This is a genomic window from Mycolicibacterium xanthum (assembly GCF_019710635.1).
GTDB lineage: Bacteria > Actinomycetota > Actinomycetes > Mycobacteriales > Mycobacteriaceae > Mycobacterium > Mycobacterium xanthum.
In genome coordinates, this window is sequence record NZ_JAIFZS010000022.1 from 1 (window position 1) to 112,203 (window position 112,203).

Annotated in this window: 101 protein-coding genes and 1 pseudogene; 55 read left to right on the plus strand and 47 right to left on the minus strand. The window is 67.9% G+C overall.

Features of this window, described 5'->3' with window-relative positions:
* The first annotated feature begins 199 nt into the window (after positions 1 to 199).
* Entirely contained in the window at positions 200 to 436 is a 237-nt protein-coding gene (locus tag JDV09_RS10590; protein WP_221369085.1) for a hypothetical protein, read from the plus strand.
* Positions 437 to 449: 13 nt separating this feature from the next.
* On the opposite strand, the gene JDV09_RS10595 is transcribed toward JDV09_RS10590, so the two are convergent.
* Together JDV09_RS10595 and JDV09_RS10600 are read right to left on the minus strand one after the other, a co-directional pair.
* Positions 450 to 2,663 (minus strand): 3'-5' exonuclease, encoded by a 2,214-nt coding sequence (locus JDV09_RS10595; RefSeq protein ID WP_221369086.1) that lies wholly within the window; start codon positions 2,661 to 2,663, stop codon positions 450 to 452.
* The gene (locus JDV09_RS10600; protein ID WP_221369087.1) at positions 2,664 to 3,335 is read right to left on the minus strand and encodes a hypothetical protein; all 672 of its coding nucleotides are present in this window, start codon (positions 3,333 to 3,335) and stop codon (positions 2,664 to 2,666) included. It abuts the gene before it with no gap.
* A gap of 54 nt (positions 3,336 to 3,389) precedes the next feature.
* On the opposite strand from JDV09_RS10600, the gene JDV09_RS10605 reads away from it, so the two are divergent.
* Positions 3,390 to 3,566, plus strand: a complete 177-nt coding sequence (locus JDV09_RS10605) for a hypothetical protein (protein WP_221369088.1) — start codon at positions 3,390 to 3,392, stop codon at positions 3,564 to 3,566.
* A 58-nt stretch (positions 3,567 to 3,624) separates the two neighbouring features.
* Here JDV09_RS10605 and JDV09_RS10610 read toward each other — a convergent pair whose 3' ends face one another.
* The 3 genes from JDV09_RS10610 to JDV09_RS10620 all read right to left on the minus strand — a co-directional run bounded on the left by JDV09_RS10610 (position 3,625) and on the right by JDV09_RS10620 (position 15,143).
* Positions 3,625 to 6,225: a helicase-related protein gene (locus JDV09_RS10610; RefSeq protein WP_308124088.1), complete on the minus strand. Its 2,601-nt coding sequence runs from the start codon at positions 6,223 to 6,225 to the stop codon at positions 3,625 to 3,627.
* Positions 6,226 to 6,822: 597 nt separating this feature from the next.
* Positions 6,823 to 11,829, minus strand: coding sequence for a DEAD/DEAH box helicase family protein (locus JDV09_RS10615; protein ID WP_221369089.1), 5,007 nt, complete (start codon positions 11,827 to 11,829; stop codon positions 6,823 to 6,825).
* On the minus strand, positions 11,826 to 15,143 hold the full coding sequence (locus JDV09_RS10620) for a hypothetical protein (RefSeq protein ID WP_221369090.1): 3,318 nt from the start codon (positions 15,141 to 15,143) through the stop codon (positions 11,826 to 11,828). The genes JDV09_RS10615 and JDV09_RS10620 overlap by 4 nt, the downstream gene beginning before the upstream one ends.
* Positions 15,144 to 16,230: 1,087 nt before the next feature.
* Between JDV09_RS10620 and JDV09_RS10625 the strand changes: the two genes are divergently transcribed.
* The 9 genes from JDV09_RS10625 to JDV09_RS10665 all read left to right on the plus strand — a co-directional run bounded on the left by JDV09_RS10625 (position 16,231) and on the right by JDV09_RS10665 (position 24,175).
* Complete coding sequence (locus JDV09_RS10625) at positions 16,231 to 17,409, plus strand: hypothetical protein (RefSeq protein ID WP_221369091.1); 1,179 nt, start codon at positions 16,231 to 16,233, stop codon at positions 17,407 to 17,409.
* Between the two features lie 233 nt (positions 17,410 to 17,642).
* Positions 17,643 to 19,307, plus strand: a complete 1,665-nt coding sequence (locus JDV09_RS10630) for an SLC13 family permease (RefSeq protein WP_221369092.1) — start codon at positions 17,643 to 17,645, stop codon at positions 19,305 to 19,307.
* A 234-nt stretch (positions 19,308 to 19,541) separates the two neighbouring features.
* Positions 19,542 to 19,727, plus strand: a complete 186-nt coding sequence (locus JDV09_RS10635; protein WP_221369093.1) for a hypothetical protein — start codon at positions 19,542 to 19,544, stop codon at positions 19,725 to 19,727.
* Between the two features lie 495 nt (positions 19,728 to 20,222).
* Positions 20,223 to 20,513: a type II toxin-antitoxin system RelB family anti-toxin gene (locus JDV09_RS10640; RefSeq protein WP_221369094.1), complete on the plus strand. Its 291-nt coding sequence runs from the start codon at positions 20,223 to 20,225 to the stop codon at positions 20,511 to 20,513.
* 139 nt (positions 20,514 to 20,652) lie between these two features.
* Positions 20,653 to 21,126 (plus strand): DUF4262 domain-containing protein, encoded by a 474-nt coding sequence (locus JDV09_RS10645; RefSeq protein WP_221369095.1) that lies wholly within the window; start codon positions 20,653 to 20,655, stop codon positions 21,124 to 21,126.
* Between the two features lie 141 nt (positions 21,127 to 21,267).
* Positions 21,268 to 21,519, plus strand: a complete 252-nt coding sequence (locus tag JDV09_RS10650) for a FitA-like ribbon-helix-helix domain-containing protein (RefSeq protein WP_221369096.1) — start codon at positions 21,268 to 21,270, stop codon at positions 21,517 to 21,519.
* Positions 21,516 to 21,944 carry a type II toxin-antitoxin system VapC family toxin gene (locus tag JDV09_RS10655; RefSeq protein ID WP_221369097.1) on the plus strand — a complete coding sequence of 143 codons (429 nt, stop codon included), beginning with the start codon at positions 21,516 to 21,518 and terminating at the stop codon, positions 21,942 to 21,944. The genes JDV09_RS10650 and JDV09_RS10655 overlap by 4 nt, the downstream gene beginning before the upstream one ends.
* Positions 21,945 to 22,014: 70 nt before the next feature.
* Positions 22,015 to 23,130, plus strand: a complete 1,116-nt coding sequence (locus JDV09_RS10660; protein WP_221369098.1) for a plasmid pRiA4b ORF-3 family protein — start codon at positions 22,015 to 22,017, stop codon at positions 23,128 to 23,130.
* Between the two features lie 40 nt (positions 23,131 to 23,170).
* Positions 23,171 to 24,175, plus strand: coding sequence for a hypothetical protein (locus tag JDV09_RS10665; RefSeq protein WP_221369099.1), 1,005 nt, complete (start codon positions 23,171 to 23,173; stop codon positions 24,173 to 24,175).
* A gap of 73 nt (positions 24,176 to 24,248) precedes the next feature.
* Here the strand turns inward: JDV09_RS10665 and JDV09_RS10670 are convergent, their stop codons facing one another.
* Together JDV09_RS10670 and JDV09_RS10675 are read right to left on the minus strand one after the other, a co-directional pair.
* Complete coding sequence (locus JDV09_RS10670) at positions 24,249 to 24,647, minus strand: type II toxin-antitoxin system VapC family toxin (RefSeq protein WP_221369100.1); 399 nt, start codon at positions 24,645 to 24,647, stop codon at positions 24,249 to 24,251.
* A 92-nt stretch (positions 24,648 to 24,739) separates the two neighbouring features.
* Positions 24,740 to 24,895 (minus strand): annotated as a pseudogene (locus tag JDV09_RS10675) (type II toxin-antitoxin system Phd/YefM family antitoxin); the annotation flags it as partial.
* A gap of 152 nt (positions 24,896 to 25,047) precedes the next feature.
* Between JDV09_RS10675 and JDV09_RS10680 the strand changes: the two are divergent.
* Positions 25,048 to 25,335: a type II toxin-antitoxin system TacA family antitoxin gene (locus JDV09_RS10680; RefSeq protein ID WP_221369101.1), complete on the plus strand. Its 288-nt coding sequence runs from the start codon at positions 25,048 to 25,050 to the stop codon at positions 25,333 to 25,335.
* Positions 25,332 to 25,853 carry a GNAT family N-acetyltransferase gene (locus JDV09_RS10685; protein ID WP_221369102.1) on the plus strand — a complete coding sequence of 174 codons (522 nt, stop codon included), beginning with the start codon at positions 25,332 to 25,334 and terminating at the stop codon, positions 25,851 to 25,853. Before JDV09_RS10680 ends, JDV09_RS10685 begins: the two co-directional genes overlap by 4 nt.
* Here the strand turns inward: JDV09_RS10685 and JDV09_RS27270 are convergent.
* Together JDV09_RS27270 and JDV09_RS10695 are read right to left on the minus strand one after the other, a co-directional pair.
* Positions 25,799 to 26,659, minus strand: coding sequence for an SWIM zinc finger family protein (locus JDV09_RS27270; RefSeq protein WP_308124082.1), 861 nt, complete (start codon positions 26,657 to 26,659; stop codon positions 25,799 to 25,801). The genes JDV09_RS10685 and JDV09_RS27270 overlap by 55 nt on opposite strands.
* On the minus strand, positions 26,652 to 29,657 hold the full coding sequence (locus tag JDV09_RS10695) for a DEAD/DEAH box helicase (RefSeq protein WP_221369104.1): 3,006 nt from the start codon (positions 29,655 to 29,657) through the stop codon (positions 26,652 to 26,654). Before JDV09_RS10695 ends, JDV09_RS27270 begins: the two co-directional genes overlap by 8 nt.
* A gap of 296 nt (positions 29,658 to 29,953) precedes the next feature.
* Here JDV09_RS10695 and JDV09_RS10700 point away from each other — a divergent pair, with 296 nt between their 5' ends.
* The 4 genes from JDV09_RS10700 to JDV09_RS10715 all read left to right on the plus strand — a co-directional run bounded on the left by JDV09_RS10700 (position 29,954) and on the right by JDV09_RS10715 (position 31,899).
* The gene (locus JDV09_RS10700) at positions 29,954 to 30,178 is read left to right on the plus strand and encodes a type II toxin-antitoxin system VapB family antitoxin (protein ID WP_221369105.1); all 225 of its coding nucleotides are present in this window, start codon (positions 29,954 to 29,956) and stop codon (positions 30,176 to 30,178) included.
* On the plus strand, positions 30,175 to 30,591 hold the full coding sequence (locus tag JDV09_RS10705) for a PIN domain nuclease (protein ID WP_221369106.1): 417 nt from the start codon (positions 30,175 to 30,177) through the stop codon (positions 30,589 to 30,591). Before JDV09_RS10700 ends, JDV09_RS10705 begins: the two co-directional genes overlap by 4 nt.
* A 182-nt stretch (positions 30,592 to 30,773) precedes the next feature.
* Complete coding sequence (locus tag JDV09_RS10710) at positions 30,774 to 31,289, plus strand: hypothetical protein (protein WP_221369107.1); 516 nt, start codon at positions 30,774 to 30,776, stop codon at positions 31,287 to 31,289.
* Entirely contained in the window at positions 31,282 to 31,899 is a 618-nt protein-coding gene (locus JDV09_RS10715) for an RES domain-containing protein (protein ID WP_221369108.1), read from the plus strand. The genes JDV09_RS10710 and JDV09_RS10715 overlap by 8 nt, the downstream gene beginning before the upstream one ends.
* Positions 31,900 to 31,965: 66 nt before the next feature.
* Here JDV09_RS10715 and JDV09_RS10720 read toward each other — a convergent pair whose 3' ends face one another.
* Positions 31,966 to 32,835 (minus strand): type IV toxin-antitoxin system AbiEi family antitoxin, encoded by an 870-nt coding sequence (locus JDV09_RS10720; protein WP_221369109.1) that lies wholly within the window; start codon positions 32,833 to 32,835, stop codon positions 31,966 to 31,968.
* Positions 32,836 to 33,014: 179 nt separating this feature from the next.
* Between JDV09_RS10720 and JDV09_RS10725 the strand changes: the two genes are divergently transcribed.
* Positions 33,015 to 34,043: a DUF2293 domain-containing protein gene (locus tag JDV09_RS10725; protein WP_221369110.1), complete on the plus strand. Its 1,029-nt coding sequence runs from the start codon at positions 33,015 to 33,017 to the stop codon at positions 34,041 to 34,043.
* A 189-nt stretch (positions 34,044 to 34,232) separates the two neighbouring features.
* Here the strand turns inward: JDV09_RS10725 and JDV09_RS10730 are convergent, their stop codons facing one another.
* The 4 genes from JDV09_RS10730 to JDV09_RS10745 all read right to left on the minus strand — a co-directional run bounded on the left by JDV09_RS10730 (position 34,233) and on the right by JDV09_RS10745 (position 38,308).
* Positions 34,233 to 34,865, minus strand: a complete 633-nt coding sequence (locus JDV09_RS10730) for a nucleotidyltransferase domain-containing protein (RefSeq protein WP_221369111.1) — start codon at positions 34,863 to 34,865, stop codon at positions 34,233 to 34,235.
* A 172-nt stretch (positions 34,866 to 35,037) separates the two neighbouring features.
* Positions 35,038 to 35,970 carry a hypothetical protein gene (locus tag JDV09_RS10735; protein ID WP_221369112.1) on the minus strand — a complete coding sequence of 311 codons (933 nt, stop codon included), beginning with the start codon at positions 35,968 to 35,970 and terminating at the stop codon, positions 35,038 to 35,040.
* Between the two features lie 13 nt (positions 35,971 to 35,983).
* Positions 35,984 to 37,654, minus strand: a complete 1,671-nt coding sequence (locus JDV09_RS10740) for a TPR repeat domain-containing protein (RefSeq protein ID WP_443678028.1) — start codon at positions 37,652 to 37,654, stop codon at positions 35,984 to 35,986.
* A gap of 21 nt (positions 37,655 to 37,675) precedes the next feature.
* Positions 37,676 to 38,308, minus strand: a complete 633-nt coding sequence (locus tag JDV09_RS10745) for an EspA/EspE family type VII secretion system effector (RefSeq protein ID WP_221369114.1) — start codon at positions 38,306 to 38,308, stop codon at positions 37,676 to 37,678.
* 517 nt (positions 38,309 to 38,825) lie between these two features.
* Between JDV09_RS10745 and JDV09_RS10750 the strand changes: the two genes are divergently transcribed.
* Complete coding sequence (locus JDV09_RS10750) at positions 38,826 to 40,460, plus strand: fatty acyl-AMP ligase (RefSeq protein ID WP_221369115.1); 1,635 nt, start codon at positions 38,826 to 38,828, stop codon at positions 40,458 to 40,460.
* 43 nt (positions 40,461 to 40,503) lie between these two features.
* Entirely contained in the window at positions 40,504 to 41,286 is a 783-nt protein-coding gene (locus JDV09_RS10755; RefSeq protein ID WP_221369116.1) for a GAF and ANTAR domain-containing protein, read from the plus strand.
* Here JDV09_RS10755 and JDV09_RS10760 read toward each other — a convergent pair.
* Genes JDV09_RS10760 through JDV09_RS10770 form a run of 3 tightly spaced genes read right to left on the minus strand, consistent with a single transcriptional unit; the run spans position 41,283 to position 43,015 of the window.
* The gene (locus tag JDV09_RS10760) at positions 41,283 to 42,041 is read right to left on the minus strand and encodes a GAF and ANTAR domain-containing protein (RefSeq protein ID WP_221369117.1); all 759 of its coding nucleotides are present in this window, start codon (positions 42,039 to 42,041) and stop codon (positions 41,283 to 41,285) included. The genes JDV09_RS10755 and JDV09_RS10760 overlap by 4 nt on opposite strands.
* Before the next feature lie 34 nt (positions 42,042 to 42,075).
* Complete coding sequence (locus JDV09_RS10765) at positions 42,076 to 42,783, minus strand: GAF and ANTAR domain-containing protein (protein ID WP_221369118.1); 708 nt, start codon at positions 42,781 to 42,783, stop codon at positions 42,076 to 42,078.
* Positions 42,784 to 42,817: 34 nt separating this feature from the next.
* Positions 42,818 to 43,015 carry a hypothetical protein gene (locus JDV09_RS10770; RefSeq protein ID WP_221369119.1) on the minus strand — a complete coding sequence of 66 codons (198 nt, stop codon included), beginning with the start codon at positions 43,013 to 43,015 and terminating at the stop codon, positions 42,818 to 42,820.
* 293 nt (positions 43,016 to 43,308) lie between these two features.
* Here JDV09_RS10770 and JDV09_RS10775 point away from each other — a divergent pair, with 293 nt between their 5' ends.
* Complete coding sequence (locus tag JDV09_RS10775) at positions 43,309 to 43,518, plus strand: hypothetical protein (protein ID WP_221369120.1); 210 nt, start codon at positions 43,309 to 43,311, stop codon at positions 43,516 to 43,518.
* Positions 43,519 to 43,546: 28 nt separating this feature from the next.
* Here JDV09_RS10775 and JDV09_RS10780 read toward each other — a convergent pair whose 3' ends face one another.
* From JDV09_RS10780 to JDV09_RS10795, 4 genes are all read right to left on the minus strand, one after another.
* Complete coding sequence (locus JDV09_RS10780) at positions 43,547 to 44,740, minus strand: fatty acid desaturase family protein (protein WP_221369121.1); 1,194 nt, start codon at positions 44,738 to 44,740, stop codon at positions 43,547 to 43,549.
* A 160-nt stretch (positions 44,741 to 44,900) separates the two neighbouring features.
* Positions 44,901 to 45,740 (minus strand): transglutaminase-like domain-containing protein, encoded by an 840-nt coding sequence (locus JDV09_RS10785; protein WP_255605163.1) that lies wholly within the window; start codon positions 45,738 to 45,740, stop codon positions 44,901 to 44,903.
* A gap of 40 nt (positions 45,741 to 45,780) precedes the next feature.
* Positions 45,781 to 46,803, minus strand: coding sequence for a glycosyltransferase (locus JDV09_RS10790; RefSeq protein WP_221369175.1), 1,023 nt, complete (start codon positions 46,801 to 46,803; stop codon positions 45,781 to 45,783).
* Positions 46,800 to 47,933 carry a glycosyltransferase gene (locus tag JDV09_RS10795; protein ID WP_308124083.1) on the minus strand — a complete coding sequence of 378 codons (1,134 nt, stop codon included), beginning with the start codon at positions 47,931 to 47,933 and terminating at the stop codon, positions 46,800 to 46,802. Before JDV09_RS10795 ends, JDV09_RS10790 begins: the two co-directional genes overlap by 4 nt.
* Positions 47,934 to 48,174: 241 nt before the next feature.
* On the opposite strand from JDV09_RS10795, the gene JDV09_RS26735 reads away from it, so the two are divergent.
* On the plus strand, positions 48,175 to 48,309 hold the full coding sequence (locus tag JDV09_RS26735) for a hypothetical protein (RefSeq protein ID WP_255605190.1): 135 nt from the start codon (positions 48,175 to 48,177) through the stop codon (positions 48,307 to 48,309).
* A gap of 13 nt (positions 48,310 to 48,322) precedes the next feature.
* Here the strand turns inward: JDV09_RS26735 and JDV09_RS10800 are convergent, their stop codons facing one another.
* From JDV09_RS10800 to JDV09_RS10835, 8 genes are all read right to left on the minus strand, one after another.
* Positions 48,323 to 48,583 (minus strand): hypothetical protein, encoded by a 261-nt coding sequence (locus JDV09_RS10800; RefSeq protein WP_221369123.1) that lies wholly within the window; start codon positions 48,581 to 48,583, stop codon positions 48,323 to 48,325.
* On the minus strand, positions 48,580 to 49,041 hold the full coding sequence (locus JDV09_RS10805; RefSeq protein WP_221369124.1) for a DUF5994 family protein: 462 nt from the start codon (positions 49,039 to 49,041) through the stop codon (positions 48,580 to 48,582). The genes JDV09_RS10800 and JDV09_RS10805 overlap by 4 nt, the downstream gene beginning before the upstream one ends.
* A gap of 236 nt (positions 49,042 to 49,277) precedes the next feature.
* Positions 49,278 to 49,481, minus strand: a complete 204-nt coding sequence (locus JDV09_RS10810; protein WP_221369125.1) for a cold-shock protein — start codon at positions 49,479 to 49,481, stop codon at positions 49,278 to 49,280.
* A gap of 125 nt (positions 49,482 to 49,606) precedes the next feature.
* Positions 49,607 to 50,068, minus strand: coding sequence for a DUF5994 family protein (locus JDV09_RS10815; RefSeq protein ID WP_308124084.1), 462 nt, complete (start codon positions 50,066 to 50,068; stop codon positions 49,607 to 49,609).
* 338 nt (positions 50,069 to 50,406) lie between these two features.
* Entirely contained in the window at positions 50,407 to 50,880 is a 474-nt protein-coding gene (locus JDV09_RS10820; protein WP_221369127.1) for a hypothetical protein, read from the minus strand.
* A gap of 229 nt (positions 50,881 to 51,109) precedes the next feature.
* Positions 51,110 to 52,462 carry a cytochrome P450 gene (locus JDV09_RS10825; protein ID WP_221369128.1) on the minus strand — a complete coding sequence of 451 codons (1,353 nt, stop codon included), beginning with the start codon at positions 52,460 to 52,462 and terminating at the stop codon, positions 51,110 to 51,112.
* 96 nt (positions 52,463 to 52,558) lie between these two features.
* Entirely contained in the window at positions 52,559 to 54,316 is a 1,758-nt protein-coding gene (gene stpK7 / locus JDV09_RS10830) for a serine/threonine protein kinase StpK7 (protein ID WP_221369129.1), read from the minus strand.
* A 213-nt stretch (positions 54,317 to 54,529) separates the two neighbouring features.
* Entirely contained in the window at positions 54,530 to 54,754 is a 225-nt protein-coding gene (locus JDV09_RS10835) for a hypothetical protein (protein WP_221369130.1), read from the minus strand.
* Between the two features lie 166 nt (positions 54,755 to 54,920).
* On the opposite strand from JDV09_RS10835, the gene JDV09_RS10840 reads away from it, so the two are divergent.
* The 6 genes from JDV09_RS10840 (at position 54,921) to JDV09_RS10865 (ending at position 61,105) form a co-directional block, all read left to right on the plus strand.
* The gene (locus JDV09_RS10840; RefSeq protein WP_221369131.1) at positions 54,921 to 55,613 is read left to right on the plus strand and encodes an HxlR-like winged helix-turn-helix transcriptional regulator; all 693 of its coding nucleotides are present in this window, start codon (positions 54,921 to 54,923) and stop codon (positions 55,611 to 55,613) included.
* Positions 55,614 to 55,792: 179 nt separating this feature from the next.
* On the plus strand, positions 55,793 to 57,403 hold the full coding sequence (locus JDV09_RS10845) for an aldehyde dehydrogenase (NADP(+)) (RefSeq protein WP_221369132.1): 1,611 nt from the start codon (positions 55,793 to 55,795) through the stop codon (positions 57,401 to 57,403).
* A 52-nt stretch (positions 57,404 to 57,455) separates the two neighbouring features.
* Positions 57,456 to 58,388: a 5-dehydro-4-deoxyglucarate dehydratase gene (locus JDV09_RS10850; RefSeq protein ID WP_221369176.1), complete on the plus strand. Its 933-nt coding sequence runs from the start codon at positions 57,456 to 57,458 to the stop codon at positions 58,386 to 58,388.
* A gap of 2 nt (positions 58,389 to 58,390) precedes the next feature.
* Positions 58,391 to 59,650 (plus strand): glucarate dehydratase family protein, encoded by a 1,260-nt coding sequence (locus tag JDV09_RS10855; protein ID WP_372452895.1) that lies wholly within the window; start codon positions 58,391 to 58,393, stop codon positions 59,648 to 59,650.
* A 40-nt stretch (positions 59,651 to 59,690) separates the two neighbouring features.
* A complete protein-coding gene (locus tag JDV09_RS10860) occupies positions 59,691 to 60,173 on the plus strand; it encodes a hypothetical protein (RefSeq protein WP_221369133.1) in 483 nt (160 codons plus the stop codon).
* Positions 60,173 to 61,105 (plus strand): LysR substrate-binding domain-containing protein, encoded by a 933-nt coding sequence (locus tag JDV09_RS10865; RefSeq protein WP_221369134.1) that lies wholly within the window; start codon positions 60,173 to 60,175, stop codon positions 61,103 to 61,105. Before JDV09_RS10860 ends, JDV09_RS10865 begins: the two co-directional genes overlap by 1 nt.
* A 171-nt stretch (positions 61,106 to 61,276) precedes the next feature.
* On the opposite strand, the gene JDV09_RS10870 is transcribed toward JDV09_RS10865, so the two are convergent.
* Positions 61,277 to 62,809: an alkaline phosphatase D family protein gene (locus JDV09_RS10870; RefSeq protein ID WP_221369135.1), complete on the minus strand. Its 1,533-nt coding sequence runs from the start codon at positions 62,807 to 62,809 to the stop codon at positions 61,277 to 61,279.
* Positions 62,810 to 62,982: 173 nt separating this feature from the next.
* Between JDV09_RS10870 and JDV09_RS26740 the strand changes: the two genes are divergently transcribed.
* Complete coding sequence (locus tag JDV09_RS26740; protein ID WP_255605166.1) at positions 62,983 to 63,111, plus strand: hypothetical protein; 129 nt, start codon at positions 62,983 to 62,985, stop codon at positions 63,109 to 63,111.
* 13 nt (positions 63,112 to 63,124) lie between these two features.
* On the opposite strand, the gene JDV09_RS10875 is transcribed toward JDV09_RS26740, so the two are convergent.
* Positions 63,125 to 64,096 (minus strand): 2-hydroxyacid dehydrogenase, encoded by a 972-nt coding sequence (locus JDV09_RS10875; RefSeq protein WP_221369136.1) that lies wholly within the window; start codon positions 64,094 to 64,096, stop codon positions 63,125 to 63,127.
* 306 nt (positions 64,097 to 64,402) lie between these two features.
* Between JDV09_RS10875 and JDV09_RS10880 the strand changes: the two genes are divergently transcribed.
* From JDV09_RS10880 to JDV09_RS10920, 9 genes are read left to right on the plus strand one after another with little or no spacing between them, the layout of a single operon-like run.
* Positions 64,403 to 65,974: an ABC transporter substrate-binding protein gene (locus tag JDV09_RS10880; RefSeq protein ID WP_221369137.1), complete on the plus strand. Its 1,572-nt coding sequence runs from the start codon at positions 64,403 to 64,405 to the stop codon at positions 65,972 to 65,974.
* 32 nt (positions 65,975 to 66,006) lie between these two features.
* Positions 66,007 to 66,936, plus strand: a complete 930-nt coding sequence (locus JDV09_RS10885; protein WP_221369138.1) for an ABC transporter permease — start codon at positions 66,007 to 66,009, stop codon at positions 66,934 to 66,936.
* Positions 66,937 to 66,950: 14 nt separating this feature from the next.
* Complete coding sequence (locus JDV09_RS10890; protein ID WP_221369139.1) at positions 66,951 to 67,940, plus strand: ABC transporter permease; 990 nt, start codon at positions 66,951 to 66,953, stop codon at positions 67,938 to 67,940.
* Positions 67,940 to 68,974, plus strand: coding sequence for an ABC transporter ATP-binding protein (locus tag JDV09_RS10895; RefSeq protein WP_221369140.1), 1,035 nt, complete (start codon positions 67,940 to 67,942; stop codon positions 68,972 to 68,974). Before JDV09_RS10890 ends, JDV09_RS10895 begins: the two co-directional genes overlap by 1 nt.
* Before the next feature lie 10 nt (positions 68,975 to 68,984).
* Positions 68,985 to 70,025 carry an ABC transporter ATP-binding protein gene (locus tag JDV09_RS10900; RefSeq protein WP_221369178.1) on the plus strand — a complete coding sequence of 347 codons (1,041 nt, stop codon included), beginning with the start codon at positions 68,985 to 68,987 and terminating at the stop codon, positions 70,023 to 70,025.
* Positions 70,022 to 70,744 carry a sulfite exporter TauE/SafE family protein gene (locus JDV09_RS10905; protein WP_221369141.1) on the plus strand — a complete coding sequence of 241 codons (723 nt, stop codon included), beginning with the start codon at positions 70,022 to 70,024 and terminating at the stop codon, positions 70,742 to 70,744. The genes JDV09_RS10900 and JDV09_RS10905 overlap by 4 nt, the downstream gene beginning before the upstream one ends.
* 10 nt (positions 70,745 to 70,754) lie before the next feature.
* Positions 70,755 to 71,564 carry an IclR family transcriptional regulator gene (locus JDV09_RS27275; RefSeq protein WP_221369142.1) on the plus strand — a complete coding sequence of 270 codons (810 nt, stop codon included), beginning with the start codon at positions 70,755 to 70,757 and terminating at the stop codon, positions 71,562 to 71,564.
* Positions 71,565 to 71,589: 25 nt separating this feature from the next.
* Complete coding sequence (locus JDV09_RS10915) at positions 71,590 to 72,942, plus strand: enolase C-terminal domain-like protein (protein ID WP_221369143.1); 1,353 nt, start codon at positions 71,590 to 71,592, stop codon at positions 72,940 to 72,942.
* Between the two features lies 1 nt (position 72,943).
* Positions 72,944 to 73,909: a 2-hydroxyacid dehydrogenase gene (locus tag JDV09_RS10920; protein ID WP_221369144.1), complete on the plus strand. Its 966-nt coding sequence runs from the start codon at positions 72,944 to 72,946 to the stop codon at positions 73,907 to 73,909.
* 147 nt (positions 73,910 to 74,056) lie between these two features.
* Here the strand turns inward: JDV09_RS10920 and JDV09_RS10925 are convergent, their stop codons facing one another.
* On the minus strand, positions 74,057 to 75,217 hold the full coding sequence (locus JDV09_RS10925; protein WP_221369145.1) for a DUF7159 family protein: 1,161 nt from the start codon (positions 75,215 to 75,217) through the stop codon (positions 74,057 to 74,059).
* Positions 75,218 to 75,720: 503 nt separating this feature from the next.
* Between JDV09_RS10925 and JDV09_RS10930 the strand changes: the two genes are divergently transcribed.
* From JDV09_RS10930 to JDV09_RS10940, 3 genes are all read left to right on the plus strand, one after another.
* Positions 75,721 to 76,272, plus strand: a complete 552-nt coding sequence (locus tag JDV09_RS10930) for a UCP032817 domain-containing protein (RefSeq protein ID WP_221369146.1) — start codon at positions 75,721 to 75,723, stop codon at positions 76,270 to 76,272.
* 24 nt (positions 76,273 to 76,296) lie between these two features.
* Complete coding sequence (locus tag JDV09_RS10935; protein ID WP_221369147.1) at positions 76,297 to 78,036, plus strand: DUF3556 domain-containing protein; 1,740 nt, start codon at positions 76,297 to 76,299, stop codon at positions 78,034 to 78,036.
* Between the two features lie 399 nt (positions 78,037 to 78,435).
* Positions 78,436 to 79,185, plus strand: a complete 750-nt coding sequence (locus JDV09_RS10940) for a potassium channel family protein (RefSeq protein ID WP_221369148.1) — start codon at positions 78,436 to 78,438, stop codon at positions 79,183 to 79,185.
* On the opposite strand, the gene JDV09_RS10945 is transcribed toward JDV09_RS10940, so the two are convergent.
* The 4 genes from JDV09_RS10945 to JDV09_RS10960 form a co-directional block, all read right to left on the minus strand.
* A complete protein-coding gene (locus JDV09_RS10945; RefSeq protein ID WP_221369149.1) occupies positions 79,182 to 81,257 on the minus strand; it encodes an Ig-like domain-containing protein in 2,076 nt (691 codons plus the stop codon). The two genes, JDV09_RS10940 and JDV09_RS10945, sit on opposite strands and share 4 nt — an antisense overlap.
* 105 nt (positions 81,258 to 81,362) lie before the next feature.
* The gene (locus JDV09_RS10950) at positions 81,363 to 82,544 is read right to left on the minus strand and encodes a cation:proton antiporter (RefSeq protein WP_308124086.1); all 1,182 of its coding nucleotides are present in this window, start codon (positions 82,542 to 82,544) and stop codon (positions 81,363 to 81,365) included.
* A 4-nt stretch (positions 82,545 to 82,548) separates the two neighbouring features.
* Positions 82,549 to 83,031, minus strand: coding sequence for a cation:proton antiporter regulatory subunit (locus JDV09_RS10955; RefSeq protein ID WP_221369151.1), 483 nt, complete (start codon positions 83,029 to 83,031; stop codon positions 82,549 to 82,551).
* Between the two features lie 46 nt (positions 83,032 to 83,077).
* Positions 83,078 to 84,109, minus strand: coding sequence for an NAD(P)H-dependent amine dehydrogenase family protein (locus tag JDV09_RS10960; RefSeq protein WP_221369152.1), 1,032 nt, complete (start codon positions 84,107 to 84,109; stop codon positions 83,078 to 83,080).
* Between the two features lie 64 nt (positions 84,110 to 84,173).
* Here JDV09_RS10960 and JDV09_RS10965 point away from each other — a divergent pair, with 64 nt between their 5' ends.
* Together JDV09_RS10965 and JDV09_RS10970 are read left to right on the plus strand one after the other, a co-directional pair.
* A complete protein-coding gene (locus tag JDV09_RS10965; protein ID WP_221369153.1) occupies positions 84,174 to 84,779 on the plus strand; it encodes a TetR/AcrR family transcriptional regulator in 606 nt (201 codons plus the stop codon).
* Positions 84,780 to 84,783: 4 nt separating this feature from the next.
* Positions 84,784 to 86,058, plus strand: a complete 1,275-nt coding sequence (locus tag JDV09_RS10970) for a wax ester/triacylglycerol synthase domain-containing protein (protein WP_221369154.1) — start codon at positions 84,784 to 84,786, stop codon at positions 86,056 to 86,058.
* A 10-nt stretch (positions 86,059 to 86,068) separates the two neighbouring features.
* Here the strand turns inward: JDV09_RS10970 and JDV09_RS10975 are convergent, their stop codons facing one another.
* Together JDV09_RS10975 and JDV09_RS10980 are read right to left on the minus strand one after the other, a co-directional pair.
* Positions 86,069 to 86,479: a hypothetical protein gene (locus tag JDV09_RS10975; protein ID WP_221369155.1), complete on the minus strand. Its 411-nt coding sequence runs from the start codon at positions 86,477 to 86,479 to the stop codon at positions 86,069 to 86,071.
* A complete protein-coding gene (locus JDV09_RS10980; RefSeq protein WP_221369156.1) occupies positions 86,479 to 86,649 on the minus strand; it encodes a hypothetical protein in 171 nt (56 codons plus the stop codon). Before JDV09_RS10980 ends, JDV09_RS10975 begins: the two co-directional genes overlap by 1 nt.
* A 108-nt stretch (positions 86,650 to 86,757) precedes the next feature.
* On the opposite strand from JDV09_RS10980, the gene trxA reads away from it, so the two are divergent.
* Complete coding sequence (gene trxA, locus JDV09_RS10985) at positions 86,758 to 87,186, plus strand: thioredoxin (protein ID WP_221369157.1); 429 nt, start codon at positions 86,758 to 86,760, stop codon at positions 87,184 to 87,186.
* Here the strand turns inward: trxA and usfY are convergent.
* Entirely contained in the window at positions 87,183 to 87,494 is a 312-nt protein-coding gene (gene usfY, locus JDV09_RS10990) for a protein UsfY (RefSeq protein WP_221369158.1), read from the minus strand. The genes trxA and usfY overlap by 4 nt on opposite strands.
* Positions 87,495 to 87,784: 290 nt before the next feature.
* Between usfY and JDV09_RS10995 the strand changes: the two genes are divergently transcribed.
* Together JDV09_RS10995 and JDV09_RS11000 are read left to right on the plus strand one after the other, a co-directional pair.
* Positions 87,785 to 89,326, plus strand: a complete 1,542-nt coding sequence (locus tag JDV09_RS10995; RefSeq protein ID WP_221369159.1) for an alpha/beta hydrolase — start codon at positions 87,785 to 87,787, stop codon at positions 89,324 to 89,326.
* On the plus strand, positions 89,323 to 89,964 hold the full coding sequence (locus JDV09_RS11000) for an LppA family lipoprotein (protein WP_255605167.1): 642 nt from the start codon (positions 89,323 to 89,325) through the stop codon (positions 89,962 to 89,964). Before JDV09_RS10995 ends, JDV09_RS11000 begins: the two co-directional genes overlap by 4 nt.
* Before the next feature lie 97 nt (positions 89,965 to 90,061).
* Here the strand turns inward: JDV09_RS11000 and JDV09_RS11005 are convergent, their stop codons facing one another.
* Together JDV09_RS11005 and JDV09_RS11010 are read right to left on the minus strand one after the other, a co-directional pair.
* Complete coding sequence (locus tag JDV09_RS11005; protein WP_255605168.1) at positions 90,062 to 90,325, minus strand: long chain fatty acid-CoA synthetase Faa4p; 264 nt, start codon at positions 90,323 to 90,325, stop codon at positions 90,062 to 90,064.
* Between the two features lie 180 nt (positions 90,326 to 90,505).
* Positions 90,506 to 91,987: a wax ester/triacylglycerol synthase domain-containing protein gene (locus tag JDV09_RS11010; RefSeq protein ID WP_221369161.1), complete on the minus strand. Its 1,482-nt coding sequence runs from the start codon at positions 91,985 to 91,987 to the stop codon at positions 90,506 to 90,508.
* Between the two features lie 159 nt (positions 91,988 to 92,146).
* On the opposite strand from JDV09_RS11010, the gene JDV09_RS11015 reads away from it, so the two are divergent.
* Complete coding sequence (locus JDV09_RS11015) at positions 92,147 to 92,977, plus strand: lysophospholipid acyltransferase family protein (protein WP_221369162.1); 831 nt, start codon at positions 92,147 to 92,149, stop codon at positions 92,975 to 92,977.
* Between the two features lie 5 nt (positions 92,978 to 92,982).
* Here the strand turns inward: JDV09_RS11015 and JDV09_RS11020 are convergent, their stop codons facing one another.
* Positions 92,983 to 94,167, minus strand: a complete 1,185-nt coding sequence (locus JDV09_RS11020) for an alpha/beta hydrolase (protein WP_221369163.1) — start codon at positions 94,165 to 94,167, stop codon at positions 92,983 to 92,985.
* 194 nt (positions 94,168 to 94,361) lie between these two features.
* On the opposite strand from JDV09_RS11020, the gene JDV09_RS11025 reads away from it, so the two are divergent.
* Positions 94,362 to 95,180, plus strand: coding sequence for a 1-acyl-sn-glycerol-3-phosphate acyltransferase (locus JDV09_RS11025; protein WP_255605188.1), 819 nt, complete (start codon positions 94,362 to 94,364; stop codon positions 95,178 to 95,180).
* 134 nt (positions 95,181 to 95,314) lie between these two features.
* Complete coding sequence (locus JDV09_RS11030; RefSeq protein WP_221369164.1) at positions 95,315 to 98,398, plus strand: protein kinase domain-containing protein; 3,084 nt, start codon at positions 95,315 to 95,317, stop codon at positions 98,396 to 98,398.
* A gap of 19 nt (positions 98,399 to 98,417) precedes the next feature.
* On the opposite strand, the gene JDV09_RS11035 is transcribed toward JDV09_RS11030, so the two are convergent.
* Positions 98,418 to 99,353, minus strand: a complete 936-nt coding sequence (locus JDV09_RS11035) for an alpha/beta fold hydrolase (protein WP_221369165.1) — start codon at positions 99,351 to 99,353, stop codon at positions 98,418 to 98,420.
* Positions 99,354 to 99,401: 48 nt separating this feature from the next.
* Positions 99,402 to 101,246, minus strand: coding sequence for an AMP-dependent synthetase/ligase (locus JDV09_RS11040; RefSeq protein ID WP_221369166.1), 1,845 nt, complete (start codon positions 101,244 to 101,246; stop codon positions 99,402 to 99,404).
* Between the two features lie 422 nt (positions 101,247 to 101,668).
* Here JDV09_RS11040 and JDV09_RS11045 point away from each other — a divergent pair, with 422 nt between their 5' ends.
* Both JDV09_RS11045 and JDV09_RS11050 read left to right on the plus strand, forming a co-directional pair.
* Positions 101,669 to 101,974 (plus strand): hypothetical protein, encoded by a 306-nt coding sequence (locus JDV09_RS11045; RefSeq protein WP_221369167.1) that lies wholly within the window; start codon positions 101,669 to 101,671, stop codon positions 101,972 to 101,974.
* A 47-nt stretch (positions 101,975 to 102,021) separates the two neighbouring features.
* Positions 102,022 to 102,864, plus strand: coding sequence for an SDR family oxidoreductase (locus tag JDV09_RS11050; RefSeq protein ID WP_221369168.1), 843 nt, complete (start codon positions 102,022 to 102,024; stop codon positions 102,862 to 102,864).
* A gap of 3 nt (positions 102,865 to 102,867) precedes the next feature.
* Here the strand turns inward: JDV09_RS11050 and JDV09_RS11055 are convergent, their stop codons facing one another.
* Both JDV09_RS11055 and JDV09_RS11060 read right to left on the minus strand, forming a co-directional pair.
* On the minus strand, positions 102,868 to 104,616 hold the full coding sequence (locus JDV09_RS11055) for a DUF4407 domain-containing protein (protein ID WP_221369169.1): 1,749 nt from the start codon (positions 104,614 to 104,616) through the stop codon (positions 102,868 to 102,870).
* Positions 104,617 to 104,822: 206 nt separating this feature from the next.
* Positions 104,823 to 105,068: a hypothetical protein gene (locus JDV09_RS11060; RefSeq protein WP_221369170.1), complete on the minus strand. Its 246-nt coding sequence runs from the start codon at positions 105,066 to 105,068 to the stop codon at positions 104,823 to 104,825.
* Between the two features lie 127 nt (positions 105,069 to 105,195).
* Between JDV09_RS11060 and JDV09_RS11065 the strand changes: the two genes are divergently transcribed.
* Both JDV09_RS11065 and JDV09_RS11070 read left to right on the plus strand, forming a co-directional pair.
* On the plus strand, positions 105,196 to 105,378 hold the full coding sequence (locus tag JDV09_RS11065; protein ID WP_255605169.1) for a hypothetical protein: 183 nt from the start codon (positions 105,196 to 105,198) through the stop codon (positions 105,376 to 105,378).
* 173 nt (positions 105,379 to 105,551) lie between these two features.
* Positions 105,552 to 108,080, plus strand: coding sequence for a hypothetical protein (locus tag JDV09_RS11070; RefSeq protein WP_221369171.1), 2,529 nt, complete (start codon positions 105,552 to 105,554; stop codon positions 108,078 to 108,080).
* Positions 108,081 to 108,429: 349 nt separating this feature from the next.
* Here the strand turns inward: JDV09_RS11070 and JDV09_RS11075 are convergent, their stop codons facing one another.
* The gene (locus JDV09_RS11075) at positions 108,430 to 109,197 is read right to left on the minus strand and encodes an MspA family porin (RefSeq protein WP_308124087.1); all 768 of its coding nucleotides are present in this window, start codon (positions 109,195 to 109,197) and stop codon (positions 108,430 to 108,432) included.
* A gap of 221 nt (positions 109,198 to 109,418) precedes the next feature.
* On the opposite strand from JDV09_RS11075, the gene JDV09_RS11080 reads away from it, so the two are divergent.
* Together JDV09_RS11080 and glgX are read left to right on the plus strand one after the other, a co-directional pair.
* Entirely contained in the window at positions 109,419 to 109,787 is a 369-nt protein-coding gene (locus tag JDV09_RS11080) for a SpoIIAA family protein (protein ID WP_221369172.1), read from the plus strand.
* A 66-nt stretch (positions 109,788 to 109,853) separates the two neighbouring features.
* The gene (glgX, locus tag JDV09_RS11085; protein WP_221369173.1) at positions 109,854 to 111,938 is read left to right on the plus strand and encodes a glycogen debranching protein GlgX; all 2,085 of its coding nucleotides are present in this window, start codon (positions 109,854 to 109,856) and stop codon (positions 111,936 to 111,938) included.
* Positions 111,939 to 112,203 lie beyond the last annotated feature (265 nt).

A 112,203-nucleotide genomic window follows, 5' to 3' on the forward strand; every position in this document is an offset into this window, starting at 1 on the left:
GGTGATCGCTGAATCTGTTGCCCCGCTTACCTACATCCGAGGGCATAACCGACTCGACGGCCGACCAGAACCCATCAGAAATCACACCCATCCGCGTCACGGTCACAATCGTCGCCGGTCAAGGCGCGAATATTACGGAGACACGCCCTAGGCGAGATTGCATACACAGGGCTCAATGCCTCTCGTAGAATCTTGGATCGTGGCGCGCATCCGTTCGATAAGTGAAGGTCTCCAAGCTATTCGCCCTCACGACTCCGAGGTCGACTGCTTCTACAACGTCGTTCAAACCGCGGACGGGGATCGGCTCCTCCACCTCAGCACATTTGGATCCGACAACCGGCAGTCGAAGCCGAAGAGCAGTCAGTCGATCCAGATCGACGAGGAGATGGCGAAAGTGCTCGTCCAGCTTCTGAAAACCACCTTCCCCAATCTGTGATCGCGAGAATCTTTCACTCCCCCAACAACTCCGATTTCTTCCCACTCCACGTAACCACAAGCGCATCCCGCGCCCGGCTGCTCGCGACGTAGAGCAGCGATCGCTCCCGAAGCATGGCCTCTGAGCGCTCTTCCTCCGGTACGGATCGAAGTGTGGCCGGCGACGGAACGTGCTTGTCGTCGGCTCCTGCCAACACCACGCGGGAGAATTCCATGCCTTTGGCCCGGTGCATCGTGAGCACCAGGGGTTGGCCAGGGGTCGGCGCGCTCTTGTCGAGGGCGCGTGCTGTCACACCCCGTTCGCCGAGACCGCGGACGATGCGGTCCCGTTCGTCCTGGCTTCGAGTCAACACAGCGATACTCTCGGGCTCTACCGCATCGTCGGCCAGCCACTGTTTGACCTTCGCCGCCACCACGTCCAATTCCTCAGCAATGTCGACGCACGGAATCAACTCGGGCGCAGGCCCGTTACGGGCCGATCGATACTCACCCGTCGTCTCTTCACCCTGTTCCAGATCGGTGTATTCCGCTCCGGCAAGCACGCTGACCGCGAAGTGCAGATTCTGCGCGGTGGTCCGGTAGTTCAGCGTCAAACGGCGGGACCGGCCGACAATCTTGATGCCGAAACGGCTCAGAATGACAGGGCTGCCGTAGATTCGCTGGTGCGAGTCTTCGGCAATGAAGAGATCGTTGGCTCCTTCCGACACCAACGCCCGCAGCAGCGCCCAGTGTGCAGCGTGGAGGTCCTGAGCCTCATCGACGAGGACGTGATCGGAAAGGAAAGTTCCGCCGCGCTCGGTCTTGATCCGCAGGGCTTCGGCGGCCAGGGCGAGAACCTCAGGGAAGCTCAGCGTTTCATCCATTTGGCTCTGACGCCGAAACGCCTCGACAAGTTTCCACACCGCGATCCGCGCCGGTCGGCTCAGCCGAACTCCTCGGCCGGGGCGGGCGACCTTCGCATATTGCTCGAGGGTGGTGATGCGGTTGGCGAGAACCACTGCCACGTACTCGGACTCCAGGAACGCCGGTGTCGCCAGTTTGGGGTCCAGCCCGGAGTCGACGCCTTGCGCAACCTCACGCCACACCGTGTCCCCCGAAGTCCTCCTGGCGCTGAACTCCGTTGCGCCGCTGCCGAGAACACGTTCGCCGGCCTCCGCCACGACATCGCGCGCGCGTTCCAGCACCGCCCGGCCGAGCGCATCGATACCACCGACGTAGACGCCGACGTCGCCGGGCTTGTCCGCGACGCGAACAGCGGGGTCGAGCGCGACCAGATCAGCCTTGAGTCCCTGCGCGAGGGTGGCGTTGAACGTCGTGAGGATGATCCGCGCGCCCGGGTTATCGCGGGCCAGGCGGCGGGCACGGTGGATAGCCACCACGGTCTTCCCGGTGCCCGCGCCGCCGGAGAGCCGGAATGCGCCGCCGTAATCCGACTCGACGTACTTGCGCTGCTCGGGATGCAAAAAAGTCCGCCAGGCCGCGAAGTCTCCGCCCTCGATCACGCGTCGCAGTTCTTCATCATCTTCGATGAACGCGAACTGCATCTTCGATGCCGGCCGGTCGAGCGCCTCGATGATCTGCTGATCGTCGTCACGCGTTGTGTCGACCGGCGTTTCGGTGAAGCCGTGTTTGTCTCGGATGGTGTCGATGGAGATCCCGGTGGCCAGGTCGAGAAGCGCGCTGCCTTCCCATTCCAATCCGTTGGCGGCGACCTCCAGCAGCGCGGATTCGTCGGGCGCCACCATGGCCCGCTCGGCGAGGGCCGGGTCGATGCCCAATCCCTCGGCCAAATCCGCATAGCTGTACCCGAAACCTGCAAGGTAGGAGACCTCAGGCTCAGTGGTGGCGACAGTAGGCGGCGGCGAATCGTCAGCCGCGACCTCGGGCGGTTCCCCGATCAGCCCCTCGAGCGTTCCGTTGATCGGGTTGACCCGCAGGGTTGCCCGTTCGGCGAGCTTGATCGCATCGTCGTGGGGCCAGGTACCCATGTAGATGTAGGTGGTGCCGCCGGACTTGTCGTCGACGCGGAACAGGATCGCCCGCCAGTACAGATCGACGCGCCCGGTGCGGACCCGCGGATCGACGGCCTTCTTCATGGGTTCGATGTGCAGTTTGGGCGACGTGTCGTCAGCGTTGAGCTTCTCGAAGAAGTCGTAGACCTTGTTCTTCACCGACCCGTCCAACTTGGACATGCCCTTGCTGTTGGACGCGATAACCAGATTCGCCACCTATACCACTCCGTTCATCTTCAACGCCTCGAGTATCTGTGCGGGGTCCGGCGGGCACAGAGTCCAGCCGTCCGCCTCGGCCGGACCGTCGAGCACCACCCCGATGCGCGAATCGGCCCAAGCGAAGTCGATGACGTCACCACCCTCGGTTTCGTAACCGAGCACCGGTACGGCGGCACCCGAGTCCGCTAACGCGCGGATCAGTTCACGTTCGGTGTCCGACACCGCCTCGTCGAGGAGCGACTGCCACTCAGGGGACAGCGCAGCCTCGGTCGGTCCCTCGGACACCGGTGCCGGGGCCGCCGCGAGCAGCGTCCGCGTGCAGACCCGGCTGTGGTCGCTGATCCCCAGCCAGTTGGACATTCGCAGCCACTCCTTCCAGGCCTTGCCGTCCAGAGCCCCCACCTGCGAGTCCCGGTCGTCGACGGCGAGGACAGCTCGCGGCACGTCGGCGGTACTGCGGACCCCGGCGGTGAGGGTGACTCCCCCGTCGGTCCAGGACCAACACACATCGGTCCCGTCCGTGGTGAAGGACGCCTGCCCGTCCAGTGCTGCCATCGCGGCGGCGGACAGGCCGTCCACGTCGGAGTGTGCGCGGTTGTCTGGACGAACGAATAGATACGGCATCCAGGTGCTGAGGTGCCGCCAGGCGTCGACGTCGGGTTCGACCACGAATTCCAGCAGTTGTGAGACCGGGTCTTTGGCCAGCAGTCGCAGCAGCCCGGGTTGGACGTGGAAGCGGCTGGTGACGATGCCGGCGGCTGCGCAAGCAGTGGGACGCCGAAGCCCAGGAAGGCCGCGACACCGTGCGCGGACCTGCTGGCACCCACCCAGCAGTTGGTGCGGCCACTGCTGGTGATCGTCGACGCCGGCACTCCGGTCGCCGCGGCCGAGGAGGGATAGACAGTGGCCTCTTACGATTCGATCGTCGTCGGCGAGGACTGGATCAGCGAGCACTACTTCACCACCGACTCGCCACGCGAGTCCTTCCAGGGCAAGGTGCTTGAGCAACCGGGATGTACGCGCGGTAGCGGTCCACGTCGGCGACCGGGCCAGGGTTCGACGAGCCGGGTTTCAGCGCGGTGTCGGAGGTCAGGAATCTGAGGTTTTCCAGCGTCTCCACCACGCAGAAGTTGGGGTTGGCCGGGTTTGGGAACACCGCGGTGGAGAATACCCGCGAAATCAGCTGGCCCCGTTTGTTGGTCAGTGTCCCCATTAACAGCACCGTCGGGACGTCGACGTCACCGCGGATGACGAACACCTGGTTGCGACCCAACGCGGTCAGCGCCCGGTCGCTGGCCCAGTCCAGCACCGGATGCAGCGGACCGAGGTAGTGGGCTTCGGGCCAGGTGGTGCCGTCGACGCCCTTGCCTTGCCGCGCGATGCGCAGTTGCGCCTCCCCCACCGAGGCGTTGGTGGCGAGCTTGAGTCGTTCAAGCACCCGGCCGTGTTGCAGGTAGTTCTGCGGCAACTGCCCCAACCGTTGACGCAGGTCTCTCGGTGGGGTGAGTTCGGCGATGCCGTGCGCGGCGCTGACCGTCCACCCGACGCCGTTGCGCTCGGCCGGCGCATGCGGTACGTCGTGAAAAGCGGCGTGCAGCGCTTCGTCGAGGAAGGTGAGGTCGTTCGGGTAGAGGCTCTGCCGCGCCGACGCAGGCAACACCGGTGGGGTGTCGTCGACCGCGTCGAACTGGGCGAAGAACGCGTCCAGGTCGTCACCGTCGGCGACCTCGTCGGTGGTGCGCACCGCCGCGTCGATGTCCATGCCCTTGGCCAGCACGTCGCGGATGGTGTCTTCTTCCTCCGAGACGCTGTGCTTACCCATCAGCGACGCCACATCGCCCAGGGTCGAGTGGGCCTGATTCTCCCGTTCCAGCAGCCGGGACAGCACCCGCAGGTCACCGGAGAATTCCGGATCCGACGGTTCCAGGATCAGCGACGAGATCACCGGCGGGTGCTTCTGTCCGTAACGGTCGATGCGGCCGTTGCGCTGCTCGATGCGGATCAGGCTCCACGGGATGTCGTAGTGAATGAGGTGATGGCACTGGGCGTGTAGGTTCACCCCCTCGGAGGCGACGTCACCGGTGACCAGCACCCGGATCGGGGAGGTCTCCAATTTGAAGTTGTCGACGATCTCCTGCTGTTCGACATCGGACAGCCCGCCGTGCAGCATCGCGATGTTGTCCGGGTTCAGGCCGGTGGCCTTCGGCAGGTGCTCGCGCAGCCAGGTCAGGGTGGCGATGCGTTCGGCGAACACGACCGCCCGCATCGGCTGCCCCTTGCCGACACCGATTTCTTTCAGGCGTGCCACCAAGGCAGCGAACTTGCCGGCCTGCTCGGTGCGGGCTTTGTCGTTGAGCTCGTCGAGCGCGTGCAGCGCGGCAAGCTCGTTGCGCTGATCGGGGTCGGCGTCGTCGAGTTTGTTGCGGCGCTGCTTGATTGACTCGGCAAGTGCCGCCGGCGAGGACAGGTACGCCTTGGCCAATGTCCAGGGGAACAGCGCCTTGGTGTCCCCGGAGTAGGGGGAACTGCCGGTGCGCGGATGCAACCAGGTTTGGGACAGTTCAGCGGCCACCGCGTCCTCGGCCGGCGAGGGTTTCACCAGGCGGTGTACGGGCTCGGCGCGTTCGGCCCAGTCACCGCCGACCTCGGCGGCCACATCGGTGCTGTGCCGGTGTCGCCGGATCAGCAGCGACTCGACGTCGCCCTTGGTGAAGGTTCCGTCGGGCTGCACCACCGTGGGGTCAAGCAGGCGCAGCAGCTCGGCGAACGATTCCTCGCGGCCGTTGTGCGGGGTCGCCGACGCCAGGATCAGCGCCTCGGTGTTCGGGGCCAGCACCCGGGCCAGCTCGTTGTTCTGGGTGCCGGTATTGGTGAGGTTGTGCGACTCGTCGATGACCACCGCGTCCCACTGCTGGCGCTCCAGGTGCGCCTTATAGCGCGGGCTCTTCAAGGTGTCGATCGAGATGATGGCCCGCTTGAAATACGTGAACGGGTTGCGCGTCGCGGGCAGCTTCTGACGGACCTTCTGGATGCCGGCCGAGTCCAGCCGGACGAAGGGCAGCGCGAACCGGCACCACAGCTCATGCTGCATCTGCTCCAGGACATGCTTGGGGGTGACGACCAGGACGCGTTCACCGCGGCCGCGTCGCACCAGCTCCGACAAGATCATGCCGATCTCAATCGTCTTGCCCAGACCGACCGCGTCGGCGATCAGGATGCGGGGCCGGATGTGCTGCGGATCCAGCGCCTTGGTCACCGCCGTCCGCTGGTAGGCCAGCGCGTCGGCGAGCATGTGCGTCGACACGGTCAGGTTCTGGTCGCCATACGGGACCGGCGTCTTACGTAGCAGTGCCTCCAGCCACAGCCGGGAGTCCCGATAGCCCGAGGAGCCGTCGGCGACGACGTTCGCATCCTTGGGGTCCTGCACCTCGATGGTGTCGAGGCTGGAGTAGAACGCCGCAGTGGTGTCAGCGACCAGTTCGGACAACCCGCGGACGTGCACCAGCCAGCCGTCGGCGCCCTGCTCGGCCTTGGTGACCAACCACTCCTCGTCGCGGATGACGACCACCGATCCCGGTGCGACGTTGAGCTCGTCCGGGTCAGGCGAGCGGTCTTTCGGCACATCGTCTCCGTGAGGTGGCTCTGGCGGCTTCGGGCTTGGTGGGGCCGGCGGCCCCGGTGTCGGTACGGGTTCTGGGACTGGTTCGGGTTCCATTTCGCCGCGGTCGATGAAGACCTCGAGCACGACGGCTCGCAGGTTCTTCGCATTGCTGAGCCCGCGCAGATACTCCATTTGCGCCCTGCGGTTGGTGATCTGGCCATCCTCGTGGCGAACGGACCGGATGGCCTCCACGACACGGCCGCGCGAATCGTGGTCGTGCAGCAGCCAACCTTCGCGCAGGACGTCCCAGGCCTCTACTAGGAAGTCTTCCTTCGGCCGAGCCCCGTACGCGTCCTCGAGCACTTCGGCCGGCTGGAAGCCCGCGCAGTCCACGAACAGGCTCTGGCAGAGCTCGCCGAGGAACTCACCCGGCAAATTCGACCATCGAAACCGATACCTAGGCAACGCCTGGTTCCCGCTGTGCCGTTTGAACCACCCCCGAGTCAACCCTTCCCGTGACCATATCCAGAGCAGCTTGATCGCACCAGCATTCCCCTAGCGCGCGGCGCTCGTCGCCAACACCGGGCTGTTGCTTGCAAGCAGTCCAGCAAGCGGGAGGACCGTCCAACCCTCAGCCTCCAGTTCCGTTCGGTCGGCGGCCTCCAGGCCGTGATCGGCAGCGACGAACCGGTCCGGCCAGGCAAGGCTGATCGGGATGCCACCGGCGCTCTCGAACCCGAGCTCGGGCCGCGCAGCGCCTCCGTCGGCGAGGGCGACAAGCATCTCTCGTTCCGTTCCGAAGGCGCCCGAGTAGAGCCGTTCCCATCCCGCGGGCAACGATGCCGGCGGCAGGTCGACCTGGGGATCTGGCATGGACGCCATATCGGCGGGCCCCGTGTGATCGATCAGCCTTCGGAGGACCTGCTCAGCAGCTCCCCTCGACAGGTCGTCGTGATCACGCTGGTTCTGATAGCTGCGCAGGCACCCGTAGCACGAGGTCTCTGGTCCGCACTCGCACTCGCTGACCCGTTTGAGCGCCACCTTCAACACGCGCTCCAGATTCTGCTCAACCTGCAGCACGTGTCCGGCTCCGCCGGGAACGGCGTCGAACAGCGTCAGCGCCCACCGATCCGCACCGGCCGGAGTCAACGATCCCCCGATGTCGTCGCGGGCGATCTCCAGAGTCTCCGAGGCAGCCTCAACGAGGGCATACATCGCCGATAGCCAGGCGGCATAGGTGCCATGAATCCCGAACACATTGACGTCGAGCGAAAGCAGATCCGTCTCGTAGACGTGGCCGAGGTCGAGCAGTCGCTGCGGACCCGTGCACGGCGAGTTCTTCAGCAGATGGTTGTGCTTGGGCGGTTTCTTTGGATTGAACAGTCGTGACGATCCGTGGCCGCACCAGTCGCACACCCAGAAGCCCATCTTGCTGGGGCCGTCAGCCAGGGCTACCAGACGCCCACGCGGTCCGACGTTGACGACGATGGATCCGCCACCCATCTGCTTGGTGTAGCTGCGAGATTCGGGAGGCTGCGCAAGTACATGAACCGCACCACTCCACGAGCGTTGCGGTGGCCGGGGACCGGGCTTGCCCGGCTCGGGCTCCGACACGAATCCGAACTCGGGGATCGTGATGGTCCGAGGGGCTGACTGAGCCACTTCTCCGCAGTGCTGACACTGCTCGTCTACCGACTCGATTCCGTATCTGAACCCGCCGCAGCGCCTGCACACCTGGTAGAGGTACTCCTGTAGCTCGCGCCCAGGTAGTCGGTAGATGCCGCGCGACACCCAGAGGCTTCCGCCCGCCACGATCTGCGCATCGGGAGCGTATTCGTAGATCGCCTGCGAGAGGTCACGGCTGAGGTCGAGCAGTCCACCCTTCGACTTGCCGATACCGAAGTCGGTCCGCAGCTCCACCGAGTCGACCGGGAAACCGTACTTCGGCAGCACATTTCGATTTGCCAAGTATCCGATCAAGTCGCGCTTACGCAGGGTGTTACCGACTTTCTGGTAGCGCTGAGCCAGGGAGTGCTTGCCGTCGCCGGAGGCCTTGTTCTCCAGCTCTTTCATGATCTCGACATCCTCGTCGAGTTCACATCTCACGGTCTCCAACAACTCGATCAAATCCTGAGCCCACCTGCCAGAGGACAAATCCAGTTCCGCCGCCACATCTTCGGGAAGAATCCTCTTCAGCGCTTCGGCCACCTGCGCCGGCACCGGTGTCAAGAAGTTCTTCACCAAGCCGACTGACGGCTCGTTGCCGTCCTGGTGGAGGAGGAACTCACCAGCCTTGCGGTCAATCCGGCCCGACGTCTCGAACAGCCAACGGAAGAAAGCGGCTATCGCCACCGAATGCGCGTGCCTGCGATCGATACGCGCATTGGTGAGCGGAACGTATGGCGCGCGCACTTGCCCCGCAATCATGACCTCGGGCTCGTTGAACCTCGTGAGGTCGTGCGACCGCCGCATCGCGTAAGTCACGACCAGCGCCGCTGCGCCGGCCCGGCGCCCGGCTCGGCCTGCGCGCTGCAAGTAGTTGGCCGTGCTGGGGGGCATATTGCGCAGCATCACCGCCTGCAATTCACCAACGTCAACGCCGAGTTCGAATGTTGTCGAACACGACAGCGCGTTGATCTCACCTCGGACAAAGCTGTGCTGAATCGTCGCTGCCTCCGTACTGACCCACTGCGCGGTGTGTTCCTTGACCGACAGGGGCACGGCGTTCATCGAGCGGTACAGCGTGCGGTAGTGGTCGCGATCCCGCTCCGGCGGTGGCGGCACGAAAGCCTCAAGTTGGCCCTCGCAGCCCAACGCAGGACAAACTCCGCGGACCGAGAACGGCGCCGTACGTCGGCAGATCCCACACTGATAGACCGGGGAGTTGTCGTTCACCCAACTGAGCCGCAAGCACTCATGGTCGATCTGCTGTATCTGCCCAAGACCAGGCTCGGTGGACGACTTGAGCCAGTCCACCGGGGTTTCCTTCCTGGTCAGGAAATCCCAGATGCCTGTCAGGAAGGTTTCCGCATCCACGTCGCTTTGAAGGGCCGCGAGGACTCGCCGGGTGTAGTCGACGCGGCGGTTGGTCCCGCGCCCGGGCAGCCACGCCAGCACCTTGCGGATCGCTTCCGGGGCCTCGCGGCGAACACGGATCGGCCCCAGTCGCGGTGCGAAGATCTCGTCGTTCGGCGCAACATCTTCCGGCATAGTTACGGCCCCCTGCTGCCGCAGGGTTCGCACCAACTCCTGAAGGAAAGCCCACGCTTCCTCTTCGGAAAGCCCCAGCTGCAGTAGCGGAGCCGGCGCGCGCCAGCGTGGATCGCGGTACAGGCTGATGCTGACCAGTCCCAAGCCTTCGAGCGATTGGCGGTCGTCCATGGCCAAAACTTCGGCCATCACCCAGGGTGCAACCATCCGGCTCTGCTGCTGAGCCGTCATACGGCCGGGGAAGTGCTTGACCGCAGCCGCTTTCGAACGCGTCTTGAACACGATGTCTTCGATACCCACCGGCTCCTCATCGGCGCGGGCAGCCAGCATGCCCTGAGAAATCAGCCTGCGTCGCTGTAGTCGCGAATAGGAGTCCTCGAGGTAGGGCGCAAAATAGGCAGCGGCCTGCCGACTATCGCTGAACGCCAGTAACTTTCGACCCTCGCCCGGCGACAGCGCGCCATGCGAATCATCGGCTACAGGGACATTCTGGTAGAGGGCGGTCGTGATGACCGCACCGCTAGCATCGGACCCAGTTTCGAAGATTCGGACCGTGCCCGCGCCACGGGCTCCGCAGACCAGACATCCGGCAACTTCCTCGCCGCGCTGTTTGAGTTTGCGCACCGGCCGCATGTCGGCTGCCCCGCAGCCGGGGCAGCCTTGTACGTCGGCCTCTGCGAGCGCGCCGCAGCGGGTGCAGAGCTTCGCTCCGTCACCAGATACCTCAGTACCGTCGTCGACAACCGCGGTTTCATCCTCATCGGTGAGCCCGTCGTGATCTCCGAGGACAAGCCAGATTCCCTTGCTGGCGGCCTTTCGCGGCCGCAAGTACAGCACACCGTTTTCTTGTGTTGGCGTGCCGTACACATGGACTGCTCCGCACCTTTTGCAGGAGCCGATCTCAAAGACCGGGGCGTCGCAGTCTGTGCAGACGGAGTGCCTGGCGAGATGCACGTGCGGCCCCGTCGGCGACAGGCAGGTGAACGCACCCTCGGTTGCCCGAAGGAACAGGTGATAGCGCGCGGACAACGGTGTCGTCCCATCGGCTTCTCGAAGCGAGCTGGCCAGATCCACCATCGCCGCCAGGCCAGCAGCGGCGCCTGTCGAGTCTCCGAATGTGGCCGAAGCGACGTTCTCGAAGGTTTGGGGGCCCTTGGCCAGGGTCGAACGCATGGTTGCCAGTGAGCTTTCATGGGAAAGCGCCGTCGCGGCTGTCGTCTCGCCGCCACCGGCCCGCGCCCAGCCCGCGCTTCGCGCCGTGTCCAGCAGTGCCGCGCCCGGGTCGGGGTCACACGCGATTCGCTGATACTCGGCTGCGGACAGCGGCCCCCAATACGGCCCGGCAGGCGCTTCGACCCGCTGCGCCATCACGATGTCTTGACGGCTGGTCTCGCCCTCACACCACTCGAAGGTTTGGCCAAACAGGTTCGACGCGAATCGCGTTACGGCAGTTGGATCGGAGTCGCTCCCGACCGTCGCAGACGTCGCAATGCACTGAATCGCTCGATCCGGTGCTACCCGGTCCCGAACGCGCCGCAGCAGCATCGCAATCTCAGCGCCCTGGGTGCCGTCGTAGACGTGTGCCTCGTCGACAACGACGAATCGCCATTTCGACTCCGCGCCGGTGCCGAACAGCTCCATGTCTTGTGGACGCAGCAGGAGGTATTCGAGCATCGCGTAGTTGGTCAGCAGCAGGTGTGGGGGGCGATCACGAATCTCTTGCCGACTCAGCATCTCGTTGGCCAGGAGTGGCTCATCAATGTTGAGCTCCGCAAACGCTTGGCGCGCTTTGAGCGGATCCGGCTCCGTCTCGCCCGTGTAGCGGCCGAAGGTGATGTCGGGATAGTTGGCTAGCAACCTGCGCAGACGCTTCATCTGGTCGTTCGCCAAAGCGTTCATCGGGTACAGCAGGAGTGCTCGCACTCCGGACCCCAGAGTCCCCTGTTCCCGCTCACGGACCAAGGCGTCGAGAATTGGGATAAGGAACGACTCGGTCTTACCGGAACCAGTGCCGGTGGCCACAACGATATTTCGTCCCGACGCGACCTTCCGGATCGACTGCTCCTGATGCACATACAGTGGTCGGTCCAGAGGCAGCGCGTTACTCGCAAGGTCTGTGAAACCCTCTGCCAGAACACCTTCCGATATGAGTTCCCGCACCTGCTTGCCCGACGCATACGGCGGCGTAGCTTCCAGATAGGGTCCCTTGTCGAGCATGTCGGTGCCGTCGATCGCTTCCCGCAGCGCTGCATCAATTTTGGGGTCGCGGACAGCGAGCAGCGACGACAGATAGCGACGATATGTCGCCTTGATAGTTGCTGACGTCGCGACCGCATCAATACTAGAACTCATTCCGAAGCCTCGACTTCCCCTTCACGGCGCCCAACAATCAACTCGGCAATGATCAAATCGATGGTGACGAGCTGAGGAGCTACCTCTGCTAGGCTCGTCCATGGTCGTTGTTCTCGGATAAGCCATTTGACTGCCTCCGCATTGCTACGGGAAGCATGCCGCGCCGCGAGGGCGAACGCCATCGAGATCTCGGGAAGCACGCGCCAGCCGTCGGTTCTCGCGGGATGACGCCGGGCATCGAATGCCTTTTGGGTTGCCGGATCACCGATCATCCGGATGAGTCTTTCCGCCTCTCGAAGCACGCTTCGCGCGTGCCGCACGAGCCATTCCAGGCGCGGATCACGACGTTCGGCGACCAGGTCCATCGCGGCAAGAACACGGGAGTCGGCCGAGAGCAACCCCTGGGGCACCAGGCGTGCGGCATGGATGAACTGGTCGCGAAGCGCTGGGTTCTGGTCCAACAACTCGGCAGAGTCATCGATCCGGCCGGCCGCCGCATAGGGGTCCTCGCCGTCCAAGAGTCCATTGACGGCGTCGCCGCAGACACTGATCGCGGCTTCGATCTCCTCGTCCGACCACAGCGAGTCGGCGGCTGACAGCAACGCGGCGGGCAGCGCTCCTCGCTTCGTCCAGGGGGGAGCCGAGCTCTTGTGCGCATCAACTAGGTTGGCCCAGGCCAGAGACGATCGAACCATCAGGGATGGGATGGCGTCGCTGGGTGCCTCCGACCCGGTCAGCGCCGAAAGCGCCTCAGCCGGATTGCCATAGACCTCGGTCTCGATTGCCTCTGCAATGTCAGAGATTCGGTCGCCCAGTCCCAACCCCGGGAGCAGTGCCCGTACGGTCCACAACCGGACGAAGTCGATGACCTCGACGGATTCCTGCGCCTCGCCCGCCAGGAACATGGAGATGGCGGTCTCTTCCGCATCACCGTCGGTGACCCATCCGTCTGCCTCGACCAGGGTCGACTGCCCCGGCTTCGGCCAACCCGGGACAGGAAGCGGCACCCACGGATCTTCAATGCGCGCCAGTACCCGAATCGGACCTGAATTGTTCAGCCAGCCAGGCAATTTCACTCGACCGTCGATCACCGGCACGCAAGCCGGCTCTCGCCACGGCGCCCGGGCAGCGAACAAGTAGGCATTGAGGCCCTCGATTGGCGCGCAGTTCTCCAGCACCAGTGCGTCGCCGTCGAGCTCGATGCCAGTGAACAAGGTCCGCGGCCGAAGAGTTGCGACCACGAGCTGCCCATCATCGCTCAACGCCAGGATGGCCTGCGGACACTCCCGCAGCGTGTCGACAATCTCAGCCAAGTTGAAGCGGAACATTCCGGCCCGTCCTGACCGGGCAGCGAGAGTCTGAACCACTCGGTTGTTGGAAATCATGTGCAACGTTGGTTCGGCTGCTGCACCGATATCGAGGACCAGCTCCCCCGGGCGATCCTGTACATCCTCGCGAACCAGCGAGAGCGGCCGGACCGACGGGCTGATTGCGGAGTCTGCCGCTTGATAGGCAACAGTCATGTGCGGCGGGGTGATGGCGAGCGAGCAGTACTGCGAATGCGCACCGGCGCGCAAGACAAACTCCCGCTTGCGCTCATCAAAGTCAACTTCGGTCCTGGTCAGCTCGACACCGTCAGCCGTCGAAATGCGCGCAACACAGGGCTGCAGTCCCATCGGAATGAAGCGACGCCATCCGGGCGTGAAGGTGACCGCCAGGCCCTCAACGACTGTGAATGTTCGGCTGGCGCCCCGACCCCACGGCCCGCGCACCCGAACTGTGTAGTTGCCGACAAGCGGGCGCGGAACACCGTCCCATAGCCTGTCTGGGTCAGCTGAGCCAGACACCCGGTGTCGAGCGATCACGTGTCCGGCACTGTCATGCAGGGTGACGTCCCAGTCCGCGTTGGTCATGCTTTCCGGGATTCGAATGCGAGGCAATTCGGCCAACACCGGCAGTCCAGTGCTGGTGCGAACACCCTGAACCGCGGGTGACGCTTCGATCTGGGCCGCTTCGAATTTCCTTACAGGTCGCGTACTGCCCCCCACCGAAACCGAGGTCGCGTCCGACAAGTCGGCATACACCAGGCAGAAACCAGCCCACCGCGGCGGCAGCGGGCTTTCAGAGACAACCTTGACCGCTCCAGCCGCGCGCAGTGACTCGGGATCTCCAGGAAATAGCAGCCATACCCTGCCCGCCGGCAAGGGCAGCCCACGCGGGATGAGCTCGTAATCGTCACCGAACACAAGCAGCGGGTCCTTGTCGTCCAGCACGCTCAGGGGCAGCTGCAAATGTTCGCGGCCGGCAAGAGCGACAGAAGCCGACCGCACCGGTTTGCCGATAGCCACGTCGGTTTGCGGGGCCGGTTCGGTCGACCCGGGCCACAATGACTCGGTGGCCACGCGCTGCACGTCCTCGTCGAGAGTGACGATCCAGACCGCTTGCCCGTCAGGTGCGTCCCCCACGGGTGGCAGTCGCAGCAGCAAGCCTTGCCCGAATGGGTCGACCACGAGCCGAGGCCGCACCGTCCCGGTCTGGTTTCCCAGTCCCGGCAGGGCGACGGGGTCGATCCCGCGCTGATCATGGAGCTGCTGCGCGACATCCCAGAAGCGCCGCGGCAGCAGAACGTCTTCCGCGGAGGATCCCGTTGCTACGGCATCAAGCAATTCAAATGAGCGGTCTGCGACATCCACCGCGAATTCATCGCCATAGCGGACAAATCGCTGCACCGGCATGTCGACATTGGCGAAGCCCGACCCGGCAGCCTTGGAGGCCGCCCAGGACACAAATTCTGCCGGAGTAAGCCCCGGGGCAGTGCTGCGTTTCCACGCCATGATCCGGAAAAAATCCCCGAGGCAGTAGGTGGGAATGCCGGCGTGGAGCAGGATACGCCCGACGTATCGCGTGCCCGCGTCACCCTCATTTTCGAAAGTAGGTAAACCCAGTTTCCGAAGATTGTCGAGAAAAGCCTCGCCCCAGTCCCGCTGAAATTCGGGATCCGGGACGATGTTGAGGATGGCCGTCAACTTCGGCCAAAAAGTTCCGCGCTCGTAGTGATCGGCAGCAACGCCAGCCGTCGCCAGCACATGAACGGCCGGGTACCGCCTGAACAACCGGTCCCGAGCCGGGCCGGGACCAAGCTTCTCCTGCAGCCGGCCATACGCCACCAGGGTCTGCTCTCGCCGGCGAGCGGGAATGTCGTCGAACGTTTCCGCCGCGAGCGAGCTGGCTTGTGCGCGCGGACGCCACTGTCGCTCGCGAATTTCTAGCAGTTCGGCTGACGAGACTTTCCGGTTTGGTGTGGGCTCAGACATCACTCGCCACCGGTGTTGACTGCATCTTCAGACTCTCCTTTGTGCGGTACTCGATGCGTTGTCGAGTGAGCCGAACAGAGTCGCACAGCCTACCGACAGACGGCGCGAGCACCAGAGCAACCGACAAGTCACCAGACGGGAGCCGCACCCCTTCGTCCCTGGGCCAGAGGAGCCCGGCACGGATGGCACTGCTGCCGTTCCGGCAGGCTCCCCTGCTGCGAAGTCGACAGGATCCGCTAACCCGAATAGTCCGTAGCCCTCGGCCATCCCACGGGTGCGGTGCACGAGCTTGCGCCGTTCCCATCGACGCAGCCACGGTCGTGGCAAGAGGCGGGAGCGCAACGATACAGTGACCTACCCGCAAACCGTCGATCCGTCCCCCAAGCTCGACGCTCGAGCCATCCTTGACGGCCCTGCCACTCCGGTCACGAACTTCTTCGACACGACGCACTCGTGGGAGCTAGCAGCGCACGGCTGGGATGTTTTCACAATCCCTGTTTACCGTAGTCAGCTGGAGTAAGCCGATACCGCCCATACTTGATTGCGAGCACTCGGGCAGGCTGGACCCCGGCCACGTCGCGTGACTCGCATCTGTAGAGGTTCGTTGAACTGGTGCGCACATCGGTCCATGGTCTTGATCTAGGTGCGGCCCCGAGGGAACCTGGAGGGCCTTTTGCGCTATCGATCGCGCGTGGCAGATCGATGTAGACCGATCGACCAGATTGCCCACCCGAAGTAGTACACCTGCGTGCAGGCGAAAATGTCTGTCCGTTTCGGGAACTCACAGTGTGTACCGCACCACCTGGCGGACACAGCGCAACCCGCATTCGGCGACATTGCCTCCCGAGTTATGTCGGCATCGTCGGCCTTCCGTATTCGTTCGGCGTACCTGCAGTCGAAGAGCCGGGATCATCTGGGTCAAAAGTCCCTAGTCAGACGGCAGAATGGGGTCGATTGTGGAGTGGCAATGGTTACCAGGACCGGCGTACCGCGAGTCGAGCGCGCACGCCCATCGTGACAAGGAGTGATAGCCCTTGGCTTCGCTTCTTGCCGCCACGGCTTCGTCGCAGACCACTAAGCGAACCTGATGGTCTACTACTCGCCCCGCGATCCGTTGGATGATCCGCAGAGCGGTGACGAACAGCCCAGGACGTCCCCGACCAGCTTCGGCCCATCTTATTGGCCGAACCTCATCACGGCCTTGGTCGCGAGCGTCGCGGTCTTCGTTGGCAGCCTCGGTCCGTGGGCTAGCTTTCTGGCGTTGAACGCGAGTGGGTTCGAAATCAACCTCAATTCAGGTTGGGGAGGCACACTGACGATCAGCGGCATCAGCGCCTTCGTACTGTTTGTGCAGCTCAACTTAGGCCGCGAAGGGCGCACCCCGTGGCTAATAGTGCTCCTGACCGGTTTGATTCCCGTGGTCGCCGCGACCAGTTTCGTCATCGCGCTGATTTTCATCATTCGCGTGCGGTCGGGGCCAGCCCTCGACATGTTCGGAACGCAGCTGGCTGCGCAGGTGGGATGGGGCCTTTGGGTGGTCGCCGCAGGGTCTGCAGTGCTGTGGCTCACGTCGTGGGTTGTCACCTCGGAGGTGTGCACCTCTATCAAGGTTGCTGGAGGTCAGGTAGCCAGCAGCTTGGCTGACGTCTACTTCGCCCTGGTTTCGGTTGCGCTATTGGCGCTCGGCCTCTACACCTATTACTCCTGGGACGAATTCACCTCAAGTGAATCGAAACATGTGCTCAACCTGGCCCCGTTGGCCCCGTCTCAGGCATCCGCGCCTACCCCGAGCCAGCCACCTACGTCCCGCACCCCAACAACGACGCCGCCAGGCGCAACCCACGAACCATTGCTAAAGGAGATCGGCGAACAAGCAGTACTTGTTGGCCCTGATGGACCGGTGCTCGACTTCGTAGTTGCCGATATCACCATCGACTCGTGCACCAGCACCTCTGCAGCGCCGATGAACGGTACGTTCATCGTCATCGATATCGCCGCACACACCCATGCTGACCCGATTGTCGCTAGCTGGTCCGGCATGTTCGACGCCGAGAACTGGCGGGTGGTCGGACCCGACGGCTATACCGAGCCGCATGTTGACACGTTGAACGGAAGTCTGTGCAGCCGCCATGATCCACCCGACACGTTTGCCGTGAACTCCAAATACTGGTTCCAAATCGTGCTAGACACCCGATACCGCTTAGGCGAGTTGGTATTTCAGCCATTTCCCGAGGATGGCAGCTGGGAATGGACGATCCCGCAGTGATACCCATCTTCGAAGCTGACAACACCGCCATCGGTCACGTTCCGTCACCGAAAAGGCACCGCCCCGGGCCACGTCATCGATAGGACGTTTCGAACCAATCGCCGCGGCGGCAGACACCCCGAGACGATCCGACTGCCGGCGCCCGACGATCGCGCGCGATGGCAGCATGGTTGTGATGGTCTCTCGGCCGCAACCGGACTCCTCCGGTCCCGACCCCCCGCTACCGTCTCCCCATGACCATCCTGGCCGCGGTGATCGTCGTCGTGACGCTGATCGTCATGACCACCGGCCGCCAACCGGCGGTTTTGGCACTGATCTGCGCCCTGGTGGTGGCCGGGCTGGCCGGCATCGCCACCCCGGCCGAGCTGTTCGCCGGACTGTCCAACGGCGGCGTCATTACCATCGCCGCGATGCTCGTCATCGCCAAGGGGGTGCTCTACACCGGCGTCATCACCCGCGTCACCTACCGACTACTCAACGGAGTCAGCACCGCGCGCCAGGCCCTGGCCCGGCTCATCCCGCCGGTCGGCGTCGCCTCAGCGCTGATCAACACCACCCCGATCGTCGCGATGCTCATCCCCGCCGCCAAGGAACTCGAACGCCAGTCCGGCGTCCCGGCCCGCGCCATCCTGCTGCCCGTCGCGCACGCCACCACGCTGGCCGGCTCGGCCACGCTGATCGGCACCAGCTCGAACCTGCTCATCGCCGGCATCGCCGGCCCGGCCGGCGTCGAGCTGACCATGTTCAGCTTCGTGCCGATCGCGGTGCCGGTCGCCCTCGTCGGCTGGGCGGTGCTGTTCATCCTGGCCCGGCGGATGCTGCACGGCACCACCAAGCACAAGGAGAGGACGCTGGACTGGCGCGCCGAGATCCCCGTCGCGCGCCACTGCAACGCCATCGGTCGCACCGCCGCCGCGCTCGGCGTCGCAGAAACCCCGGACTTCGCACTGCTCGAGATCCAGCGCTGGGGCGAACCGATCGACGCAGACGCGCCGATGCAGCCCGGCGACGTGCTGGTCTACCGCGCCACCGAATCCGGCGTGCGTACGCTGTGGGCCAGCCCCCGCTTCGGCCAGGCGCCCCAGGACCTCTACATGGTGTCCATCTCCACCGACGAGCAGAAGACCGTCCGCGACCTCGAAGCCGACGACACCATCCAGGTCATCGCCGCCCAGACCACGAAACTGCTGCGCGACACCACCGCCCGGCCCGGCGAAATGTGCCTGGTCACCGCCAGCTCGGTCGACAAGCTGGTCGACAACCCGCTCGTCGGGCTGTGGCAGAAGGTCGCCGGCAAGGCCCCGCAGACCCGCAAGACCTGGATCGCGCTGACCATCCTGCTCGGCGTCGTCACCTCCGCCGCGCTCAACCTCGCCCCCATCGAGCTGATCGCGGTTACCGGAGCCACCCTGATGGTCGTCACCGGAGTGCTCACCCCCCGCTCGGCGGTGCGGGCCTTGAACTGGAACATCCTGGCGATCATCGCCGGGTCCGTGGGCCTGGGCGTCATCGTCGTCAACAGCGGTCTCGGCGACATGATCTCCTCGGCGATCCTGTCGCTGTCCACCGGCTCGACCGCGCTGGTGGTGCTCGTCATCGCGGCCGGCACCGCGGTCCTGACCAACATCGTCTCCAACGCCGCCGCCGCGGCCATCCTCACCCCGGTGGCACTGACCATCGCCGAGACCACCGGGCTGGATCCGGTCCTGCTGCTGACGCTGATCGGCACGTGCATCTCGTTCACGTTCATCAACCCGTTCAGCCACCAGTCCAATCTGATGGTGATGAAACCGGGCGGCTACAGCACCGCGACCTTCGTCCGCTTCGGGATCCCGCTGATCCTGGTCTGCCTGGTCACCGTGTTCCTGGTCGGGTGGGGCCTGCTCTCCTTGCGTTGACACTGCACTCAGGGCGGAGAAGTTCGAGTGGGGGCCGCCGTGGACGCAGCCTGAACGCATCCGCGGGCCCCGTCGCGAGGAATTCCCGCCACGGCGGTCGTTCCGCTCGGGCGACAATGAGGCTATGTGTAAGGGTCTGACGTCAGCGCCGGTCAGCAGCTCGCCGAGACTGTGCTGCGGAAGCTGCTGCAGCGCATCGATAATGCCAATGCCGAGGGCCACGGGCCTTATCTCGTGTCTCATGCCTGGACCACCGGGACAGTGATCCACCTCGTCTACACCGCGCGTCCTTCGGGGCGGGTCTGGGGGCTGGCCCGCGACACCGCCAAGTCCATCATCGACCCCGGGCCCTGGCCGGATGAGGACGAGGCGGCCCGCTACTACTACCTGCTCGACTTCGAGGAAAACCAACCGTCGTAGTTCCGTGGCCCAGGAGACACCCACACCATCTGGTGGTTCGGCGCTCCTCGCGACGGTCTACCCGAGCACCTGTCCGATATACCCGACGAGCACAGATACCGGGTGTCGGAAACCCCAGTTCCGCCTCCCGCCAAGGGAGAAACTCCCCACGTCGACCCGCGGCGGTACGGCAATAGTCCTGAGCCGGGCGGCTCCTGAGGACCATCGACAGGGCTGTTCTCCCGATCTGATATCTCCTGCGATACCGAATCCCGGGAACGGTGCGATCCTACGTCCCGCGTCTCTCCGCGCAAGGGACATGGGGGCTGGCGCCTCGCTCGCATGTGGACGTGGATTGACAGATTGCCGACAGTCAAGCAACGCGATCAGATCCGTAAGACGCTGGAATACACCAAGTACTGGTTCCGCGTCTGCGGCTACTCCATCCGGCCATTGACGACCAGTAGCGACCCACTTAGTGTTGCATTAGAGTGCAACAAGCAGTGAGGAGTACCCATGGCGAACACAACCGCCCCGGCCGTGTCAGACGCGTCACGACGGGCCGCTAAGCTGACCCGCGACCTGCGGCGCGTCATCCGTGACCTCAAAGCCACCCGCGAGGCACGCGGGTTGTCCGCTTCGCAAGTCGCGGATGCCATCGGTGTGCACCGCAGCGTGATTTCGAAGTTCGAGAACCAAACCAGCGATCCGAAGTTGTCGACGTTGCTCCGTTATGCGCACGCCGTCGGCGCAGACCTGGAACTCACGGTCGTCGGCGCGGGTACCGCACCTGACGTCCGTGCGTGAGGAATTTGGTGACAGCGATCGACCGGGCTGTTCTGATCTGATATCTCCAGCGATATCAGGTTCCGGGGAAGAAGAGTGGTGCCGTTCCTGTCGGTGGCTGAGCGCAGCCTGTAGGTAACTACGACAGAAGGGTGCCGCCATGTGCTGGCAATGCGATAACCCCGAGAAGACCACCGACGACTACCTCGACGTCCTGCGAGAAACCATCCGCGAGCACGGTTGGGCCGTGCAGTTCGTCGAGGAAGAGCGACGACCGTTCGCCTACACCGTGGGCCTGCACGACAGGGGCCTGCCGGAGTTGTTGGTCACCGGGTTGCAGGCGCAGATGTCGGCGAAACTCCTGAACCTGACCGGCCGTCACATGGTCGACGGGAGCATGGTCCTACACCCCGCCGAGCGCATCGCCTACGGAAACAGGTTTCTCCTCGAGGTCGTCGAGGTCGAACACCCGATCGTGCACCTGAAGTTCGCTGCCGGCATCTACGGTCCGAAAATCCGTGCATATCAGCTGGTCTGGGCCGACGACGTGGGTCGCTGGCCTTGGGACCGTGGGTGGGGCCACGGTCGGCGCCGGCAACCGGTGCTCGGTATCCGCAGCCGGCGCGCGGCGTGAGGAGCCACCGGTTCCGCCCGAGCGAAAGCGCAGGTCCCACGACCGGTCGGCAGGTTCGACCCGTCGTCGTGGAAAGACTGCGGACAATCTGACTGCATATAGATACTATGACTGCAACGACTACAGATAGGCGGTACGAAGTTGCCGATCCTCACAGTCCGAAACTTGCCAGATGAAGTGCACCGCGCCCTCCGGATGCGCGCCGCGCAACACGGCCGTAGCACCGAGGCCGAGGTGCGTGCCATTCTCGAAGAGGCCGTCAAACCCGAAGGGCGCATCAAGCTGGGGTCGCTACTGGCCGACATCGGCGGGCGGACCAAGTTGACCGATGAGGAGCTCACGGTATTCGAGCAGCGCGACAAGAGCCCGGCTGAGCCGCTCGAGCTGAAATGATCCTTGTCGACACCAACGTCATCTCAGAGCCGCTGCGCAAGGCTCCTGACCCGGTAGTAGTCGACTGGATCGACGCGCAACCGCTCGAGACCCTCTACCTGTCCGCAGTGACCGTGGCCGAATTGCGCTTCGGCGTCGCTTGCCTTCCCACCGGCAAACGGAGAGACCGGCTACACGAGAGCATGGAAAGCCGCGTCCTCCCGCTGTTCATCGGGCGCGTCCTGTCATTCGACCTTGCCGCATCGCAGGCATATGCAGACACCATGTCGCGAGCCCGCTCGGCAGGACTGGCGATCGGCACCGCCGACGGATACATCGCGGCGACGGCAGCCGCGAACCGGATGGCGGTGGCAACTTGTGACACCGTGGCATTCGCCGCGGCCGGAATCCCCGTCATCGACCCATGGCATCAGGGTCAGAATTGACGCGACACATATTTGCGTCGCTGACCAGGTGCTGCGCGGCAACGACATCCGCCGACCAGGAGGTGCACCGGTGAAGACCGTGCGCCTGCAGGTGGTGTTGCGCTACGTCGAGCCGGCGGTCGACCGGGTGATCGACGTGCCCGCGTCGGCGACGCTTCCGGAGCTGCACGAGCTGCTGCAGGCCGCCATCGGGTGGACCGACTCGCATCTGCACCAGTTCGTCACACCGCAGGCGACCTACGGGATGGTGATCCCCGGCGTGGAGACGTGGCCCGAGGATGAACGCGACGAAACCGGCGCGCGGCTGGCCGATCTCGGCACCGAATTCGAGTATCTCTACGACTTCGGCGACGGGTGGACCCACCACGTGGAGGTGCTCGGGCCCGGCGGCCCGGCGCCGGGCTGCGTGGACGGCCATGGCGCCTGTCCACCCGAAGACTGCGGCGGACCCGGCGGGTACACCGAGCTGCTCGACGTGCTCGCCGACCCGGCCCACCCCGAGCACGAACACATGCGCAGCTGGGTGGGTAACCGGTTGCAGCCCTTCGACCGCGCCGCCACCGATCAGCGGGTGCGGCGGGTGGTCGGCGAGGTGCCCGAGAGCGTGCGACTGCTGCTCGACATGCTTGCCGGCGGGGTGAAACTCACTCCCGGTGGGCGGCTGCCGCGGACGGTGGTGCGCAGCATGCAGGAGCACCGTCCGCACTGGTATCCGCTTGGCCGCCCCGCGTCCATCGAGGACGACCTGCCCCCGCTGGGGGCGCTGCACGACGTGCTTCGCGAGGTCGGGTTACTGCGGCTGCGCCACGGGGTGCTCACCCCCACCCGCGCCGCCGGCGACGACCTCGACGTCGTCCGCCGGCTCAGGTCGTGGTTCGAGCCCAACAGCTTCGACACGACGATCACCGAACTGACCATCGGGGTGCTCGCCGCACACGGACCGCTTCCGCTGGAAGAGCTTGCGCCGCAGGTGTATCAGCACCTCGGTTATGGCTGGCAGCGCGGCGGGCAACCCATCGACGTGCAGGCTGTGCGGACGGCGATCGCCCAAGAGGGACGGATCATGAGGGGGCTCGATCTGATCGACGGCACCAATTGGCGCGAATGGGCCACAGGCCCCTCGGCGCTGTCCCTGCTGCCCCGCGCCGCCATGCTCGCCGAGGTCTGGACCGCCGGCGGCGGGTGACGACAGGCTCAATGTCGGACCCCCGTGCGACTATCGGGCGGTGCAGCACGATTGGTTCGAGGCCCTCACCGGCTTCCGGGAGACGGACTACGACGACACCCGGCGCCGGCTGCGCGTCGACGACGAGCAGCTGGTGTCGACCATCAACGGAAAGCACTACGGTATCGGCACGCTGACGCTGCCGACGCTGGCCACCCTGCGCGCGCAGACCGACATCCGCGACGGCCCGCGCAGCACCGTGCGCTGCGTCGCCGGCGATGCCCGCGCCCTGCATGCCGACCCCGAACTCGACGGGGCGATGTTTCAGGTCGCGTCGCAGTTCAACCTGCTGGAGATGACGGGGCCCAGCGTCACCCCCGAGCACGGGGTGACCCGCTACCGCGACGACCACACCCAGGGCCCGGCGTGCGCGATCGCCGCCGGCGCGGCCACCATCTACCGCAACTACTTCGTCCCGATCGGGGATGAGCAGGGCCAGACGCGGGACCGCCAGCTCGACGGGTTGGCCCACATCGGTCACGCATTGTCCGCGCACCTCGACCGTCCGGTGTCGGAGCTCTGGGAGATGTGCAACGGATACGCGTTGTGCACCGAGACCGGACTGTCGGCGATCACCCGGCTGCTGTCCGACGGCGGCGAGGACCTGCGCGACGCGCTGCGCGCCCAGCTGGCGATCGGCCTCCATCAAGGCGTCGACGTCACCGATGTGCGGAACGGCAAGCGCCCCAAGGTGTCGCAGGCCTTCTGCTCCGCACTGCCGGTCTCCTACGGCGGTGGCCGGACCTCGTCGTGGGAGGCCTTCGCGCGGGTGATCCTCGAGGCGGCCTACGAGGCGACGCTGCTGGCGGCGGTCGCCCGCCCGTCGAACATTGTGCTGCTGACCCGGGTGGGCGGTGGCGCGTTCGGCAACGCCGACGCCTGGATCGACGACGCCATCGTGCGCGCGGTGCGGAATGTCGAGCACGCAGGCCTGGACATCAGGCTGGTCAGCCACGGCCACATCCACGAATCGAACCGGGCGATCGCCGAGCAGTTCGGTGGCTGAGCCTCGACTCTGCGGACCGGAACCCGGAGAGGAGCGCGACGCCTGCCCGGCGTCGAAGATGAAGGTGCAGAAGCTATTCCACCGGGTCGTTGATGCGGAACCCGATTGCCGACGCCACCGTCTTCATGGTGGCGTCGTGCGTGACGATGACGAGATCCTCGAGGCCGGAGCGCAGCGCCGACGCGAGATGAATGGCATCGAGAGTTCGGACGTGCGGAATGATCGCTTCCGCTTCCTGGAGCACGGCGTGGTCCAGCGCAATGGTGTCGACGTAATCCAGGATCTGGTCCCGGTCAGCGACCGGCAGGCCTTCACTCCGCAGAACGCGGGTGATCTCGGTCCGGAGGATGCGCGAGGACACGACGCGCTCGCCGTCTTGGCCGGTGGTGCTGTCGAACCATTGGGCCGCGGAGCCCGAATGGCCCAGCATGATCCGGACCGCGACCGAGCTGTCGAGGTAGTGGAAGCTCACCACGAGCCCTTTACCTCGTCGAGGAGTTCGTCGATCGTTGCCGCCGTGGTGAGCTCGTGCCTGGCGATGGTGCGGGTATGTGCGGGCCCGTTCGATTTCCGGGGAATGAGAATCGCCGATGAGACGGCGGGAACGATGGTGCCGATGCGGCGGTTGTGCCGGGTCAGCGCATACGGCTCGCCGTCTTCGAGATCGGCGATCATCGCGGCGGGGTTCTGGCGCAGCTCACCGACGGAGATCGACTTCATGTCGGCAGGATAGCCCGAAATTGTCTACCATTATCTACGTTGTTCGTCGGGGGCTGGGAGCCACGGCCACGCTCCGACCGCCGCCGTCTGCGCAGGCCTCCAAGAGTCCTCGCACGTCCGGACACTGTCCGGACCCCTGCTATGCTCGACTTATGAGCGATCGCGCCAACACAGCCCGACGTCATCGACTAGAGGTCCGCGTCACCCCGGAACAGGACACCCTCATCCGCCAGGCCGCAGACCTCGAGGACACCACGGTGACGGCGTTCGTGCTCGACACCGTGACGGCACGCGCAAAGGGAGTGGTGAAGCAGCATCAGGACCTGCTGCTGTCCAACCAGGCATTCGACCGTTTCATCGCCGAGCTCGATAAGCCGGCCACGCCAGTGCCGGAGCTGGTCGACCTGTTCGAGAAGAACCCGAAGCTCCGCGAGGCGTGAGCAGCGCCTCGCACATCCTGCTCGAACACCTCGATGCTCACCACGACGTCAGCACCTTCGACTCGGGAAACGAGGTGCTCGACGGGTGGTTTCGCCGCCACGCGCTCGCTGCGCAGCGTATGGACTCGGCGCGGACGTTCGTGGCCGTACGAAGCGGTCGCGTCGTCGGCTACTTCAGTCTGACCATGGGCTCGGTTCTCCGAGCCGAAGCTCCTGCCAGGCTCGTTCGCGGTATGCCGGCGTATCCGGTCGGCATGGTGCTGCTGGCCCGGCTGGCAGTCGACCGATCACAACAAGGAAGAGGCATCGGCGCAATGCTTCTCGCCGAGGCGTTGCGAAAAGCGATCGCTGCCGGTGAGGTCGCTGCCGCACGCCTCATTGTGGTCGATGCCGTCGACGAAGATGCCGCTGCCTTCTATCGACGTTACGGATTCGTCCAAACACCCGAGAATCCGCTCCGGTTCTACCGCCGCATGAAAGACGTTCGCACCAGCCTTGATTCGTCGGCTGACGAGTGAGGGTTCAAGTCGGCCCCCAGCCGCGCATACGCCGGCCCCAGCAGCTCCACCAACCCGCGCCCCCGCACGGTGACCGCCACCTCGGGCAGCTCGTCCAACAACGCCGTCGAAGCGCTCACCGGCGGACGCGACACCGGAATATCGTGCTGCCGCACGAAGAACGAGTCGAGGCAGTCGGCCAGCTCAGGCCCTTTCGACTCGGCCCGGTCGGCGGCCGGGCGGCCGGAGCGCGCCGCGGCCACGTTCTGCAGAAGGTCCTCACGTTCGCGCCCTCGCCAGGCCAGGATCACGAACGGATCCTCGTCGAACGCCTCGGCCAGCAGGTAGAACGTCGCCGCGAGATGCTTGCACGGCACCGCACCGTCCGGGCAGGAGCAGTCCATCGACACCTCACGCGCCGCGCCCGGGAACAACGACAACCCCGCCGCGTCGAAGACGTCCTCGATATCCGAGGGCATCTCGCTGGCAAGCAATGCCGCTGCGAACAAGGCGTCTTCGGCCAGTGCGCGTTCGATCTGCGACCACTGCGCCTTGTCGAACGCGGTGATCCCGATGCGCACCCGGTAGGGGCGCGCCCGGCTGCCCTGCACCTGTGCGCTCACCAGGCCCGGAGCCACGTCCAGCGAGATCACCTGTCCGCGGCGGGCGTAGTTCCTGCCCCGCTGCAGCCGGGTTCCCACGCCTATCGCTTCGAGCACCTCGATGAACCGCTGCGACCACCAGGTCTGGGCGATCGGGCCGCGGGCGCTGCGGGCCTTGAGTCCGTCGGCCGGGCGGGGCCGCGCCGCCGGATACCAGTTACTCACCGACGGCCCCCTCCGCCAGCGTGAACAGCTTTCGCAGGTCACCGGTGGACAGTTCGGTCAACCAGCCTTCCCCGTCGCCGACGACCAGATCGGCCAGCGCCCGCTTCTGTTCGATCATGTCGTCGATGCGCTCCTCCAGAGTGCCGGTGCAGATGAACTTGCTGACCTGAACCGTCTTCTTCTGCCCGATCCGGAATGCGCGGTCGGTAGCCTGGTTCTCCACCGCCGGGTTCCACCACCGATCCAGGTGCACAACATGATTGGCGGATGTCAGGGTGAGACCCGTGCCACCGGCCTTGAGTGACAGCAGGAAGATCGACGGCCCTTCACCGGCCTGGAACCGGGCCACCATCTCGTCGCGGCGCTTCTTCGGGGTGCCGCCGTGCAGATAGGCCACATCCTGGCCGAAGCGGGCCGCCAGATGCGGTACCAGCATCTCGGCGAACTCGGTGAACTGGGTGAAGCACAGCACCCGATCCCCTTCGGCCAGAATCTCTTCCAGGATCTCCTCCAGCCGGATCACCTTGCCCGAACGGGACCCGATCGCCGACCGGTCGTGCAGCAGTTGCGCGGGATGGTTGCAGACCTGTTTGAGTTTGGTCATCGCCGCCAGAACGTTGCCACGCCGGGCGATTCCGTCGGTGCTCTCGATCTTCTCCATCATCTCGTCGACGATCGACTGGTACAGCGATCCCTGCTCGGTGGTGAGTCGGCAGTACTGCTTGGTTTCGATCTTCTCCGGAAGGTCGTCGATGATGCTCGGGTCGGTCTTGAGCCGTCGCAGAATGTAGGGGCGGGTGATCCGGCGCAGCCGCTCGGCCGGCTCGGTCTGGCCGTACTTCTCCACCGGAACGGCGTAGCGGGCCTTGAACACCTCCGACGAGCCGAGCAATCCGGGGTTGAGAAAGTCCATCACCGACCACAATTCGGCGAGCCGATTCTCCACCGGGGTGCCGGTGAGCGCCACCCGGTGCTCGGCGTCCAACCGGCGCACCGCCTTGGCTCCGCGCGACAGGCTGTTCTTGACGGCCTGCGCCTCGTCGAGCACCACCCGGTTCCACCGATGTTCGGCGAGTTCGTCGATGTCGCGGGCGGCGGTCGCATAGGTGGTGACGATCAGATCGGTCGCGTCCAGCTGCTCGGCCAGCTCGTCACCGTGCAGCCGCGCGGTACCGTGGTGGGCGTAAACCCGCAGGGCCGGTGCGAATTTCGCGGCCTCACGTTGCCAGTTGCCGACCAGCGACATCGGGCAGATCAGCAATGTCGGCGGCGTATCGGGATCCTCGTGCCGTTGCGTGGCCTCCAGCGCCAGCAGCTGCACCGTCTTGCCCAGGCCCATGTCATCGGCCAGGCAGCTGCCCAGCCCGAGTGAGGACAGGAACGCCAGCCAGGACAGCCCGCGCTGCTGATACGGCCGCAACGTCGCGGCGAAGCCAGACGGCGGTTGCAGTGGTCGAAGTGATTGCGCTGCAGCCCCGTTGAGCAGGTCGCCGAGCCAGCCGTCGGCGCGCACCGCGGTGACCTCCAGTGGCGCGTCGGCGGACTGGCCGGCTGCCAGCGCCAAAATCTCGCCGATGCCGGCCTGCCCGCTCGGATTGGACTTCAGGAACTCCAGCCCACGTCGCAGCTGCTCGGGATCAACCGCCACCCACTGACCGCGCAGCCGGATCAGCGGGGCCTTGGTCTGCGAGAGCGCATTGATCTCGTCCGCGGTGAGCGTGTCGTCGCCGACGGCGAGCTCCCACCGGAAGTCGATCAGCTGGTCGCGGCCGAACAAGCCGGCCTTCTCGACCACGCCGTCGACCGGTGTGGACGCCGACGCCGCCAGACCGAGTCTGCGCCGGCGATCCCACCACGACGGCAGCAGCACGCCGAACCCTGCATCGTCGAGCAGCGGTGCGACGCTGGACAAGAAGTGGTAGGCGCCGTCGACGTCGAGGTCGATCCCCGCGGGACAGGTGGTGCGCAGGCCGTCGGCCAGTTCCGGGTAGATCCGGACCGCCCGTCCCAGCTCGGCCAGCAGCAGTTCCTCGGGGCGATCCAGCCAGCGACGCAGCGTGCCGTCGTCGTCCCAGGCCTGCTCCGCCGACACGACCAGGCTGGGGTCGGCAACGGATTGCAGCAGGAACTCCAGCCGCCAGGACTGGGTCTCGTCGTCGCCGTCGCAAAGCCGGAAGATCGCCCGGGCCGGGCCCGGCTCCTCGATCCCGACCTCGTCCCACGGCGCCAGCGACTCGCCCAACGCGTCGAGTTCGTCGTCGTCGGCGTCGAACCGGCCGTCCGGCGTGGTCAACGCCGTCAACCACGCTTCGGCGACCGGAAGGCGCTTCGGACGGCGGCCGCGCCGCGGCCGCAACAGCTGGTCGACCGGCGGCATGGCGGCCCGCGCCAACGCGTCCACGAAGGTCGTCAGCGACGCCGTGACCATCTCGTGTGCCCCCGGGGCGCCCACCACGGCCCGGCACACCGGCGGCATCGCGGTGATGATCGCATTCAGTTCCAGCACATCGGCGCCCTGCACCACCGGCCGCCAGTAAGCGACCGGCACATCGTCGCGGAACTCCAGCGCCGGGACAATCCGGCCGCGCGACACCAACATCCGCGCAAAGTCGGCGACATCGGCGAGGAAGTAGCCCACCGAGGCGCCGTAGCGCACACCGGGTGCCGGATCGTCGAGCATGGTCAATGCGTCGGCCGCGGGCAGCGCGACGACCGGCACCGTCCACGGCAGCAACGCGGGTTCGCTGTGCGGCGCGGGGCGCGGAGTGACTCGCAGCAGTTCCGGTGAGTCCAGCGGAGAGCTGCGCAGTGACGGCAACTGCAGCTCAGCGGTGCCCTGTTTGCCGACGTGGATCTCGCCGAGCAGGTCGGCCGGGACGGCGAACGGATGGGGGCGTGCGGCCCGCAAGGCCTGGCTGGCACTTTTCACCGTCCGGTCCGAGTCCTCGGCCCACAGACACAAGCTGCCGTCCAACCAGAATCCGTGCATAACCAGCATAGAGACATCACTTTCCGAGATGGGTTGCGGCCAGGCTAGTCAGCGGATCACCGCTGCGGTGCAGCGCCACGCCGCGTCGGCGCGATCCGCGAGCGCATGCGCGCGGTTGCTCAAAGCCCACCAGCCACCTTCGCCCCATTGAGCCAATCAGCCTCACAAGTCACAGCCTTCGCGCACCGCTGACACCTCGGCCACGGGAAATGCGACAGGGGCGAAATCCGCCGCGAAGCGATGCACATAGAGTGAGCACATTGTTTGTGCAAATACTCTATGCACATCGTGTCTATGCTGAGCCCATGACGCGCACGATGCTCGACCTCGACGACGATCTGCTGGCTCGCGCGGCCAAGCAGTTGGGTACGACCACGAAAAAGGACACGGTTCATGCCGCCCTGCGGGCGGCGTTACGCGCCAGTGCGGCCCGGGCTCTCCTCGACCGCATGGCCGAAGACACCGACGCCGTTGCGGATGAGGCCCTGGTCAACGAGATGTGGCAAAGCCGGCAGCCGAATCAGCAATGAGCGTGCGGTACCTTCTCGACACGTCCGCGGCCGGCCGAGCTCATCTGCCTGCGGTGCGCGCCCGGTTGGAGCCGCTGATGGCGCACGGACTGCTCGCCAGGTGTGGCGTCACCGACCTCGAGTTCGGTGTCTCCGCACGCTCCCAGGAGGACCATCGGACGCTGGGCATTCTTCGACGCGATGCGCTCGAATACCTGAAGACCCCCGATGGCGTGTGGGAGCGCGCATGGGAGGTACAAGGGGAGCTGACCGGCGCCGGATTGCACCGCTCGGTCAAGGTACCCGACCTCATCATCGCCGCGGTCGCTGAACACCACGGCGTCTCGGTCTTGCACTACGACCACGACTTCGACCGGATCTCCGCCATCACCGACCAGGCCGTCGAATGGGTTGTCCCAGCCGGATCGGCCTGACGCCGGGAATGGCTGGGTGGCATGCCGATCCCGTCGGGCGCCGGCGATGGGAAATCGCGGCATCGACGCGATTTCACTCAGGCGAGGATGCGGGGGGTGGCGAGACGTAGCCCAGCGCAGTCCGGAAGCCGCCCGACGCGGACTGCGTTTCGATTGTTTCGATCCACGCGTAGACTTCGGCCATGACCACCGCCGTCGTTCCCCTGGCCGACGAACTCGCCGCACGCGCCCGCACCGACAAAGGGTTCGCCCGCGTCCTCGCCGTGCTGCTGGACGCGCCGAGCACCCCCGGCGGAACGCTGGCGCGCGTCGCGGCCCGCGAGCTCAACCGGCAGCGCCGGGCCGGCGTGGTCGCCGACTTCGTCGACGGGGCGATGCCCACCAGGGCGGTGCAGCACCTCCTGCACCTGCGCACCCCGCAGGCTGTACACCGGCTGCGCACCCGCGGCAAGCTGATCGGCACCGCTGTCGGCAACCAGACCTATTTCCCGGCTTGGCAATTCGACGACGACCGGATTCGCACCGACCTGCCGCGCATCCTCGAGTTGCTGACCCGCTTCACCTCCGACCCGATGGCTGCCGACCGCATCATGCGCCTCCGGCACGACGAGCTCGGCGACACGTCGATCGCCGAGGCGCTGCGCGAACCCCGCACCGCGGATGCGGCCTGGCGGATCCTGACCTCCCTCGGTGCCTGAGCTTCCCGCCGGCTACCTCGCGCCGCTTCCCGACGGGCGGCCGTTCGGGCTGCGCCGCACAACCCTGAAGGCCGGCACCGAGTTCTGGCGTCTCGACGCCACCGCGCCCGCCGACTGGGATTGGCGGGGCTTTCCCGAACCCCGCTACCGCTTCGACCCCGAGTCCGGCTCCTTTCGCACCCGCTACGCCGGCGCCACGCTGGCCGGCGCGGTCCGGGAGCGCTACCGCGCCAGCGGCCTGGTCATTCCGGCCGACCATCGCAGCCACCACCTGGTGCGCCTGGTCGCGTCCCGCAACGTGCGGGCGCTGGATCTGCGCACCGAGAAGAACCTCGACATCCTGCGCCTCGACGACCAGGTCAGCACCGGCCAGCACGCCGACGTGTGGCGCACCTGCCATCGGCTGGCCGACGCGGTGCGGCGCTGGTGGACCGACGTCGAGGCGATCGTCTACCGGTCCCGCACCACGCCGTCGTCGTCGCTGAACGTCGGGTTCTTCACCGTCGACGGGTTCGACGTGACCTCGCGCGCGCTGGGCGAGGCATCCGAGGTGCTGGCCGATCTCGTTCTGCAGCAAGGTGTCACGGTCGACTGGGACCTCGACGCCTGAGCTCTCACGCGTTGACACTGCACTCACGGCGGAAGAGTTCGAGTGGGCCCCGCCGTGGGCGCAGCCTCAACGCGTGGGACGTAGGAGTTCGTCCGGGAAGCCGCCGCGTGACCGCACGGCCCCCTGCACCCGGGGCAGTATCTGGTTGCGCTTCTGCCCCTTGACAACCCGCACCACGATCCACCCGACGCGTGCGAGATGCTCCATCCGGATGATGTCCTTGCGGTATGCCTCATCGTCTTTGCGATGGTGTTCGCCGTCGTACTCCACCGCGACCATGATGTGCTCCCAGCCCATGTCGAGGTAGTACCGCCGATACCCGTCGGGGCGCGGCACCGGGATCTGCGTGGTGGGCCGCGGGTAGCCCTCACTGACAAGCACCATTCGCAGCCACGACTCCTTCGGCGACTCCGCGCCGGCGTCGACGAGGTCGAGCAGCCGATCCACCCGGCGCAGACCCCTGACGTGCGGATGCCTGGTCGCCACCTCGAGGACCTCTGACGCCTTGAAGTGCGTTGCCCTGGCCAGGGCATCCAGCCGTCCGACGGCCACGCCGACGGAATCCCTGCGGGCCAGGTCGAACGCCGTACGCTGCACTGAGGTCACCGGAAGTCCTTCGACGGAGGCGATCTCGTCGCCCAGCAACGTGTCGTTGCGGGTCAGCACCCCGCTCGGCGCCCGGTGGTTGGGCCAGTTCAGTTCCGCGACATCGCCGTCCACCCATTTCGCGCCCAGCAACGCCGAGGCCGTCAGGCCCGAGAGCACGCCCTCGCGTCCCGACCACAGCCAGGCTGCCTGGGCACGCTGGCGCAGCGTCAGTTCCGCCCGCTTCGGCGCGTAGACGTCGGGCAGCAGCCGTCGAAATCCCGTCCGAAGCTCATGGCGCGTGATCACCCCGAGCGCCAACGCCTCACTTCCCCGGAACACCCCCTCCATGCCGAAAGCCTGCCATTTCCAGGTGGATCACCGCGGAATCCATCCACAGCCCCGTTGGGACTGCACAGGTGGAGAAGAAGTGCGAGTGCGGCACGCCGCCAGCGCAGTCTCAACGGGTCGACGGCGCATGACACGGTTCTGGCCATCAGTGCGGGCCCGGGCCTATCCTGAGACACGCCATGGCACGTCTGGAAACCCGCGTCGCGCGCATCGCCGAGGCCACGCTGGCCGATCAGCACTTCGTCACCCCCGTAGACGTACTGATCGGCCTGGGCTGGCTCGCGCAACCGAACGTCGAGCGCTGGCTCCGTGGACGCGCCACCTCCCTCGACCGCTGCGTGTCCGTCGATGCGGCCAAGTCCGCCGCCGCCTTGGCCGCGCTGCAGGCCTGGGCCGAAGACCAAGGCCTGCAGCCGTACCAGACCGACTACGCCGATCGGCAGTTCACCCTCGACGGCGACCCCGACACCGAGCGCATCCTCCGCACCCGCTGGGCCGCCGGCGAGCACCCCGCACCCGAACCACCAACACCACAGCAGCAGCGCGAGATCGTCGTGATCTCACCGCACGGCGCGTGGACCTGCGCGTCCTGTGAGGAGTCCGGGGATCTGCTGGTCAAGACGAACTCCGGCACCCTCTGCCTCGACTGCGCCGACCTCGGGCATCTGGTGTTCCTGCCCTCCGGCGACGCCGCGCTGACCCGCCGCGCCAAGAAGGCCAGCCGGCTGTCTGCGGTCGTGGTCCGCTGGAGTGTGCGGCGTAAACGCTATGAACGCCAGGGCATCCTGGCCGAGAACGACGCGATCGAACTGGCCGCTCAGCAGTGCCTCGAGGACGCCGACGCGCGCGCCGCGCGCCGCTCCCATGACCAGCTGCGCCGCGCGGCCGTCGACGAGGAGTTCCGCGACGAGTTCGCCAAGGCCATCCGCGACCAGTTTCCCGGCTGCCCACCATCGCGCGCCGACGCGATCGCCCACCACGCCGCGGTGCGCGGCAGCGGCCGGATCGGGCGGAGCGCCGCCGGGCGCGCACTCGACCCCGACGCGATCCGGCTGGCCGTCGCTGCCTCGATCCGCCATGTCGACACCGACTACGACGACCTGCTGATGGCCGGTGCGGACCGCGATGACGCCCGCCGACGGGTCAACCACCGCGTCGACGACATCCTCGACGCCTGGCGCGCAGGCGCCATCAACCTCGACTCCTGATGCGTTGAGACTGCACAGGTGGTGAAGAAGTGCGAGTGCGGCACGCCACCAGCGCAGTCTGAACGGGAAACCTACGCGGGCCAGCAGCCAGGCGGGCCGCCGCCTCGAGGGCTTCTGCGGCCACAAACTCCGTCGCTTTCTTCTACCGGCCCGACACGATCGCGCGGAATAACGGCCGGGTACGTCCGGTCATCGGCGACCAGCGCGACGTGTCATTCCGACGGTCCGCAACAGCCACGCCCTCGTGCCCGCCACGGTGAGTCCACGGTCGACGACGTCACGAACGACAGGTTCGCCGCGGGCGTCGATCAGCTCGGCAATCGTAAACTCGATCGGGCGAGCATCGTTGCCGGTCCAGTTCGTGACCGTCCGTGCGAGCTCGCCAATCTGGCGCGACCATACTTCGTCCGCGGTTCCGTCCTGCTTCACCAGCAGCAGGTCGATATCGCTGTTCGCCGTCATCGAACCCGTCACCGCCGACCCGAAGACCGCACCATAGACCGGGGGCGTTTCCCACCCGTCGAGCAGCTCTCCCAAACGCGTGAAGAAGATGCTGGACAGTCGGGCCAGCTCCACGATTGCATCGGCAGCGAGGTGATCGCTGTTGAATCGATACGCGTTCGTGTTGCCGACCCGTTCGACATGGACGACACCTTGAAGTGCAAGGCGCGAGAGCACTTTTCGAATGCCCTCCTCGGAAAACCTTTCCAGAATTCGGTGGATCTGTCCCGTCGTGAAGGTGACATCGTCACGGGCAAGCACGGCGAGCACGTCCCCGTCGAGCGTCGGCGTCACCGTGGCGAACGGGCGACCAAACTCCATCGAACAACTCCAACTATAGTTGACTTATACGTACGATAGTTGGCGTTCTCTACCGCGGGCAACCATCCACAGCCCCCGTTCAGACTGCACAGGCGGTGAAGAAGTACGAGTAGAGGGCACCCAGGACGCAGTCTCAACGAGAAACGGAAACTGCGAGGGCTGAACGGGAAACCTACGCGGGCCAGCCGGGGAAGGCGGGCTGCAGCTCGGGCGCGGCATCCAAAGGCGTGGTCGCGATACGCGTCCGCTCGGCGGGGTCGATCCCCAGCCAGTCCAGGCACTGCGCGCGCAGCGCGTCGGCCTGTGCCCGCGCGTCGAAGAAATGCTTCTTGCCCTCGTCATCGACCGGCCCCGGAAAGTCGGCGTTCCACCACGCCTCGACCACGTCCGAACCGGTGATGAACCACGGACCGAAGACATCGTCGCGCGGGGCCGGCAGCGGACCCTGCTGCGGGCCGGCCGGGGGCTGCACCGCCGAATCCCGGTCGGTGAACTCGATCCGCCAGACCGGCATGTTCATTATGTCCGTCACCGAGTCCCCCGACGACTCGGCGCGCAGCGGAGTCACCTGCGCGTCCCCCGGCGACTGCGTGTACACGCCGAACGTCGAGTCGCAGACCAACGCCCGAAAACCCGATGGCATCGGCTCGAGCCGCAGCACGTGCAGGTCCTCATTGCCCAGGATCCGCAGATCCGGGTCGTCCACCGACGAATTCCCCTGGTGGCCACTGGCATTGCGCACGGCGTACGGCAACTCACGCCATGCCGAGGAATCCAGCTTGGGCGGTGGTGGCGTGGCCCGCCGAAACCCCGGATAGCCGGCATCGAGGTCGTCGGCGTAGTAGGTCAACAGCCAGGACTCCAGATACGCCCGCAGCGGCACCGCCTGGCCGGTCACCAGATCCACCCCGGGCTCCGCACTCCAGCGGAACCGGAAGTCCGTCAGCTTCTCCGGCCAGTCAGGCCGCGACGCCTCGGTCGTCGACGCCTCGGTCGTCGACGGCTCGTCCGGCGCCGAATCCGTCCCGCAGCCCGTCACCAGCCCGGCCAGTGCGACGGCCGCCGCCGCACCGAGCACCGTCCACCGCCGCGTCAACCCAGCCATTCCTGTCACCTTGTCAGATCGTCGAACTCGCCGGGCGAGAACGCGGTCGCGTTGCCTTACGCCTCAACCCATTTGGTATACGGGATATCGTTGTTGCCGGAGACGTCGGAGATGTATCGTCGATCAACGACTGGTAGCCGTCGGCGACCAGATGACCGTCCCGCAGCGCTCCCCTGAGCATGTCCAGATCGCCGGCGTGCTGCTCGACCAGCATGCTCGCGACGGTCCTGGTGACGTCGTCGAGCTCGCGCAGCGGCATCGGCGCCAGCGGGTCCCGGGTGGGCGGGTAGCCGAGGAACAGCTGCCTGAGCGGATCGCCGGGGATCTTGTCGTACATGCCGACGGCCTTGTCGATTCCGGGGATCTCGCCGAGGATCCGATGACCCAGGTCGTACCACTGCCCGCGCTTGTCGAAGGCGGCCTGCGCCGCCTCGAAGGAGTCCTTGCCGGAGTCGAGCTGGTGGATGTACTCACCCATGTCCATCGCCCCCAGCAGCTTGCCGTTGGCCTGCAACATCTCGCCGTCGGGTACCCCGCCGTCGGCCAGTCCTTGCGAGTAGTCGATCAGGTACTCCTGACCGATCCGGCTGGCGTTGCCGTTCAACGTGTTCGACGCGATCTCGTCGCCGTCCATCACCGCGAACAGGCCGCGCAGGTTGTTGCTGTTGGCTCCCGGATCCAGATCCCAGAAGCCCGACGTGCCGTCCAGGTTGTAGCCGGCCATGTCGTCGAGGTAGGGCACGTTGGCGGTGGCCATCGCCCGGACGAGCTCCGGGTTCACCTGGGCCAGCGAGTCCCGGCCCTGCAGGTTGAGCAGCTCCTGGTAGTGCTCGCCGGCGTAGGCGTCGAACGCGTGCATCGTCTGACCCGCCCGCTCGGAGACGTCGGCGTTGTCCGGGAACAGCGAACCGGCGGCCACACCGTTGTCGGCCCAATCATGTTGGTAGAGATCCTTGATGAACGCGTTGGCGGGCGAATGCCCGTCGGCGCCGGCGATCGCGTCGTGCACCGCGGCCGGGTCGTCGGAGGCCGACTGCAGCAGCTGCTGCAGGGTCGGGTCGAGGTTCTGATGACCCCAGCTGTCGTCGTAGTCGGGCCAGGCGTCGCTCTGGTACTGCTCCAGCAGCTCCCGCGACTCGGCCAGCAGGCCGTCGTTGAGCGCGCTGCCCCGCTGCAGGCTGGGATCGCCGTAGTCGGCGATCACGGCGATGTCGCGGTACTCGTCGAGGAACTTGTAGGGCTTGTTGTAGTCCGGCGGCATGTGGATCTTCGCCCCGTCGGGCATCGTCTTCCAGTCCCCGGACGGGTCGTTGAGCAGCGGTGCGCCGAACACCTCTTGGATGCTGGTCGGCAGGTTCTCCTTGCCGCCGCCGGCCGGCACATACCCGGAATCGCCGGGTTTCAGCGAGGCGTCCACGCCCTCGACGTGCACGGTGTCGCTGCCCACCAGATGCAGACCGTTGGACACCGCCTGGGCCTGGCTGGGCGGCAACCCGTCCAGCATCGCCTTGATCTCCGCCGGCGACTTGCCGTCCATGGAATCCGACAGCCCGTTGAGGTAGGACATCTGCTCGGCCGGGATGGTCAGGTCGCCGCCGTCCAGCGCGGCCTTCTGCTCGGGGGTCAGGCTGGTGGCGTCCTGCAGCCGCTGCGCCTGCTCCGGGGTGAGGGCGCCCTCACCCAGCGACGCGCCGTCCTCGGCGCCCTAGTCGGCGGCGTCGTCGATGTCCCGACGACGTTCGTCGTCGCCCTTCTTCTTGTCCTTGTCGTCCTCCCCCTGGCCGTCGCCGTCATCCTTGCCCTCGGGGCCGTCTTCGCTCTCGTTGTCGGAGGCCGGGGCGAACTTCTGATCCCCCAGCGCGGTGTACTCCGTACCGAGCAGCGAGATCTTGCCGCCGATCGTATTGAGCTGCCCGTTGGAGGCGCCGACCACCTCCGAGACCCGGGCCAGCCCCTTCGACACGATCGGCATCAGCATCTGCTCGCGGTTCGGGCCGGGCGGCACCGACTGCGCGGCGGAGAGCACCCACTGCCGGATCGCGTCGAGGTTCCGCCGCCCGGTGGCCACCACCTGTGCGGACTCGGTGACGTGCGCGCTGAGCCGCTGGTCGAGCCCGCCCAGCGCGCCGATCACCCGGCCGTGTTCGGTGTTGGCGCCGCCGTAGGCGGTGGCCGCGCCGCCGGTCCAGTGCCCAGCCGGCGTGGCCGTCTGCACCGTGGACTGCAGCCGGCGCAGCGACCCGCTGTTGTCGAACACCTCGCCGGTCTGCGGGGCGCCGGAGCCGAACGTCCGGCGCGCCTGCGACCAGGTCGCCAGGAAAGCGTCGAGAACGCTCACGTCCCACCCATCATGAAGAGAGCTCAGCCCATCCATCCTATGGGCCCGCGCGACACCCGCTGCGCACCAAATCTGACGACCCCGCCAACGACACGCTACGGTTGGTTTCGGGTTGATTCTCCAGCCTCACGGAAACGTCGCGGCGGCGACAGTGACAGTTCCCCGCCGACCGGGCCGAAACTCGACGTCAGCCGCAGTTTCACGGTATGCGTGTCCGTTGGGAAGTGTCGTTTCGGGAAAACTACCTCTTTCACGCCTCGGGTTGGGGCGCGCTTGCGCGACCATCGACCACACAGTCGGTACAGTCGGTGACGTCTGAGACACTGCGCCCCGGCTCCGACCGGACCGGGGACCACCTGGGGTGGACTCGAGGAGACCACACATCGCCGCTTCCCCGACACGGGCGGCGGCAGTCGGATTCCAGCGGCCCACACCCGACCACCGGCGGCTCCGCGTCTCGCTGCGGGCCGATGTCACCGATCACCGGCGCTGTCGCGCCAATGCCGTAGGGGCTTTGATGAGCCGTTTCACCGACACGATGTACGCCAACGCCCGAACCAGCACCAAGGGCCTCAACACCGGTGAGCCCGGGGCGCCCGTGCGCCACACCTGGGCGCAGGTGCACGACCGGGCCCGCAGGGTGGCCGGCGGGCTGGCCGCCGCGGGAGTCGGGCCGGGAGACGCGGTCGCCGTGCTCGCCGGCGCGCCGGTCGAGATCGCGCCGACCGCCCAGGGCATCTGGATGCGGGGGGCCAGCCTGACCATGGTGCACCAGCCCACGCCGCGCACCGACCTGGTCCGCTGGGCCGAGGAGACCACCGCCGTCGTCGCGATGATCTCGGCCAAAGCCGTCGTGGTGTCCGACCCGTTCCTGGCGGCCGCGCCGGTGCTGGCCGAGCTCGGCATGACGGTGCTGACCATCGAGTCGCTGCTGGCCGCCGACCCGATCGCACCGCTGCCGACCTTCGACGACGACGTCGCGCTGATGCAGCTGACCAGCGGTTCCACCGGCTCACCGAAGGCGGTGCAGATCACCCACGCCAACATCGTCGCCAACGCCGAGGCGATGACGGTGGGTTGCGATTTCGACCTGGAGACCGACGTCATCGTCAGCTGGCTGCCGTGCTTCCACGACATGGGGATGACGGGGTACCTGACCGTGCCGATGCTGTACGGCGCCGAGCTGGTCAAGGTCACGCCGATGGATTTTCTGACCGATATCCTGTTGTGGCCCAAGCTGATCGCGAAATACCGGGGCACCATGACGGCCGCCCCGAACTTCGCCTACAACCTGCTCGCCAAGCGCCTCCGCCGTCAGGCCACCCCCGGTGACTTCGACCTCTCCTCGCTGCGCTGGGCGCTCTCCGGCGCCGAGCAGGTCGACCCCCTCGACGTCGAGGACCTGTGCGCCGCCGGCGCGCCGTTCGGCCTGCGCAGGGAGGCCATCATCCCCGCCTACGGAATGGCCGAGACGACGGTGGCGGTGTCGTTCTCCGAATGCGGCGGCGGCATGGTCGTCGACGAGGTCGACGCCGACCTGCTGGCCCTGCTGCACCGCGCGGTGCCGGCCAGCAAGGGACACACCCGCCGGCTGGTGACGCTCGGCCGCCCCCTGAACGGCCTGGAACTGCGCGTCGTCGACGAGGACGGCGCCGAACTGCCCGCCCGCGGCGTCGGCGTCATCGAGGTGCGCGGCGAACCGGTCACCAAGGGCTATACCACCGTTGCCGGGTTCATCGCCGCCCAGAACGACCGCGGCTGGTACGACACCGGCGACCTCGGCTATCTCACCGAGACCGGTGAGGTAGTCGTCTGCGGGCGACTCAAGGACGTCATCATCATGGCTGGGCGCAACATCTACCCGACCGACATCGAACGCGCCGCCTGCCGGGTGAGCGGGGTGCGCCCCGGTTGCGCGGTCGCGGTCCGCCTCGACGCCGGGTTGTCTCGGGAGACGTTCGCGGTCGCGGTCGAGTGCAAGGACTTCCGCGACGCCGATCAGGTGCGCCGGGTCGAACGGCAGGTCGCGCACGAGGTGTTCGCGGAGGTCGACGTGCGGCCCCGCAACGTGGTGGTGCTCGAGCCCGGCATGATCCCGAAGACCCCGTCGGGCAAGTTGCGGCGTGCGCATGCGCTGTCCCTGGTGAGCTGACCCCAGCCTGCCGGCCGTGCCGGCGAGTACCGTCGAACCCACCATGCCGGATTACGATGCGCAGCCCGGCCGAGGGTCCCGGACGGATCCCTCGGCCGCACAACGCGATGCCGACGAGCTCGACCTGGAGGCCGGCCTTCGCGGCGTCGCGGGACTGGTCGCCGACGCCCGCTCGGTCGGCGAGTTGCTCGGCGACGTCACAGCGTTCGCGTCGCACGCCATCCCCGGCGTCGATGGCCTGAGCATCGCGCTGGTGCACGAGCCACGGCTGCCGACCGCGACCGCGGAGTTCGTCACCGCCATCGACACCGCGCAGTACCACGAACTCCATGAGGGCCCGTGTATCACCTGCATGCAGACCGGTCGGGTGACGGTCAGCGGGTCGCTGGGCAGCGACGCGCGCTGGCCGCATTTCGGTGGCCGGGTCGCGCGGATGGGCGTGCATTCGGCTCTCTCGCTGCCGTTGATCGTCGATGCGGAGGTGGTCGGCGCGATCAACGCCTATGCCTACGCCCGCGACGCGTTCGGGGACCATGCCGTGGACCTGGGCAGCAGGTTCGCCGCACCGGCTGCGGTGTCGGTTCACAATGCGCAGTTGCTGGCCGCCGCGCGCGCTCGCACGGAGCAGCTTCAGCGGGCCCTGGGGCAGCGCGCAGTGATCGACCAGGCGATCGGGATCATCCGCAGCCGATCCGGGCTGAGCGCCGAGGAGGCCTTCGACCGGCTCAAACGCCGAAGCCAGACCGAGAACGTGAAACTCCACTCCCTGGCCGAGCACCTCGTCGATGAAGCGGTGCGCAGGGCACGGGCCAGGAACTCGCCCTAACCTGTCGGCGGCGCGACGAGCGCGGCCATCTCGGCAACCAGCCCCGGTCGGCGGTGGCGATCGGTCATCAGCTGACGCGCAACGTCGGTCAGGTGTTCACCGTGGGCGCGTGCGTAGGTTCGCAGGATCGAGAAAGCGCCCTCCACCGACACGTCGAGGGTTCCGCGCAAGAAACCCTTGGCCTGCTCGACGACGACGCGGTTGGCCCGGGCGGCGCGCAGCTGCTCGATCACCGCCGACGTGGTCGGCGCCCGCTCCTGCAGGATCGCGACACACGCGATGTGCGCGAGGGTCTGCGCGACGAGCTGGTCATGACGGGTGAGTTCGCCGGTTGCGGTGCCGAACAGTGCGAGGGCGCCCAGCACATTGCCCGCAGCCCGTAGCGGCACGGCATGCGCAGCGGCGAAACCCGATTCCAGCGCGGCGGGGACGAACCGCGACCATCGGTCGGTGACAGCCGCCAGGTCGGCCGCCGAGACGGGCTCACCGGAGGCATGGCAGTCCAGGCAGGGTCCCTCGTCGGCCTGGAGCTGGAACAGCTCCAACTCGCTCGCCGCCTCGGTCGTGGCCGCCAGCAGGTGCAGATGCCCCAGCGGGTCGGCCAGCAGGAAACCGGCGGCGGCCACGTCGAGCAACTGTGCGCACTGCTCGGTGAGCTCGGTGAGCAGATCGACGACGTCGAAATCGATGAGCAGGCGGTCGACGAGTGCGACCACTACATCGAGAACTGCGGTTTCCTGGGGATCTTCGGTCATCTGACCCTCCATCCTGGTGACGCTGTCGGGCGCATCAGTCCGCTTCCAGTGTGAGTCTGCGCTCGAGAATGTCACGGGCGACGTCGGTGGCTGTGCGCCCGGCCGCGTAGGCGTGCGCACGCAGCCGGAGCAGTGCCTCGGCGGGCTCGACGTCGAGCTGCGCGACGAGCATCCCGGTGGCCTGGCTGACCTCGGCGCGCGACAGGGTGTTCAGCTCGGCCCATGCGTTGCTGTCGGGGTCGGTGGCGGCGGCCTTGAGGTCGGTATCGAGCAGATCGAGCAGCGGCATCCCCGCCAGTTCAGCGGCGATCACCGCACCCGAGTGTTCATCGCCGGTGAGTGGACCCGGTTGCCTACGGAACAGGTCGAGCGCTCCCACGTATTCGCCGGCCACAACGACCGGTATCGCATGTACGCCGCGGATGCCCATGGCGATCATGGCCGGGCCGTAGAGGGGCCAGCGAAGGTCCGTCGGGTCGGCCAGGTCGGCCACCGACACCGGGCCGCGGCGGACCACCGAATCCAGGCAGGGACCCTCCCCCAGGGTGAACTGGAGTTCGTCGCACTCCCTGGCCAGGGTGCAACTGCAGCCCAGGGTCGCGGTGCTGGCACCGTCGAACACCAGCGAGATCGCGGCCGCATCGACGTCGAGCAGGGTCACGCACGCCTCACACAGGCTGTCGGCGGCATCGACCCCCCGGCGGCCGTCGACGGCCGCCGCCAACTGTTCGACAATCGCCACATTCAGCCGAACAGGAACCGGCGAGCGCATCCGGTCAACGCCGGAAACCCCGCTTATTCCACGTCTTTTCGTCACCCTCCACCTCGGACCATGTCCCTGCCGCATACCGGTGCGGTACCGGGGCACCGCCACGGACGACGTCGAGGCTCCCGTCGTGGTGTTTGACGAATGCGTCGCCGGACCGCATGTACTCGTCGGTACGTCCGTCGGGCAGAGTCACCTTGACTGTCATCGTCGCAAATCTCCTGAGGTGTGGTGTGGATGCCGGACCCGAGGCGCTGAACCACCGGGATGGTGGGAGCCTTCATCATGTCCTTGCCACCGAGCCTGTCCACTCACAGCGAGTCGCCCGATACCACCCACCGTACGCCGGGTTGGCGCCGCGCGGACGCGTAGTACCCCGAGACACGGCGTACCGCCCCCGCAACCGGCTTCGTTGACAGCCCGCACGAACAAGCGTGTACTTGAGGTACTTCGAACGGATCGGGCACTGCCATGGACCTCCAACCCGGCGCGCTGACTACAGTGGCCACATCGTTGATTTCGTTGGGAATTCGAGTCCTTCCGGTCGGGGCACGTCACACCGCGAGCCAAGCCGCCGACGAGCGCCGTGATACGGCGCGCCGCCGTGACGAGGCGGAGTTCGACGATCGGGCCCGCGATACCCGACTCGAACACCAGAAGCGCGCCGACGGTGGCTTCGCGGCGGGCCATATTCATCGCCAAAGTGCCTGAGAAGTTCCACCACTCGAACTGTGCATCCTCATCGCCACCACCTGTAGCGACGACGCCGTCGCTTCTCCGACATTCCGCGAGGCGTCACTCCTTCATCGGCATGCTTGCGTTCGGACGCCGTCTCCGGAGCGTCGTCGGACGTGGCCGTCAGGAAGGAATCGGGCAGTGCCAGCTTGTGGATCGTTCGCAGCGTCAGAAGATACTGGTGAGCAAGCGATCCCGTGGTGTAGGAGAGTCCGTACTTCTCGCACAGTTGCTGGACCCTAACCGCGATCTCGGCGTACCGATTGCTTGGCAGATCGGGAAACAGATGGTGCTCGATCTGGTAACACAGGTTGCCGCTGGCGAAGGCCAGCAGTGGTCCGGCCCGAAAGTTGGCGGCACCCAAGATCTGGCGCAGATACCACTCTGGCCTGGTCTCCCGGTCCAGTACGTCCTCGGTGAACTTCTCGGCTCCATCCGGGAAATGCCCGCAGAAGATCACCCCATAGGCCCACAGATTGCGCAGGATGTTCGCAACCGCGTTGGCGGCAAGCACTCTGCGCCAACGCTTTCCCGCCAGAGCGGGGAACAGGACGTAGTCCTTGACAGTCTGGCGGCCGATCTTGCCCCACATCAGTGACCTCGACTGCGCCACCCTGCCGTCATCCAGGATCAGCCGGTCCCGCTCGGAATGCAGTCCATGCCGCGCGATTCCCCATTCGAAGACCAAGGCCAGCAACAGGTTCCGAAGCGGCTGCGCGAGATGCACTGGTTGCCAAGGCTGGTCTCGCGTCATCCGCATCACACCGAACCCGAGGTCGTCGTCGACGCCCACGATGTTGCTGAACACATGGTGGCGGTAATTGTGCGAGTACTTCCACTGCGAAGACACCGCGACCATGTCCCACTCCCACGTGGTCGAATGGATCTCCGGGTCGTTCATCCAGTCCCACTGGCCGTGACTGACGTTGTGGCCGATCTCCATGTTCTCGACGGATTTGGCGAAGCCGAGCGCACAGGCGCCCAGCACCCACCCCGCCCTCGATCTGCTGCAGATCAGGATCAGTCGCGAGACGAGGTCGAGGATGCGTTGGAAGCGTATGGTGTTCCCGATGTACGCCGCGTCGCGTTGTCCGAGGGAGTCCTCGACATCGGATCTGATGGCGTCGAGTTCGCGCCCCAGTGACTCGATGTCGGCGTCGCTCAGATGTGCGTACGCAGCAATATCGGCGATTGCCACCTGAGTCCTGCCGATCCGTTTCCGAAGTTCAGTGGTCGGGCTCGGTGCGAACCCAGGGCGATTGCGGACCACCAGCCGATATCGGAGGACGACGGCAGCATGTCGGCGTCACTTCAGCGTAGTCAGACGCCCAGAGTGCGTCAAAGCGCTCGCGCGCCCGTCACCTGATGGACACCAGCTCGTCGATGGAGTCTCTGGGAAGCGCACCGTCGACGATCGCCGAGACCGTGAGCGCGTTCAGCGTGATCGCGCCCTTGTGGTTGTCCAGAAAAGCGATGTCGGCGGCGTCGCGCCCAGTGGCGATGCGCACCAGTGTCTGGCGAGGCGCCAGCAGCGTACCGTCGACCACCCGCCACGACCCGTCGACGAACGCCTCCGCGACAGCGTGAAAATCCATCGGGTACAGCCCCGGGGCATAGACCGACACAACTCGGGCGGGAACGTTGACGGCGCGGAGCAGTGCCACAGCCAGATGGGCGAAATCCCGGCACACTCCCGCTCCGGCGAGCAGGGTGTCCACCGCACCGTCGATCGGGTCGCTGGAGCCCTGAACATAGCTCAGCCGGCCCCCTACCCACTCCGACACCTTCTCCAACAGAGTCGTCGAGTCCAGATACCGGCCGAACTCTGTTGCCGCGAATCCGTAGAACTTATCGGCCTCGGCGTAACGGCTCGGTCGCAGATACATGGATAGGTCGTATTCGGTGACCGGCGCCGGAGCGGTCTGCCCGACGATGGTCGCGGCGTAGACCAACTCGAGGTGTCCCGCCGCCACATCCAACTTGTGTATGCGATTGCCGTGCATGCCGCTGATCTCCAACGGTTGTACGGGCTCGCCGTCCAGAACGAAGGCGAGCAACTCAAAGATCTCCGCACCCGGGTGCGGAGCGACCGCGATCTGGAACTCCAGCGTGGTCGGCGCCGATACGTCGACGTCGAGCTCAGCCCCCACGATCCGCTTCAAGGCCTGCGGACACTGCTGCCCCTCAGCGATATCCATACGGTCCCTTCGGTCGGCCCGGCCTCCGACGGTGGCGGAGTCAACCCGGCATGACTGACAGTCGTCGTGCCTGCTGCAGGATTGACAGCACGGCCAGGGTGGACTCGGCTCCCTGGTTGACGTCTACCCCGTCGGTACACAGTCCGTCGTAGCCCGCGCCGGTATCCGGGTCCCACATCGGTTCTCCGATGTCATTGGCCCCGCACACCCACGCGAGGGCGGCGTTCACTCCGTCCACCCACACCGGGTCGTCGTCCACTCTGGCGGCCCGCGCGCAGGCGTCGGCCAGAGCTGCCACCTCGGCCGGTTGTTGATCGAATCCCGGTCGAGCGTCCTGCGGCCCTCTTCCGGCGGCCGGAGTCGGCGACAGGTGCCCATCCCTCGTCTCGAATTCGACCAACCACGCCAACAGGTCCAGCCCGCGGCGACGCACCGCCGGATCTTCGAGCGCAGTTCCGGCAGCGATCATCGCCTCGGCAAGAACCGCGTTGGCGTAGGTCAACCGCGGTTCCGGCCACGGCCAGCGCAGATCACCGGACGACTCGGCGAGGCCCGCCACATAATCGACCAGAAGTGTGCGCGCCGGCGCGTGAACGGGATCGAACGACAACATCTCCGCCGCGCCCACCGCCGCGAAGGCCTGTGCCCGCAGCCATGGTGACCGTTTCTGTGCGGCGCGCTCGAACTGGATGATGGCCATCTGACGAACCCGCCCTACGTTACTGTGTGCAGCCGCGGTACCCAGAGCCCAGAGGCACCGCCCCCAGCAGTCCTGAACCGTCGGCTCGTCAAGCCAGATTCCTCTGCTGTCCATGTGATTTCGGCAGGGTCCGTCGAATGACTGCGCATCGGCCAAGAAGCGCAACGCGATACCGGCCAAGGCATTGAGTTCCCCATCGGGGCCGGGCTCGCGAGTCGCCACGACCAGCACGCGGGCCATGTCATCGGTGTAGTAGCCGCGGTCCGGTGCCGGCTGACCGAGACGGGCATTCGCCACGGTGCCGCGACGATCGGTCAGTCGCAGGAGGTGATCGAACTTCGCTTCGGGGACCGGTGTGCTCATACTCGCGCCCTGCGCTCGGATAGCAGTCGCCGCCCGAGACGCTGGTACGCCCCCGCCACCACCGACCACTGCATCCCCGGGGCCAGCCTGCGCGCCTCGGCGGCCATCGCGCCCGCCAACCGGGGGTCTGTCAACACCCTGCGCAACGCTGACACCAGCGCAGCCTGATCATCGTGGCCAACGAGGATGCCGGCGCCGGTGCACAGCATTTCGACCGCGTGCGGAAAGCCGGTCGCAACTACCGGTCGGCCGCCGACCACGGCATCGGCCAGTACGCCGGAAGCCAAATGATCGGTGGAATCGTAGGGCAGCACGATCACAGCCGCGGACTGGATGAGCTCGGTCAGCATGGCATCGCCGTAGTACCGGCCGTCAAACGTCACCGAGTCGGCCACCCCCTCCCGGCGGGCCAGCTCGATCAGGCCATTTCGGTACGTCTCGCCCTCGGCGGCGTGTTCCTTCGGATCCGTTCGACCCGCGACCAGGTACCTCGGGTGGCCCGGCGCATCATGTACGAAACGCATCGCCTCGATGACCCGCTCGATCCCCTTGCCCGGCCTCAGCAGGCCCCACGTCAAGATGATGGGCCTACTGGGGCGCTTCCCACGGGGCTCCAGTGGGACCGTCGCCCCGCGCGGAATCGTGATGACCCGGCGTCTTTCAACCGCGTAGCCGCTGCACAGCACCTCACGTGCGGCCTCCGACATCACCACGATGCGATCGGTTGTCGCGGCGATCCGCTCGAGAACCCAGCGCTGATGCGGTGCGGGATTCTTCGGAACGGTGTGGACGGTCACCATCGAGGGAACCCGCAACCCTTCCAGAACATCGAGGAGTTGGTCCCCGTGCGTACCGCCATACATGCCGTCGTCATGCTGGATGAGGGCAACGTCGCACCGGTTGAGAGATGCCGTGCATTCCGCCACGGAGGACGCCGAGCCGTTGAACAGTTCGCCGACCACTCGCCCAACCGATCCCGAGTCATCCGCGACTCGCACCACGGAGACTTCGGCCCCCTGCGCGCACATCTCCGCCGACAGATGATCGCTGAATCTGGCCGGTCCGCTCAGGGTTGGAGGACAGGTGCCGAGCAGGCCGAACCGCACCTTGCCCGCAACGGGGGGCAGCACAGGGCGCGCATACGGAGACTGCAAAGGAGGCAGAGTATTCATGGTGATCCAGCCTGACGGTTGATACCGCCGCGTCCGGTGTGAGCGGTTGCTCGGCGAGATCAGCGTATTGCTGACACTTTCCGGACTGGCTGGGTTCCCAACAGGTTCAACGGTACACCCGGTTGTTCGAGTAGGCCAGAATTGGAAGAGTAGGGTCTACGCATCGGGGCCAACCGGGCTCCACAATGAAGGGACCCTCGTGTCCGACAAATCACCGCGCCAATCGATGTCCAAGAAGTCCGGAAAGTCCCTGAAAGAAAAGCGGGCCGACAAGCATGCCAAGGCTGCGGAAAAGGCCGCGCACACCAGCGCGATCACCGACCAGAAGCGTTGACGATCAATCCTTTTCACTGACGCGGCGAAGTCCCGGCGTTTGCCGAGAGCGACTGCTTCAGCGCGATGATCTCAGCTTCGAGTTCGACGACCGCGTGCGCCACCACACTCGACGCCAGCGCAGCGCGCCCTTCCGGAGACTGCGGTCCCGCCAACTCCGGGTTGTCGATACTTTGAAGCCGCTGCAGCATGCGTCGTGAAACGACGGCATCAGCAGGCAGATCGTCGCTGCCGAAATTGTTGAACGCCTTGAAGATTTGATCCGGCGTGGTCATCGAAGACTCCCCTGTGCCGTTGCGAGCAGATCGTCGATGCCAGATTCGTCTTCGGCCCCGGCGGCCGACATCATCAGCGTGTGAGCGCCTTCGGCGCTGGTCTGCGCCGGGACGACAAGAAGTACCGTGCCGCGACCGTGGGAGTCCAGGACGCCCAACGTGTTGACTGGTTGCCGGTCGTAACCGTCGAGCCGCACGATCCGGTCGTCGATACGAATCTTGGCCGGCGCTGTACTCCATTCGGCGCGGTTGTATGTCACTCGCGCAACTTCACCGAGCCGCACCGAGAGAACCGCCACCAGATCGGGTAGTTCAGTGGTGAGATCTGTGCTGTGCGGCCACCATGCCCCGTCGACCCGTCCGCGGTGGATCGTCTTGCGCTTCAGGCGCAGCCGCGGGGTGTTCTGGGGACCGTTATGGCGCTGGCCAAAGCCAACGCCCCTATTCTGTTTTGCCATCTTGAGGTCCCGCCTGAGCGCTTTGTACAGCGGCCCGTGTAGTGAACCGGCGACGACACGATCTCAGCTGGCCGTGTGCGACATTCCGCCGATAACTCGACTCTACGCCCACCACGCCGCCAAGAGGCAGAGGCGTCGTGCGACGATCCGCACCGGCCCACGGCAGAGGCACACACCAGAAATGAAAGCGGGCTGGCGGGATTGCTCCCACCAGCCCACACACGGGTCTGCGTCTGCTAGACGGCAGTCACCCGGACAGCCTGCGGCCCCTTGGAGCCCTGCTCAACCTCGAACTGAACGCGCTGGTTCTCCTCGAGCGAGCGGAATCCACTTCCATTGATTTCCGAATAGTGGACGAAGACATCTTCCGCGCCGCCATCGGGGGCGATGAAGCCGAAGCCCTTGTCGCCGTTGAACCACTTCACAGTTCCCTGTGCCATACTCTGATCTTCTCTCATCGTGAACAGATGTCGAACGGACATCTGCGATCAGATTAGCACGGTCGCAGCACATCGCCCCTATCGCGAGCTGGACCTGTCAGTGAACCCGGGCGGAAACCGTTGGACTATACCAGTTTTTCTTCGACAGCCGCCTCGTCGATCCACTTGGCACATTCTGCCTGCGCCAGACGCATAACCACCTGCGCGGTTTCGAACACCCGGGCGTCGCCCACACCGCGAGAGGTGGGCATCCCCGCGGCAGTGCGCATCACCATCATGCCGAGCGCCTGTGAGGTCATGCTGGGGACGACAAGCAGGTTGGCCTGCCCGGCCCGGCCCGTGACGGCCATCAACCTGGGGTAGCGTTGTCCTTCATCGGGCCGCATCACGCGCGCACCACTGACGATGGTCTCGAGGTCGAGTTGCCCCTCGGTCGCCGTCCAGTTGATCCGGATGTCGAGAATCTCCCCCAACTGTCGGTGCAACGCTCCGACGAGGTCGGGCAACTCCGCGGCGATCAGCGCCGAGTGCGGCCACCACGCCCCACCGATGCCACCTAGCGATTGGCGGGCCAACGTCAGGCGCACCGGACTGGATGCGCGGCGTGACCGCGCGATCCCGTTCACGTCGACGGCGAATCGCCGGGCCGGGAAGGTTGAGGTTGGTCGGAGAAGACCGGGGGTTGCACCGGCTTGTGGGCCGCCGGGTCAGGCGCGGTGATCTGCGCCTCCTGACGATGCGAAAACAGGTCAGAGGAATCCATAGTCTACGTCCTCGAGTGGTACGGGGACTCCCCGTACTCAGCGTCCGAGCGAAGAGAATCGCGTCGCGGGCCGCACATCTTCGCGCTAGCACCGACAGGACTGTCGGTGCGGCCGCGGCCTTCCTCTAGACTACACCTTGCGTTGTCGGGCCTCGCCGGGACTCAGGCTGAGCCGGCCACCGCCCCCGTCGCCGTGTCCAGCATCGGCAGCGAGACCTCTATGTCCACCACCGTGATGGCACCCCACGAGTAGACACTGATGAACGGGAACGCCGAGGTCCTCACCTGCACCGTCAGCGACTGCCCGGCCTGCAAGGTGTAGGCGACCTGCTCCAGATCGCACGTGACCGTGTGGGTCTGCCCGTCCAGCGTCACCGGTATCGCCGTGACCTGGTTGCAAAGCACCAGGCCGGTCTCGTCGTCGACGACCCGCGCGTACACGTGCTGGGCGTTCCCGGTTCCCGAGTACGTCAACGTCAGCGTCGGCGCCCGACGATTATGCGCCGCAACGGTAGCCTCGATTCTCAGATTCGGCGCTTTGAGTGTCGTTGCGCCCGAGGGCAATCCGAGCAGCGCACCCACCGTTCCCTGGATCAGGATCAACGGGTTGGAGCCGGATCCACCGATGAACGGCACGAATGCCAGCGTCTTGTGATAGCTACCCGAGGTGGTGATCGCGCCTCCGGCTGCGACCGGATAGGTGGGTACGGAATGCCACCGCCCGGTTTGGTCGACCCACTCGAATTAGTCTGCGGTGTACACGCTTCCGTCGCCCTTGACGTAGCGATTAGAGGACCTTTTGCCGTGCGAGCGTCCAACCCATGAGCGTCTTCGGCCAAATGCCCGCGAACCGGCAGGCCGGGATCTACGCGCTTCGGCGTGTCGTAGTCGCGCGCCGCGCCCGTACCCGGATCCGCGCTCCGTGGTGCGGCACGAAGATCACATGCTTGAGCCGCCGCCGCTCGTCGCGAGCCGAGGTGGTCTCGAGCTCGACGCGACGCAGGATCTCGCGCAGCACCACCTGGAACTCGACCATCGCGAACGCCGCCCCCAGGCAACGCCGGTTCCCGCCGCCGAACGGCAGATACGTCGTCGGGCTCAGCGTCGCGCCGAGCATCCGGTCCGGGTCGAACCGCTCCGGATTCGGGTACAGCCGCGGATCCGTGTGCACCGCAACGATTCCGGGAACCACCATCACCCCGGCGGGCAGCAGGTGGCCGGCCAGCTCCACCGGCTCCTGCAAGATCCGGCCGACGTCGAACACGATCGTGCGCACCCGGAGCGTCTCCTTGGCGACGGCGTCCAGGTACTCGTCACCGCGCACGTGAGGAGCGATGAGGCCGTCGCCCTGCTGGGCGGCGCGCACCGCCTTCGCGAGCACCTCGGGATGGCGGGTCAACCGTTCCAGTGCCCAGGACAGCCCGGTCGCCGTCGTGTCGTGCCCGGCGAGCAGCAGCGTGATCAGCTGGTCGCGCAGCTCACGATCTGTCATCGTGCGGCCGTCCTCGTCGGCGGCACGCACCAGCATGGCCAGCGCGTCGGTGCGCGACGCCAGATCCGGGTCGGCACGGTGGTCGGCGATCTCGGCGTAGAGCAGCCGGTCAGCCTCGGCGATCGCGGTCCGCAGCGACCGCCACGGGCGGCGCTGCATCAGCTTGGGGTTGGCCACCGCCAGTGTCTCGAACGGCGTTATCCGCAGCACCCGCGGCAGCACGTCACGCAGCGCCGCCAGCCGGTCCGGGTCACTGGAGCCGATCACCGTCCGCAGAATCACCTCCAGGGTGATCTCCGACATCTTGGGCGCGGCGGGAAAGCTCTCGCCGACCGGCCAGCCGGCGATGTTGTCCGCGGCGATCTGCGCGATCAGGTCGGTTTGGCTTGCGACGGCGTTGTGCGCGAACGGGGCGAGCATCAGTCGGCGCAGATCGCGGTGCACGTCGCCGTCGACCACCAGCACCGAGCTGTCGCCGAGCAACCCCTTGAGGATCGAATTGGCCTCTCCCGCATGGTAAATACGCGGATCGCCGGCGAAGACGGTCTTGATGTCGGCCGGATCGGTGAGATAGACCAGGGTGCCCATCGAGGCCACCCGCAGCGTGAACGTCGGACCGTAGTGACGCCGGCAGGCGTTGATGTACCAGGGCCCGCACCCCAGCATCAGCGCCGCCTGAACGGACCGGGGCAGCCGCGGACCGGCCGGCAATGACGTCGTCGTCATGACCCCAGGGTACGAGCCTTGCGGGAGAGATGTCGTGCTCGTCGAGTGGCGCGGGGGCGCAAACCTTTTCACAAACGGGCCGCGCGGGGCCGATCGTTACCGCTCGGCGCCGTTGATCGCCGGCGCGTCGATCATGCCCCGCTCGACGCCCCACATGGTGGCGATCGCCCGGTACTCACCGGTCTCGATCAGGTGTTCCAGGGCCAGGCGCAGCGATTCGGCCAGCCCGGAGTCCTTGGCCACCGGCCAGCCGTACGGCGCGGTGTCGAAGACGTCGCCGGCGGGCACCAGATCGCCGCGGGACAGCTTGATCGCGAACCCGGTGACCGGCGAGTCCGCCGACATCGCGTCGACCTCGTCCTTGATCAACGCGGTGGTGACGGCGTCCTGGCTGGCGAACTCGACGATCTCGATCGGCGCCAGGCCGGCGGCCACACACTGGTCGCTCTTGTGCGGCAGCTCCTCGGTGGCCTGCAGTGTCCCCTCGGCCACCCCGATGCGCACACCGCACGGCGCCGCGGGCCCCACCGCGGGTCCGGGCCGACGCGCCCACTGGGTGCCGGCCTGGAAATAGGTGACGAAGTCGACGAGGTCCTCACGCTGTTTGGTGTCGGTGACCGACGACATGCCGACGTCGACGGAGCCGTCCCGGACCGCCGGCAGGATCTTGTCGAAGGCCATGTCGCGGTAGTCGGGCACCAGCCCCAGCACCCGGGCGATCGCGTTCATCAACTCGACGTCGAACCCGACCAGCTGACCGTCGGCGTTCTTGAACTCCATCGGCGCGTAGGGCACGTTGACCCCGATCACCAGCCGGCCGGTGTCCCGGATGTCGGCGGGCACGGTGGCCGCGATCGATGGCACCGCGCCGTCGGGCAGCTCCGCCGCACCGCCGTCGTCGCGCCACGGTGCCCACGCCCACAGCCCGACCGCGACGACGGCCGCCATCAGCGCCGCCGCCGCGGTCAGCACCAGCGGCTTCTTCGGCTTGCGGCGTTCGGTGCGGGCGGCATGCCGGGAACCGCTGCCGCGACGGACCGGCGCGTTGAGGGCCCGCCGCGCGTCCGCGGCGAGCTCCCCGGCCGTCTGGTAGCGCTTGGACGGCTTCTTGGCCATACCCTTGGCGATCACGTCGTCGAAGGCGGCCAACCGCGGATCCTTGTCCGACGGGCGGGGCAGCGTGGCGACCATGTGACCGGCGATCTGCTGCTCGAGGCTGTCCGCGGGGTAGGGCCGGGAGCCGGTGAGCAGTTCGTAGAGCACACAGGTCAGCGCGTAGATGTCGGAGCGGGCATCGACCTGGCCGGCCTCGAAACGCTCCGGAGCCATGTAGGCCAGGGTCCCCAGCGTGCTGCCCGCCGTGGTCAACGCCTTCTCTCCGGCGGTGCGGGCCAGTCCGAAGTCGATGAGATACACGAAGTCGTGGGCGGCGACCAGGATGTTGGACGGCTTGATGTCGCGGTGGATCAGGCCCGCCTTGTGCGCGGAGTCCAGCGCATGGGCGACCTGCTCGACGATGCGCACCGCGAAGTCGGGGCCCAGCGGCCTGCTGGCGTCCGTCAGCATCGCGCCCAGGTTGCGTCCCTCGATCAGCCGCATGTCCAGGTAGAGCCGGCCGTCGATCTCGCCGAAACCATGGATCGGTACGACGTTCGGATCGTTGATCCCGGCGGCCGCCTGCGACTCGCGGCGGAAGCGCGCTTGAAACACCTCGTCTTCGGCCATGTGGTGCGGGAGCACCTTCAACGCCACCACACGGTCGGTCTTGGTGTCGTAGGCCTGGTAGACCTCGCCCATCCCGCCCCGGCCGATCAGCTTCTGAAGCCGATAGCGCCCGAATGGTGTCGCATTCACCGGTGATCTCCTCGGCAGCGGCCAATCGGTATGTGGAACGAAGCTACATCATGTGGCTCTGGCCTGCCGGGACACGGCAGTCCTGCTCATGACGGTCCACCCGATCACCGGTGGTGCGGAGATCCGACGGCGCGGGGCGCTGATACCGGCGAAAGCCGGTGCTCCCCGGACAGGTGGGCTCTGCGCCCGCCTGTCAGCGACGGCGGTCGCGGGTCAGAGCCGGTACATCTCCCTGGCCATCGCCGCGTGCTCGAACACGCGGTCCCGTTGCGGCGGGTAGTGCCGATGCCTGCGCCGCGGTTCAGCGGCGACGGCGGCGACGGCGCGGTCGGCCGCCCCGATATCGGCCCGCACGGCGGTCCGGGGCGACCACTGCAGGCGCCGCAGCAGCCCGGAGAGGGTCCAGCGGCCTGTGGGGTTTCCGGCGATTGAAGCCATGGTCATTCACCTCGTCTTGAGTTCCACATCACGCGGGTTCTCCACGTGATCGACGGTTTCCGACGGTCGTTCGGATACAGTTCGAAACGTAACATAAAAAAATGAAGTAGCCAAGTTTTTCTTTAGTTCTTTCTAGAAAGAGGAGTTGAGGGGTAGGATCCTGGGCATGGGTCGGAAAACCTACGGACAGTTCTGCGGTCTCGCGCACGCCCTCGATGTCGTCGGCGAGCGCTGGACGCTGCTGATCGTGCGCGAGTTGAGCTCGGGCCCGAAGCGCTACACCGACCTGGTCGACTCGCTGCCGGGGATCGGGACCAGCCTGCTGGCGACCCGGGTGCGCCAACTCGAAGCCGACGGCGTCGTGCAGCGCCGGCTGGCCCTCGACCAGCCCGGATCGGCGGTGGTCTACGAGCTCTCCGACTCCGGACGCGAGCTCGCCCTGGCGATGCTCCCGCTGGCGAACTGGGGCACGCGGCACCAGATGGGCGACGCCGACATCACCGCCGAGGCCTTCCGCGCCGAGTGGCTGGTGACCTATCTCGCCGCCGACCTGCGCGGGACCGTCCCGACCGATCTGGCGGCGACCTACGAGTTCCACATCGCCGACAGCGTCGCGTGCCTGCACCTGCGCGGCGGCCGGGTGACCGTCACGCCCGGCGCGTGTGAGACCGACGCCGACGTCACGCTGCGGGCCGACGCGCCGACCGTCATGGCGATGCTCGGCGACAAGATCTCGATTTCCGAGGCCATCGCCGACAAACGCCTCGAGGTGTCCGGAGACCGTGCGGCGAGCAGCGCCCTGCAGCGGCTCCTCGAGCGGCGGATGGAGGCCGGGGCGTCCCTGGCCGCCGCCGAATAGCTCCGCCCTCCGTCCGTCCCCGGTCCGCCGAACTGGCATTCCGGCAGGCGCCTTCTCGCACTTTCGCTGCTGGAATGCCATTTCGGCGGACCGGGGGACCCCGATTGATCCAACTAGTGCATTAGTAGCGCGGGAATCGGTCTTGGACAGGCATTGATCTCCCCCATACCGTTGACGGCATGACCGGAACCATCTCTCCGACCGTGTCCGACACCACCCACCTCACCGGTCAGATGCTGATCGCCGGCACACCGGTGCGTGGGACGGGCAAACAGATCCGGGCGTTCGACCCGGCGGCCGGGCAGCCACTCGAGCCCGCCTACCGGCACGGCGACCTCGCCGACGTCGAGTCCGCCTGCGCGGCGGCCGCCGACGCGTTCCCCGCCTACCGGGCCACCACCTCCGAGCAGCGCGCCCGGTTCCTCGAGGCGATCGCCGCCCACATCGAGGCGGTCAGCGAGCCGCTGATCTCCCGTGCCGTCGCCGAGACCGGCCTGCCGCAGGCCCGCATCACCGGCGAGGTCGGCCGCACCACCGGCCAGCTGCGGCTGTTCGCCGAGGTGCTGCGCGACGGCGGCTTCAACGGCGCCCGCATCGACACCGCGCTGCCCGACCGCGCCCCACTGCCCCGGCCCGATCTGCGGCAGCGCTCCATCCCGCTGGGACCGGTCGCGGTGTTTAGCGCCTCGAACTTCCCGCTGGCCTTCTCGGTCGCCGGCGGTGACACCGCCTCGGCGCTGGCCGCGGGCTGCCCCGTCGTCGTCAAGGGCCACGACGCGCATCCCGGCACCTCCGAACTGGTGGCCCGCGCGATCACCGCCGCCGTCGCGGAGTCCGGCCTGCCGGCGGGGACGTTCTCGCTGCTGTTCGGCTCGGGCCCGCAGCTCGGCATCGCCCTGGTCACCGATCCACGGATCAAGGCCGTCGGCTTCACCGGATCACGTTCCGGCGGAACGGCTCTGGTCGCCGCAGCTGCCGGACGGCCGGAGCCGATCCCGGTGTACGCGGAGATGAGCTCGATCAACCCGGTGTTCCTGCTCGACGGTGCGCTGCACACCCGGGGCGCCGAGCTGGCCCGCGCGTTCGTCACCTCGCTGACGATGGGGTCCGGACAGTTCTGCACCAACCCCGGCCTGGTCATTGCCGTCGACGGCCCGGGCCTGGACGATTTCGTCGCCGCCGCCCGAGATGCGCTCTCGGCGGCGCCGGCCACCCCGATGCTGACCCCGAACATCGCCCGCAGCTACGCCGACGGGGTCAACGCCCTGTCCGGAGCCGCCGACACCGTCGGGCGCGGGCGTACGGGTGAGTCCGAAACATTTTGTCATGCAGCGCTGTTCACCACCGACGCGAAGAGCTTCCTGGCATCCGAGGCGCTGCAGGCCGAGGTATTCGGATCGTCGAGCCTGATCGTGCGCTGTGCCGACACCGAGGAGATGCGAGCAGTCGCGCGGGGTATCGAGGGCCAGCTGACCGCCACCGTGCACGCCGACGACTCCGACCTGCCCGCCGCCGCCGAACTGCTGCCGCTGCTCGAGCTCAAGGCCGGCCGGATCCTGTTCGGCGGCTGGCCGACCGGGGTCGAGGTGTGTCACGCGATGGTGCACGGCGGGCCCCACCCGGCCACGTCCGACTCGCGCAGCACCTCGGTCGGCAGCCGGGCCATCGAGCGCTTCCTGCGCCCGGTCTGCTACCAGAACGTGCCGAATTCCCTGCTGCCCAGCGTGATCGCCGACGGCAACCCCGACCACCTGTGGCGGCGCATCGACGGCCGGCTCACCCAGGACTGACCCCACACACCCCCACCACCATCTCACGAGGAGCCCCGACAGCATGCGCCCCATCTTCGACGGAGTCCTGTTCTTCCCCGTCACCCCGTTCGTTGAATCCGGCCCCGACGCGGGCCGCGTCGATCTCGACGCGTTGGCACGCCACCTGGCCCAGGGCGTCGAGGCCGGGCCCGGTGGTGTCTTCATCGCCTGCGGCACCGGCGAATTCCACGCCCTCGAGGAGCAGGAGTTCAGCGAGATCGTCGGCACCGCGGTGGAGGTGGTCGCCGGGCGGGTGCCCGTCTACGCCGGCGCCGGCGGCTCGGTGGCACAGGCCAAACGCTTCGCCGTGGCCGCGCAGCAGGCCGGGGCCGACGGCCTGCTGCTGTTGCCGCCCTACCTCGTCGAGGTTCCCCAGCCCGGCCTGGTCGACTACGTCGCCGCCGTCGCGGCGGTGACCGACCTGCCCGTCATCGTCTACAACCGCAACAACGCCAAGTTCACCGAGGACTCGGCCGTCGCGGTCGCCAAGATTCCCAACGTCATCGGATTCAAGGACGGCACCGGCAATTTCGATCAGGTGGCGCGCATCGTGCAGGCCGTCACCACCCAGGTCGACCCCGACTTCCTGTTCTTCAACGGCCTGCCCACTGCGGAGACCACACAGGCGGCGTTCCGCGCGATCGGTGTGCCGCTGTACTCGTCGGCGACGTTCGCGTTCGCCCCCGACCTGGCGCTGGCGTTCTACAACTCGCTGGAATCGGGCAACGAGGAACTGGCCAACGCGCTGCTCAACGCCTTCTTCATCCCGCTGGTGCGGCTGCGCGACACCGTTCCGGGCTACGCGGTGTCGCTGGTCAAGGCCGGTGTGACGATGGAGGGCACCCCGGCCGGACCGGTGCGCCCACCGCTGGTCATGCCCACCCCCGAGGACCTGGCCCAGCTGCGCCGGATCGTCGCCGCCGGCCGGTCGGTTCTGGCCGGTGCGCTGAGCGAGGCCGTCTGATCATGGCCCCGATCCGGATCACCGGTGCACGCATCACCCCGGTCGCGTTCGCCGACCCGCCGCTGCTGAACACCGTCGGCGTCCACCAACCGTACGCGCTGCGGGCGATCATCCAGCTCGACACCGACGCCGGCCTGGTCGGGCTCGGCGAGACCTATGCCGACACCCGCCACCTGGCCCGGCTGCGGGCCGCCGCCGAGGCCATCACCGGCCAGGATGTGTTCGCGCTGAACACGATCCGCGCCGCGATCGCCGAGCGGCTGCGCGGCGACGACGCCGCCGTCGGCACCGCCGGGATGATCACCACGGCCAGCGCCGTGGACCAGGTGCTCTCGCCGTTCGAGGTGGCCTGCCTGGACGTGCAGGGGCACGCCACGGGCCGGCCGGTGTCGGATCTGCTGGGCGGCAAGGTGCGTGACGCGGTGCCGTTCAGCGCCTACCTGTTCTACAAGTGGGCAGCCCACCCGGGTGCCGCCCCCGACATCTTCGGGGAGGCACTGGATCCGGACGGCATCGTCGCGCAGGCGCGGCGCATCGTCGAGGAGTACGGTTTCAGCGCGATCAAGCTCAAGGGCGGGGTGTTCCCGCCCGAGGAGGAGATGGCCGCTATCGAGGCGCTGCACGCCGCGTTCCCCACCCATCCGCTGCGGCTGGACCCCAACGCCGCGTGGACCCCGCAGACCTCGGTCAAGGTGGCCTCCGGGCTGGCCGGGATCCTGGAATACCTCGAGGACCCGACCCCGGGACTGGACGGCATGGCCGAGGTCGCGCAGCAGGCCCCGATGCCGCTGGCCACCAACATGTGCGTGGTCGCGTTCGACCAGCTCGCGCCCGCGGTCGCCAAAAGCTCTGTGCAGGTGGTGCTTTCCGATCACCACTACTGGGGCGGGTTGCAGCGCTCACGGCTGCTGGCCGGAATCTGCGAGACGTTCGGCCTGGGGCTCTCGATGCACTCCAACTCCCATCTGAGCATCAGCCTCGCCGCGATGGTGCACCTGGCCGGAGCCACCCCGAACCTGACCTACGCCTGCGATACGCACTGGCCGTGGAAGACCGAGGACGTCGTCATGCCGGGGGCGCTGCGGTTCGTCGACGGGGCCGTGCCGGTGCCGACGACGCCCGGGCTGGGCATCGAGATCGACGACGACGCGCTGGCCGCACTGCACGAGCAGTACCTCCGGTGCGGGATCCGTGACCGCGACGACACCGGCTACATGCGCACCGTGGAACCGTCGTTCGAGCTTGCCAGCCCGCGCTGGTGAATCAAGCGCGGCGGCACCCGCCGCGCCCTACGGTGGGGGCATGACAGATCAGTCGGCGACGATCGAGATCTCCCATCCTCCCGAGGCCGTCCTGCGGGCGCTGAACACCGTGCTGCGGCGGGCGCTGCGCACCCCGCTCGGCGCCCCGATCGGCGACTTCATGGTCGTCGGGTTCACCGGCCGCAAGACCGGGCGGCGCTACGCCGTGCCGGTCAGCGCCCACCGGCTCGACGGCGATTTCTACGCGCTGCTCAACGCCGGCTGGAAGGCCAACTTCCGCGGCGGCGCGGTCGCCGACGTCACCTACCGCGGAAAGACCGCGCCGATGCAGGGGACGCTGATCAGCGACCCGGCGGCCGTCGGCGAGATCGCCGAACGGGTCGCCACCGCCTACGGGCCCAAGAAGGCGCAACGGCAGATGGGGTTGCGGTTCCCGGGTGCGGGCGTGCCGAGCGTCGCGGAGTTCACCGAGGCGGCCGGCCGGCTGGGCCTGGTCGCGGTCAAACTGGCCCCGAAGGCCTGATGTTCTCGCTGGCCCGACTGGCCTGCTTCGTCGCCGTCGCCGAGGAACTGCATTTCGGCCGCGCCGCCGAGCGCCTGCACATGACCCAGCCGCCGCTCTCGCGGCAGGTCCAGCAGCTGGAAAGCGAGCTCGGGGTTCAGCTGATCGACCGCACCACCCGCACGGTGACGCTGACCCCGGCCGGGGCGGCGTTCCTGCCCGACGCGCGGCGCATCCTGCAGCTCGCCGAGGGCGCCGCACAGACCGTCAAACGCATCCCGGCGGGCGACCTCGGCACCGTCGTGGTCGGCTTCACCGCCGCATCGGCGCACGCCGTGCTGCCGCGGTTACTGGAGCGGGCCCGTGAGCGGCTGCCGGACGTGAAGCTGGACCTGCGGGAAATGGTCACCTCCGCCCAGATCGAGGGGCTGATGACCGGCGAGCTCGACCTCGGCATGGCGCGCCCGCCGCTGAAGCGTCCCGGGCTGGTGTCGCGGCCACTGCTGCACGAGCAGCTGATCGCGGCGCTGCCGGCGGGCCATCCGCTGACCGACCTGTCGCGGCAGCTGACGCTGACCGACCTCGACGGCGAGGACGTCGTCATGTACTCGCCGGTGCAGGCCCGGTACTTCAACGAACTGCTCATCTCCACGTTCACGATCGCCGGGGCCACACCGCGCTACGTGCAGTACGTGACGCAGGTGCACACCATGCTGGTCCTGGTGCGCTCCGGGATCGGGATCGCGCTTGTACCCGCCTCGGCGGCCACGCTGCATCCCGAGGGCGTGGTGTTCCGGACCATCGGCGCCTTTCGTGAGCGGCCGGTCGAGCTGGACGCGGTGTGGCGCGGCGACTCGACCAACCCGGCGCTGCTACGGGTCATCAAGGACGTGCTCCCCCAGCATGAGTGGACCACCGACGACCTGGTCGAGGGCGTCGAGGGCGTGGTCTAGTTCCCCGCCCGGTCCGCCGAAATGGCACCCCCTTGCGCCGAAATGGCATTCCGGCGGGCGCCTTCTCGCACTTTCGCAGCTGGAATGCCATTTCGGCGGCCGAGCGGGGCGGCCGAGCGGGCCAGCGGGGCGCGGCGGCCGAGCGCGCCCCGGCGGGCCGGGGAACGAGACTCAGAGCAACCGGGGCACGCGGTCGGGGACGGTGAACGACGCTGCCGTCTCCGCCGGCGCGCCGGGGCGGGTCACATAGGGCAAGGTGCGGAAGTCGGCGCGCAGCTCATCGGGCGTGACGCGGGCGCGGACATAACCCCGGCGGTTGCTGAAGTACCGGATGTGCGGGTTCTCCGGCAGGATCGCCGCCACGTCGTCACGCATGTCCGACCCGTCGCCACCGGAGCTGATCGACGTGGTCACCAGTTCGGTCGCCACCCTGCGCGACTGCGGGTCGCCGGCCCGTTCGTGCACCTCGGCGGCCCAGTGCGAGTGCACGTCGCCGGTCAGCACCACGCCGTTGCGCACCGCCGAGTGCGCCATGCCCGCGACAATGCGGTCCCGGTTGGCGACGTAGCCGTCCCAGGCGTCCGGGTTCACCCCGCGCCACGGTCCCGGGGTGAAGTCCACCTGAGCGAAGAACACCTGCTGGCCGAGGATGTCCCAGCGCGCCCGGGACTGCTGAAAGCCGTTGAGCAGCCAGCGTTCCTGCGCACCGCCCGTCATCGTGCGGCCGGGGTCGAAGCGGTCGGCGCAGTCGCTGCCGAACGTGTCGCCGCAGGGCTGATCGGAGCGGTACTGGCGGGTGTCGAGCATGTGGAACGTGGCGGTCGCGCCCCAGTGCACGCGGCGATACATCCGCATGCCGGCGCCACGCGGCCGCGCCGTCGAGCGCAGCGGCATGTTCTCGAAGTACGCCTGCATCGCGGCGGCGCGGCGGGCCGGGAAGTCGGGCTGCGGATCGCCGGGCACCTCGTCGGCCCAGTTGTCGGCGATCTCGTGGTCGTCGAACACCGCCAGCCACGGCGCCACCGCGTGCGCGGCCTGCAGGTCGGGGTCGGTCTTGTACTGCGCGTAGCGCTGCCGGTAATCGGCCAGCGTGACGGTCTCCGGCCCGACCGGCACCCGCACGCCGCCACCGCGCGCGGCGTACTCGTACTGGTAGTCACCCAGGTGCAGCACGAGGTCCGGGTGGTCTTCGGCCAGCCGGCGGTACGCGGTGAACCAGCCCTGCTCGAGGTTGGAGCACGACGCCGCGCACATCGTCAGCGCGGTCAGCGCACCGGGCGCCGGAGCGGTGCGGGTACGGCCGGACGGCGAGACGGCCCCGTTGGCGCGGAAGCGGTAGAAGTACTCGGTGCCGGGTCGCAGGCCCGCCAGCTCGACGTGCACGCTGTGCGCCGACTCCGGCGTGGCGATGACGCTGCCGCGCTGCTCGATGCGGGCGAAGTTCTCGTCGGACGCCACCTCCCACTGCACGTCGACGGCGCGGGCGGGCATGCCGCCGAGCCCGTCGTCGGCCAGCGGCCGGGGTGCCAGCCGGGTCCACAGCACGACGCCGTCCGGGCCCGGCTCGCCCGAGGCCACGCCCAGGGTGAACGGATCGCCCGGCACCGGGGCGCGGCGGGGTTCGGCGGCGAAGCCGAGCAGCGGGACGGCGGCGAGGCCGGCCGCGCCCCTGAGGACCGCGCGACGGCTGAGCGACAGCGACACGGCGAAGTGTCAGAAAGTCATCTTTCCCGCCGATGACGACCAGCCGTCCGGTGTCTCTCCATCGAGGTGCCGTCACGCGAAATGGTTGTGAACTCGGGTTGACGGACGGGGGTGAATCCGGCGCACCGACGGCATCGACGGACTAGCGTCACATATGCAGAGAGGAGCATGTCATGTCCAAAGACAAAGACCACAAGATCTCGGAGAAGCTGCGGCATCAGGGCTGCCGGTGCCATTGCGGCACCTGCAGTGGCGGCGGGCACTGCCACAACATCGCCGCCGGCTGCGCCGTCCGCCGCTGACCGACACCCGAAGTCAGGTCGACGCCGGTGCCGGCAACGGCACCGGCGTCACCAACTCACCGGTCGCCAGGAACGCGTCCAGGTTGCGCAGTGTGAGCGCCTCCATGGCCGCCCGGGTCTGCACGGTGCCGCTGGCCACGTGCGGCAGCAGCACGACGTTGTCCGACGCGAACAACTCCTCGGGCACCCGCGGCTCGTCGGCGAACACGTCGAGCCCGGCACCGGCCAGCCGCCCGTCGGCCAGGGCCGAGACCAACGCATCCTGATCCACCACGCTGCCGCGGGCGATGTTGATCAGGTAGCCCGTTGACCCCAGCGCGTAGAGCACCTCAGCGCCGACCAGGCCCTGCGTCCCGCCCCCGCCGGCCGCGGCGACGACCAGCACGTCGACCCCGCGGGCCAGTTCCACCGGCGACGGTGCATACCGGTACGGCGAATCCGGCACCGGATTGCGGTTGTGGTAGGCGATCGAGCAGCCGAAGGCGCTGAGCCGCAATGCGATTGCGGTACCGATGCGACCCAGCCCGATAATGCCCACGCGGGTATTGCTGACCTGCCGGGTCAGCGGGTAGTTCCCGTCGACGGGCCATCGGCCGGCCCGCACATACCGATCGGCGGCGGAGAACCGGCGCAGGGTGTCGATCATCAACCCCACGGCGGTGTCGGCCACGCAGTCGGTCAGCACGTCGGGGGTGTTGCTCACCGCGACGCCGCGCTGCGCGGCCGCGTCGACGTCGGTGGTGTCGTAGCCGACCCCGAAGTTCACCACCGCGCCCAGGTTGGGCAGCGCGGCCATCAACGCAGCGTCCACCCCGGTGCGTCCGGAGGTCACCACAGCGGTGATCTCCGAACCGTGCCGGGCCAGGAACGCTGCCCGGTCGGCGGGTGCCTCCGGCAGCGTCCGCGCGGCGTAGTCCGTGGCCAGCGTCTGGGCCAGCGAGGGCTTGAGCGGGCCGACCTGCAATACCGAACCGTGTGTACTCATAGTGAGACTCACGGTACGGCGAGCTGCGGATACCCGTCCACGTCCTAAATAGCATGAACTCATAGCCAAACGGCATGACACCCTCCCGCATCGACATCTTCCCGGTATCAACACTTCGCCCCAGCGTCGAACACGCAGGTCAGGCCCGGTTCCAGGGATGTTCGACGGGACCTGACGGGCGTCGAAAACCCCCAGATAGGCCCGTTTCGGTGGGGTTGACGGTCTCCAAAACGTGCTCTTACCGTGTGGTTGCCATCACAGCCAGCATCTACATACGTGGACATCACAACCCTCAGCGGAGGATCCATGAACTCCAACCCACGGCTCACGCGCCAGTGCCTGACCGCGCTGGTCGCTGCGGGCGTCGTCGTCACCGGCGCCGGCTGCACGGTCGCGAACTCCGGCGGGGGCGGCTACGACCCCTACACGCTGCGCATCGTGCTGCCCCAGGAGCCGCCCACGCTGGAGCCCTGCGAGAGCTCGCTGACCTCCACCGGTGTCGTGGTGCGGTCCAACATCACCGAGCCGCTCGCCGAGCGTGATCCCGACACCGGCGACCTGCAGCCACTGCTGGCCACCGACTGGGAGCAGACCAGCCCCACCGAATGGACCTTCACGCTGCGCGACGACGTCACCTTCTCCGACGGGGCGCCGTTCACCTCCGAGGATGCCGCGTTCTCCATCGACCGGGCCGTCAACTCCGATCTGCAGTGCAACGTCGACGGCTATGTGTTCGGTGACGAGAAGCTGACGCTGCGGACGCCCGACGCACACACCGTGGTCGTCGGTACCACCGAGCCAGATCCCATTCTGCCGCTGCGGATCTCGTTCATCGAGATCGTCCCGCGCACCACCAGCACGACCGAGAAGGTGCGCGAGCCGATCGGCACCGGCCCGTACGCGATCGACGACTGGGAGTACGGCCAGAAGCTGACCCTCAAGCGCAACGACACCTACTGGGGTGCCGAGCCCGCCTTCGCAAGGGCCGAATACCAGTGGCGCAGCGAAGGTTCGGTGCGCGCGGCGATGATCACCAACGACGAGGCCGACATCGCGACCGGGCTGGGACCCGAGGACGGCGCCGGCGAGCTGGGCGTGCCGTTCCAGAACGGCGAGACCACCGCGCTGCGCATGCAGGCCACCGAACCCCCGCTCGACGACATCCGGGTCCGGCAGGCCATCAACTACTCGGTCAACCGGACCGGCATCGTCAAGGCGCTGTTCCGCAACCTCGGCCAGCCCGCCGCGCAGCTGATCCCTTCCGGCGTGGTCGGATACAACGACCAGCTGCAGCCCTGGCCGCACGACCTGGACAGGGCCAGGGCGCTCATCGACGAGGCCAGGGCCGACGGCGTGCCGGTCGACCGGGAGATCCGGCTGATCGGCCGGACCGCACAGTTCCCGAACATCGCGGAGACCATCGAGGTCATCCAGAGCGAGCTCGCCGAGATCGGGCTCAACGTGAAGATCGAGATGATGGACACCGCGAGCCAGCTGGAGTACCAGCTGCGCCCGTTCCCGCCGAACACCGGGCCCTACCTGCTGATGATCCAGCACGGCAACCAGGCCGGTGACGCGGCCTTCACGATGGACCAGTACATGCTGTCCGACGGTCCGCAGAGTGCCTACGGCACAACGGCGTTCGACACCAAGATCCGGGCCGCCGAGCAACTGACCGGTCAGGCCCGCCAGGACGCGTTCGCGAAACTGTTCGCCGAGGAACCCGAGGAGATCATGCAGATGGCCTACATCGCGCACATGCGCGGGATCCTCGGAAAGTCGCCCCGCATCGACTACACGCCCGACGCCGCCACCGGCGACGAGATGCGGCTGTCCGCGATGACGCCGACCGCCGCCGACCACACCGACCAGTCCTGACGACCCCCCGACGAGTAAAGAAGGCCCAGCCCATGTTCTCCTTCGTCCGGCGCAGGATGTACACCAGCGCTCTGCCCTTGATCATCGTGCTCCTCGGCGTCTTCCTGCTCGCCAGGCTGACCGGTGACCCGACCAACCTGTACCTGCCGGAGTCGGCCACCCCGGAGCAGCGCGAGGCGTTCGCCGCGGCCAACGGCTTCAACGACCCGCTGATCACCCAGCTGATCGACTACTTCAAGGGTGTCATCCATCTCGACTTCGGCACCTCGCTGCGCACCGGGGAATCCGCCGCCGAGATGGCGCTGCGGGCCTTCCCCGCTACCCTGCAGCTGGCGTTCACGACCATGCTGCTGGCCGTCATCGGCGCGGTGATCGTGGGATGCTGGGCCGCCTACCGGCCCAACTCGCTGGCCGACCGGTTCTCCAGCCTGCTGTCGATGACGGCAGCGTCGATCCCCGACTTCTGGTTCGCCATCACCGGCGTGTGGCTGTTCTCGGTGCTGCTGGGCTGGCTGCCGACCTCGGGGGTGGACGCCGGGATGCTGTCGTGGATCCTGCCGGTGGCCACCCTGATGATCCGGCCGCTCGGGGTGCTGACCCAGGTCGTCCGCGGCGCCATGGTCTCGGCCCTGTCGGCGCCCTACGTGCGGCTGGCACGCAGCAAGGGCGCCAGCGACTTCCGCGTCGTCACCCACCACGCGCTGCGCAACGCCGCAGCCCCCGCGCTGACCGTCGCCGGCGACCTGATGGTCAGCCTCATCAACGGCGCGGTGGTGGTCGAGGCGATCTTCGGCTGGCCCGGCATCGGCAAGCTGATGATCGACGCCATCCTGCAGCGCGACTTCGCGGTCCTGCAGGCGGCGGTGCTGCTCACCGCGGTCAGCATCTTCCTGCTCAACATCATCATCGACGCCTGCTACGCGCTGCTCGACGCGCGGGTGCGGGAACCGGCACGGGTTTAAGAGGAGACAGACACATGAGCACTTCCATCGACCTGATCCCGGTCAAGCCGACCACCGCGATCGTCGGCGAGGACGACAACGAGACCTCGCGCCGGCGTGGCACCTCGGTCTGGTTCCGGCTGCTGGCCAACGACCGGGTCGCGTTCGCCGCGGCCGGGGTGCTGGGCATCGTGGTCCTCACCGCGGTGTTCGGTCCGATGCTGGTCGGCAACCTGGCCACCCACATCGACCTGGACAACTCCAACCAGGCGCCGTTCACGCTGGCCCACGGCTGGGCCAACGTGCTGGGCACCGATCCGCTGGGCCGCAGCATGCTGGCCCGCCTGATCGTCGCGTGCCGCACCACGCTGTCGGTGGCGGTCCCGGCGGTGGTCATCTCCGCGGTCGTGGGCTCGGCGATCGGCATGTGGGCCGGCTACTACCGTGGCTGGCGCGAGACCGTCGCGATGCGGGTCGCCGACGTGATCATGAGCTTCCCGTCCCTGCTGCTGGCGGTCGTCGTGCTCTACGTCTTCTCCCCCAGCGCCGCCAACATCGTTGCGGTGCTGGCTATCACCCGCATCCCGGTGTACCTGCGCACCGCCCGCGCGGAATCCGCCGAACTGCAGAGCCGGGTGTTCGTCGACGCCGCCCGCACCTTCGGCGCCGGCGCCACGTCCATCATCTGGCGCCACGTGCTGCCGATCGTGCTGCCCACCATGCTGACCGTGGCCACGCTGGACTTCTGCTACGTGATGCTGGCCGAGAGCTCGCTGAGCTTCCTGGGCATCGGCATCCAGCCGCCCGACGTCAGCTGGGGCCTGATGGTCGCGCAGGGCCGTACCTACCTGCACAGCGCCTGGTGGCTGTCGTTCTTCCCCGGCCTGGCCATCGTGATCACCACGGTGTCGGCCACCATCCTGGCCGCCTGGGCCCGCATCGCCACCGATCCCGGGCAGCGGTGGCGCCTGACCGTCCCGCAGAAGCGACTGACCAAGTTCACCAAGACCGGAAAGGCCCTCTGATGACCGCAGCAGTACGTCACGATGCACACACCGCCGCTGCCGAGCAGCCGGCCGCCGCCCCGGTGCTCGACGTCGACGGCCTGACCGTCGAGGTCCGCACCATCAGCGGCACCCTGCGCGCCGTCAACGAGGTGTCGTTCCAGGCCCGCCGCGGCGAAACCCTGGCGCTGCTCGGAGAATCCGGCTGCGGCAAGTCGATGACCGCCACCGCGCTGGTCGGACTGCTGGAGCCGGTCGCCGACGTGGTCGGCGGTTCGGCCAAGCTGTCCGAGGTGGATCTGCTTTCGGTCGACCGCCGCAGGCGCCGGGCGATGGCCGGCACCGAGCTGGCCATCGTCTTCCAGGACGCGCTGACCGCGCTCAACCCGCTCTACACCGTGGGAACCCAACTGGCGGAACCATTCCGGATCCACCGTGGGATGAGCGCCAGGGACGCCAAGGCCAAGGCCGTCGAGCTGATGGCCCGCGTCGGCATCCCTCAGCCCGAGACCCGGGTGAACTCCTACCCGCACCAGTTCTCCGGCGGGATGCGGCAACGCCTGCTGATCGCGATGGCCGTCGCACTGAACCCCAGCGTGCTGATCGCCGACGAGCCGACCACCGCGCTGGATGTCACCGTGCAGGCCCAGATCATGGCGTTGCTGCGCGACCTGCGCGCCGAGTACGACATGGCCGTCGTGCTGATCACCCACGACCTGGCGCTGGTCGCCGAGGAGGCCGACCGGGTGGCCGTCATGTACGCCGGCAACATCGTCGAGACCGGCACCGTCGCCGAGGTTTTCGCCGACCCGAAGCACCCCTACACCAAGGGCCTGCTGAACTCGGTGCCGGTCAACGCCCGCCGCGGCGACGGCCTCACCTCGATCGGCGGATCCCCACCGGACCTGCACAACATCCCCGAAGGCTGTGTGTATCAAGCCCGCTGCCCGCTGGCGCAGAAGATCTGCGCCACCAAGCGACCCACGCTGGAAGCGATGGGCAACGGCCGTCGCGCGGCCTGTCACTTCCCGGAAGAGGTGTCCGACAATGTCTGAGAAACTGACCATGCCCGAGAAACTGCCCACGTCCGAGAATCTGACCACGTCCGAGAACCTGCTCGAGGTCCGCGACGTCCGCAAGTCCTTCCGGGTGCCGCACGCCGGCAACAACACGCTGTGCGCGCTCGACGGCATCACCCTGGACCTGGCGCGCGGCGAGACCCTCGGCCTGGTCGGTGAGTCCGGCTGCGGAAAGTCCACGCTGGCAAGAACATTGATGATGCTGGAGCGCCCGGACTCGGGAACCGTACGGTTCGACGGAGTCGACCCGTTCAGCCTGCGCGGCACGGACCTGCTGAAGTTCCGCCGGCGGGTGCAGATGGTGTTCCAGGATCCCTACGCGTCGCTGAACTCACGGATGTCGGCCGCGGAGATCGTCGCCGAGCCGTGGCGCAGCCACAAGGGCCTGGTGAGCAACCGCAAGGACCGCGACATGCGGGTGCGCGCGCTGCTCGACCTGGTGGGACTGGGCGCCAAGGCGGCCGCCAAGTACCCGCAGGAGTTCTCCGGCGGGCAGCGCCAGCGCATCGGGATCGCCCGCGCGCTGGCCCTCAACCCCGACGTCATCATCTGCGACGAGCCGGTCTCGGCGCTGGACCTGTCGGTACAGGCCCAGGTGCTCAACCTGCTCAACGACCTTCAGCAGCAGCTGGGCATCTCCTACCTCTTCATCTCCCACGACCTGTCGGTGGTGCGGCACGTCGCCGACCGGGTCGCGGTGATGTACCTCGGCCGGATCATCGAGACCGGTCCGATCGAGAGTGTGTTCGACCGCTCCGACCACCCGTACACCGCGGCCCTGATGTCGGCGGCGCCGACGCTGGACGGCGGGGGGCGCAAGGACCGCATCCTGCTCACCGGTGAGGTGCCCTCGCCGATCAACCCGCCGTCGGGATGCCGGTTCCGCACCCGGTGCTGGAAGGCCACCGAGGAATGTGCGACGTCGACACCGGCCGCATCGGCCGATCCCGAGGTCGCCGGCCACACCGCGCTGTGCCACCACCCGATCCTGCTGGAGGGGAGTGGACGTGAGTCCGTGCCGGCATGAGCACGCTGGCGTATTGCGTTCTGGCGGTGGCGATCCTGTTGGCGTCGGCGCTGCAGGCGTCGATCGGGTTCGGCATCGGCATGTTCGCCGCGCCGATCGTGGCGCTGGTCGACCCTGCGCTCATCCCCGGGACACTGATCATGGTGGCCACGCTGGTCACGCTGATGGTGGTGATCCGCGAGCGGGAGTCGATCGACCTGACCGGCACCGGCTGGGCGTTGGTGGGCCGGGTACCCGGCACCATCGCCGGGGCGCTGCTGCTCGCGACGCTGCCGCACCGCGCGCTGGCCATCATGCTGGCCGGCGTCGTGCTCGGCGGCGTGGTGCTGACCAGCACCGGCTGGATCCCGGCCGCACGGCGGCGCAACGTGATGCTGGCCGGGGCGACGTCCGGTCTGCTGGGCACCGCGACCTCGATCGGCGGGCCGCCGATGGCGCTGGTGTGGCAGCGCAACACCGGAGCCCAGCTGCGGGGCACGATGAGCGGCTTCTTCCTGATCGGGTCGCTGCTGTCGCTGATCGTGCTGGCGCTGACCGGCGCGGTCGGCATCCGCACGCTGACGGGGTTCGCTGCGCTGATCCCCGCGGCCGTCGCCGGCTACCTGCTCTCCCGGGTGCTCAACCGGCACCTGAATCCGAACCGCCTGCGGTGGTTGGCGATCGGCGTCTCCGCGGCGGGCGCGGTGTTGCTGATCGGCCGCGAACTGCTGCCGATCTGAGAGGTTTGATGTGACCGAGGACGCCACTCCGGACATCGCCGTGCGGAAGGTCAAGTCGGCGGTGCGCACCGTGGAGCTACTCGAATATCTGGCCGAACGCCACGACGATCCGGCGCGGCTGCGCGAGATCAGCGACGCGCTCGGCATGCCGCGCAGCAGCGCCCACGCGTTGCTGCGCACCCTGGTGGGCGAGGGCTGGGTGCGCTCCGACCCGACCGGCACGCTGTACGGCATCGGCATCCGCGCGCTGCTGGTCGGCACCAGCTACCTCGACAGCGATCCCTATCTGCCGCTGATCACCCCGTTCCTCGAGGACCTGCGTTCCCAGCTGGACGAGACGTTTCACCTCGGCCGGCTCGACGGCACCGATGTCGTGTACCTGGCCACCCGCGAGTCCAAGCAGTACCTGCGCACGTCCAACCGGGTGGGCAGGCGGTTGCCCGCCTATGCCACCTCGCTGGGCAAGGTGCTGCTGGCCGAGCGGTTCGGCACCGATCGCGACGAACACATCCCGTCGGCGCTGAAACGGCTGACGCCCCAGACCATCACCGACCGCGCAGCACTCGACCGGGCGCTGGACGAGGTCCGGGTGCGCGGCTACGCCCGCGACGACGAGGAGAACACCGACGGACTGCGCTGCTTCGCGGTGCCCCTTCGCTACTGCCGGCCCGCGCAGGACGCCATCAGCGCCTCGGTGCCGGTGGACCGCCTGACCCCGCAACGGGAACGCGACATCGTCGACGCACTGCGCACCATCGGCGACAAGGTGTCCCGCGTGGTGCGGCCGCTGGCCAGCGGCGACAGATGGTTCGCGTCATGACCGCCACCAGATCCGGAGGACCCAGATGAGCACCAGAACACCCGTCGTCACCGCCGTCACCGTCATCCCGGTGGCCGGGCACGACAGCATGCTGCTGAACCTGTCCGGCGCCCACGGGCCGTTCTTCACCCGCAACCTGGTGATCATCGAGGACTCGGCCGGGCACACCGGCGTCGGTGAAGTGCCCGGCGGCGAGGCCATCCGACGCACCCTCGAGGACGCCCGCGCCCTGATCGCCGGGCGCAGCATCGGCGACTACCACGCGGTGCTGGCCGACATCCGCCGGAGGTTCGCCGACCGCGACGCCGGTGGACGCGGCGCCCAGACCTTCGACCTGCGGGTGACCGTACACGCCGTCACCGCGGTGGAATCGGCGCTGCTGGACCTGCTGGGCCAGCACCTCGAGGTCCCGGTCGCCGCACTGCTGGGCGACGGCCGGCAGCGCACCCGGGTGCAGGCGCTGGGCTACCTGTTCTTCGTGGGCGACCGCACCAGAACCGACCTGGCCTACCGCTCCCCCGGCGACGAGTCGCCCTCCGACGACCCGGCCGACGACTGGCTACGCGTACGACACCAGGAAGCCCTCACCCCGGATGCGGTGGTGCGCCTCGCCGAGGCCGCGCGGGCCCGCTACGGCTTCGCCGATTTCAAGCTCAAGGGTGGGGTGCTGCCCGCGCCGGAGGAGGCCAAGGCCGTCATCGCGCTGGCCGACCGCTTCCCGGACGCCCGGATCACGTTGGACCCCAACGGCGGATGGCGGCTCGACGACGCCGTCCGGACCTGCCGGGAGCTGGCCGGGGTACTCGCCTACGCCGAGGACCCGGTCGGCCCCGAGGACGGGTTCTCCGGCCGCGAGGTGATGGCGGAGTTCAAACGCGCCACCGGGCTGCCGACCGCGACCAACATGATCGCCACCGACTGGCGCGAAATGGGACATGCGGTCCGCGCCGGCGCGGTCGACATCCCGCTGGCCGATCCGCACTTCTGGACGATGGCCGGCTCGGTGCGGGTGGCACAGCTCTGCGACGCGTGGGGACTGACGTGGGGCTCACACTCCAACAACCACTTCGACGTGTCGCTGGCGATGTTCACCCACGTCGCGGCGGCCGCGCCGGGCGACATCACCGCGATCGACACCCACTGGATCTGGCAGGACGGGCAGGCGATCACCACCGAGCCGTACCCGATCGTGGACGGATATCTGACGGTGCCCGACGAACCGGGCCTGGGCGTGCGCCTGAACGAGGAAGCGGTGAGTGCCGCCCACGAGCTGTATCGTCGAGAGGGCCTGGGTGGTCGGGACGACTCGGTCGCCATGCAGTACCTGATCCCGGGCTGGACCTTCGACAGCAAACGCCCTGCTCTGCAACGAGGTTGATATGAGGATCGTCGTCGCCGACCGCAATCTGATCCCGCACCGGGACCGCTTGGAGGCCATGTCCCCGGCGGGCGCGGAGTTCCGCTGGCTCACCGACGGTGTCCCCTACGCCGAGCTGGGCGACGCCGAGGTGTTCGTCGGCCGCTTCTTCACCGCCGACATGGTGGATGCGGCTCCGCAGCTGCGGCTCATCCACGTCGCCGGGGCGGGCACCGACAAGATCGACTTCGCCGCGCTGCCACCACACGTGCTGGTGGCCAACACATTCCATCACGAGCGCTCGATCGCCGAGTACGTCGTCGGCGCCGCGGTGATGTTGCGCCGCGGCTTCCTGACCCAGGACCGCGCACTGCGGGACGGGATCTGGGCCACCTCCGTGCACGACGCCACCATTCCGCAGGCACCCATCCTCGGCGAGGCGCATATCGGCTTCGTCGGATTCGGGCACATCGGGGAATACAGCTGGAAACTGTTGCAGTCCTTCGGATGTACCGGCGCGGCGGTCACCGGTTCGGGCTGGGCGGCCGACGACTCGGGCCTGACCTGGACCGGCGACACCGGACAACTGAACCGGCTGATGCGCGAGAGCGACGTTGCGGTCGTGTCGGCGCCGCTGAACGCCCACACCGAGGGCATGATCGGTGCGGAGCAACTAGCAGAACTCGGCCCCGACGGCGTGCTGATCAACGTCGGGCGGGGGCCGCTGGTTCAGGAACGGGCACTCTACGACGCACTGTCCGGCGGGGTGATCAGCGGCGCGGCCATTGACGTGTGGTACCGCTATCCGCACGGCGAAGGTCACTGCGCCCCAAGCGAACTCCCCTTTGGAGAGTTGCCCAACATCCTGATGACCCCGCACTCGTCGGGCGTCACGACCGACACCTTCGCGGGCCGCGCCGATGACATCGCCGCCAACATCACCCGATTGCATCGGGGAGAGCCGCTGCACAACCTGGTCTCGCGCTGACCGACCGACGGCCCCGCCCCGAACCCGCCGAAATGGCAGTCCGGCCGGTCCGCTCTCGCACTTTCACGGCCGGAATGCCATTTCGGCGGAAGGGAGACGGCGGACAGGGGGCTAGTGCGTCAGGGCGTGCAGTCTGCAGTCCTGGCGTCAGGGCGTGTATTCGTACTGCGGCTCGTGGAAGCGGTTGATGATCGGGATCCGCTCGATGATCCGGTCGCGCAGCCGGGGCTGCGGCGTATTGACCTGCGGCGGAACCGTATTGGGTACCGGGGCCGACGCGGCCGGGGGTACGTAGACGGGCGCGGGCCCGGGCGGAACATAGGCCGGCGCGCCCGGCTCCTGATAGGCCGGCGCCTCGGGCAGCGGCGGCCCGGCGGCCGGCGGCTCGACCAGCTGGCGGGCCTCCGGCACCGCGACGGCGACCGGCTCGGCGGGCAGCGCGGGCGGAGCCCCCGGCGCGGCGGGCGGAGCCGCCGGCGCGGCGCGCGGAGCCGCCTCCACCGGAGACGGCGGGGCCGCATCGGGAAGCGGGACGTTCACGGCGTTGGCCATCCGGGGCGTCTCGGAGTCCGGGGTCAGCGTCATGCCCAGCGCGATGGACAGCGACACCACGAACGTCACGACCGCCGCGGCCAGCACGGAAGCCAGCGTGGCGGTCGGCGACAGCGTGCGCCCGGCCGGCGCGGCCTCGGCGTCGAGGATCGCGATCGCCGATGCCGACGCCAGCGCCGCTCCCCGGGCCAGCGCCAACTCGGCCTCCTCAGCGGAGACGACCTCGGCGTCGGTGCGCTCACGCAGCGCCGACACCACGCCCTCGAGTTGGCCGGACCCGACGACGAACACCGCCTCGGGTGAGTAGCTCTCGATCTTCCCGAGCGCCTCGGGATGGACCCGGTCGGCGGTCACCCCGTCCGGCGTCACCGCCGCGATCACCGACGTGCTGGGTTCGGCGACGCAGAGCACCACCCGGTCGAACCCGGACAGCGCGGCGATGCCGCGGGCCAGCGCCTCGGCGGCCTCGATGTCGGACACCGCGATGACGTTCTCCACGCCCCGGTCGGTCAGCGCCTGCCACATCGCACTGACGCCGGCCTCGGCCGACACCGTCCAGTTGAGCCCGACGGCGTGCAACCGCCGGGAGCCCGCGTCGTCGAGCAGCACGCCGAGCAGCGCGTCGGCGTCGAAACCCCGATCCGGGTCGATCGGCAGCGAGCCACGCTCGAGGGTGTCGCCCTCGCCGTCCGTTCCCTCCACGAGCACCCAGCGCACCGACGACGAAGTCATCGACACTCCGAGCACGAGATCCATACGGTTTGCTTCCAATCTGGTAACGATCAGCCCCCGACACTACCGCGCACGACCGCGGCGGCGCACCCGTGCGGGAACGGGATCAGGACGGACCGTGCAGCAGATGCCGTCGCCACGCCATGACCGCATGGGCCGTCAGCTGGTGATAGGCCAACCAGGAAAGGTTCGCGTCCCCGACGCACCGGTGGGGTTCCCCCAGCCACGAGGGGCGCTGCGCACCGCAGCTCAGGCACTCGTTCGGCGCCCTCCGGACCGCTGAGGCGCGCGGCGTCAGAGCCATGGCCGCTCCCTCCTGGACAGGTGTCTTCCATCGAAGGTCTCACCTCGGGGCGCCACGCGCGCGCCGAGTAGTGCATCGCACATCGGTGATGAAATGCGAGTTACATCACGTTCTGGGATGCCGACTCTGTGGATCGTGTGAGGAAAGCCCCGCCCGGGCGGCCACCGCTTCCACGGCCGGCCCGGCCCGGCGATCATTGCGGTATCGGGACGGGAGGACCGCGATGGCGGTGGACAGCAGGCCGTGGTGGCCCAGCCGCGATCCGTTCGGACGGTCACGTGCGGCGGTGGCGGCGCTGGAGTTGCCGCCCGCGGTGTTCAAGACCTGCCCGTGGCAACCGCGCGAGCTCGTCGAGACGGGTCTGCGGCAGTGGCTGCGCTGCTGCGCGGCGGCGCTGCGCGACGACCAGGTGATCGGGATGCCGTCTCACGCCGTCGACGAGGCGTGGCACGGCCTGATCCTGTGCACCAAACGCTATGAGGTGTTCTGCCGGCGCGCCTACGGCCGCTTCATGCACCACTGCCCGGTCGGCGGCGAACCCCCCGGCATGGTCGGCGACCCGATGCACGAGCAGCTGCGCCGGACGGTGATCGCGTGGTCGATGGTGGCGCTGCCCGGCGAGCAGTGCGTGCTGTGGGACCTCGACGGCAGGGTCGGCGTCGAGCACCCGTGGGGGCTGGATCCGGCACGGGTCGCCGCGATCGAGGCCGACCTGAACCGGCCTGACCGGAACCGCCGAACCCGGCCTGCCCCGCTCGGCCCCGTCGTACCCTGAGCCTCCGGTCGGGGAGGAGTCGCGATGGGCTTTCTGCAACCCAACATGCCGGTCGTCGATCTCGACACGTGGCGCATGCTGCCCCGCGCGCAGCGCATCCGGCCGGTGGCCGCGCACCTGGCCACCGCGGGCTTCGGGACCCCCGACGTGATGCCGCTGATGTATCTGGTCAAACAGGTGCTGTTCGTGCTGGGCGGGATGGGCTTCGCGCTGGCGACCCGCGGGATCGACGGCTTCACCGACGTCGGCAGTTGGTGGACCGAGCCGATCGTGTTCCAGAAGGCCGTGCTCTACACCATGCTCATCGAGGTCGTCGGCCTCGGATGTTCGTTCGGCCCGCTGTCCGGGCGCTACTTCATCCCGATGGGGTCGTCGCTGTACTGGCTGCGTCCCGGCACGATCCGGCTGCCGCCGTGGCCCGGTCGGGTGCCGCTGACCGGGGGCACCACCCGCACCCCCGTCGACGTGGTGCTCTACGCGGCGCTGCTGGCGCTGCTGGTGACGGCGTTGTTGTCCGACGGCACCGGACCGATTCCGGCGCTGCACACCGAGATCGGATTGCTGCCGGTGTGGCAGCCCATCGCGATCCTGTCGGTGCTGGCGGTGGCCGGGCTCCGCGACAAGGTGATCTTCCTGGCCGCCCGCGGCGAGGTGTACGCGTCGCTGACGCTGGCCCTGCTGTTCACCGGCGTCGACGCGATCGTCGCCGCGAAGGTGGTCTTCCTGGTGATCTGGATGGGGGCCGCGACCTCGAAGATCAACAAGCACTTCCCGTTCGTCATCGCCTCGATGCTGTCCAACAGCCCGGCGGTGCGCCCGGCCGCGGTGAAGCGGCTGTTCTTCGCGCACTGGCCCGACGACCTGCGCCCGAGCCGGCTGTCGGCGTTCGTCGCGCACGTGTCGACGGCGATCGAGATGCTGGTGCCGCTGGTGTTGTTCTTCTCCCACGGAGGATGGGTCACCGCCGTGGCAGCTGTCGTGATGATCGGCTTCCACCTCGGCATCCTGAGCTCCTTCCCGATGGGGGTGCCGCTGGAGTGGAACGTGTTCATGATCTTCGGCGTGCTGTGGCTCTTCGTGGCGCACGCCGGACTCGGGCTGACCGACCTGACCAACCCGTTGCCGGTGGCGGCGCTGTTCGGCGTGCTGGTGGCGGTCGTGGCGGTGGGCGCGGTGTCGCCGCGCCGGGTGTCGTTCCTGCCCGGTATGCGCTACTACGCCGGCAACTGGGACACCACGCTGTGGTGCGTGAAGCCGTCGGCCGACGACCGGATCCGCTCCGGCGCGCGGGCGCTGTGCGACATCCAGCACCGCGAGCTGCAGCGGCTCTACGGCTCCGCGGACGAGACGTTGGTGCCGCTTCACCTCGCCTACGCGCACCGGTCGATGAACACCCACGGGCGCGCGCTGTTCACCCTCGTGCACCGGGCCCTGGCCGGGCGCGACGAGGACGACTACAACCTCTGCGAGGGCGAGCTGATCTGCGCCATGACCGTCGGCTGGCATTTCGGCGACGGGCACATGCACAACGAGCAGCTGATCGCCGCGCTGCACGAGCGTTGTTCGTTCGAACCCGACGAGGTCCGGGTGATCATCCTCGACGGGCAGCCGATCCACCACCGCATCCAGGAGTACCGGTTGGTCGATGCCGCCACCGGCGAGTTCGAACGCGGCTACGTCGAGGTCGATGACCTGGTGATCCGCCAGCCCTGGGCCGACGACGTCCCGGTGCACGTCGGCTGGAGTTCGGCCACCGACGCATAGCCGGGCCGGCACCGACGCATAGCGAGGCCGGCGTCGGCCGGCAGAGAGCCGGGCCGACGTCGGGCAGCGTTGCCGACCGTCGGCATGCCGGGCGCCGACGGCGGCGCCGACCGTTGCTAGCGGGCCTTTCGCGAAGATTGCGCGCGATGCCTGCTGCACGTTTCGGCCTTGCGCCTGCGCGCCCTGCCCCCGGATTCGCTCCGGGCGGCACCCCGCCGGGCGCGCGGCACATCACCCGGCCGGGTACGGCGCGAAGTTTGCTGCGGCCAACGCGTCGGGTACTCGGGATGAACTGCCGGCAAACGACCGATGAGCACGATTCGGACGGTTCGCAGTACCGTGGCGACCGGGGGCCGGTGTACGCAACGGCGATGAGATCTGGAAGGTGCGTGTTGGTCGATGGGTTCAGCCGAACGGCTCCAGCGATGGGAATCCCGTAGCGAGTGGGTGCTGGCCGCGGTCGCGGTGGTGTTTCTGGTCGCGTATTCGGTGCAGGTGCTCGCCAGTCCGGACCGTGCCGTGTACGACATGCTCAACGTGGTGATGTCGGCGCTCTACCTGACGTTCGTGGTCGACTACATCGTCCGGCTCACCCTGGCACCCCGACGCACCCGGTGGTTCTTCCGGCACCTGCTCGACCTGGCTATCGTCGCGCTGCCGTTCCTGCGTCCGTTGCGGCTGTTGCGGCTGCTGGTTCTGGTGAAAGTGATGCACCGAGCCGGCGGCGACGCGATCCGCGGCCGGGTCGCCGTCTACACCGCCTGCAGCGCGACGCTGCTGGTCTATGTGGCATCCCTGGCGATCCTGGAGACCGAGCGTTCCGCACCCGGTGCCACCCTCACCAACTTCGGAAATGCGGTCTGGTGGTCGATCACCACGATCACCACCGTCGGCTACGGCGACATGTATCCGGTCACGGTCACCGGCCGGGTGATCGCCGTAATGCTGATGTTCGGTGGGATCAGCCTCATCGGTGTCATCACCGCGACCGTCGCCTCCTGGATCGTCGAGCGGGTGTCGGAGGAGGACTCCGCCAACCGGGCCGCCACCGCCGCCCAGATCGAGGACCTGCGCGACGAGATCCGTCAGCTGACCACCGACCTGAGTGTGCGCGACAGCGACCGCCAGGAGGCGTGGTCGCACCGCTAGAGCGTGTCGGACTCCGCGCCCCGGCGCCGCCGGCGCAGCAGCACCAACCCCAGCACCACGAACACCGCCGACGAGGTCTGCGGGACCACGGTGTATCCGAGGTCCTGCAGCATCGCCAGTTCCAGCGGGCTGATCACCCGCACGCTGGGACCCCGGTCGGAGTAGGCGTTCATCAGCTTCTCGTCGGCGCCGGTGAAGGTCTCGTCATCGAGATGCGAGGCCGAACTGCCACCCGCCCACGGGCTGGGTGAGAAGAGCGGGACGAGCGCGCCGTAGACGGCGACGGCGTGGGCCCCGCCGAAGAACAGGCCGCCGTCGCCGCCGGTGAGGGTGGCGTCGAAGTCGGTGTCCCAGGCGAAGCCGGTGGTGAACGTCGACGTACCTTCGGCGGTCACGATGAGGCCGTCCATCACCGTCCAGTGCGTGCCGGTGTTCTTGCCGGGCGCGTTCAGATTCGACAGGAAACCCAATGTGTGCAGCAGCTCGTGCAACGCGACCGCGGTGAAGTCGAACTCGTCTGACCCGACCGCATCCCCCAGCGCCCACGGCTGGCCGAAGTTGAACATGATTTCTCCGTCGGCGTCGTCGCCGTTGGGGTCGACCCCGGTGATCAGCTTCTGCTGCACCACCGTTTGGATGAATCCGGCGGAGGGACCGGCCCAATCGCTGCCCGCCGAGGCCAGCGAGCGACCGCTGACGTTCTCGCCCTCGAGGGTGAAGGTCAGCGTGACCGGCGCGGGCACCACGATGTAGGCACCGAGGCTCTCGGCGACCTCGCGCAGGGCCTCGCGTGCCTCCGGCGACCAGAACTCTGCCCCGGCACCGTCGCGGAACTCCACGGTGATGGCGCGCTGGTTGATCACCACGCCGGCCTTGGTGCTGGTCGGCCGGAACCAGGCCAGCAGGTTGACGTGCAGGCCGCCGTCTTGGGCCGCGACGGTGAAGGTGTCGACGCCGTCGAACCCGGTGTCCGGCGTGTAGGTGTAGGTGCCGTCGTCGGCGAGCGTGACCCCACCGAACTGCGGCCCACTGACCACCCGGTAGCAGATCGGGTCCCCTTCGGGGTCCACTGCGCCGATGGTGCCGGTGATCGGTCCGTCGAGCCGGCCGGTGAGCTGGATCGGCGCCACCGTCGGCGCCTGGTTGAACCAGGTCCGGCGGGTCAGGTACAGCGCGCCGCTGAGGAACTCCTTGAACGAATCGCTGACCGGCAGCCGGTCGATCCAGGCCTGGGCCAAGCCCATCAGGTGGTCGATCGTCGCCCCGACGGTCAGGGTGGCCGTCGCCGGGGCCGGCGGTGCGGCGGCCAACGCGACAGGGACGTTCTGCGTCGGTAGCTCGGCGACGAGGCCGGCGCGCTGCGTCAGCGGCTGATCGACGACGGCGTAGTGCCGCATCGACGGCTCGTCGGCGTGCGCGACGGCGGCGGGCGCGACGGCGGCGGCGGTGGCGGACTCGGCGACGACATCCGCGGGGTTCTCCGTCGCGACGGTGCCGTCCGCCGGCACCGACGGAGATCCATCGGCGGCGACGTCGTCGGTGCCGTCGCCCTCGTGCGCGCCGGCGTAGGTGTTGTCGATATGCGGGTCATCCGCGGCGTCGTCGCTCTCGGCCACCTCGGTGACGAGCTCCTCGACATCGGCGTCCGCATCTGCGGCGTCCACTTCTGCGGGGTCCTTGTCGGCGTCCGCGGCGTCCAGGTCCGCGGCGAGCTCGTCGACATCGGCGTCCGCGGCGAGCTCGTCGACATCGGCATCCGCCGCGAGCTCACCGGCATCGGCCGCGTCATCGGCATCCTCGACATCGGAGCCCTTAGAATCGCCGGCACCGCCGCCGGCCGAATCATCGGACTCCGCCGTGCTCCCGCTGTCCCCGGCCTGCACCGTCGACGCCGAGACCGGCTCATCCGCCGCTGCGATCGTCGGGTCCGGACCGGCCAGCGAATATCCGAGCAGTGCCGCGGTGACCCCGGCCGATGCGGCCCCCAGCCGCAGCCAACGGGTGACGGCCATGTCCCGGGCGCGGCGCCGACCGCGCCGCGACGACCTCGTGTTCGTGGTGGCATCCGCCATGACCTCGACCCCCCGTGCGACTCAGAATGCACAGCGTATGGGCGCCGACGGTCAAACACGGCGAATCCGGGAAGGAATCGCCGGCGGTGTCGGCTCACAACCGGATCATGGGCTCCCACCAGGGGATGACCCCGCACGGTGTCTGGCCCGGCGTGGGGTCGCGCGACCGCTGAGCAACGTCGCCACCGGCCCGAGAAAGGCCAGCACGAACACGTACGGCATCGCGATCGACTCGATGACCGGGATCGACTCGCCGACGAGCGCGATGATCACCAGCGAGAACTCACCCCGCACGATCAGCGCGGTACCGGCCCGCAATTGGCCGCGCCGGGCCACCCCCTCGCGGCCCGCGGCATACATCCCGGAGACGACCTTCGTCGCGGCGGTGACGACGGCCAGCGCGATCGCCAGCGGCAGCATCGGGATCATCGACGCCGGGTCCACCATCAACCCGATCGACACGAAGAAGATCGCGGCGAACAGGTCGCGCAGCGGGCTGAGCAGCTCGCGCGCCCGCTCACCCGTCTCCCCGGTCAGCGTCAACCCCACCAGGAACGCGCCCACCGCCGCCGACACGTGGACGTACTCGGCCAGCCCCGCCACGATCAGCGCGACGCCGAGCACCCGCAGCAGCAGCAGCTCCGAATCCGGATGGTTCATGATGCCGGCCACCCGGTGACCCCAGCGGTAGGCGGCCAGGAAGGCGAACGCCAGAGCGGCCATCGCGACGACGATCCCGACGACGGCGTGCCACCATGCGCCGCCGGCCGCCAGCACCGCCAGCAGCGGCAGATAGGCCGCCATCGCGAAGTCCTCCAGCACCAGCACCGACAGCACCGCCGGGGTCTCGCGGTTACCGAGCCGGCGCAGGTCGGTGAGCAGCCGCGACACCACGCCGGACGACGAGATGTAGGTGATCCCCGCCATCGCCAGGATCCCGACGAAGTCCAACCCGAGCAGCCATCCGACCAGCGCGCCGGGGGTGGCGTTGAACGCCATGTCCACCCACGCCGACGGCAGGTGCCGACGCATGCTGGAGGCGAACTCCCCGATCGAGAACTCCAGCCCCAGGGTCAGCAGCAACAGCACCACCCCGACGATGGCGCCGCTCTCGATGAACTCGTGGGCCGCCGGGACCAGCGGCAATCCGCCGTCGCCGAGGGCCAGACCGGTCAGCAGGTACAGCGGGATCGGCGACAGCGACACCCGCCGCGCCAGCCCCCCCAGGATCGTCAGGACGACGAGCAGCGCGCCGATCTCCAGCAGCAGCCCGACCGTATCGTGCACGCGTTCAGCCTTTGTCGAAGATGTGCTCGACCTGGGTGATGCCCTCGGCGGTCCCGATGACGACCAGTACATCGCCGGGCTGCAGGAGATCCCCGGGGCCGGGCGAGGGCAGCACCTCCTCCTCGCGCACGATCGCGACGATCGAGGCGCCGGTGCGGGTGCGTACCCGGGCGTCGCCCAGCGCATGTCCGGCGTACGGGCTGCCGGGCTCGATGGCCACCTGCCCGGCGTCCAGCCCCGGCACCTCGTGGGTCAGGTCGGCGAACCGTTCGGCGATGCGGGGGGCGCCCAGGATCTGCGCCAGCGCGTCGGCCTCCTCGGCGCTCAGGTGAAACAACGGGTGGGCGACGTCGGGGTCGTCGGCCTCGTAGAGCACGACCTCGAAGTCCCCGGCCCGTTTGGCGATCACACCGATCCGGTCGCCTTCGGTGTTGTCGAACTCGTAACGCAGACCCACCCCGGGCAGCAGCACCTCGTTGACGTCCATGGACCGATCTTCGCCGAAACGCCCGGCGCGCGGGCGCCGATGGCCATCAGCCCAGCGTGATCGGCGTGGGCGGCAGCTCGAGCGTGGACCGGATGCCGGGCGCGGCCGCACAGACCGCGTGCACGACGTTGACGGCGCGGTTGGCCGTGTAGCCCGGTGAGGTCTCGGCCATCTGTTCCAGCGGCACCGGCATGCGCAGTGCGACGTCCAGCGGGGCGTCGCCGCGCACCGTGACATTCCATCCGGTGTCCTGCACATCCCAGGACGGAACCAGCTCGGTGGTGCAGTACCAGGTGGCCCGGAAGGTGATCAGGGACCGTGCACCGCTGAATCCGGACACCGTGATTCGTTGCGCGGCAATGGAACCGGCCTTGATCACACCGGCGGCGATCTCGGTGTCGACGGCCGCGGCGGCGTATTCGCCGTCCGCGGTGACCTCGTCGAGAGGGTGGCCGAGCGCATCGGCGGTCAACCGCAGCGACGGCCCGAAACTGGACCGCAGGTGGTCGGCGCGATGGCCGGGGAACTCGGTGAGCTCAGCACCGAAGCCCATCAGCTCGAACAGCAGCTCCGGGGAGTCCCGCTCGGACAGGTCGGCGTACTCGTCGATGGCGATGGCATCGAGGCGGCGCTGAACCGAGGCCAGCACCAGCGGCACCGCCTCGGAGATGAACCCCGGGCTGCTGCCGGTGCTGTGGATCGATGTCCCGCCGGCGCGGCAGGCGGCCTCGACGCGGGCCGCCACCGCCGGGTCCACGCTCGGCGGGTGGTGGAACATCCCGCACGTCGTGACCACGTTGGTTCCGGACTCCAGCAACCGGCACACGTCGTCGAGGTCGAGCATCCGCGGCATGTAGAGCACGCAGTCCGCGCCGAGCGCCAGCACGTCGGAGATGCCGGCCGTGGCGGTGACGCCGACCGGCGCGATGCCACACAACTCACCGGCGTCGCGGCCGACCTTGTCGTCGCCGTAGACGTAGAGCCCCGCCAGCGTCATCTCCGGATGCTCGATGATCCCGCGCAACGCCTTGCGGCCGATGTTCCCGGTGGCCCACGGCACCACCCGCCGACCGGCCATGCATCGGAATGTAGTCACCGCCAACAATGCTGTCAATGACTACTTCGTTGGTAGTCTGCTGCGCATGCCGGACCGTCCGTACCACCACGGCGATCTGCGGGCGGCGCTGCTCTCCGAGGCCGGTGCGGCGCTGCGGCGGGGCGGGGTCGAGGGCCTGTCGCTGCGCGAGCTCGCCCGTGCCGCCGGGGTCAGCCACGGCGCCCCGCGGCGCCACTTCGAGGACAAGGCCGCACTGCTCGAGGCGCTGGTCGCCGACGGCCTGCGCCGGCTCGGCGCCGTGCTGCAGGACGCCGCGACACCGGACGGCCGACCGTTCGGCACGGTGTTGCAGGACCTCGCGGTCGCCTATGTCCGGTTCGCCACCGAAAACCCCGCGCTCGTCGACCTGATGTCGGCCAGCCGCTACCTCGCCGATGCCTCCGACGAGCTGGCCGCCGCGCGCGACGAGAGCTTCGCGCCGGTGCGCAGGCTGGCCGAACGCGGCCAGGCCGCCGGGGATCTGGCCCGCGGCGACGCCCGCCGGGTCGGCACGCTGATGTTCGCGACGCTGCACGGCCTGGCCACGATGGCCAACAACGGGATGATCGACCCGCTCGACGACGACCTGATCCGCGGTGCGGCCGACTCCCTGGTGACCGGGCTCGCCCCGACCGCCGGTGGGCCATACTGAGCCGATGGACAGCGAGCCGCTCTCCGACGACGACGCGCACATCCTCGGCCTGGAATCGGCGGCCATCACCGGCCACACCCTCAAGCTGATGGTGCTCGATCCGGGGCCACCACTGGATCTGGACCGGCTGCGCGCCGGCGTCGCCGACCGGCTGGCCGGCCAGCCGCGCGCCACCGAATACGTCGCGCTGGACGCCGACGGGCCGAGCTGGGTGCCCGACGAAGCCTTCGACATCGCCGCCCACGTCCGCCGCCGCACCGCCCCCGAAGCGGTCACCCGCGACGAGATGTGGCGCATCGTCGGCGAATTGATGGCCGAACATCTCGATCACCGCCGGCCGTTGTGGACGCTGGACGTGATCGGCCCACTGCCCGACGGCCGCGAGGCCATCGCCGCGCGGATCCACCACGCGATGGCCGACGGCATCGCCGGCGTCCGGTTTCTCGAGGCGGTGCTGTTCGACCCACACACCGACGCGCAACCGCCGGCGGCAGCCGGGATGCGCACCACCGCAACGCCGTCGCGGCTCACCGAGGCCCGCCGGCTCCCGGAGGCGGTGCTGCGCGAACTCGGCAGGCCCGTCCCGCGTTCCCCGTTCGACCGACCGGTCGGCGCCGCCCGCGAGCTGGCCTTCGCCGCGCTGCCGCTGGCGGGGCTCAAGGACATCGGCGCAACCCGGCCCGCTCACGCGACGGTCAACGACGTGCTGCTGGCGGTGGTGGCCGGCGGGCTGCGCAGCTGGCTGGTCGCGTCCGGCTCGGACGTGCACCGGCTGCGCGCGCAGGTGCCGGTCAGCCTGCATCACCGCGACGAGGTGGCCGGTGACCTGGGCAACCGGGACTCGTTCATCAACGTGGATCTGCCACTGGCCGAACCGGATCCGCTGGCCCGTCTCGACGCGATCCGCGCCGAGACCGCCACCCGCAAGCGTCTCGACGACGCCGAAGAGCTCTACGACCTGTTCCACGCGCTCGGCCGGCTGCCGCATGTCGGCACCGCTGCGCAACGGCTGGCCGGAAGTGCCCGCGAGTTCGCGGTGGCGATCTCCAACGTGCCCGGGCCGGCCGCCGCGGTGGCGGTCGCCGGACGCCGGGTGGCACAGCTGTTCTCGTCATCGGAACCGGCCGCGCATCACGCCCTGCGGATCTCGGCGATCTCGTGCGCCGGAGACATCGGGATCGGGTTGTGCACCGACCCCAACGCGCTGGCCGACCTCGGCGGGCTCGCCGAGGCGATCGAGGCCTCCTACGCCGAGCTGAGCGCCGCCGCGCTGGGCTGACGGGCCGCGGTCAGCACCGGTTGTCGACGAAGCAGTCCAGCAGCAGCTTGGTGACCTCGTAGCCGGGCGCCTGGGTCTTCTTCAGGTCCCGGGTGGGCGGCACCGTCACGCCGTCGAAGACCTGCTCGAGCACCCGGGTGCCGGACCGGAAACCATAACGCTGCCAGGCGATCTGCTGGATCGCGTCGTCCTGCATCGCCTCGATGAGCCGGCCCGCCGGCTCGGTCAGCGCCAGGATCGGGTGGTCGTTGAAGATGGTCGGCTCGGGATAGATCGTCACGAATTCTTCTGGCCCATCGGGCACCACACCCTGGTTGCGGGTGGTGATCCACTGCAGAAGCTGGTTCTCGTAGCCGGCCAGCAGGCCGCCCGTCTGCTGGATCACCCACTGCTCGAAGGCGCTGTCGGATCCCTTCCGCATCAGACCCTGCGACTCGACGAGCTGCCTGACCTTGCCACGTCGTCCTCGTGGATGAACGTGCCGTGGGCGCGCGCGGCGATGACGTCGCGCAGGTCGGTGCCGCCGCCGGGTTCGGAGTCGGTGATCTTCTGGCGCAAACCGAGCAGATCGTTGCGGGCGTTGCCGTCCACCGTCCACGGTCCGCCCTTGAGTCTTCCTAACGGCGGCAGGTGAACAGACGGTGAACACGCCCACCCAACCCAACCACGAAGACGGACACCGGCGGTCAGAATGATCGCATGCAGTCCAGCACCGTGACGTGCCCGAAACGCGGGCAGCGCAACCGGGTGGCCGCCGGCGGCACCGGCAAGCCGCGCTGTGGTAAATGCCGGCAGTGGTTGCCGTGGATCGCCTCGGCCGGGGATGCCGACTTCGCCGACGTGGTCGAAACGGCCTCGGTGCCGGTGCTGGTGGATCTGTGGGCCGCCTGGTGCGGGCCGTGCCGGATGGTCAGCCCGGCGCTCGAGCAACTCGCCGGTGAGCGCGCCGGGCAACTCAAGCTGGTCAAGGTCGACGTCGACGGCGCGCCGGGACTCTCACAGCGCTTCGAGGTGCGCGCGGTGCCGACGCTCCTTCTGATGGACCACGGCCGGGTTTTGGCACGTAAGTCCGGCGCGGCGCCGGTCGCGGCGCTGCGCAGCTGGGTGGACGAGTCGCTGGCGACCTAGCCTGCGCGCAGGTGCGGTGTGCGCTCCGGGTGATCGGCCAGCCACTGCCGCTCCACCCGCTTGACCCGTTGATGCTCCAGGGTGACCAGCAGCGCGCCGGCGGTCACCAGCGCCCCGGCGACCAACCCGAGGATCAGTGACGCATCGCGACTGCCGTACGCGGTGGCCGCGACCGTCGCGGCGATCAGCACGGTGCCGATACCGATCAGGATCAGTCCGGGCAGCCAGAGCGTGTCGATGAACGATTCACCGGCGTGCGGCTGGGTGGTGCGGGCATGGTCCACCGGATCGTGGTGTGCGCCTTTCATCGCATCTCCTTCCTCAGCAGAGATACCTCGAGGCTACGCCTGATGTGACACCGGTCACAGTGACCGGTGTGTGACCGTTTCATGAGGGTTGCGGGCCGTGCCACGGACCCTCCTGCAGTCAGGCGGCCGGGTCCCGGGAACCCTTCGACGGTAGTGGCCGATCCGCCCCGGTCCGGTCACTTCACGCCGCTTGTCCACAGGCCCTCGGCCGGCCGGGCACGCGGTGAACCGATGGGTCGGCGGCCCGTCGGCATGCGTGATACTGAAGCCATGACGGGGGCCGGGGACCGGTGAGCGCGATCGATGCGTTCTACGCGGCCTGGACGAACGCGCGGCGCACGTTCGGTGCGGGAGCGCCGCAGGGCGGCGCGCGGTTCGACGCCGGCGCCCGGCTCGGCGACCTCGGCGCCGACGTCGCCGCCGCGGCTCCCGGGCCGCTGTGGTCGGGCCGGGCGGCCAGCGCCTACGCCGCCAGGAACACCACCCACCGGGCGGTGTTCGACGGCCTCGCGACACTCGATCAACGCCTCGGGCGTTCCGTCGACCGCTCCGCGGCGATCGTCACGGCGGGACGCCGGGACCTGGAGGCGCTGCGCCGATGGGTGACCGACGCCGCCGACGGCGTGCCGCCCGGTGCGCAGCAGCAGGCCCAGCTGACCCGGATCGCCGGCACCGGCCTGGCGCGGCTCACCGGGATCGTCCACGGCGCCGGCAGCGACCTCCACGGCGTCGCGCAGGACATCACCGGGATCAAGACCGGCTACGACGCGCTGGGTTTCACCGGGGAGCCACCCGCCGCCCCGATCCCGGACGTGCCTGCGGCGGGCGGCGACACGACCGACATGTCCTCCGGCGACATCGACGCGATCGACCGGGCGAACCGTCGGCTGCTGGCGGAGATGTTCGACGAGTACCAGCAGCTCCCGGACGGGCAGGTCAAGACCGACCGCCTGGCCGACATCGCCGCGATCCGCGAGGCGCTGAAGGTGCCCGACTCGCACTTGGTCTACCTGGAGGAACCCGCCGACCCGTCGCAGATGATCCCCGCGGCCACCTCGGTCGGTGACCCGTTCACCGCCGACCACGTGTCGGTCACCGTCCCCGGGGTGTCGGGCACCACCCGCGGCACCATCGCCGGGATGACCGGCGAGGCGGCCGAACTGCGCAACGAGGCGATCGATGTCGCCACGGCTGCGGGCAGCCCGGAACATCCGATCAGCACCAGCATCGCCACCATGGCGTGGGTGGGCTATCAGCCACCGGCCAACCTCGGCCAGATGTCGGTCCTCAGCGACGATCTGGCGCAGGCCGGCGCCCCGAAGCTGACGTCGTTCCTGGGCGACCTCGATGCGGCCTCGAGGAACCCGGGGCAGACCACCGCGCTGTTCGGCCATTCCTACGGCTCGCTGACCTCCGGCATCGCGCTGGGCGACGGGGCGTCCCGGTACGTCGACAACGCGGTGCTCTACGGGTCACCGGGCTTCCAGGCCACCACGCCGGCCGATCTGGGCATGACCGACGACGACTTCTTCGTGATGTCGGCGTTCGACGACCCGATCAACTCGATCGGGGCGGTGGCGCCCTATCACGGCTGGGGATCGGACCCCAACGACATCATCGACGAGGACGGGCACCTGCGATTCCGGTTCCAACACCTCGAGACGTCGGCCGGCGACACACCCATAGCCGGATACGAATCCAAGACCGGGGCCTCCGGGCACCCCGACTACGGCCGCAACGCGGGAGAGCGGATGACCGGATACAACCTGGCGGCGATCCTGCTGGACCGCCCGGATCTGGCCGTGACGGAAACGCCGTACTCATGGCGATGACAGAGCGCCGCCGCATCGCGGCCGCAGCGATCCTGGTGTGCACGTCGACCCTGATAGGTGGGTGCTCGTTGACCGAAAATCCCTACGAATCAAAGACGGTCGGCGGTGACGATGCGATCGCGCTGATCGACGGGATGCGCGCCAGGGGCAGCTTCGAAGCCGCCCGGCAACGCCTCAACGCCGCCGCCGCCACGATCGCCGACCGGATCACCGCCGCCGTGCCGGGCCAGACCTGGCACTTCTCCGAGGATCCCAACGTGGTCGACGTCAAGCAGGCCGGGCTGCCGTGCGAGAAGCTCACCGGTGACATCGCCCGGCGCCCGATGTCCGACCTGCTCGAGTTCGGCCGGACGTTCGACGCCGGGGAGTTCGGCACCGCCAACGAGATCGTGCGCGACGAAGCCGCCAAGGTCGGCGCCACCGACGAGTCGTCGCTGTTCAACGACCAGGCCAGACGCGACCTCGCGGTTCAGGGCAACGGCTACGAATTCAAGCTCAGCCAGGGCGGATCGGCCATCTTGAACATCACCGGCGACTGCCACCTGATGCAGTCGGTGGTCGAACTGCCGCCCGGGCAGCTGCCGCCGGAACCGCCGATCGTGCCGTCCGCGCCGCCGCCGACCACGCCTACGCCGTGAGGCAGTCCACGTTTCGCGGCGGGGCTGAGGTCATCGACCACGGAGGTGACGTCGATCGGCACGCCGTGACGCACGCCGTCGAGCTTGACGCGCCCGATCAGTTACGGCACCACACCGAGATGTAGCCGATGGGAATACCGGTGTGGGCGGCGATGGATTCGCGGGCGGCGGTCTCGACCGCGCTGCGCGTCTCGGCCTCCGTCACGTGATCGATCTCGGGGATCCGGATGATCCACCGACTGCCGTCGAGGCGGATGTCGATCTCGAAGCACTGGCCGGCAATCGGGCGCAACACCCGCTTGGCACGAAGAGTGCGCCGCGGACGAACGACGAGGCTGCTGCGCTGGTAGGAGGTTCGCATTTTCAGCTTTCCGGAACGATTCTGGGCCGCCGAAAAACGTACGTCGGCACGGGCCGAAATAGCAAATCGGAAATCAACTCACCGCAGGATCGCATGAACGATCCTGTGAGACAGTAGCTTTCACGCTCAACATCAGGTCGGCGTCGGGTTCCGGCGTCCTCGTCGATGACCGCCGTCATCTCAGGTGTGAAGCCGTCCGTCTGCCGTCCGCGACTCCGTCGCGGACGATCCGCCCGCCTCGGTCCCGCCGCCGGCGCTCTTCGGCGAAACGCCCGTGGCTTCCCGTAGCTCCTCGAATGCCGACTGGATTCGCCGGGTGAACACCTCGGCATTGGACAGAGTTCGGGAGCAGCCGTACACCGCGAAATTGAGTTGGTCGGCGTAGCTCCAGACGGTGATGTTGACACCGGCCGCATATTTCAAATGGCCGCACGAGATGAAGTTCTCGACTCCCATCCCGCCGAAGTAGCGCTTCTCCCCCGGGCCCCTGACGTTCGAGACGATCACTGCCCCGTGCACCCGCTGACCCATCAGGCGGGTGAATCTGAGCATCGGCCGCAGCAGCAGGGGTGGGGCGAGGTCGAACCATTCCTCCCGTTGCACAGGGCGGGCATCCACGCTGGCCCGCACCGCTTTGGTCTGCACGGTCGCCGCACGCAGGCGTTCCACCGGGTCCGCGAGGTGGGTTGGGAGCGAGAACGTTCGATTCGTCGCCGCGGTGCCCCACAGCCGGGTGTCGTCCTGCCGGAACACCTTGGCCGCGGCGTTGGCGACCACCGGACGGTCGGTCGGTATACCGGCCTCGATGAGGTACTCGCGAACCGCTCCGGCGGCGATGGCGAAGATGACGGCGTTCACGGTCCCGGAAACGGCCTTTGCCATCTCTTTGACCTCATCAAGGGGCACCGACACCCACGAGAAGGATCGGCCGGGCGTCAACGGGCCGCGCCACGGCAGCTTCGGCTGGTCACGCAACATCGACGGTGGGCGCGGAGCCGCCGGGCGCCCGCCCGCAGACGCGTGGCCCGCCCGGATGGCACGTATCCGCCGTGGCACCTCGTGCCCGATCTGGTGCCACAGCTCGCGAACGCCGCTCCGCAGCGCATCGGTACCGCTCAGCACCTCGGGGGGATGCGGGATCGGCGGTGCAACGGTCGCTTCGTCGGGACCTGGGTGCGACAGATAGTCGAGCAGCTCGACGAACCTTCCGCCGTCGGCCAGCGCATGGTTCATCTTGAGCACCGCGACGACCTTGCCGCCCTCATAGCCTTCCAGGAACCACAGTTCCCACGGCGGCTGACCCGGCCGTACCGGATCGCTGGCGACCTCGCTGATCATCCGGCACAACTGCGTCTTGCTGCCCGGTTCGGGCAGGCGGGCGTGCCGAAGGTGGTTTCGCACGTCGAAATCCGGGTCGGTGATCCACACCGGCCGGCTCAGCCCGAAAAGCATCGGCCTCGCCCGCCACCGCATCTGGGGAAGCAGCTCGACCGCTCCGGCGAGCGTCTCGCTCATACGCTCGAACTCGAAGTCCCGGCTCGAAGCCTCGTCGAACACCGCGATCTTCAGGGTGTGCTGTGGCTCGATCGGTTCGTCGAGTATGAAAGTCGTGTCACTGCCCGACAGCGTGTTATCGGTGTCGGGCAGTCGGTTCGGTCCCATCGGTGTCGTCCTCCCCGGCCCTGGCCGGGGAGTTCCGGCCAGCCTGCACAAAGCACGCCATGCGTGATGCGGCTCACACTAAGCTATCGGAAATCGCCGCAATCCACGTCGAGTTGCCGCCGGTCGGGCTTTCGGATTCGTGCCGCATCACGGCCGGCAATGGGGAGGCCCACGTTGAACACCACGGATCAAACCGCCCCCCTGCCGGGGGACTTCACCGGAGAGTGGAACGCCGACACCATGCAACGGATGGTGTCGATCGCGCGTCCGTTCTTCAAGCGGTGGTTCCGCTTCGAAGTGCGCGGTCTCGAGACCTTTCCCTCGGGCGGAGCGCTGATCGTGTCAAATCATTCCGGCCTCCCGTTCGCCTGGGACGCGCCGATCCTCTGGGTCGCCTTCTTCGAGAAGTTCGGCTACGAGCGTCGGTTCTACACCCTCGGCCACGACATCCTGTTCCGGACGCCGGCCGCTGAGCGGTTGAGTCGGATGGGCATGCTCCGCGCCAGTCGCGACAATGCCAACAAGGCGCTGCGTTCCGGTGCCGCCGTCATGGTCTTCCCCGGCGCGGCCCACGATGCGGCGCGGCCGACCTGGGAACAGAACGTCATCGACTTCGCCGGCCACACCGGCTACGTCTCGATGGCGATCGAGGCCGGTGTGCCGATCGTGCCCGCCGTGCAGATCGGCGGACAGGAGACTCAGCTGTACCTGACCCGCGGCACCTGGCTGGCCAAGGTGCTGGGACTCAACCGCCTGGTGCGCCTCGAGCAATTGCCGGTCTCGTTCGGCTTCCCGTTCGGGCTGAGCGTGGGGACGGGGAACCTGCCGTTGCCCTCGAAGATCATCACCCGGGTGCTGGACCCGATCGACATCACCGCACAGTTCGGCAAGAGCCCCGATATCGCGGAGGTCGACCAGTACGTTCGCGAGGTCATGCAGTCCGCGTTGGACGAGTTGGCCGCCCAGCGGCGCTTCCCGATCCTGGGGTGAAGCGGCTACATCCCTTTCGCGATCTGGTAATCGCCTGCGCGTGACGTCACGGCGTTGTCGTGAACCTCGTCGAGGAACAGGCGGATCGCCGTCACCACCGAGGCGGTGCAGGCGCCGTCGGCGAGGTCGAAACCATGCTGGGCGCCGGGCACTTCCAGATAGCCGACCGGCGACCGCGACACCGCACGCAGACTTCCGACGAAATCGCGGGCCTGAGCGACCGGGATCACCGTGTCGTCGCTGCCGTGCACGACCAGGAACGGCGGGGCGTCGGGTCGCACCCGGGTGATCGGCGACGCGTTGTGGAAGATGTGCGGGTGCTCCGCTTGCCGCTTGCGGATGACGACGTTTTCGAGGAATTCGACGAACCGGTCACGTTCCGGGGTCGACCGGTCGACCCAGTCGTAGCGCCCGTAGATGCCCACCACGGCATCGACGGTGGTGTCCGCGCCGGCGGGCAACTCGTCGTGGAAGTCGGAGTCATCGTGGGTCAGACCGGCGAGCGCGGCCAGATGCCCGCCGGCGGAACACCCCGCCACGGCGACGAAGTCCGGGTTGCCACCGAACTCGGCGATGTTGGCACGAGCCCAGGCAACGGCGGCCTTGACATCGGCGACATGCCGCGGCCAGCGGTGCTGCGGGGAAACCCGGTAGTCGATCGACAGGCAGATCCAGCCCTGTTCGGCCAGGTGCGACATCAGCGCATAGCCCTGCAGCATCCTCTTGCCGTGCACCCATCCGCCGCCCGGCACGAAGACCACGACCGGCGCCGGCTGCGCCGGCAGGTCTTCTCGCCGCCAGATCTCCAGCAGCTGTCCCGGTGCGGGGCCGTAGCTGACCGACGATCGGTGCAGGTATTGCTGCCGGCTCCTGGCGTGCCTTACCACCGGGGGAAGCCGGTCGGGAGCGGGCCAGTCGATGTTCAGCCGCTGCGGCGACACCAGGCCTCGCAGCGCCGCCGCACTGACCTCGTGTGCCGGCTCCAGGTCTTCCCGGCGTGGCTTCGGCTCACCCGAGGGCAACCTGTTCTGCACCAGGTAGGACAACATCTCGGGTGCCACCCGGAGGCCCCACAGCGCCATCGCCGACAGCGAGACGATCGGTTCTATGCGCTTGCCCACCACCGGCACAGCTGCACACGATTCACCGAACGCCAACAGGCAGGCCGTCGGATTGATATCGATCCCCATAGGTCTTCCCTCCCCGACGAGGTACCGGCACGGGACCCGCCTGCATGAGACACACTGGGTGTGCTGTGTCTCATACTAAGCTAGCTTATGTGACGCACTTCACCTACGGGTGCGTTGATTCGGCCGCTGCGGCGCGGTGCGTCGCAGCGATTTCCAGCAGGGGTGCGCCCCGGCCGGGTACAGGAGGTTTCGCGTTGACCGATAACGAGCACGTCTGCGCCGGCCCGGGAGACTTCACCGGAGAGTGGGACCCCGCCCTGATTCGCCGCATGCTCTCTGTGGGCGAACCGCTCTTCAAGCTCTGGTTCCGGTCGGAGGTGCGTGATATGGACCGGGTGCCGCCCGGCGGGGCGCTGATCGTGTCGAACCACTCCGGCGGCCCGTTCGCGGCGGACGTACCGGTCATCTGGCGGGAGTTCTTCGAAACGTTCGGCGACGACCGCCCGATCTACACGTTGGGCCATGACATCCTGTTCAACGGGCGGTTGGCGGGTGTCATGGCACGGGTGGGCCTGCTCCGCGCCAACCGCGACAACGCCGTGAAAGCGCTCCGGTCGGGCGCGGTGGTCATCGTCTTCCCCGGCGGCGACAACGATGCGATGCGGCCCACCAGCCAGCAGACCACCATCGATTTCAGCGGTCGGACAGGCTATGTCGCCACGGCCATCGAGGCCGGCGTCCCGATGGTGCCGGTCGTATCGATCGGCGGCCAGGAAACCCAGCTCTTCCTGACCCGCGGCACCGGGCTGGCCAAGCGGCTCGGCTTCATCAAACGCCTGACCCGTATCGAACAGGTGCCGATCTCGTTTGGTTTCCCACTGGGGCTGACCGTGGGGGGCTACAACCTGCCGCTGCCCTCCAAGATCGTCACCCAGGTGCTGGAGTCGATCGACATCACCGCCCGGTTCGGCAAGAATCCCGACGTCGCCGAGGTCGACACCTACGTCCGCGGGGTGATGCAGTCCGCGATGGACGATTTGGCCGCCCAGCGCCGTTTTCCGGTCCTAGGGTGATCGCCGTGAGTTCACCGTTCCACACACCCTCGCGGCGCAAGGACCCGAAAGCCCATCTCGTCGGCGCGTGACCAGGCATGTCACAAACGTCGAGGCAAACCGCCGAGAAGGCTTATGCTCGCGCTGAGGGCAGCATGAACAGCGATCCCCTTCCGACGCAGCGCGACGCCGGATCCGCCGTCGCCGACGAACCGAGCGCCGGCGGATCCGCCGTCGCCACCGAACTGAGCGCCGCCGGTTTCGCCGACGCCGAAGAGATCGGCCGCGGCGGCTTCGGCATCGTGTTCCGCTGCACCCAGGTCGCGCTGGACCGTGTCGTCGCGGTCAAGGTGCTGACCGCTGACCTGCAGGAGGACCGGGAACGGTTCCTGCGCGAACAGCACGCGATGGCGAAGTTGACGGGTCACCCCAATATCGTCGGGATCCTGGAGGTCGGCGAGACCGCCAGCGGCCACCCCTACCTGGTGATGCAGTACCACCCCCAGGGGTCGGTCGAGGACAGGATCAAACAGCTGGGGCTGCTGCCTCTCGACGAGGCCCTGCGGGTCGGGGTGAAGATGGCCGGTGCGCTGGACGCGGCGCACCGACTGGGCGTTCTGCACCGCGACATCAAACCGGCGAACATCCTGCTGACCGACTACGGCGAGCCGGCGCTGAGCGATTTCGGAATCGCACACATCACCGGGGGATTCCAGACTTCGTCGGGCGCCATCACCGGGTCACCGGCGTTCACCGCCCCCGAGATCGTGTCCGGCGATCCGCCCACCGAGGCTTCCGACGTCTACGGGCTGGGCGCCACCTTGTTCGCCATGCTGACCGGTCATGCGGCGTTCGAACGCCGCTCCGGGGAACAGATCGTCGCCCAGTTCCTGCGAATCACCAGCGATCCACTGCCCCAGCTGGGCGAGCGCGGCATCCCCGCGGACATCGCGGCCGTTGTCGAGAAGGCGATGTCCCGCGAGCCCGCCGAGCGCCCGTCCGCCGTCGCGCTGGGGGAGGAACTTCAGCGTGTGCAATCGGCGCACCGGTTCCCGGTCGACGCGATGGCCTCGCGCGGCGCGGGAGAGGGATCCACGGCTGAGCCGCGCGCGGGCAGAGACACCACGCGGGCCCCGCGCAGCCACGGCGGCCTTCCGGCCGAGCTGACCAGTTTCGTCGGGCGCGACACCGAGTTGCACGAGGTGCGAGAGCTGTTGGCGCGTTCCCGGTTGGTGACGCTGGTCGGGCTCGGCGGGGTCGGCAAGACCCGGCTCGCACGGCGCGTCGCAGCCGAGGTCCAACGAGAGTCCACTGACGACGTCCGGGTGGTCGAGCTCGGTGAACTCCACGACGGCTCGTTACTCGTCGACGTGGTGGCGACGGGACTGGGCCTGCGTGACGAGGCGGGCAGATCACTGCATGATGTGCTCGTCGACTTCCTGGCTTCGCGCCGGCTGCTCCTGGTGCTCGACAACTGTGAACAACTGATCGACGATGTCGCGCGGCTGGCCGAAGAACTGCTGGGCGATTGCCCGGACCTGCGGATCCTGGCCACCAGCCGCGAGCGTCTGGGCGTGTACGGCGAAACCGTCGACGTGATCACCCCGCTCGGCTATCCCGATACCGACGACATACCCACACTCGATTCACTGGGCCAGTTCGATGCCGTTGCGTTGTTCTGCGACCGGGCCGTCGCCGCGGTGCGGGACTTCCACCTCACCGAGGCGAACAAGGCGATGGTCGCGAGCATCGTGTCCCGGCTGGAGGGACTGCCGTTGGCGATCGAACTCGCCGCGGCACGGCTTCGTGCCATGTCCCTCGACCAACTGCTGAAAAGGCTCGCCGACCGCTACCAACTGCTGACGCGCGGCAGCCGCGGGGCTCCCCGGCGGCAGCAGAAGCTGAGCTGGACGGTCGAGTGGAGCTACGACCTGTGTACCGAGGCCGAACAGCGACTGTGGGGAAAGCTGTCGGTCTTCGCCGGCACCTTCGACCTGGAAGCGGCGCAACAGGTTTGCGGTGTCGACATCCCCGACGACGAGTTCCTGGACCTGCTCACCTCGCTGGTCGACAAGTCGATCCTGATCCGCATCGAATCCCACGACGGTGCCCGATCGAACGACGGTGCCCGATCGAACGACGGTGTCCGGTTCCGAATGCTCGAAATGCTGCGGGAGTACGGCCGACTGCGGTTCGAGCGGGATGACGAGTACCGGCAGTTGCGGCAGCGACACGCCGACTGGTACCGACGGCTGGCGCGAGACGCCTTCGACTCGTGGTTCGGTCCGCGCCAACTCGACTTCCTTGCGCGTATCCAGCGGGAGATGCCGAACATCCGGGAGGCGCTGGAGTTCAGCCTGTCCGAAGACGACGGCACGGCGGCACTGGCGATCGTCGCTGCGCTGCATCCGTTTTGGCTGTGCCGCGGCATGCTACGCGAAGCCCGCCACTGGACGGACCGCGCGTTGGCGCGTGCGCCGCGCGAACCCACCCGCGATCGGGTGCAGGCACTTTTCAGCTCCGCGCTGATCATGCCGCTCTACGGCGACATATCGGCGGGTGCGGCACGAGCGGCGGAGGCCCGGGAGCTCGCAGCGCAGACCGATGATCCGGTCGCCCACGCAGGTGTGGCGATGGCCGACGGTATCACCGCGATCATGAGTGGCGATTTCCAACGGGCCGCCACCAACCTGGAGGAGTCGCTGCGGGACAGCGACGATCCCAATATGCAGCTCAATGCGATGCTGCTGCTCGGCTGGGCCCTGGAATTCGCGGGGGACACCGAGTGTGCGCTGAGTTGGCAGGAGAAGGCGCTCGCACTCGCGACCTCTCACGGCGAACAGATTTATCGATCATATGCGCTGTGGGAGTTGGGGATCCGTTGGCTTCAGCACGGCCAGTCCGACCGGGCGGAGCCGCTGCTCCGGGAAGGCCTCCGGTTTGCGCGACTGATCGATGATCGACGCAACGCCGCGGGCTGCCTGGAGGGCTTGGCATGGATCGCCGCACAGCGGAACGACCCGCGAGCCGCCGCGGTGATGATGGGGGCCGCCGACGCCGTCGCCACTACGGTGGGCAGTGTCCCGCTTCCACTTCCGCGCCTGCGCGACCTGCACACCGAATGCGAGCACCGGGCCCGCGAAGCGCTCGGCGACGAACAGTTCGACGCCGCGCGCCGCGAAGGCGGCGCGATGAGCTTCGACGAGGCCGCCGCCTATGGTCTCGACGACCACGGTTGACCCAGGTCCCCGCCGACGCTCAAAGTTGCGAACGGATGAACGTGAGGATCTCGTCGGCAGTGGCGAAGCCGCCGAGGTGGCTCTCCTGCGGGCGAACCACGAGCTCGGCATCGGCGAGCCGCGCGACCGCTTCCTGCGCGTCGCGCAGCGGCACGATGTGGTCGGCGTCGCCGTGCCACCACCGCACCGGTGCCGCAACATCGGCGAGCCGAAAACCCCAGTCGCGTCCGAAGAGGCGGGCGTCGTCGACGATGGCCTGGAAACCGCCCCTGGCGAGCAGCACGAGGTCGTCGATGAACATGCCTTCCATCTCCGGATCGGCGAGAACCCGCCGGTCGGATTCGGGGGTGGTGCTCGCGTAGGCCTGGGCGATCCAGTGCGCGAACGGGATGGCCGGCACCGCAAGCGTCGACACCACCCCGGCCAGGGGCTGGCGCAGCGCACCCAGCGCCGGCGTGACGCGGCGGGACAGATCGATGACACCGGTGGCCAGCGCATCCGGCCCGACCGACGGGACGACACCCCCCAACACCGCCACCGCCGCCACCCGGGTGCTCAGCGGCGGCACCGCGGCACACGCCAGGGCGTACGGTCCGCCGCCGGACAACCCGACCACACCGAGCCGCTGGGCGCCGAGGGCCTCGGCGACGTGTGCCACGTCCGTGGCCCAGTCGGCCACCGCCCGGTAAGGGTGCGGGTCGGACAACCCCGAACCCGGCCGCCCCACGACGACCACACGCAGGCCCAACTTCTCCGCGGCACGACGGCCCAGCAACGGCAACTGGCGGCGCCCACCGGGTGTGCCGTGGAACCACAACACCGGCGCCCCGGCCGGGTCGCCGAACTCGGCGTATCCCAGACGGCGGCCACCGGGCAGATAGAAACGGCCTTCGGCCCGGGGCTTTTCGACGCGCGGTACCCGGAAGGGGTGCCGCAACGGGTTCGTGATGCTCATGGTCCTGGGAAGTGATCGTAGCCGGGGGCGGGTGAACAACGATCACGGTCACTCTGGAGTGGACGCCTCGATGACGTCCGGCGCTGGAGTCGTGGCGTAGAGCTTGTCGATCTCTGCCGAATATTTCTCGGCGATCGGCCTGCGTTTGAGTTTCATCGTCGGGGTGAGTTCGTCGCCGCCCGGATCCCACGGGGTACCGACGATGTAGAACCGCTTGATCTGCTCGACGCGGGAAAGCTTGGAGTTCCCCTCGACGACGGCGGCCCTGATCATGTCCCCCGCCTCGTCGGATTGCGCAAAAGCGGCCGCCGAGGCATCGGCCAGGCCGGCCGCGGCCGCCTGCGCGCCGGCCGCCTCCCGATCGAGCACGATGAGTGCCGTCACGTACGGTCGCCCGTCACCGATCGCCACCACCTGGTCGATCAACGGAGACGCGGCCTGAACGGCCATCTCGATGTTGGTGGGGGACAGATTCTTGCCGGCTTCGTTGATGATCAGCTCCTTCTTACGGTCGACGATCGTGACGAAACCTTCGGTGTCGATGGTGCCGATGTCGCCGGTATGCAACCAGCCGTCAGCGTCGACGGCTTCGGCGGTCTTCTCCGGCTGATGCCGGTAGCCCCGCATCACGATCGGCCCGCGAATCCACAATTCGCCGTCGCCGGCCACCGTGATCTCGACGCCACGCTGCGCCCGCCCCACCGAACCGAGCTTGGTCGCGCCCGGACGGTTGTTGGTGCCACCACCCACGCTCTCCGACATTCCCCACAATTCGTAGACGGGAATGCCCAAACCCCAGAAGAATTCCAGCGTTTCGACCGGTATGGCTGCCGCACCGGAGATTCCCCAACGCAACCGGTCCAGGCCGAGAGCGTCGCGCACCTTGGCCAGCACCAGGCGATCGGCGACCCTTTGCCGGATGGTGAGCGATGCCGACAATGGCTTGTCGGCCAACGTCTGGCGCGCGGCGCGGATCCCGGTGTCGATGGCCCAGCGCGCCAACCGCCGCTTGGCTCGACTCGGCTCGGCGGCAAGCGTCGTTTCGATCCCGGATCTGACCTTGTGCCAGACCCGGGGCACCCCGAGCCACACCGTCGGACGAACATCCGGCAGCGCCTGTGCGATTGCCCGCGGGTCGGCGACATCGGTCACCGGGACCCCCAACACCATGTTGCCGTAGTGACCGGTGACCCGGTCGGCGATGTGCGCATGCGGCAGGTACGAAACGATCCGATCGTCCGGCCGAAGGTCCAGGACGTCGAGGATCGCCGAGAACTCGGCCATCACATTGGCGTGCGTGAGCTCGACACCCTTCGGCGGGCCGGTCGTTCCCGATGTGTAGATGATCGTTGCGACGTCGTCCGGCCGGACCGCACGCCACGCAGAGTCGAAATCGAAATCCGCTGCGCTTGGACTGGACTCGAGTTCTTCGAGGGCCAGGCAGCCCTCGGCGGTGCCGTCGACGACGATCACATGCGCCACGTCGGCGCCGGCGGCCCTGACCGCGGGCAGGAAGTCCTTCTCGGCGACCACGATCCTGTTCTCGGCATTGCCGAACAGGTACCGGATCTGATCGGGGGCCGAGGTGTTGTAGATCGAGAACGGGATCGCACCCAGATGCATGACGGCGGTGTCGACCAGGTGGAATTCGGGACGGTTACGCATCATGAGACCGACCGTGTCGCCGCGTTCGACGCCAAGTCCTGCGAGCGCGGCCGCGATCGTGCGGACCCGATCGGCATACTGTCGCCAAGTGATGACGACTCCGTCACCGACGGTGCGGATGGCGACGGAGTCCGGTAGCAGCGCCGCGGTCTGCTGAAAAGCCTCCGGCAGTGTGCTCACCGGCACTCCGCTCGGGTGCATGACCACGGTCAGATCGTTCTCTGCCATTTCCCTTCCACTCCTTCGATTCCTTCGATCACGATGCCATCCCCTGACGCTCCGCCTTGACCTGCGGCCCGATCAACCAGCCCCGACGGCACCAGCGCATCATCGACGAACTCTCGCACCGGCCCGGAACGGGAGAAACCGATGTGGCGGCCCGGTAGGCGCCGGAACTGGGCTCGACCCGCCAGTGCGCTGCCGGCCGATGTCGTCGGTTTCGGGCGCTGCCATAGCCAGACGTTAGGAACGGCTTGACGGAAATCACTAGGGCCTTACGTCCCTGGAACGGCACTCGACCGCCGCATGCGCCAACCATCGGTGCGGCTCGGATTCAACCGGCGCCAACCCGGCATTGGCGACCGCCATCCAGGCTATGGTCGTGGCACGACAGGAACTGTCGCTTTGCTTCGAGCGCGGGGAGACGCAGGGTGAAAGGTGACGACGTCGGCACGAATGCGGCGATGACGAATCGACAGTCGCTGATGAATGCGCTGAATCATGTCATCCTCGAACAGAAGGACGACATCGCCGTTGCGATCAAAGAGGTGGCCGACGCGATCGATTCATCGGGGAACGCAGAGGCATCCGTGCCGTTCAACGAGTTCCTCGAGGAATTGCAGCAACCTCAGCCACGATTGACGAGGCTGAAAGTCTTCTGGACCGCAGCGTTGAACTCGTTGCCGTCGAGTGCGGCCCGCGACGACGCCGCCGCCAAGGTCGAGCGCCTGTTCTGATCGGAACGGTGCCCAAGGACCAACCCGAAGCGGAGGATGAATCCGGAATGTCTGCTCTCGCCGTCATCACGGGAGGGGCCGGCGGCATGGGGTTGGCCACCGCCCACGTCATCGGCCGGGAACGCGCCGTTCTCATCAGCGACCTCGACCGGGAGCGCCTCGAGGCCGCCGAATGCGAACTGATCGCGGCCGGGGTCGAATGTACAACCGCCGTTTGCGATATCACCGATCGCCAGTCGGTGCGCAGGCTGGCTGAGCGCGCCCAGCAGCTGGGAACGGTCACCTCGGTCGTGCACACCGCCGGCGTCAGCCCCAGCATGGGATCGGCGGAGATGATCCTGCGGATCAACGCCGTCGGGACGGTCCTCGTCAACAACGCCTTCTACGAGATCGCCGAGGCCGGCATGGCCGTCGTCAACGTCTCCTCCGTCGCCGGACACCAACTCCCCGGGGCCCTCGCCCCGACGCGCAGGTACCGGCACTCACTGACCGACGTCGACCGGTTCCACTCGGATCTGTTGTCGATGTGCAACCTGCTGCCCCGCACGATGCGCCCCCAGCTGGCGTATGTCCTGAGCAAGAACTTCGTCATCTGGTACAGCAAAGCGATCGCCGGGCGGTTCGGCGGCAAGGGTGCGCGGGTGGTCTCGGTGTCTCCCGGCTCGTTCGACACACCGATGGGGAAACTCGAAGAGGACGCCGGGGCGGGCGCCCTGACACAGCTCGGCGCACTCAAACGCTTCGGCAAACCCGCGGAGATCGCCGAGTTGCTGGCCTTTTGCTCGAGCGACCGGCCGGGCTATCTCACCGGTGCCGACATCGTCTGCGATGGCGGTGGATTGGCCGCGATGACATTCGCAGACATGCTCCGGCTGGCTCGATCGCGGTAGGCCCTACTCCCCCGGCGGCAGCTGCCGCGGGTCCCGCCGTCCGTCCAGCCCGCGCGGGTGGTCGCCATGCGTCAGCTCCGGCGATGCATCCGGCGCGTCCAATCGGTCCAGCCGGCCGCGTCCGCCCGGGCCGATCGGTGTGTGCTGATCACCCGCCCCGCCTTCGTGACCGGTGCCGGGCCTGACGACGCCGACGTCGGCGGTCGCCGGATCGCCCGCAACCGACATCTCCTCGCTCTCGGAATGCACGGTCACCCTGCGCGTCCGTGTGAGCGTGAGATGCATCTCCTCGACCTCCTCGACGATCCCCGACACCACCTGTCGGGTAGCGCGCAATGGCCTCGTGGTGGTGTCGATCGCGCTGGCGACGATGGGCGGCACGAACGGGCGTATCCACCGCGCGGCGGTCCTGGTGATGTCCGGGATGCTGGGCACCAGTGTGGAAGCACCCGAGCTGGGTGGCTCCTGCCGGCCCGGTTCCACCGGCGCGGGCAGCCGGTCGTCCGCCGTGGCATCGGTGCCTGCGGTCAGCTCGGCCACCGGCGGCGTGGCCTCTGCTGCGGGCGGGAGGCCGGCGTCGTCGACCGGGCCGTGCGGACGTTGCGACCGGGCGGGGATCGGTGCCTCGAGGGCCTGCTCCACCCGACGGCGGTGTTGTTCGCGATCGATCTCGGTCTGCGCCTCGACGGCGAGCCGGGCGCTGACCAACTGCTGCTCGGCCCACAACATCTCGGTCGCCGCACGCACCTCGGCACGCTTCACCGCGATCGCGGTGTCGGCCGCCACCTCGGCCCGTTCCCGCGCGGCACGGCCCGCCGCGCGGCGGTCGTGCGCCGTCTCACCGCGCCACTGCTTGAGGATCAACGGCAGCATCAGCAGCAGCACGAAGAACCCGATCGAGCCCGCCCGCACCAGCATGCTCGCGGTGTCATGCCGGGTCAGCTCGTTCAGCGCGGTCCACCGCGCGCCGGGGCCACGATCGGCGGCCGCGACCGCGCGGTCCCTGGCCTGCGCCAGCGCCGTTTCACCGGCATCGATCTGCCCATCCAATACCGGTGCCCGCTGATCCCGCCGGGCGACCGCGGCGTCGAGCCGACCCTGGGCATCGGCGAGGAATTCGTCGGCGGTCCGGGTTTCGGGTCCGGCGCCCGGCACCCCGGTGATGTGGGTCTGTGGACAGGCCGGCGACGGGTTGAACTCGCACCGGGCGACCACCATCGCGTCATCGCGATCGCGCAGCGCCTGCTCCACGTCGGCGTCGAGTTCGCCGCGCGCCCGCCGGGTGCGATCGAGGTCGTCCGCGGCCACCACCACCGCGGGCGCCGTCCGGGCGCTGCGCGCCGCCTGCTCGTCCAGTTGACGGTCGATCGAACCGGCGAGCAGCACCATCGCGGCGAGCTCGCCGACCACCGCCGCCACGGCTACCGCAACCGTCGTTCGTGCCGCCACCCCGGCCCACCCGGTGACCGGCCCGGCGGCGATCGCGCGACTCACCGCGCCGACGAGCACGCCTGCGCCGAGCCCGACCGGGAGCGCCGCCGCCACCGGCCACTGGGTCGCGTCCGCGGCGGCCAGCGTCACGACAGACGCCGCCAGCAGCGCGCCGACGAGCACCACGGCCCCGCCGATCGCATGGACGGATCGCTGGCGCGGCTCGTCGAGCTCGCGCCGCTCACCGCCCCCGATCCAGGTCAGCACCGACCCCCATCGGGATCCGCCTGCGCGGGAATCGTCGGAATTGTTGGCGGGCATGCAAACTCCAGGATTTCGGGTGGCAACCGACGACCGTCATCCGGAACCCGTCTCGATGCGAGAGTCGACCGAGCGGAATCGCGGCCCCCACGGATCGCGCCGGCGGTGAACGCCAGAATTGTCGCACAGCGCCGGTCGGCATGCTTCACCGAACACACCGTCCACGATCGCCAACGGCGAAGTGGCGAAACGCGGTGTTTCGGCGGCTACCCGGACAACCGACGAAGATCCGGCAACTCGAAGTCCATCAGCCGCACCGCATCAGCCGGCAACGGCGGCCCCTCCGCCGTCCGGCGGCCCGCCGGGTGGACCGGACGGTCGCGCTCCAGCAGATCGGCGACCTCGCCGGCGGTCGGTGCCCAGGCCGGCTCACCACCGGCTTCCACCGGTGGCTGTGCCGCTCCGAGGGCTCGCAGCATGGCCTGATAGTCGGCGTCGAGCATCCCTGCCATAGCCCTCGACTGTCCCACTGCCACCGGCACGGTTCAACCCCCGACGGGGCTCGCGCGCCAGAATTCAGCCACAGAGCATTGCCGGGACAAGTCGGACGGCCCGCCATCAGCCCGAGCGCTCGAGCTGGTGTTCTCCTTCGTGGTGCTGTGGGTGCCGCCCGTCGCGAGGCTGCTGGGGCACTGGAAACCGCCGCTGTGGGGGTGGGCCGTGGCGCTGGTGTCGATGCCGATCCTGCTGGCCGTCGACGCGCTGAGCAAGAGCGTGCGTCACGAGCGGCGGTTCGGCGGGACCGGTCAGCCCGGTCACTGAGCCCCCGCACCGGCCACACCGGCCACACCCGGGGGGTCGTCCTGGGGCAGTCCACCCCCGAGCCCCGATCACTGCCACCCGCGAAAACAAAATGCAGTAGCGCACTACTGCACTGATTTGGCGCGTGATGAGCGATCCTTTCCATCAAGGGGGCGGACTCGGGGAGGCACGCCATGAAGGCTGGACGGATAGCGGGTCGCGCCGGCGAATTCGCGGTAGCCGTCGGCGTCGGCGTTGGACTGTCGTTGGCGGCCCCAACCGCGTGGGCGGACGACACGACGGGCGGCAGCTCGTCGGAGTCCTCGACCGCGAGCTCGACGTCATCCGACGACTCCTCGCCGTCGGGTTCGTCAGCACGGATCTCCGCGGACCGTTCGGAACCGGACGCCACGAAGGAGGATCCGACGGCACCCGACGACGGGGACTCACCGGATGCCGACGCTGCCGAGGAATCCGATGCCTCCTCAGACGACCTGCTGAAAGAGGTCGATGACGACGACACGACGGCCGCGGTGTCGGTGAGCACTGCACCCGAATCGCCGGCGCCGCCCGAGGAACCATCGGACGACGATCCCGGCGGTTCGGCGGATGCACCGGTGATGTGGGTGATGGCGGCGGCGGCGCGCCGGGAGCTCGGTGGCTCCGCGGACACCACCGTCGCCGAGACCGCGGACAGCTCCGAACCTGTCGACATCACCCCGTCGCCTCTGTCAGCGGACACGCTGGTGGCAACGGCGGAGCCGGCGGCGCCGGCCCCGATCGTCGTCGGCGAGACCACCGTCAAGGGAACCCTCACCGGTTACGTATTCGGTTCGGCCTCACTGACTCCCGACGGCACCCGCGCGATCGTCACCGCCTCGTCGACGAGCTGGTTCAGCGGCACGACGACGCGGGTCGCCGTCGTCGACACCGCCACCGGGGCCCGAAGGGGTGACACGGTCAGCATCAGCGGGACCCCGACCGGTGAGCCCCTGCTCACCGCCGACGGCACCCGCGCGGTGATCACCACCTCCAAGACCAGCTGGCTGACCGGCACCACTACCCGCGTGTCGATCGTCGACACCACCACCGGTGCGCGCGTCGGCGCAACCGTGCGGCTATCCGGTACCCCGACGAGCGATCCGCTGATCAGCCCCGACGGCACCCGTGCCGTCATCACCACGAAGACGAACAACTGGTGGACCCGCGAAACCAACACCCGGGTAACGGTCATCGACACCCGGACCGCAGCCCTGGTCGGCGACACCGTGCTCGCCGGCGGCGAGCCGTGGGACACATCGCTCAACACCGGTGGCACCCGGGCCGTGGTCACCACCTACCCCACCATTTACGACCCGGCCACCAATGCCGTACGCATGACCGTGATCGACACGGCGACCGGAAAACAGATCGGCGACACCGTCAGCGTGGCCGGAACCGTCACCGATACAACACCATTGAGCCCCGACGGCAGCCGCGCACTGCTCGTCGCGGAGGGGGCGGGCATAACCCGGGTGGCCGTCGTCGACATCGCCACCGGAACCCAGGCCGGGAACACGATCGCGCTGGCCGGCGCGTCGGTGTGGCCGCAATTCAGCGCCGACGGTTCCCGCGCGCTGATCGTCACCCATGGCAACGATCCCCAGACCAACACCGCTGCCACCCATGTCACCGTCATCGACAGCGGGACGGGCACACCGGTCGGCGCCGGGGTGACCGTCGACGGCGGCCCGACGACACTGCTCGCCGCCGACGGCGCGTACCGCGCGGTGATCGTCACCGAGACCTATGACTCTGCGGCCCAGATGGACACTGCCCACATAGCGGTGATCGACACGGCGTCGGGTGCTCAGATCGGCGCGGTCACCACCGTGGCGGGCCGCCCGTACTCACCGCTGTTGCAGCGGCTGACCGCCGACGGGGCGCATGCGGTGATCACCACCGGCGCCTTCGACCTGGACACCGGTGTCACCACCGAAAGGACGGTGGTCATCGAGACGGCTACCGGGACCCAGTCGGGCGCCACCGTCGTTCTCGAAGGCTCGTCTTTCCCGGGCACTCCGCTGGTGAGCCCCGATGGCACCCGCGTCGTCCGGGTGGCCACCACCGATGCCGCGTTCGGCGGCAACACGTGGATAACGGTGCTAGATCCTGCGACCGGCGCCCAGATCGGCACCACCACGGCGCTCACCGGAACGCCGGTCTGGCCGACACTGACCGCCGACGGTAGCCGGGCGGTGGTGACCACATACCTTTCCGACCACACGCAAGTGGCGGTGATAGACGTGGCGACCGGAACCCAGACCGGCGCCACCATCACGATTCCCGGCCTCCCCCGGGGCAGTTCAGTGTTGCTGAACGCTGGTGGCGACCGGGTCGTCATCGTGACCAACGACGGACCACTCACCCGCATCGCAACGATCGACACCGCCACCGGCACCCAGACCGGTGCCACCGTCGCCGTCTCCGGAGTCTCGCTGTGGCCGCTGTTGAACGGGACCGGGACACGAGCCCTGATCAGCGCGTTCGACTTGGCGTCCGGAACCACATCGGTGGCACTGATCGACCTCGCCACCGGCGCCCAGATCGGCACCGCGACTTTCGCCGGTCCCCCGTCGGGCCCGGCGATCACCGCTGACGGAAGCCGCGCCGTGATCACCACCCGCACCTACAGCCAGTTCAGTGGTTACACCACCCGGGTGGCCGTCCTGCAGATTGCGTGAGAGGTCTGTGCCCGTGCGAGCGGCACCCCGCTCACTGGGCGCCGGCACCGGCCACACCGCGGGGCCGTCCCCGCAGAAGCCAGATCCAGCAGCAGCAGGGCACTGCACGCCTGGAAGGCCGCGAACAAGACCCCGTTTCCGGTCGCCTGCCGGGCGACTTCGGCGATGAACGTCGAATCCGCGGGCGGAAGCCTGGTCCCGAGGCGGACCGACACGGCCAACCGGTGGCTGCTTATCGCTGTGGGCGTCGAGTTGGTGTTCTCCTTCGTCGTGCCGTGGGTGCCGCCCGTCGCGAGGCTGCTGGGGCACTGGAACCCGCCGCCGTGGTGGGCGTGCGCCGTGACGGCTCTCAGACCTTCTTGACGGTGCCGTAGTACCCCTGGATGGAGTCGGACTGATCGGTCGAGCGGGTCAGTACGGCGTATGAACGGATGAACGACTCTCCCACGCAACCGTCGATTTTCACGCGGAAGCCGCTGACCGACACCCACGGGTCCGGCCCCCTGAACTCCTTCTGGGCCACGGGCACGATGTTGACGATGCCGGGCTTCAGACCGATGGCGATACCCCCGGTCACCGGCGCCAACACGATCGGATTCAGGATTTCGGGCAACGGTGACACGGATTCGATGCCACCGAGGCCAAGCGACGGTGTGATGCCAGCGGCGCCGGTCAGCGTGACGCCCGGCGAGGTGCTCATGTCGATGCCACAACCGATCTGATAGCCAACCTCGAGCGTTCCGCGTGGGGGCTCGCCACCGTCGGGTCCCCGTAGCGAGCCGGTGAACACGCCGCTGACTTCGTAGTCCCGAGAGGACAACGCAGTGGTCAACGGGTTGACGTTGCGCAGTACCTCATCCCGTGCGCCGACCGTCAGCGTCCACCCGTCGGGAGCTGTCGTCGTTGCGGGCGGAGCGGATTCGACAACCGCGTCCGGGCCCGGCAGACCCGCCGCAGCGGCGTGGTCGACCCGCATCGTCGGGCCGGAGGTGAAGTCCGCCTGCACCGGGACTTCATCGGAAGGGACCGGTTCCGGATCGGCGCCAGCGGGCGTGGCGACCGCGGTGGCGATCAGTACCCAGGCGGTACCGAGAGCGCCGAGTCGACCCAGCTTCACAGAGGGAAGGTAATGCCGGTTCCGGCCGAACCAACCGAGCCAATCCCAATCGTTATCGGTCGCAAGCGGATTGTTATGCAGCAGCGCCCACCATCAACTCCTGCAGTAACGCTTGGGTCCGGCAGCCACAAAGGTGACCTTCTTCCCTAGCCAGCGCCGATGCCCGACGCACACGCTATCGATGACTTCGCCCGATGAATCGGCCGAGCAAGGAGCAGAACATGATCGAACATGACCTCGACGCCGCGCACTCCATCCTGCTCGTGCGACCACAATCGGCGCTCGGCGAGGACGACTTCGCCGAACTCGCCAGGCAGGTCGACCCGCAGATCGAGGCCCACGGCGACCTCGCCGGCCTCATTCTCGACGTCCAGTCCTTCCCCGGCTGGCAGAACTTCGGCTCGATGGTCTCGCACTTCCGCTTTGTTCGAGATCACCACAAACACGTCAAGAAGGTCGCCGTCGTGACCGACTCGGCGCTGGGAGACCTCGCAGAGCATCTGGCAGCTCACTTCGTGTCTGCAGAGATCAAGCACTTCCCCGCCGGGCAGGTCGACGCCGCCAGGCAGTGGATCACGGGCCAGACGTGACACCCCGCCGGCTCCGACGGTGCCGACGCCACCCACCCTCCGGTTCCATACCGATCGGATGCTGAGATGCGCGGACCGACTGCGGGCGAGAGCGCCCCACTCGGAGCGACCGTGCGCGCGGGCGGGGTCAACTTCAGCGTGTTCTCGAAGGATGCGACGCAGATCGACCTCTTGCTGTTCCCCGGCGAGCAGTCGACCGAACCCGACCGGGTGATCACCCTCGATCCGAACCGCAACCGGACCTATCACTACTGGCACACCTTCATTCCGGATGTGGGTCCGGGTCAGGTGTACGCGTATCGCGCGCACGGCCCGTTTGCGCCCGAGCGCGGCCTCCGGTTCGACGCCGACAAGGTGCTCCTCGATCCGTACGGGGTCGCGGTCGACGTGCCCGCGGCATACGACCGCGACGCCGCGGTCCGCCCGGGCGACAACGCCGCGACGGCGATGAAGAGCGTGGTGGCGGATCTGAGCACGTATGACTGGGAAGGCGATGCGCCGCTGCGCCGCCCGGCTTCTGAAACAGTGATCTACGAGATGCACGTGCGCGGATTCACCCGGCATCCCAGCTCCGGCGTCGGCGCGGACAGACGCGGGACCTTCGCGGGCCTGGTCGACAAGATCCCCTACCTCGAACAGTTGGGCATCAATGCCGTCGAGTTGCTGCCGGTATTCCAGTACGACCCGCACGACGCTCCGCAAGGATTGGTGAATTACTGGGGTTATCAGCCGGTTTCGTTCTTCGCGCCGCATCACGCGTATGCATCCAGAGGTGGCGCGTTGGCGGTGATCGATGAGTTTCGGGACATGGTCAAGGCGCTGCACCGTGCCGGCATCGAAGTCATCCTCGACGTGGTGTTCAACCACACCAGTGAAGGCGCACACGACGGTCCGACGTTCTGCTATCGGGGCCTGGCCAACGACTTCTACTACATTCTGCAGCAGGACAAATCGCGTTACGCCGACTACACCGGGTGTGGCAACACGCTCAACGGCAACCAGTCGATCGTGCGCCGGATGATTCTGGACAGCCTGCGCCACTGGGTCGCGGACATGCACGTCGACGGGTTCCGTTTCGATCTGGCCTCGATCCTGGCCCGTGACGAGAGCGGCCATCCCCGCTCCAGCCCGCCCGTGTTGTGGGATGTCGAAACCGATCCCACACTGGCCGGCACCAAGCTGATCGCCGAGGCCTGGGATGCCGCCGGGCTCTATCAGGTCGGGAGCTTCATCGGCGACTCCTGGGTGGAGTGGAACGGGCAGTTCCGCGACGATGTGCGGCGGTTCGTCAAGGGCGACCGCGGGACCGTGCGCGGTCTTGCCGCGCGCCTCTTGGGCAGCCCCGACATCTACGGCCGCCATCAGCGCGAGGCGGAGAAGAGCGTCAACTTCGTCACGTCACACGACGGCTTCACCCTCAACGACCTGGTGTCCTACGACCGGAAGCACAACGAGGCCAATCGCGAGGACAACCGCGACGGGTCGAACGACAACCTCAGCTGGAATTGTGGGATCGAGGGCCCCACCGACGACGTGGACGTCGAGGCGTTGCGCACCCGGCAGATCAAGAACTTCTTGACGTTGACCCTGATGGCGGCCGGTTTGCCGATGATCTTGATGGGTGACGAAATGCGCCGGACCCAGTTCGGAAACAACAACGCCTACTGCCAGGACAACGAGACCAGCTGGCTGGACTGGACACTGCTCGAGCGCAATCGCGATGTCCACCGGTTCGCCGCCAACCTCATCCCCTATCGCACCCGTCGCTTCGCCGAGGGAACTCCGCTGACTCTCGACGAAGTCCTGGAGCACTCCATGATCGAATGGCACGGCGTGCGGCTTCACCATCCGGACTGGGCAGACGACTCGCATTCGCTCGCGGTCTCGCTGAAAAGCCTGCGGGCAGACATGCGCCTGCACGCGATGAGCAACGCTTATTGCCGGCCGCTGACCTTCGAGCTGCCCTCATGCGTGCCCGCCGGCAGCGAATCGGCTCGTTGGCGGCGCTGGATCGACACGGCACTCCCGTCGCCGGCGGACATCGGGCAGTGGAGGACCGCGCCGCCGGTGACCGACGAACGGTACACCCTGCAGCCCCGTTCGGTGGTGGTTCTGGTCAGCCATACCGGAGCTTCCGCACCACCGGTGTGACCCACCCAGAACCCGCGCACCCGGCGTCGGCCCGAACCGTGGAACTGACGGGTCGAGGCGGCCGCAGCGCCGCGCGCGGACTGCTCGACACCGTCGGGTTGGCCGGTCATGGGTGCCGTCACTGGGCGCCGGCACCGGCCACACCGCGGGGCCGTCCCCGCAGGACCCAGATCCGCCACAGGTACAACGCGACCGCGCCGGACACCAGCAGGGCGACCAGCCCGTCGAGCCTCGTCGCGTTGACCCCGAGCATGATGGCGACCAG

What these genes read in the sequence shown, in the direction of transcription:
- JDV09_RS10935 (WP_221369147.1), top strand. Translation starts at nt 76,297, where the DNA reads ATGGGCTTTCTGCAACCCAACATGCCGGTCGTCGATCTCGACACGTGG.
- JDV09_RS10750 (WP_221369115.1), top strand. Translation starts at nt 38,826, where the DNA reads ATGAGCCGTTTCACCGACACGATGTACGCCAACGCCCGAACCAGCACC.
- JDV09_RS11040 (WP_221369166.1), bottom strand. Translation starts at nt 101,246, where the DNA reads ATGGCAGAGAACGATCTGACCGTGGTCATGCACCCGAGCGGAGTGCCG.
- JDV09_RS11080 (WP_221369172.1), top strand. Translation starts at nt 109,419, where the DNA reads ATGATCGAACATGACCTCGACGCCGCGCACTCCATCCTGCTCGTGCGA.
- JDV09_RS10730 (WP_221369111.1), bottom strand. Translation starts at nt 34,865, where the DNA reads ATGGAGTTTGGTCGCCCGTTCGCCACGGTGACGCCGACGCTCGACGGG.
- JDV09_RS26740 (WP_255605166.1), top strand. Translation starts at nt 62,983, where the DNA reads ATGTCCAAAGACAAAGACCACAAGATCTCGGAGAAGCTGCGGCATCAG.
- JDV09_RS10625 (WP_221369091.1), top strand. Translation starts at nt 16,231, where the DNA reads ATGGTCTACTACTCGCCCCGCGATCCGTTGGATGATCCGCAGAGCGGT.
- JDV09_RS11030 (WP_221369164.1), top strand. Translation starts at nt 95,315, where the DNA reads ATGAACAGCGATCCCCTTCCGACGCAGCGCGACGCCGGATCCGCCGTC.
- JDV09_RS10860 (WP_221369133.1), top strand. Translation starts at nt 59,691, where the DNA reads ATGACAGATCAGTCGGCGACGATCGAGATCTCCCATCCTCCCGAGGCC.
- JDV09_RS10865 (WP_221369134.1), top strand. Translation starts at nt 60,173, where the DNA reads ATGTTCTCGCTGGCCCGACTGGCCTGCTTCGTCGCCGTCGCCGAGGAA.
- JDV09_RS10970 (WP_221369154.1), top strand. Translation starts at nt 84,784, where the DNA reads ATGGACAGCGAGCCGCTCTCCGACGACGACGCGCACATCCTCGGCCTG.
- JDV09_RS10770 (WP_221369119.1), bottom strand. Translation starts at nt 43,015, where the DNA reads ATGACAGTCAAGGTGACTCTGCCCGACGGACGTACCGACGAGTACATG.
- JDV09_RS10655 (WP_221369097.1), top strand. Translation starts at nt 21,516, where the DNA reads ATGATCCTTGTCGACACCAACGTCATCTCAGAGCCGCTGCGCAAGGCT.
- JDV09_RS10785 (WP_255605163.1), bottom strand. Translation starts at nt 45,740, where the DNA reads ATGGATATCGCTGAGGGGCAGCAGTGTCCGCAGGCCTTGAAGCGGATC.
- JDV09_RS10710 (WP_221369107.1), top strand. Translation starts at nt 30,774, where the DNA reads ATGACCACCGCCGTCGTTCCCCTGGCCGACGAACTCGCCGCACGCGCC.
- JDV09_RS11060 (WP_221369170.1), bottom strand. Translation starts at nt 105,068, where the DNA reads ATGGCAGGGATGCTCGACGCCGACTATCAGGCCATGCTGCGAGCCCTC.
- JDV09_RS10825 (WP_221369128.1), bottom strand. Translation starts at nt 52,462, where the DNA reads ATGACGACGACGTCATTGCCGGCCGGTCCGCGGCTGCCCCGGTCCGTT.
- trxA (WP_221369157.1), top strand. Translation starts at nt 86,758, where the DNA reads ATGCAGTCCAGCACCGTGACGTGCCCGAAACGCGGGCAGCGCAACCGG.
- JDV09_RS10905 (WP_221369141.1), top strand. Translation starts at nt 70,022, where the DNA reads ATGAGCACGCTGGCGTATTGCGTTCTGGCGGTGGCGATCCTGTTGGCG.
- JDV09_RS10800 (WP_221369123.1), bottom strand. Translation starts at nt 48,583, where the DNA reads ATGACCACGCCGGATCAAATCTTCAAGGCGTTCAACAATTTCGGCAGC.
- JDV09_RS10975 (WP_221369155.1), bottom strand. Translation starts at nt 86,479, where the DNA reads ATGCGGAAGGGATCCGACAGCGCCTTCGAGCAGTGGGTGATCCAGCAG.
- JDV09_RS10695 (WP_221369104.1), bottom strand. Translation starts at nt 29,657, where the DNA reads ATGCTGGTTATGCACGGATTCTGGTTGGACGGCAGCTTGTGTCTGTGG.
- JDV09_RS10835 (WP_221369130.1), bottom strand. Translation starts at nt 54,754, where the DNA reads ATGGCTTCAATCGCCGGAAACCCCACAGGCCGCTGGACCCTCTCCGGG.
- JDV09_RS11000 (WP_255605167.1), top strand. Translation starts at nt 89,323, where the DNA reads ATGACAGAGCGCCGCCGCATCGCGGCCGCAGCGATCCTGGTGTGCACG.
- JDV09_RS10755 (WP_221369116.1), top strand. Translation starts at nt 40,504, where the DNA reads ATGCCGGATTACGATGCGCAGCCCGGCCGAGGGTCCCGGACGGATCCC.
- JDV09_RS11020 (WP_221369163.1), bottom strand. Translation starts at nt 94,167, where the DNA reads ATGGGGATCGATATCAATCCGACGGCCTGCCTGTTGGCGTTCGGTGAA.
- JDV09_RS10735 (WP_221369112.1), bottom strand. Translation starts at nt 35,970, where the DNA reads ATGGCTGGGTTGACGCGGCGGTGGACGGTGCTCGGTGCGGCGGCGGCC.
- JDV09_RS10620 (WP_221369090.1), bottom strand. Translation starts at nt 15,143, where the DNA reads ATGTCTGAGCCCACACCAAACCGGAAAGTCTCGTCAGCCGAACTGCTA.
- JDV09_RS10810 (WP_221369125.1), bottom strand. Translation starts at nt 49,481, where the DNA reads ATGGCACAGGGAACTGTGAAGTGGTTCAACGGCGACAAGGGCTTCGGC.
- JDV09_RS11035 (WP_221369165.1), bottom strand. Translation starts at nt 99,353, where the DNA reads ATGAGCATCACGAACCCGTTGCGGCACCCCTTCCGGGTACCGCGCGTC.
- JDV09_RS10920 (WP_221369144.1), top strand. Translation starts at nt 72,944, where the DNA reads ATGAGGATCGTCGTCGCCGACCGCAATCTGATCCCGCACCGGGACCGC.
- JDV09_RS10840 (WP_221369131.1), top strand. Translation starts at nt 54,921, where the DNA reads ATGGGTCGGAAAACCTACGGACAGTTCTGCGGTCTCGCGCACGCCCTC.
- JDV09_RS10925 (WP_221369145.1), bottom strand. Translation starts at nt 75,217, where the DNA reads ATGGATCTCGTGCTCGGAGTGTCGATGACTTCGTCGTCGGTGCGCTGG.
- JDV09_RS11005 (WP_255605168.1), bottom strand. Translation starts at nt 90,325, where the DNA reads ATGCGAACCTCCTACCAGCGCAGCAGCCTCGTCGTTCGTCCGCGGCGC.
- JDV09_RS10885 (WP_221369138.1), top strand. Translation starts at nt 66,007, where the DNA reads ATGTTCTCCTTCGTCCGGCGCAGGATGTACACCAGCGCTCTGCCCTTG.
- JDV09_RS10880 (WP_221369137.1), top strand. Translation starts at nt 64,403, where the DNA reads ATGAACTCCAACCCACGGCTCACGCGCCAGTGCCTGACCGCGCTGGTC.
- JDV09_RS10915 (WP_221369143.1), top strand. Translation starts at nt 71,590, where the DNA reads ATGAGCACCAGAACACCCGTCGTCACCGCCGTCACCGTCATCCCGGTG.
- JDV09_RS10725 (WP_221369110.1), top strand. Translation starts at nt 33,015, where the DNA reads ATGGCACGTCTGGAAACCCGCGTCGCGCGCATCGCCGAGGCCACGCTG.
- JDV09_RS10640 (WP_221369094.1), top strand. Translation starts at nt 20,223, where the DNA reads ATGGCGAACACAACCGCCCCGGCCGTGTCAGACGCGTCACGACGGGCC.
- JDV09_RS10960 (WP_221369152.1), bottom strand. Translation starts at nt 84,109, where the DNA reads ATGGCCGGTCGGCGGGTGGTGCCGTGGGCCACCGGGAACATCGGCCGC.
- JDV09_RS10805 (WP_221369124.1), bottom strand. Translation starts at nt 49,041, where the DNA reads ATGGCAAAACAGAATAGGGGCGTTGGCTTTGGCCAGCGCCATAACGGT.
- JDV09_RS10890 (WP_221369139.1), top strand. Translation starts at nt 66,951, where the DNA reads ATGAGCACTTCCATCGACCTGATCCCGGTCAAGCCGACCACCGCGATC.
- JDV09_RS10955 (WP_221369151.1), bottom strand. Translation starts at nt 83,031, where the DNA reads ATGGACGTCAACGAGGTGCTGCTGCCCGGGGTGGGTCTGCGTTACGAG.
- JDV09_RS11050 (WP_221369168.1), top strand. Translation starts at nt 102,022, where the DNA reads ATGTCTGCTCTCGCCGTCATCACGGGAGGGGCCGGCGGCATGGGGTTG.
- JDV09_RS11015 (WP_221369162.1), top strand. Translation starts at nt 92,147, where the DNA reads ATGGGGAGGCCCACGTTGAACACCACGGATCAAACCGCCCCCCTGCCG.
- JDV09_RS10875 (WP_221369136.1), bottom strand. Translation starts at nt 64,096, where the DNA reads ATGAGTACACACGGTTCGGTATTGCAGGTCGGCCCGCTCAAGCCCTCG.
- JDV09_RS10845 (WP_221369132.1), top strand. Translation starts at nt 55,793, where the DNA reads ATGACCGGAACCATCTCTCCGACCGTGTCCGACACCACCCACCTCACC.
- JDV09_RS10900 (WP_221369178.1), top strand. Translation starts at nt 68,985, where the DNA reads ATGCCCGAGAAACTGCCCACGTCCGAGAATCTGACCACGTCCGAGAAC.
- JDV09_RS10705 (WP_221369106.1), top strand. Translation starts at nt 30,175, where the DNA reads ATGAGCGTGCGGTACCTTCTCGACACGTCCGCGGCCGGCCGAGCTCAT.
- JDV09_RS10680 (WP_221369101.1), top strand. Translation starts at nt 25,048, where the DNA reads ATGAGCGATCGCGCCAACACAGCCCGACGTCATCGACTAGAGGTCCGC.
- JDV09_RS10720 (WP_221369109.1), bottom strand. Translation starts at nt 32,835, where the DNA reads ATGGAGGGGGTGTTCCGGGGAAGTGAGGCGTTGGCGCTCGGGGTGATC.
- JDV09_RS10930 (WP_221369146.1), top strand. Translation starts at nt 75,721, where the DNA reads ATGGCGGTGGACAGCAGGCCGTGGTGGCCCAGCCGCGATCCGTTCGGA.
- JDV09_RS11055 (WP_221369169.1), bottom strand. Translation starts at nt 104,616, where the DNA reads ATGCCCGCCAACAATTCCGACGATTCCCGCGCAGGCGGATCCCGATGG.
- usfY (WP_221369158.1), bottom strand. Translation starts at nt 87,494, where the DNA reads ATGAAAGGCGCACACCACGATCCGGTGGACCATGCCCGCACCACCCAG.
- JDV09_RS10940 (WP_221369148.1), top strand. Translation starts at nt 78,436, where the DNA reads ATGGGTTCAGCCGAACGGCTCCAGCGATGGGAATCCCGTAGCGAGTGG.
- JDV09_RS10700 (WP_221369105.1), top strand. Translation starts at nt 29,954, where the DNA reads ATGACGCGCACGATGCTCGACCTCGACGACGATCTGCTGGCTCGCGCG.
- JDV09_RS10645 (WP_221369095.1), top strand. Translation starts at nt 20,653, where the DNA reads ATGTGCTGGCAATGCGATAACCCCGAGAAGACCACCGACGACTACCTC.
- JDV09_RS10895 (WP_221369140.1), top strand. Translation starts at nt 67,940, where the DNA reads ATGACCGCAGCAGTACGTCACGATGCACACACCGCCGCTGCCGAGCAG.
- JDV09_RS11010 (WP_221369161.1), bottom strand. Translation starts at nt 91,987, where the DNA reads ATGGGACCGAACCGACTGCCCGACACCGATAACACGCTGTCGGGCAGT.
- JDV09_RS10945 (WP_221369149.1), bottom strand. Translation starts at nt 81,257, where the DNA reads ATGGCGGATGCCACCACGAACACGAGGTCGTCGCGGCGCGGTCGGCGC.
- JDV09_RS10790 (WP_221369175.1), bottom strand. Translation starts at nt 46,803, where the DNA reads ATGAGCACACCGGTCCCCGAAGCGAAGTTCGATCACCTCCTGCGACTG.
- JDV09_RS10855 (WP_372452895.1), top strand. Translation starts at nt 58,391, where the DNA reads ATGGCCCCGATCCGGATCACCGGTGCACGCATCACCCCGGTCGCGTTC.
- JDV09_RS10630 (WP_221369092.1), top strand. Translation starts at nt 17,643, where the DNA reads ATGACCATCCTGGCCGCGGTGATCGTCGTCGTGACGCTGATCGTCATG.
- glgX (WP_221369173.1), top strand. Translation starts at nt 109,854, where the DNA reads ATGCGCGGACCGACTGCGGGCGAGAGCGCCCCACTCGGAGCGACCGTG.
- JDV09_RS10615 (WP_221369089.1), bottom strand. Translation starts at nt 11,829, where the DNA reads ATGAGTTCTAGTATTGATGCGGTCGCGACGTCAGCAACTATCAAGGCG.
- JDV09_RS10760 (WP_221369117.1), bottom strand. Translation starts at nt 42,041, where the DNA reads ATGACCGAAGATCCCCAGGAAACCGCAGTTCTCGATGTAGTGGTCGCA.
- JDV09_RS11070 (WP_221369171.1), top strand. Translation starts at nt 105,552, where the DNA reads ATGAAGGCTGGACGGATAGCGGGTCGCGCCGGCGAATTCGCGGTAGCC.
- JDV09_RS10965 (WP_221369153.1), top strand. Translation starts at nt 84,174, where the DNA reads ATGCCGGACCGTCCGTACCACCACGGCGATCTGCGGGCGGCGCTGCTC.